Origin of the sequence: Agrobacterium sp. ST15.16.024 (assembly GCF_027956545.1) — a bacterium.
GTDB lineage: Bacteria > Pseudomonadota > Alphaproteobacteria > Rhizobiales > Rhizobiaceae > Agrobacterium > Agrobacterium cucumeris.
On the sequence record NZ_JAQKGO010000003.1, the window covers coordinates 342439 to 454878 of the forward strand.

At 59.4% G+C, this 112440-nt stretch carries 112 protein-coding genes, 1 tRNA gene and 1 pseudogene (2 of these 114 cut by a window edge); 48 read left to right on the forward strand and 66 right to left on the reverse strand.

The window, feature by feature from the left end; translation table 11 throughout:
• From xdhB to PL640_RS13555, 3 genes are all read left to right on the forward strand, one after another.
• On the forward strand, positions 1-1144 hold the final stretch of the coding sequence (gene xdhB / locus PL640_RS13545; RefSeq protein WP_271362271.1) for a xanthine dehydrogenase molybdopterin binding subunit. The gene continues 1196 nt to the left of window position 1, outside the view; only the last 1144 of its 2340 coding nucleotides appear in the window; the start codon falls outside the window, past its left edge; it ends in the stop codon at positions 1142-1144.
• 191 nt (positions 1145-1335) lie between these two features.
• Positions 1336-2190 carry a xanthine dehydrogenase accessory protein XdhC gene (gene xdhC, locus PL640_RS13550; RefSeq protein ID WP_271362272.1) on the forward strand — a complete coding sequence of 285 codons (855 nt, stop codon included), beginning with the start codon at positions 1336-1338 and terminating at the stop codon, positions 2188-2190.
• Between the two features lie 237 nt (positions 2191-2427).
• Entirely contained in the window at positions 2428-3357 is a 930-nt protein-coding gene (locus PL640_RS13555) for a LysR substrate-binding domain-containing protein (protein ID WP_271362273.1), read from the forward strand.
• Here PL640_RS13555 and PL640_RS13560 read toward each other — a convergent pair.
• Positions 3333-3671 carry a hypothetical protein gene (locus tag PL640_RS13560; protein WP_271362274.1) on the reverse strand — a complete coding sequence of 113 codons (339 nt, stop codon included), beginning with the start codon at positions 3669-3671 and terminating at the stop codon, positions 3333-3335. The two genes, PL640_RS13555 and PL640_RS13560, sit on opposite strands and share 25 nt — an antisense overlap.
• Positions 3672-4123: 452 nt before the next feature.
• Between PL640_RS13560 and puuD the strand changes: the two genes are divergently transcribed.
• The 3 genes from puuD to PL640_RS13575 all read left to right on the forward strand — a co-directional run bounded on the left by puuD (position 4124) and on the right by PL640_RS13575 (position 7721).
• Complete coding sequence (gene puuD / locus PL640_RS13565) at positions 4124-5386, forward strand: urate hydroxylase PuuD (RefSeq protein ID WP_269701968.1); 1263 nt, start codon at positions 4124-4126, stop codon at positions 5384-5386.
• On the forward strand, positions 5383-6693 hold the full coding sequence (gene guaD, locus PL640_RS13570) for a guanine deaminase (protein WP_271362275.1): 1311 nt from the start codon (positions 5383-5385) through the stop codon (positions 6691-6693). The genes puuD and guaD overlap by 4 nt, the downstream gene beginning before the upstream one ends.
• A 305-nt stretch (positions 6694-6998) precedes the next feature.
• The gene (locus PL640_RS13575) at positions 6999-7721 is read left to right on the forward strand and encodes a sulfite exporter TauE/SafE family protein (protein WP_271362425.1); all 723 of its coding nucleotides are present in this window, start codon (positions 6999-7001) and stop codon (positions 7719-7721) included.
• A 29-nt stretch (positions 7722-7750) separates the two neighbouring features.
• On the opposite strand, the gene PL640_RS13580 is transcribed toward PL640_RS13575, so the two are convergent.
• On the reverse strand, positions 7751-8332 hold the full coding sequence (locus tag PL640_RS13580) for a hypothetical protein (protein WP_271362276.1): 582 nt from the start codon (positions 8330-8332) through the stop codon (positions 7751-7753).
• A 175-nt stretch (positions 8333-8507) separates the two neighbouring features.
• On the opposite strand from PL640_RS13580, the gene PL640_RS13585 reads away from it, so the two are divergent.
• Entirely contained in the window at positions 8508-9641 is a 1134-nt protein-coding gene (locus PL640_RS13585; RefSeq protein WP_271362277.1) for an alpha-hydroxy acid oxidase, read from the forward strand.
• 289 nt (positions 9642-9930) lie between these two features.
• Here PL640_RS13585 and PL640_RS13590 read toward each other — a convergent pair whose 3' ends face one another.
• Together PL640_RS13590 and PL640_RS13595 are read right to left on the reverse strand one after the other, a co-directional pair.
• A complete protein-coding gene (locus PL640_RS13590) occupies positions 9931-10275 on the reverse strand; it encodes a DMT family transporter (RefSeq protein ID WP_271362278.1) in 345 nt (114 codons plus the stop codon).
• Positions 10272-10844: a TetR/AcrR family transcriptional regulator gene (locus tag PL640_RS13595; protein ID WP_142840445.1), complete on the reverse strand. Its 573-nt coding sequence runs from the start codon at positions 10842-10844 to the stop codon at positions 10272-10274. The genes PL640_RS13590 and PL640_RS13595 overlap by 4 nt, the downstream gene beginning before the upstream one ends.
• A 203-nt stretch (positions 10845-11047) precedes the next feature.
• Between PL640_RS13595 and PL640_RS13600 the strand changes: the two genes are divergently transcribed.
• Positions 11048-12331, forward strand: a complete 1284-nt coding sequence (locus PL640_RS13600; protein WP_271362426.1) for a D-alanyl-D-alanine carboxypeptidase — start codon at positions 11048-11050, stop codon at positions 12329-12331.
• 3 nt (positions 12332-12334) lie between these two features.
• Here the strand turns inward: PL640_RS13600 and PL640_RS13605 are convergent, their stop codons facing one another.
• From PL640_RS13605 to PL640_RS13655, 11 genes are all read right to left on the reverse strand, one after another.
• The gene (locus PL640_RS13605; RefSeq protein ID WP_210347428.1) at positions 12335-12619 is read right to left on the reverse strand and encodes a Txe/YoeB family addiction module toxin; all 285 of its coding nucleotides are present in this window, start codon (positions 12617-12619) and stop codon (positions 12335-12337) included.
• 51 nt (positions 12620-12670) lie between these two features.
• On the reverse strand, positions 12671-12922 hold the full coding sequence (locus tag PL640_RS13610) for a type II toxin-antitoxin system Phd/YefM family antitoxin (protein ID WP_174030079.1): 252 nt from the start codon (positions 12920-12922) through the stop codon (positions 12671-12673).
• Positions 12923-12974: 52 nt separating this feature from the next.
• A complete protein-coding gene (locus PL640_RS13615) occupies positions 12975-13724 on the reverse strand; it encodes a metallophosphoesterase family protein (protein WP_271362279.1) in 750 nt (249 codons plus the stop codon).
• Between the two features lie 5 nt (positions 13725-13729).
• Positions 13730-14086, reverse strand: coding sequence for a hydroxyisourate hydrolase (gene uraH, locus PL640_RS13620; RefSeq protein WP_271362280.1), 357 nt, complete (start codon positions 14084-14086; stop codon positions 13730-13732).
• On the reverse strand, positions 14083-14583 hold the full coding sequence (locus PL640_RS13625; protein ID WP_174030091.1) for an ureidoglycolate lyase: 501 nt from the start codon (positions 14581-14583) through the stop codon (positions 14083-14085). Before PL640_RS13625 ends, uraH begins: the two co-directional genes overlap by 4 nt.
• A gap of 3 nt (positions 14584-14586) precedes the next feature.
• A complete protein-coding gene (locus tag PL640_RS13630) occupies positions 14587-14949 on the reverse strand; it encodes a HepT-like ribonuclease domain-containing protein (protein ID WP_271362281.1) in 363 nt (120 codons plus the stop codon).
• Entirely contained in the window at positions 14946-15239 is a 294-nt protein-coding gene (locus tag PL640_RS13635) for a nucleotidyltransferase family protein (RefSeq protein WP_003509513.1), read from the reverse strand. The genes PL640_RS13630 and PL640_RS13635 overlap by 4 nt, the downstream gene beginning before the upstream one ends.
• A 53-nt stretch (positions 15240-15292) precedes the next feature.
• Entirely contained in the window at positions 15293-15790 is a 498-nt protein-coding gene (gene uraD / locus PL640_RS13640) for a 2-oxo-4-hydroxy-4-carboxy-5-ureidoimidazoline decarboxylase (RefSeq protein ID WP_271362282.1), read from the reverse strand.
• Complete coding sequence (puuE, locus tag PL640_RS13645; protein ID WP_271362283.1) at positions 15790-16713, reverse strand: allantoinase PuuE; 924 nt, start codon at positions 16711-16713, stop codon at positions 15790-15792. The genes uraD and puuE overlap by 1 nt, the downstream gene beginning before the upstream one ends.
• Before the next feature lie 205 nt (positions 16714-16918).
• Positions 16919-17626, reverse strand: a complete 708-nt coding sequence (locus tag PL640_RS13650; protein ID WP_271362284.1) for a DUF1045 domain-containing protein — start codon at positions 17624-17626, stop codon at positions 16919-16921.
• A gap of 96 nt (positions 17627-17722) precedes the next feature.
• Positions 17723-18931 (reverse strand): NAD(P)/FAD-dependent oxidoreductase, encoded by a 1209-nt coding sequence (locus PL640_RS13655; protein ID WP_271362285.1) that lies wholly within the window; start codon positions 18929-18931, stop codon positions 17723-17725.
• On the opposite strand from PL640_RS13655, the gene mnmD reads away from it, so the two are divergent.
• Positions 18930-19685: a tRNA (5-methylaminomethyl-2-thiouridine)(34)-methyltransferase MnmD gene (mnmD, locus tag PL640_RS13660; RefSeq protein ID WP_271362286.1), complete on the forward strand. Its 756-nt coding sequence runs from the start codon at positions 18930-18932 to the stop codon at positions 19683-19685. The genes PL640_RS13655 and mnmD overlap by 2 nt on opposite strands.
• Before the next feature lie 33 nt (positions 19686-19718).
• On the opposite strand, the gene PL640_RS13665 is transcribed toward mnmD, so the two are convergent.
• Positions 19719-23417 (reverse strand): response regulator, encoded by a 3699-nt coding sequence (locus tag PL640_RS13665; RefSeq protein WP_271362287.1) that lies wholly within the window; start codon positions 23415-23417, stop codon positions 19719-19721.
• 476 nt (positions 23418-23893) lie between these two features.
• On the opposite strand from PL640_RS13665, the gene PL640_RS13670 reads away from it, so the two are divergent.
• Entirely contained in the window at positions 23894-25369 is a 1476-nt protein-coding gene (locus tag PL640_RS13670; RefSeq protein WP_142840458.1) for a DEAD/DEAH box helicase, read from the forward strand.
• A 264-nt stretch (positions 25370-25633) separates the two neighbouring features.
• On the opposite strand, the gene PL640_RS13675 is transcribed toward PL640_RS13670, so the two are convergent.
• The 4 genes from PL640_RS13675 to PL640_RS13690 all read right to left on the reverse strand — a co-directional run bounded on the left by PL640_RS13675 (position 25634) and on the right by PL640_RS13690 (position 28931).
• On the reverse strand, positions 25634-26542 hold the full coding sequence (locus PL640_RS13675; protein ID WP_271362288.1) for a DMT family transporter: 909 nt from the start codon (positions 26540-26542) through the stop codon (positions 25634-25636).
• A gap of 165 nt (positions 26543-26707) precedes the next feature.
• On the reverse strand, positions 26708-27097 hold the full coding sequence (locus PL640_RS13680) for a DoxX family protein (protein ID WP_161991252.1): 390 nt from the start codon (positions 27095-27097) through the stop codon (positions 26708-26710).
• 241 nt (positions 27098-27338) lie between these two features.
• On the reverse strand, positions 27339-27956 hold the full coding sequence (locus PL640_RS13685) for a L,D-transpeptidase (protein ID WP_142840461.1): 618 nt from the start codon (positions 27954-27956) through the stop codon (positions 27339-27341).
• Positions 27957-28034: 78 nt separating this feature from the next.
• A complete protein-coding gene (locus tag PL640_RS13690; protein ID WP_142840462.1) occupies positions 28035-28931 on the reverse strand; it encodes a DMT family transporter in 897 nt (298 codons plus the stop codon).
• 477 nt (positions 28932-29408) lie between these two features.
• On the opposite strand from PL640_RS13690, the gene PL640_RS13695 reads away from it, so the two are divergent.
• From PL640_RS13695 to PL640_RS13725, 7 genes are all read left to right on the forward strand, one after another.
• Positions 29409-30818, forward strand: a complete 1410-nt coding sequence (locus tag PL640_RS13695; protein ID WP_161991253.1) for a circularly permuted type 2 ATP-grasp protein — start codon at positions 29409-29411, stop codon at positions 30816-30818.
• Positions 30819-30821: 3 nt separating this feature from the next.
• Positions 30822-31763: an alpha-E domain-containing protein gene (locus PL640_RS13700; protein ID WP_142840463.1), complete on the forward strand. Its 942-nt coding sequence runs from the start codon at positions 30822-30824 to the stop codon at positions 31761-31763.
• Positions 31764-31784: 21 nt separating this feature from the next.
• Complete coding sequence (locus PL640_RS13705; RefSeq protein ID WP_271362289.1) at positions 31785-32606, forward strand: transglutaminase family protein; 822 nt, start codon at positions 31785-31787, stop codon at positions 32604-32606.
• Positions 32607-32610: 4 nt separating this feature from the next.
• Complete coding sequence (locus PL640_RS13710; RefSeq protein ID WP_271362427.1) at positions 32611-33207, forward strand: class I SAM-dependent methyltransferase; 597 nt, start codon at positions 32611-32613, stop codon at positions 33205-33207.
• Between the two features lie 118 nt (positions 33208-33325).
• Entirely contained in the window at positions 33326-33790 is a 465-nt protein-coding gene (locus PL640_RS13715) for a GNAT family N-acetyltransferase (protein WP_271362290.1), read from the forward strand.
• 49 nt (positions 33791-33839) lie between these two features.
• Positions 33840-34256 (forward strand): VOC family protein, encoded by a 417-nt coding sequence (locus PL640_RS13720; RefSeq protein WP_271362291.1) that lies wholly within the window; start codon positions 33840-33842, stop codon positions 34254-34256.
• 17 nt (positions 34257-34273) lie between these two features.
• The gene (locus tag PL640_RS13725; protein WP_271362292.1) at positions 34274-34906 is read left to right on the forward strand and encodes a histidine phosphatase family protein; all 633 of its coding nucleotides are present in this window, start codon (positions 34274-34276) and stop codon (positions 34904-34906) included.
• 212 nt (positions 34907-35118) lie between these two features.
• Here PL640_RS13725 and araD1 read toward each other — a convergent pair whose 3' ends face one another.
• The 4 genes from araD1 to chvE form a co-directional block, all read right to left on the reverse strand.
• Positions 35119-36114: a 2-keto-3-deoxy-L-arabinonate dehydratase AraD1 gene (gene araD1 / locus PL640_RS13730; RefSeq protein WP_271362428.1), complete on the reverse strand. Its 996-nt coding sequence runs from the start codon at positions 36112-36114 to the stop codon at positions 35119-35121.
• Between the two features lie 115 nt (positions 36115-36229).
• Positions 36230-37426 (reverse strand): sugar ABC transporter permease GguB, encoded by a 1197-nt coding sequence (gguB, locus tag PL640_RS13735; protein WP_142840470.1) that lies wholly within the window; start codon positions 37424-37426, stop codon positions 36230-36232.
• A complete protein-coding gene (gene gguA / locus PL640_RS13740; protein ID WP_271362293.1) occupies positions 37423-38961 on the reverse strand; it encodes a sugar ABC transporter ATP-binding protein GguA in 1539 nt (512 codons plus the stop codon). Before gguA ends, gguB begins: the two co-directional genes overlap by 4 nt.
• A gap of 91 nt (positions 38962-39052) precedes the next feature.
• Entirely contained in the window at positions 39053-40117 is a 1065-nt protein-coding gene (chvE, locus tag PL640_RS13745) for a sugar ABC transporter substrate-binding protein ChvE (RefSeq protein ID WP_142840472.1), read from the reverse strand.
• A gap of 255 nt (positions 40118-40372) precedes the next feature.
• Here chvE and PL640_RS13750 point away from each other — a divergent pair, with 255 nt between their 5' ends.
• The gene (locus PL640_RS13750) at positions 40373-41377 is read left to right on the forward strand and encodes a LysR family transcriptional regulator (protein ID WP_142840474.1); all 1005 of its coding nucleotides are present in this window, start codon (positions 40373-40375) and stop codon (positions 41375-41377) included.
• 103 nt (positions 41378-41480) lie between these two features.
• Complete coding sequence (locus tag PL640_RS13755) at positions 41481-41942, forward strand: hypothetical protein (RefSeq protein WP_271362294.1); 462 nt, start codon at positions 41481-41483, stop codon at positions 41940-41942.
• A 46-nt stretch (positions 41943-41988) separates the two neighbouring features.
• Here the strand turns inward: PL640_RS13755 and PL640_RS13760 are convergent, their stop codons facing one another.
• Complete coding sequence (locus PL640_RS13760) at positions 41989-42264, reverse strand: hypothetical protein (RefSeq protein ID WP_271362295.1); 276 nt, start codon at positions 42262-42264, stop codon at positions 41989-41991.
• Between the two features lie 251 nt (positions 42265-42515).
• Complete coding sequence (locus PL640_RS13765; RefSeq protein WP_142840477.1) at positions 42516-43022, reverse strand: MarR family winged helix-turn-helix transcriptional regulator; 507 nt, start codon at positions 43020-43022, stop codon at positions 42516-42518.
• Positions 43023-43543: 521 nt separating this feature from the next.
• On the opposite strand from PL640_RS13765, the gene PL640_RS13770 reads away from it, so the two are divergent.
• From PL640_RS13770 to PL640_RS13780, 3 genes are all read left to right on the forward strand, one after another.
• Positions 43544-43620 (forward strand) — tRNA-Arg (locus PL640_RS13770).
• A gap of 755 nt (positions 43621-44375) precedes the next feature.
• Positions 44376-45617, forward strand: a complete 1242-nt coding sequence (locus PL640_RS13775; protein WP_271362296.1) for a HEPN domain-containing protein — start codon at positions 44376-44378, stop codon at positions 45615-45617.
• 5 nt (positions 45618-45622) lie between these two features.
• Complete coding sequence (locus PL640_RS13780; protein WP_271362429.1) at positions 45623-45685, forward strand: hypothetical protein; 63 nt, start codon at positions 45623-45625, stop codon at positions 45683-45685.
• Positions 45686-45774: 89 nt separating this feature from the next.
• Here the strand turns inward: PL640_RS13780 and PL640_RS13785 are convergent, their stop codons facing one another.
• The 3 genes from PL640_RS13785 to PL640_RS13795 all read right to left on the reverse strand — a co-directional run bounded on the left by PL640_RS13785 (position 45775) and on the right by PL640_RS13795 (position 50985).
• Positions 45775-47724: a methyl-accepting chemotaxis protein gene (locus PL640_RS13785; protein ID WP_271362297.1), complete on the reverse strand. Its 1950-nt coding sequence runs from the start codon at positions 47722-47724 to the stop codon at positions 45775-45777.
• A 435-nt stretch (positions 47725-48159) separates the two neighbouring features.
• On the reverse strand, positions 48160-49359 hold the full coding sequence (locus PL640_RS13790) for an MFS transporter (protein ID WP_271362298.1): 1200 nt from the start codon (positions 49357-49359) through the stop codon (positions 48160-48162).
• A 273-nt stretch (positions 49360-49632) separates the two neighbouring features.
• Positions 49633-50985 (reverse strand): O-antigen ligase family protein, encoded by a 1353-nt coding sequence (locus PL640_RS13795; RefSeq protein ID WP_271362299.1) that lies wholly within the window; start codon positions 50983-50985, stop codon positions 49633-49635.
• Positions 50986-51509: 524 nt separating this feature from the next.
• Between PL640_RS13795 and PL640_RS13800 the strand changes: the two genes are divergently transcribed.
• On the forward strand, positions 51510-52580 hold the full coding sequence (locus tag PL640_RS13800) for a GNAT family N-acetyltransferase (protein ID WP_271362430.1): 1071 nt from the start codon (positions 51510-51512) through the stop codon (positions 52578-52580).
• A gap of 49 nt (positions 52581-52629) precedes the next feature.
• Here PL640_RS13800 and uppG read toward each other — a convergent pair whose 3' ends face one another.
• Both uppG and uppI read right to left on the reverse strand, forming a co-directional pair.
• Positions 52630-53709 carry a polysaccharide biosynthesis glycosyltransferase UppG gene (uppG, locus tag PL640_RS13805; RefSeq protein WP_271362300.1) on the reverse strand — a complete coding sequence of 360 codons (1080 nt, stop codon included), beginning with the start codon at positions 53707-53709 and terminating at the stop codon, positions 52630-52632.
• Between the two features lie 2 nt (positions 53710-53711).
• Positions 53712-54779 carry a polysaccharide biosynthesis UDP-hexose transferase UppI gene (gene uppI, locus PL640_RS13810; protein ID WP_271362301.1) on the reverse strand — a complete coding sequence of 356 codons (1068 nt, stop codon included), beginning with the start codon at positions 54777-54779 and terminating at the stop codon, positions 53712-53714.
• 212 nt (positions 54780-54991) lie between these two features.
• Between uppI and uppH the strand changes: the two genes are divergently transcribed.
• Both uppH and uppJ read left to right on the forward strand, forming a co-directional pair.
• Complete coding sequence (uppH, locus tag PL640_RS13815; RefSeq protein ID WP_271362302.1) at positions 54992-55903, forward strand: polysaccharide biosynthesis endo-1,4-beta-xylanase UppH; 912 nt, start codon at positions 54992-54994, stop codon at positions 55901-55903.
• A gap of 8 nt (positions 55904-55911) precedes the next feature.
• Positions 55912-56856 (forward strand): polysaccharide biosynthesis UDP-hexose transferase UppJ, encoded by a 945-nt coding sequence (uppJ, locus tag PL640_RS13820; RefSeq protein WP_271362303.1) that lies wholly within the window; start codon positions 55912-55914, stop codon positions 56854-56856.
• Between the two features lie 24 nt (positions 56857-56880).
• Here the strand turns inward: uppJ and PL640_RS13825 are convergent, their stop codons facing one another.
• Both PL640_RS13825 and uppL read right to left on the reverse strand, forming a co-directional pair.
• A complete protein-coding gene (locus PL640_RS13825) occupies positions 56881-57126 on the reverse strand; it encodes a hypothetical protein (RefSeq protein WP_142840485.1) in 246 nt (81 codons plus the stop codon).
• A 226-nt stretch (positions 57127-57352) separates the two neighbouring features.
• Entirely contained in the window at positions 57353-58147 is a 795-nt protein-coding gene (uppL, locus tag PL640_RS13830) for a polysaccharide biosynthesis UDP-hexose transferase UppL (RefSeq protein WP_271362431.1), read from the reverse strand.
• Between the two features lie 246 nt (positions 58148-58393).
• On the opposite strand from uppL, the gene PL640_RS13835 reads away from it, so the two are divergent.
• Positions 58394-58603, forward strand: a complete 210-nt coding sequence (locus PL640_RS13835) for a hypothetical protein (RefSeq protein WP_161991256.1) — start codon at positions 58394-58396, stop codon at positions 58601-58603.
• Positions 58604-58622: 19 nt separating this feature from the next.
• Here PL640_RS13835 and uppM read toward each other — a convergent pair whose 3' ends face one another.
• The gene (uppM, locus tag PL640_RS13840; RefSeq protein ID WP_271362304.1) at positions 58623-60248 is read right to left on the reverse strand and encodes a polysaccharide biosynthesis protein UppM; all 1626 of its coding nucleotides are present in this window, start codon (positions 60246-60248) and stop codon (positions 58623-58625) included.
• 257 nt (positions 60249-60505) lie between these two features.
• On the opposite strand from uppM, the gene uppO reads away from it, so the two are divergent.
• From uppO to PL640_RS13865, 5 genes are all read left to right on the forward strand, one after another.
• On the forward strand, positions 60506-61921 hold the full coding sequence (uppO, locus tag PL640_RS13845) for a polysaccharide biosynthesis phosphomannomutase UppO (RefSeq protein ID WP_271362305.1): 1416 nt from the start codon (positions 60506-60508) through the stop codon (positions 61919-61921).
• Positions 61922-61957: 36 nt separating this feature from the next.
• Positions 61958-62254, forward strand: a complete 297-nt coding sequence (locus PL640_RS13850; protein WP_271362306.1) for a nucleotidyltransferase family protein — start codon at positions 61958-61960, stop codon at positions 62252-62254.
• Positions 62254-62607: a HepT-like ribonuclease domain-containing protein gene (locus PL640_RS13855; RefSeq protein WP_271362307.1), complete on the forward strand. Its 354-nt coding sequence runs from the start codon at positions 62254-62256 to the stop codon at positions 62605-62607. Before PL640_RS13850 ends, PL640_RS13855 begins: the two co-directional genes overlap by 1 nt.
• Positions 62608-62710: 103 nt before the next feature.
• Positions 62711-63112, forward strand: a complete 402-nt coding sequence (locus tag PL640_RS13860) for a group II truncated hemoglobin (protein WP_142840488.1) — start codon at positions 62711-62713, stop codon at positions 63110-63112.
• Positions 63109-63474 (forward strand): DUF423 domain-containing protein, encoded by a 366-nt coding sequence (locus PL640_RS13865; RefSeq protein ID WP_271362308.1) that lies wholly within the window; start codon positions 63109-63111, stop codon positions 63472-63474. The genes PL640_RS13860 and PL640_RS13865 overlap by 4 nt, the downstream gene beginning before the upstream one ends.
• A gap of 6 nt (positions 63475-63480) precedes the next feature.
• Here PL640_RS13865 and PL640_RS13870 read toward each other — a convergent pair whose 3' ends face one another.
• The 3 genes and pseudogenes from PL640_RS13870 to rutR form a co-directional block, all read right to left on the reverse strand.
• Positions 63481-63768: a hypothetical protein gene (locus PL640_RS13870; RefSeq protein WP_269701886.1), complete on the reverse strand. Its 288-nt coding sequence runs from the start codon at positions 63766-63768 to the stop codon at positions 63481-63483.
• Positions 63749-64072, reverse strand: a pseudogene (locus PL640_RS13875) (DUF2325 domain-containing protein); the annotation flags it as partial. The pseudogene PL640_RS13875 and the gene PL640_RS13870, both read right to left, overlap by 20 nt.
• A gap of 254 nt (positions 64073-64326) precedes the next feature.
• On the reverse strand, positions 64327-64968 hold the full coding sequence (gene rutR / locus PL640_RS13880) for an HTH-type transcriptional regulator RutR (RefSeq protein WP_142840491.1): 642 nt from the start codon (positions 64966-64968) through the stop codon (positions 64327-64329).
• 260 nt (positions 64969-65228) lie between these two features.
• Here rutR and PL640_RS13885 point away from each other — a divergent pair, with 260 nt between their 5' ends.
• The 11 genes from PL640_RS13885 to PL640_RS13935 all read left to right on the forward strand — a co-directional run bounded on the left by PL640_RS13885 (position 65229) and on the right by PL640_RS13935 (position 78966).
• Positions 65229-66476, forward strand: a complete 1248-nt coding sequence (locus PL640_RS13885) for a Zn-dependent hydrolase (RefSeq protein ID WP_271362309.1) — start codon at positions 65229-65231, stop codon at positions 66474-66476.
• A gap of 188 nt (positions 66477-66664) precedes the next feature.
• Complete coding sequence (locus tag PL640_RS13890; protein WP_269701881.1) at positions 66665-67099, forward strand: endonuclease domain-containing protein; 435 nt, start codon at positions 66665-66667, stop codon at positions 67097-67099.
• Positions 67096-68553, forward strand: a complete 1458-nt coding sequence (hydA, locus tag PL640_RS13895) for a dihydropyrimidinase (RefSeq protein ID WP_271362310.1) — start codon at positions 67096-67098, stop codon at positions 68551-68553. The genes PL640_RS13890 and hydA overlap by 4 nt, the downstream gene beginning before the upstream one ends.
• A gap of 2 nt (positions 68554-68555) precedes the next feature.
• Positions 68556-68993 carry an NUDIX hydrolase gene (locus PL640_RS13900; protein WP_271362311.1) on the forward strand — a complete coding sequence of 146 codons (438 nt, stop codon included), beginning with the start codon at positions 68556-68558 and terminating at the stop codon, positions 68991-68993.
• Positions 68990-69784 (forward strand): ABC transporter ATP-binding protein, encoded by a 795-nt coding sequence (locus tag PL640_RS13905; protein WP_271362312.1) that lies wholly within the window; start codon positions 68990-68992, stop codon positions 69782-69784. Before PL640_RS13900 ends, PL640_RS13905 begins: the two co-directional genes overlap by 4 nt.
• Positions 69785-70033: 249 nt before the next feature.
• On the forward strand, positions 70034-70909 hold the full coding sequence (locus PL640_RS13910; protein ID WP_271362313.1) for an ABC transporter permease: 876 nt from the start codon (positions 70034-70036) through the stop codon (positions 70907-70909).
• Positions 70906-71778, forward strand: a complete 873-nt coding sequence (locus tag PL640_RS13915; protein WP_271362314.1) for an ABC transporter permease — start codon at positions 70906-70908, stop codon at positions 71776-71778. Before PL640_RS13910 ends, PL640_RS13915 begins: the two co-directional genes overlap by 4 nt.
• A 21-nt stretch (positions 71779-71799) precedes the next feature.
• On the forward strand, positions 71800-72792 hold the full coding sequence (locus tag PL640_RS13920; protein WP_271362315.1) for an ABC transporter substrate-binding protein: 993 nt from the start codon (positions 71800-71802) through the stop codon (positions 72790-72792).
• 515 nt (positions 72793-73307) lie between these two features.
• The gene (locus tag PL640_RS13925; protein ID WP_271362316.1) at positions 73308-74501 is read left to right on the forward strand and encodes an efflux RND transporter periplasmic adaptor subunit; all 1194 of its coding nucleotides are present in this window, start codon (positions 73308-73310) and stop codon (positions 74499-74501) included.
• A gap of 13 nt (positions 74502-74514) precedes the next feature.
• On the forward strand, positions 74515-77835 hold the full coding sequence (locus tag PL640_RS13930; protein WP_271362317.1) for an efflux RND transporter permease subunit: 3321 nt from the start codon (positions 74515-74517) through the stop codon (positions 77833-77835).
• A gap of 441 nt (positions 77836-78276) precedes the next feature.
• Entirely contained in the window at positions 78277-78966 is a 690-nt protein-coding gene (locus PL640_RS13935; RefSeq protein ID WP_142840501.1) for a Crp/Fnr family transcriptional regulator, read from the forward strand.
• 71 nt (positions 78967-79037) lie between these two features.
• Here the strand turns inward: PL640_RS13935 and aidB are convergent, their stop codons facing one another.
• The 22 genes from aidB to PL640_RS14045 form a co-directional block, all read right to left on the reverse strand.
• Positions 79038-79862 (reverse strand): AidB family quorum-quenching N-acyl homoserine lactonase, encoded by an 825-nt coding sequence (gene aidB / locus PL640_RS13940; RefSeq protein WP_271362318.1) that lies wholly within the window; start codon positions 79860-79862, stop codon positions 79038-79040.
• Positions 79863-79865: 3 nt separating this feature from the next.
• Positions 79866-80477, reverse strand: a complete 612-nt coding sequence (gene ureG / locus PL640_RS13945; RefSeq protein ID WP_271362432.1) for an urease accessory protein UreG — start codon at positions 80475-80477, stop codon at positions 79866-79868.
• Between the two features lie 266 nt (positions 80478-80743).
• Entirely contained in the window at positions 80744-81415 is a 672-nt protein-coding gene (locus tag PL640_RS13950) for an urease accessory protein UreF (protein ID WP_271362319.1), read from the reverse strand.
• A 3-nt stretch (positions 81416-81418) separates the two neighbouring features.
• Positions 81419-81904 (reverse strand): urease accessory protein UreE, encoded by a 486-nt coding sequence (ureE, locus tag PL640_RS13955; RefSeq protein WP_142840503.1) that lies wholly within the window; start codon positions 81902-81904, stop codon positions 81419-81421.
• 352 nt (positions 81905-82256) lie between these two features.
• Entirely contained in the window at positions 82257-82793 is a 537-nt protein-coding gene (locus tag PL640_RS13960; RefSeq protein ID WP_153516515.1) for a peroxiredoxin, read from the reverse strand.
• A gap of 153 nt (positions 82794-82946) precedes the next feature.
• Positions 82947-83615, reverse strand: coding sequence for a TIGR02117 family protein (locus PL640_RS13965; RefSeq protein WP_271362320.1), 669 nt, complete (start codon positions 83613-83615; stop codon positions 82947-82949).
• A 9-nt stretch (positions 83616-83624) separates the two neighbouring features.
• On the reverse strand, positions 83625-85334 hold the full coding sequence (gene ureC, locus PL640_RS13970) for an urease subunit alpha (protein ID WP_269701855.1): 1710 nt from the start codon (positions 85332-85334) through the stop codon (positions 83625-83627).
• A 4-nt stretch (positions 85335-85338) separates the two neighbouring features.
• The gene (locus tag PL640_RS13975) at positions 85339-85983 is read right to left on the reverse strand and encodes a Urease operon accessory protein (RefSeq protein ID WP_271362321.1); all 645 of its coding nucleotides are present in this window, start codon (positions 85981-85983) and stop codon (positions 85339-85341) included.
• Between the two features lie 5 nt (positions 85984-85988).
• Positions 85989-86405 (reverse strand): lysozyme inhibitor LprI family protein, encoded by a 417-nt coding sequence (locus tag PL640_RS13980; protein WP_405049193.1) that lies wholly within the window; start codon positions 86403-86405, stop codon positions 85989-85991.
• 8 nt (positions 86406-86413) lie between these two features.
• A complete protein-coding gene (locus PL640_RS13985) occupies positions 86414-86770 on the reverse strand; it encodes a GFA family protein (RefSeq protein WP_271362323.1) in 357 nt (118 codons plus the stop codon).
• Between the two features lies 1 nt (position 86771).
• Positions 86772-87077, reverse strand: a complete 306-nt coding sequence (locus tag PL640_RS13990) for an urease subunit beta (protein ID WP_046797816.1) — start codon at positions 87075-87077, stop codon at positions 86772-86774.
• Between the two features lie 20 nt (positions 87078-87097).
• On the reverse strand, positions 87098-87355 hold the full coding sequence (locus PL640_RS13995) for a DUF1272 domain-containing protein (protein WP_262515886.1): 258 nt from the start codon (positions 87353-87355) through the stop codon (positions 87098-87100).
• A gap of 11 nt (positions 87356-87366) precedes the next feature.
• Positions 87367-87669 (reverse strand): urease subunit gamma, encoded by a 303-nt coding sequence (locus tag PL640_RS14000; protein ID WP_006315002.1) that lies wholly within the window; start codon positions 87667-87669, stop codon positions 87367-87369.
• A 111-nt stretch (positions 87670-87780) separates the two neighbouring features.
• Positions 87781-88635 carry an urease accessory protein UreD gene (locus PL640_RS14005; RefSeq protein ID WP_271362324.1) on the reverse strand — a complete coding sequence of 285 codons (855 nt, stop codon included), beginning with the start codon at positions 88633-88635 and terminating at the stop codon, positions 87781-87783.
• Positions 88539-89795 (reverse strand): alpha/beta hydrolase family esterase, encoded by a 1257-nt coding sequence (locus PL640_RS14010; protein ID WP_271362325.1) that lies wholly within the window; start codon positions 89793-89795, stop codon positions 88539-88541. The genes PL640_RS14005 and PL640_RS14010 overlap by 97 nt, the downstream gene beginning before the upstream one ends.
• A 254-nt stretch (positions 89796-90049) precedes the next feature.
• Positions 90050-90745 (reverse strand): urea ABC transporter ATP-binding subunit UrtE, encoded by a 696-nt coding sequence (urtE, locus tag PL640_RS14015; RefSeq protein WP_271362326.1) that lies wholly within the window; start codon positions 90743-90745, stop codon positions 90050-90052.
• Positions 90746-90758: 13 nt separating this feature from the next.
• The gene (locus tag PL640_RS14020; RefSeq protein ID WP_271362327.1) at positions 90759-91277 is read right to left on the reverse strand and encodes a hypothetical protein; all 519 of its coding nucleotides are present in this window, start codon (positions 91275-91277) and stop codon (positions 90759-90761) included.
• A gap of 76 nt (positions 91278-91353) precedes the next feature.
• Positions 91354-92115, reverse strand: coding sequence for an urea ABC transporter ATP-binding protein UrtD (gene urtD, locus PL640_RS14025; RefSeq protein ID WP_271362328.1), 762 nt, complete (start codon positions 92113-92115; stop codon positions 91354-91356).
• Positions 92116-92119: 4 nt separating this feature from the next.
• Entirely contained in the window at positions 92120-93292 is a 1173-nt protein-coding gene (gene urtC, locus PL640_RS14030; protein WP_271362329.1) for an urea ABC transporter permease subunit UrtC, read from the reverse strand.
• Positions 93289-94902 carry an urea ABC transporter permease subunit UrtB gene (gene urtB, locus PL640_RS14035; protein WP_271362330.1) on the reverse strand — a complete coding sequence of 538 codons (1614 nt, stop codon included), beginning with the start codon at positions 94900-94902 and terminating at the stop codon, positions 93289-93291. Before urtB ends, urtC begins: the two co-directional genes overlap by 4 nt.
• Positions 94903-95180: 278 nt before the next feature.
• Positions 95181-96470: an urea ABC transporter substrate-binding protein gene (gene urtA, locus PL640_RS14040; protein WP_142840515.1), complete on the reverse strand. Its 1290-nt coding sequence runs from the start codon at positions 96468-96470 to the stop codon at positions 95181-95183.
• A 508-nt stretch (positions 96471-96978) separates the two neighbouring features.
• Positions 96979-97185 carry a DUF2735 domain-containing protein gene (locus PL640_RS14045; RefSeq protein ID WP_161991263.1) on the reverse strand — a complete coding sequence of 69 codons (207 nt, stop codon included), beginning with the start codon at positions 97183-97185 and terminating at the stop codon, positions 96979-96981.
• 480 nt (positions 97186-97665) lie between these two features.
• Here PL640_RS14045 and PL640_RS14050 point away from each other — a divergent pair, with 480 nt between their 5' ends.
• The 5 genes from PL640_RS14050 to PL640_RS14070 all read left to right on the forward strand — a co-directional run bounded on the left by PL640_RS14050 (position 97666) and on the right by PL640_RS14070 (position 104777).
• A complete protein-coding gene (locus PL640_RS14050; protein ID WP_142840517.1) occupies positions 97666-98700 on the forward strand; it encodes a glutamine synthetase beta-grasp domain-containing protein in 1035 nt (344 codons plus the stop codon).
• A gap of 159 nt (positions 98701-98859) precedes the next feature.
• Positions 98860-99630 (forward strand): SDR family oxidoreductase, encoded by a 771-nt coding sequence (locus PL640_RS14055; RefSeq protein ID WP_271362331.1) that lies wholly within the window; start codon positions 98860-98862, stop codon positions 99628-99630.
• A gap of 31 nt (positions 99631-99661) precedes the next feature.
• Positions 99662-103057, forward strand: a complete 3396-nt coding sequence (locus tag PL640_RS14060; RefSeq protein ID WP_271362332.1) for a hybrid sensor histidine kinase/response regulator — start codon at positions 99662-99664, stop codon at positions 103055-103057.
• Positions 103054-103983: a response regulator gene (locus tag PL640_RS14065; protein WP_271362333.1), complete on the forward strand. Its 930-nt coding sequence runs from the start codon at positions 103054-103056 to the stop codon at positions 103981-103983. Before PL640_RS14060 ends, PL640_RS14065 begins: the two co-directional genes overlap by 4 nt.
• A 269-nt stretch (positions 103984-104252) precedes the next feature.
• A complete protein-coding gene (locus tag PL640_RS14070; protein ID WP_271362334.1) occupies positions 104253-104777 on the forward strand; it encodes an AAA family ATPase in 525 nt (174 codons plus the stop codon).
• Positions 104778-104805: 28 nt separating this feature from the next.
• Here the strand turns inward: PL640_RS14070 and PL640_RS14075 are convergent, their stop codons facing one another.
• The 7 genes from PL640_RS14075 to PL640_RS14105 all read right to left on the reverse strand — a co-directional run bounded on the left by PL640_RS14075 (position 104806) and on the right by PL640_RS14105 (position 111348).
• Positions 104806-105522, reverse strand: a complete 717-nt coding sequence (locus tag PL640_RS14075; protein ID WP_271362335.1) for a polysaccharide deacetylase family protein — start codon at positions 105520-105522, stop codon at positions 104806-104808.
• A 144-nt stretch (positions 105523-105666) separates the two neighbouring features.
• Complete coding sequence (locus tag PL640_RS14080; RefSeq protein ID WP_142840523.1) at positions 105667-106785, reverse strand: branched-chain amino acid ABC transporter substrate-binding protein; 1119 nt, start codon at positions 106783-106785, stop codon at positions 105667-105669.
• A 117-nt stretch (positions 106786-106902) separates the two neighbouring features.
• Positions 106903-107256 (reverse strand): DUF6867 family protein, encoded by a 354-nt coding sequence (locus tag PL640_RS14085; RefSeq protein ID WP_142840524.1) that lies wholly within the window; start codon positions 107254-107256, stop codon positions 106903-106905.
• 169 nt (positions 107257-107425) lie between these two features.
• On the reverse strand, positions 107426-108154 hold the full coding sequence (locus tag PL640_RS14090) for an ABC transporter ATP-binding protein (RefSeq protein WP_046797799.1): 729 nt from the start codon (positions 108152-108154) through the stop codon (positions 107426-107428).
• Positions 108154-109044, reverse strand: coding sequence for an ABC transporter ATP-binding protein (locus PL640_RS14095; protein WP_271362336.1), 891 nt, complete (start codon positions 109042-109044; stop codon positions 108154-108156). The genes PL640_RS14090 and PL640_RS14095 overlap by 1 nt, the downstream gene beginning before the upstream one ends.
• Complete coding sequence (livM, locus tag PL640_RS14100; protein ID WP_271362337.1) at positions 109044-110441, reverse strand: high-affinity branched-chain amino acid ABC transporter permease LivM; 1398 nt, start codon at positions 110439-110441, stop codon at positions 109044-109046. Before livM ends, PL640_RS14095 begins: the two co-directional genes overlap by 1 nt.
• A 4-nt stretch (positions 110442-110445) precedes the next feature.
• Positions 110446-111348, reverse strand: a complete 903-nt coding sequence (locus tag PL640_RS14105) for a branched-chain amino acid ABC transporter permease (protein ID WP_271362338.1) — start codon at positions 111346-111348, stop codon at positions 110446-110448.
• Between the two features lie 333 nt (positions 111349-111681).
• Here PL640_RS14105 and cysQ point away from each other — a divergent pair, with 333 nt between their 5' ends.
• Positions 111682-112440 carry the 5' portion of a 3'(2'),5'-bisphosphate nucleotidase CysQ gene (gene cysQ / locus PL640_RS14110; RefSeq protein WP_271362339.1) on the forward strand. It continues 30 nt past the right edge of the window, so only the first 759 of its 789 coding nucleotides appear in the window; its start codon is at positions 111682-111684; its stop codon lies off the right edge, out of view.

Sequence of the window (112440 nt, forward strand, 5' to 3'; positions counted from 1 at the left end):
CCGCACCACGACGCCCTATCATCAGGAAGTCGAGGACAACATCATCGCCCGCGTCGTCGAGGAGCTGGAGACGTCAAGCGACTACCGCGCACGACGTGATGCAATCATCGAGTTCAACAAAACCAGCCCGATCATCCGCAAGGGCATCGCGCTCACCCCTGTCAAATTCGGCATCTCCTTCACCATGACCGCCTTCAATCAGGCGGGCGCGCTGGTGCATATCTATAATGACGGCTCCATTCACCTGAACCATGGCGGCACCGAAATGGGCCAGGGCCTCTACACCAAGGTGGCGCAGGTGGTGGCCGACGCCTTCCAGGTGGATATCGGCCGGGTGAAGATTACAGCCACGACGACGGGCAAGGTGCCGAATACGTCGGCCACCGCCGCCTCCTCCGGCACCGACCTCAACGGCATGGCGGCCTATGACGCCGCCCGCCAGATCCGCGAGCGGCTCGTCAAATTCGCCACTGACAACTGGAACGTGCCGGAAGAGGAAGTCGTCTTCCTGCCAAACCGGGTGCGCATCGGCCTTGAGGAAATCGCCTTCAACGATTTCATCAAAAAGGCCTATTTCGCCCGCGTGCAGCTTTCCGCCGCCGGTTTTTACAAGACGCCGAAAATCCACTGGGACCGCGCCGCCGGCCGTGGCACGCCGTTTTATTATTTCGCCTATGGCGCGGCCTGCTCGGAAGTGTCGATCGATACCCTGACCGGCGAATATTTAATGGACCGCACCGATATCCTCCACGATGTCGGCAAATCGCTGAACCCGGCCATCGATATCGGCCAGATCGAGGGCGCCTTCGTGCAGGGCATGGGCTGGCTGACCACCGAGGAATTGTGGTGGGACGGCAAGGGGCGGCTGCGCACCCACGCGCCTTCCACCTACAAGATCCCGCTCGCCTCCGACCGGCCGAAGAGCTTTAACGTCAAGCTGGCGGAATGGGCGGAAAATGCCGAGCCCACCATCGGCCGCTCCAAGGCCGTGGGCGAACCGCCCTTCATGCTGGCGATCTCGGTTCTCGAAGCCCTCTCCATGGCCGTCGCCTCCGTCGCCGATTACAAGGTCTGCCCGCGCCTCGATGCACCGGCGACGCCTGAGCGGGTGCTGATGGCGGTGGAACGGTTGAAGAAGGTTTGAGGGCGTATCCATGCGGCCAAGCCCCCTCATCCGTCGCTTCGCGCCACCTTCTCCCCGGCGGGGAGAAGAAATATGCCGCGCCGCCGCACATTTTCTCAAAGCAAGTGAGGTGAGCAAAACAGCGCCGCCGGGTTTCTTCTCCCCGCCGGGGAGAAGGTGGCGCGAAGCGACGGATGAGGGGGCCAGCGCCAATGCCTGACGCCTCCCTCTCCGCCTTCCTCGCCCGCCCTGCCCCCGCAATCCTCGTGGAAATCGAATCCGTGAAAGGCTCATCCCCGCGTGAGGCCGGCACCTTCATGCTGGTCTCACAGGCTGACCTGTGGGAAACCATCGGCGGCGGGCAGTTCGAATATATGGCGATAGACCACGCCCGCGCCATGCTGCGAACGGGTGCTGCCGAAGACCGCATGGATATTCCGCTAGGGCCGGAAATAGGCCAGTGCTGCGGCGGCCGCACCCTCATCCGCTTCCGGCGGATAACGGCAGAGATCGCTGCCGGGCTTGAGGCGCGGCTGAAGGGCGAGGCCGAGCAGCAGCCCGCCGTCTTCATTTTTGGCGCAGGTCACGTCGGCAAGGCACTGGCAGATGCCCTGTCGCTGCTGCCCCTGACCCTGACGGTGGTGGAAACCCGTGAAAGCGAGCTGCGCGATCTTCCCTCAGTGGTGGCGTCCATATTGACCCCCATGCCGGAGGCATTCGTTCCGAAAATCCCGGTAAACGGCGCAGCCATCATCGTCACTCACGATCACGCGCTCGATTTCCTGATTGCGAAGGAAGCGCTTGCCCGCGACGATCTCGCTTATGTCGGCATGATCGGTTCGAAGACCAAACGCGCCACCTTCGCCCATTGGCTGGAACGGGAAGGTGAGCCCCCTTCCCGGCTCGCAAAGCTCACCCTGCCCATCGGCGGCACAAGCGTGAGAGACAAGCGCCCCGCCGTCATAGCGGCCCTTGTGGCAGCCGAGTTGCTGCAAGCATTTTCCGCTGCCGAAATCCGTCGCAACGAAAATCGACACGCCCATCCTCAAGACCAAGATCACGCCTGAGCCCATCCGGTAGGCTTTCATCCGCCAGATTGTCCGGTGCAAGGCTTTCAAGGGTAAACCGTTCCGCTGTCCGCAGGCCCGCACGCAGGCGGGACCACGCGCGCAAAAGTGCTGTGCGCATGTTCGTCTCCATTCAAAAATGTCAGAAGCTCAGTTGATGAATTTGGCTAAAAATGCTCTGGTTTCCAGAGAAAAACCAATGAAACCTTTGGCCTTTTGCATAAAGAGAACTTATCCATGAAGATGTCTCGCCAGTTCCCCCTCAATGCCCTGCGCGTCTTCGATGCCGCTGCAAGGCATCTGAGCTTCACCAAGGCCGGCGAAGAACTGGGCATGACGCAGACGGCGGTCAGCTACCAGGTGAAGTTGCTGGAGGAGAATATTGGCGAGCCGCTTTTCCTGCGCATGGCACGGCAGGTGTCGCTGACGGAGGCGGGGGAAAAACTGGCGCCCAAGGTTGCCGACGCCTTCAATACGCTGCGGGAGGCCGTCGACAGTGTGCGCGAAACGCCGGATGCCACCCTGACCATACATTCCACGGCCACCTTCGCATCACGCTGGCTGTCGCGGCATCTGGGTGCCTTCCAGCTTGAACATCCCTCGATTGCCGTCAGGCTGGAAACATCGGGCGCCCTGATCGATTTCAACCAATCGGACTGCGATGTCGCCATTCGCTGGAGCCGCGACGACGGCAAGGGATTGACCTATCATCGGTTGCTTCGCGGTGTTTACACGCCGATGCTGCATCCCGATCTTGCGCAAAGCATCGGTGGCTTGAAGCAGCCGGAAGACCTCCTGCGCCTGCGCATCATCGATCCCGGTGACGTGTGGTGGAGCCAATGGTTCCGGGAAGTCGGCATCGAAAACCCAAATCTCGAACGATATCCGCGCAGCCGTCTCAGCGTGCAGGCTTTTGAAGCCGCAGCGGCGATCGCCGGTCAGGGTGTGGCCATGCTCACCCCTGAACTCTACGCCGATGAGATCGCGCTTGGCCGCCTATACCAGCCCTTCGAGCATCTCAGCAGCGAAGGCAAGAACTACTGGCTTGTCTATCCCGAAAACCGCAGGAACATCCGCAAGATCAAACTGTTTCGCGACTGGATATTGAAGCGGATCGAGGAAAGCCGACCGCAGCAGCCCCATCAAAACCCCATGTCAGGCGCATAAAAACAGCGGGGCGTATCCTCATCCGGAAACAGGCAGAGATGATATTCGCCGTCCTCCGACCGTCTTGCCTCGCTCTGCGACCAGTTGAAGACATGGCGTCGCGTAACCATGCGATGATCGCCGGGGGCGAGCGAAACCTCATAACCATCAGGCGTGACACGAACACTGCGCGTAGGGATCATCTGGCAGTCGCCCGTCTGGGCATCGCCATTGCAGCAGTAGCTTTCATATTTGAACCCCTTGTGGGATTCATGGGCAAGTGCCGTGGCGGTGCACGCCAGAAATAAGAAGAGGACCGTCAGAACAAGGCGCATCGGCATGGTCTCCGTTGAAAACAACGGCGGCTGCCGGAAGGTCATTGCGTCCCTTCATTCAAATTCCACACATCAACACGCACCCGGACACAACGGCACCGGGAACCGCGACACCTGCCCCTGATCTGCCCCCGCCCCAGGGTTCGCAGCACCCGCTTTCGGAATAACCGCCAGCGAAACATGTCATGGGAGCTTTAAAAGCTCCGCAGCCCTATATTTTAGCACATTGGCAGGCCGCTCACAGGATAATAGCTGAGTCGCGTTAGCCAGCTAAGCACAAACTATGCGACAGCAAGCACACATTGCAACTTTACCGGCCCTGCCGCAGTCCGAACCGGGTTGTGAACACAAGACCACCGGATTGTGAACAATCACTCCCCGACCGCTGCTTTTCCCTTTCCTAACGGTCAAATTTCTCGCAAGGTGCGCTGCACAAGGATCAGGGGAACCGCATGTACGAATACGCCATTGCGTGGGAATGGATGGCCTTTGCCGTCCGCTGGCTCCACGTCATCACCGCCATCGCCTGGATCGGCTCGTCCTTCTATTTCATTGCGCTCGATCTCGGGCTGGTCAAACGGGCGCATCTGCCGCCGGGGGCTTATGGCGAGGAGTGGCAGGTGCATGGCGGCGGTTTTTACCACATCCAGAAATATCTGGTTGCGCCTGCCCAGATGCCGGAACACCTGACATGGTTCAAATGGGAAAGCTACGTCACCTGGCTTTCCGGTTTCGCCATGCTCTGCATCGTTTATTATGGCGGGGCGGATCTCTTCCTGATCGATCATTCCGTGCTTGATCTCACCCAGTTCCAGGCCATCTGTCTGTCGCTGGCATCGCTTGCCATCGGCTGGCTGTTTTATGATTTCCTCTGTAAATCGCCGCTCGGCAACAATACCTGGGGCCTGATGATCGTGCTTTACGTCGCGCTGGTGGCGATGGCATGGGGTTACACCCAGGTCTTCACCGGCCGTGCCGCTTTCCTGCATCTCGGCGCGTTTACCGCCACCATCATGTCGGCGAACGTGTTCTTCATCATCATTCCGAACCAGAAGATCGTCGTCGCAGACCTGATTGCCGGGCGCACGCCGGACCCGAAATATGGCCGCATCGCCAAGCAGCGTTCACTGCACAACAACTACCTGACGCTGCCCGTCATCTTCTTCATGCTGTCGAACCATTATCCGCTGGCTTTCGCGACTGAGTTCAACTGGATCATTGCGGCACTTGTCTTCCTGATGGGCGTCACTATCAGGCACTGGTTCAACACCACGCATGCCCGCAAGGGTAAACCGACATGGACCTGGCTTCTCACCGCTCTCATCTTCATCGTCATCATGTGGCTTTCCACCGTGCCGAAAGTGCTGACCGGCGAGGAGGAGCAGAAGGCCGCCACCCTCTCCCCCATGCAGCAGCAATTCGTCAGCGACGTCCATTTTACCAAGGCGCGTGATGTGGTTCAGGGTCGCTGTTCCATGTGTCATGCGGCCGAGCCTGTCTGGGAAGGCGTGCCCTTCACACCGAAATCGGTGAAGCTCGAAACCGACGAACAGATCGCCGCTCATGCGCGCGAAATCTATTTGCAAGCCGGCCGCAGCCATGCCATGCCTCCCGGCAACATCACCGCCATCACCCCGGATGAGCGCAAGGTGCTGACCGCATGGTATGAAAGTGCGGTTTCCGGGGCTGGAAAAGCCGAAGGAAAGACTGAATGAGCATGGTTCTGCTGCGTGGCCGCCTGCTGAGCTTCCGCCGGGCGCCGCTCGCAATCGACGACACGCAAAGCTATCTCTATATCGAAGATGGCGGCCTGCTGATCGAAAATGGCAGGATCGCCGCCATTGGCGAATATGCCGATATCCGTAAGGCAGCCCCCGAAGACGTCGAGGAAAAGGATCACCGGCCGCATCTCATCGTGCCCGGCCTCATCGACATGCATCTGCATTTCCCGCAGATGCAGGTTATCGGCTCATACGCTGCCAATCTGCTGGAATGGCTGAATACCTATACCTTCCCGGAAGAATGCCGCTTCGTCGAAAGCGCCCATGCCCAGCGCATCGCCACGCATTTCTACGACGAGCTGCTGCGCCACGGGACCACGACCGCCGCCACCTATTGCTCGGTGCACAAGACCTCCGCCGACGCCTTTTTCACGGAGGCCATGAAGCGCAACATGCTGATGGTGGGCGGCAAGGTTATGATGGACCGCAACGCCCCGCAGGGCCTGCTGGACACGCCGGAAACCTCCTATGACGAGACGCGCCAGGTGATTGCCGACTGGCACGGCAAGGGCCGCAACCACGTCGCCATCACCCCGCGCTTCGCCATCACCTCCACCCCGAAGCAGATGGAAGCCGCCCAGGCGCTGGCGCAGGAATTCCCCGATCTTTTCATCCAGACGCATCTGTCTGAAAATCTGGACGAGATCAAATACACCTGCGAGCTTTATCCCGAAGCGACCGACTATACCGATATCTATGTGCGATACGGCCTGATGGGCAACAAGACCCTGCTCGGCCACGCCATCCACCTCTCGGAGCGCGAAGCGGACGTGCTGTCGGAAACCGGCGCGGTGGCCGTACATTGCCCCACCTCGAACCTCTTCATCGGCTCCGGCCTCTTCCCGATGAAAAAGCTGCAGCGGCGCGAAAAGCCGGTGCGGATCGCGGTCGCGACCGATATAGGCGGCGGATCGAGCTATTCCATGCTGCGCACCATGGATGAGGCCTACAAGATCCAGCAATTGCTGGGCGAGCGCCTGAACCCGCTGGAAAGCTGGTATCTGATGACCCGCGGTAATGCCGAAGCGCTTTCCATGGTCGACCGCATCGGCACGCTCGACGCCGGCACGGACGCCGACATCACCGTGCTGAACGCCTCCTCGACACCCGCCATGGCCCTTAAGATGGAAGTGGTGAAAAGCCTGACGGAAGAACTGTTCCTGATGCTGACCATGGGCGATGACCGCACCGTGGTGGAAACCTATGTGGCCGGCAGGGCAATGAAAAGCGTGCTGGCATAGTTCGGCTGGGGCCGAAACATCCGGTCACGACGTGGTTTATACCATTGAAATATAAGATCGAGCGGGTGCCGCTTGTTTCTTCTCCCCGCCGGGGAGAAGGTGGCCCGAAGGGTCGGATGAGGGGGCAACGCCAGCGATAGACCTCACGCTTGCCCCCTCATCCCGCTGCCGCGACCTTCTCCCCGGCGGGGAGAAGAAGCCCGTGGCACCCGCTCGCTCCACATGATTTCCTGACGCCATCTTGGCCAAAACGTGAAAACCCTCCGGAGCACCCCGTGCTGAATCTAGACACAACCACCATGCTCATGGTTCTCGCGACCTTCATCATCGCAGGCATCGTCAAGGGCGTGACCGGCATGGGACTGCCCACCGTTGCCATGGGCGTGCTCGGTCTCTTCATGCCGCCGGTCATCGCCGCCGGCCTGCTCATCCTGCCCTCCTTCATCACCAATATCTGGCAATTGCTGGCCGGGCCGGATTTCCGGGCCATCGTGAAGCGGCTGTGGCCGATGATGATCGCCATTGCGCTTGGCACCCTCATCGGCATCCGGCTGATGACATCAGGCACCGGCGTCTGGACCACCTCAGCGCTCGGCCTGTGCCTCGCGGTTTACGCAGCCTACAGCCTGCTTGCCAGACCCGTCTCGATTCCGGCAAGGCTGGAATCAAAACTCTCCCCCGTCATGGGGCTCGCAACCGGCCTGTTGACCGGCGGCACCGGAATTTTCGTCGTGCCCGCCGTGCCCTATATCCAGTCGCTCGGTTTCAGCCGGGATGATCTCGTGCAGGCGCTTGGCCTTTCCTTCACGGTCTCCACCGTCGCGCTCGCCGTCGGTCTTGCCTCCCAGAATGCCTTTCACGTCGAGCATCTGTCGCTTTCCGCGCTGGCCGTGCTGCCGGCCCTTGCCGGAATGTGGCTTGGCCAGAAAATCCGTACCATCGTCAGCCCGGCGACATTCCGGCGCTGGTTTCTCATCTGCCTGCTCATATTGGGCGTTGAATTATTCTTTCGAGCTTTCTGGAGTTAACCCGTGCTGTGGCCAAACCGGCAAGCACCTTATTTTAGCGGCTTGATCGCCGTGTAGCTCACGGTTTCTTCGCTATTGGTACCTTCGTCGTAGATCTTTGCAACCGTTGCAAGCAGATCAGGCGCATAAACCGCGGTCCACCGCTCGACTTCCTCGTCGTTTCTCCTGACGTCGTAAACCACGTTAAAAACATCATAACTGCAATAGCCAATAGAAAAAGATCGCCGTTTTGTAACGTTAAGACTCAGAGTCCACTTCTCCTTAAAGGCATCAGCCTTCAGCGGAATGAAGTCGAAAGTCCGGCGGGCACCGACTTTCAGAGGCCAGAAAGAAGAAAGATTTGATGTGAAATAAGCATTGTAATCTTCGTCACTTCCTGAACGAGAAATTTCGATAAGGCCTTGATAAAGAAATGCCTTTTGTTTTCCGCCGTCAGCAAAGCCATGTTCTACGGAAACGACAGGCCCCGCTGTTTTGAACGCGCTTTGCACGCCACTGTGACTGAGTACAAATCCATTCTTGTCACTCTTAATCGTAGGGCACTCTGCTGCGAGAACAATATTTGGAGATATAAGAGCGGCTGCAAGAATTTTAGAAAAGGAAGATGACATGAGCAACAATTCCACGGAGATAAGGTAACTACAGATTGCCGGTTTCTAATGAAAACTCAACTCTCATTTCTAGATACAAGCGATTCAAAAAACCCTAAAACTACGATCGACGAACTCGCGCATCCAAATAGAATATGCTAGGTGAAGCCATCATTCAAATGTGAAGGCTTTATCCATGGGCAAAATCCTGACCATAGCGGACCTGAAGCAACAGGCTCAGCGTCGTGTGCCGAAAATGTTCTTCGACTATGCCGATAGCGGCGCGTGGACAGAAAACACCTACCGCGCCAATGAGGATGATTTTGCCAAGATAAAGCTGCGCCAGCGCGTGCTGGTCGACATGACCGACCGGTCGCTGGCCACCGAAATGGCCGGCCAGAAAGTATCCATGCCGGTCGCACTCTCCCCCACCGGCCTTACGGGCATGCAGCATGCCGATGGCGAAATGCTGGCTGCGAAGGCAGCGGAAGAATTCGGCGTGCCTTTCACGCTCTCCACCATGAGCATCTGCTCCATCGAGGATGTCGCCTCCGTCACCTCGAAACCCTTCTGGTTCCAGCTCTATGTGATGAAGGACCGGGACTTCGTCAATAATCTGATCGACCGCGCCAAGGCCGCCGGATGCTCGGCACTGGTGCTGACGCTCGACCTGCAAATTCTCGGCCAGCGCCACAAAGATCTGCGCAACGGACTGTCGGCACCGCCGAAATTCACGCCGAAGCACATCTGGCAGATGGCGACCCGGCCGCAATGGTGCCTGAACATGGCTCGCACCAAACGCCGCAGCTTCGGCAATATCGTCGGCCACGCCAAGAATGTCTCAGACCTGTCATCGCTCTCCTCCTGGACGGCGGAACAGTTCGATCCGCGTTTGTCCTGGAAAGACGTGGAATGGATCAAGGAACGCTGGGGCGGCAAGCTCATCCTCAAGGGCATTCTTGACGAGGAAGATGCACGCGCCTCGCTCGATACCGGCGCCGACGCCATCATCGTCTCCAACCATGGCGGCCGCCAGCTCGATGGCGCCCATTCCTCCATCGCCATGCTGCCCAAAATCGTCGATGCCGTCGGCGACAGGGTTGAGGTGCACATGGATGGCGGCATTCGCTCCGGTCAGGACGTGCTGAAAGCCGTGGCGCTCGGCGCCAAAGGCACCTATATCGGCCGCCCCTTCCTCTACGGCCTCGGCGCTGATGGAAAGCAGGGCGTGACGACGGCGCTCGAAATCATCCGCAAGGAGATGGATGTCAGCATGGCGCTTTGCGGCAAAAGGCTGATCACGGATGTGGATCGCAGTATTCTGGCTTGAGTCTTCACTTAAGTTTGGAAAAAAACTTAAGATAACGACTATGGAAACCTGACAAATCCAATCAATGGCTTTCTCAAGCATCCAATTAACAAGGATGCTGACCAAATGCCTTAAAAACCTTTTAAAATGGGGTTTCCAACGACGTCGGCATTTAAGAAGAAATTTCGACAAAGCATCGCGCATGTGTGCCTCCAAAGGGAGGCCGCACTCATGCGCAGCCGGTTGTTAGATTTGTACCTTCACTTAAAACAAACCATGAACAAACACAACAAAAATCGATACGAATTTCTCAATGCCCCACCGTCTTCGAAAACACATTCACAATCACCACACCCGTAACAATGAACCCGAGCCCAATGATCGCAGCCAGATCCAGCGTCTGGCGGAACACAAAATAACCGATGCCCGAGATCAGCACGATGCCGAGCCCGCTCCAGATCGCATAGGCAACCCCGACAGGTATGACGCGCAGCGTGAACGACAGAAGGTAAAAGGCCGCGCCGTAAAACACCGCCATCAGCACCGTCGGCAGCCACCTTGTGAATTGCTGCGACTGCTGCAGGAACGAGGTCGCGATGACCTCGCAGACAATGGCCGCGACAAGCGCCCCATAGGTGAAAAGTGCCGCGTTCATCGTTCCGTTTCCTTTGTCGTCTGGGCGATCATCCGGGCCTTGAGAGCCGCCCTGTCGCCACCTGCCCTGCCATCATCGGCCAGAAGATCGGCAAACCAGATGCCGTCAGCCGCAAGCCGCACCATCTCCAGTACCACCCCGTCATCCGTATCTTTATGACGGGCAAGACGTCCCTCGACCCAGCTCGTCCACATGCGCCGAAGCGACGGCTCGCCGACCATGGAAACCGAGATTGCCGCCCATTGCCTGCCCGAATCCCGGTCACGATCATCGAAAACCGCCTTCACATAGGCCCGCGTGAAGCATCCATAAGCTTCACAATCCTGTGAGATGAGCGCATCTATTTCCGCGTCCAGCGCCGAAAGAAGGTCAGCCATGACGGCCTCCAGCAAGGCCTGCTTGGAGGGAAAATGGTGGAACAGCCCACCTTTCGTCACCCCGGCCGCATCGGCCACAGCCTGTATGGAAAGTGCCGCAACACCCTGATCAGCAGCTAGTTTCGCCGCGCAGTCAAGGAGGCTGCGACGCACGATCTCGGGCTGCTTTTTTCGTTCGTGAGCATTTGTCATGTTTTAAAACATACCGGACGGTAGGTTTCTTTTCAAGGAAATTGTGAGGGCAGCAGACGGGTTGAAATTCATACTTAATTAAGCATGAAAGCGATCTCTAAAGTTTTAGCGGTTTTGTTGCCGGAAAGTGTCAGTAAAACTTGAAATCAACAGCGGCGGTCAAACAAAAGGGGCGGATTATGTCGGGAACGGTCAAACGGGGAATGGCGGGAACATGGGTCTTCGCGCTCGCCTTCTTTTGCGCGATCCTCTCATTGCAGGCATCGCCGGCGCAGGCCGGCTATGCCCATTTCATCATGGATGCCAACACCGGCAAGGTTCTGGCGTCCCGCAATGCCGATGTGCTGAACCACCCCGCTTCGCTCACCAAGATGATGACGCTTTACATGACCTTCGAGGCGCTGCATGCCGGCCGCATTCGCTGGGATCAGAAGATAAAGATGTCCAAGAATGGTGCAGCCGTCATCCCCTCCAAGCTTTATGTGCGTCAGGGCCAGACCTTCACCGTGCGCGAAGCGGTTTATGGCATGATCGTCAAATCCGCCAATGACATGGCGGAAGGCATGGGCGACCACCTCGGCGGCTCCGAAGCAAGGTTTGCCGAGATGATGACCCGCAAGGCCCGCCAGCTCGGCATGTCGAAAACGGTGTTCCGCAACGCTTCCGGCCTGCCCAGCAAATCGCAGGTAACGACTGCGCGTGATATGGCGAAGCTTGGCCTTGCGCTGCAGCGCGACTTCCCCAAGGAATATGACCTCTTCGCCATGGAATCCTTCAGCTTCCGGGGAAAACGCATCCGTGGCCACAACAATCTGATGTATCGTTACCGGGGCATGGATGGCATCAAGACCGGTTACACCAACGCGTCCGGCTTCAACCTCGTCAGCGCCATCAATGACAATGGCCGCCGCGTCGTCGGCGTCGTGCTGGGCGGCAAGACCGCGCGCAGCCGCGATGCGCAGATGGCGGCCCTTCTCGACAAGGCCGTGCCGCAGGCATCGAGAAGCCGCAACACCGAACAGCTCGTCGCCAGCGCCAATGTCAGCCGCACCTTCGATGTGCCGCCCGCAGCCGTCCCGACCGCATCGGTACCATTGCCAATGTTTGCCGAACGCCGCTCCGACCCGGTCGCCATGCAGATCGCCACGGCCAACAACCAGATGGCCGACATGATCCAGGTCTCCGCCATTCCGAAACCCTCTCCCGCTGCTGCGATCGCTCAGCCCACGGGCCAGAGAAGCCGCTGGGAAGTGCAGATTGCCGCTGCCGATAGCGAAGCCGCCGCCCGCTCGCTGCTTGCCAATGCGCGCTCCAACATCGGCAGCTATGCCGGGATCGCCCCCTATACCGAAGCGGTGCAAAGCGGCTCGGCAACGCTCTACCGCGCCCGCTTTACCGGCTTCGAAGACCAGTCTTCGGCGGTTTCCGCCTGCAAGGAACTGAAGGCGCAGTCCTACGCCTGCGTGGTGATGAACAGCGAGGGGTGAAGATCAATAGTGGAAACGGCATTGATGAATGATCAGTACTGCCTTTTCACCTTCGCCGCGAAGCTCATAAACAAGGCGATGCTCTTGCGAGATCCGGCGTGACCAGAGGCCCTTCAACTGGAAACGCAGGGGTTCGGGTTTTCCGATGCCCTCGAATGGATGCCGCCGGCAGTCTTTTATGAGTTCGTTGATGCGTTCAAGCATCTTTCGATCGTATTTCTGCCAGTGAAGATAGTCTTCCCAGCCTTCGTGGCTCCAGCCGAGAGCAATCGAGCCCTTTTGCTGCATGAGAGTTTCTCCTGATGGAAGCTCGCACTCATGCGCGATGGGTTTGAAAAATCAGTCGATCAGATCGTGGCTTTCGAAAACGCCGCCATCCACGTCGGACATCGACTTTCTAAGTCTGGCGAAATTCTCGGGTGACGAGCAGAGATGCAAGGTTTCCATCAAGCCTTCATATTCGTCCTTATCGATAAGAACGGCGGACGGCTTGTCGCGCCGCACGATTTCCACGGTTACACGGTCTTGCGATACTTCATCTAGAAGCGATGCAAGGGATTCGCGTGCTTTTGAAAACATGACAGTACGCATGGATGAACCTCGACAAGAGTTGTACAATAAATAGTACAACTACCTGAACAATTCAAGTCCGTTTGCGAAGCCAGCCATTCTCCAGAGCATCGGCCAGATACGGAATGCCGTTGACTCGCGCCATCTCGGCCATGGCCAGATTGTCGTAGCGGATATTCCGGAAATAGACCTGCCAGCCGCGCCCGGTTTCTTCCAGCACCGCATAGCTGGCAAGCGGATGACCGGCCTCGACGTGATGCTCGAAGGGCGTATCGTCCTTCCAGCCGGGGCAGCCGACGCTGCCGGGATTGACGATCAGCCGGCCATCGGAAAGCTGCACCGCGCGGGGAATATGGGTATGGCCGCACAGCATCAGCGGCTGGGTTATACCTTCCGCCCTCGCCTCGATTTCGGCGAGCGGCCGCAGTTTCAGCACACCTTCCGGCGACAGCGTTTCCAGCCAATAGTCGAGATCGCCGTGCGGCGAGCCGTGGCAGCAATAGGCGACGTCCTTGAATACCAAGCTGAAGGGCAGGGTTTGCAGCCAGTCCAGATGCGCGGCAGTCATCTGCGCATGGGCCGGCCTTTCCCAGCTGCCCATATCCTCCGGCGCCCGCTCGATCAATTCCCGGTCGTGATTGCCGCGAATGCTGGGGATCCAGTTGCCGACCAGCACATCACCGGTGAAACCCGCCTCCAGCGGCCCGCTGAAACAATCGCCGAGATTGACGATATCCTTGATGCCAAGCCTGGCGATATCCTCAAGCACGGCTTCAAGCGCAGCGCAGTTTCCGTGAATATCGGCAATGGCGGCAAAGATCATGGCAATCAGCTTCCTCGATAGGTGGAATAGCTATAGGGCGACAGCAGAAGCGGCACGTGGTAGTGGCCACTCTCATCGGCAATACCGAAGCGGATCGGGATAATATCGAGAAAGGCCGGTTCGGGCAGCACAACGCCCCTGCCGCGCAGATAATCGCCGGCATGGAAAACCAGCTCATATTGACCGGCCTTGAAACTCTCTCCGACCAGCAGCGGCCCGCCATCCACACGGCCGTCACTATTGGTCTTCACCGTCTTCAGCTTCTCGCGGCGATCGCCGGAGAGCCGGTAAAGCTCGATCGTCAGTCCCTCAGCCGGCGTACCATGGGCGGCGTCGAGAACATGGGTGGTCAGACCGGTCATGGGTTGGGCTCCGCGATCATGAAGGGCTTATCGAAAAAATGCTCTTCCAGATTGTTGCCCGGCCCTTCGCGGTCGGCAACCAGAAAATCAGAAACCGCCTGCAACGGCATCAGCGGATAATGCCAGACATTGCGGCGGTAATTCACACCCTGGTCCCCGCGTGCCAGAAACACCTGCGGCCGGGCCGGACGGCCTCCGTCATCTTCCGCAACGACGACGAGGAAAGGCCTGCCGGACAGCGGCGAAAAACTCTGGCTGCCGAGCGGATGCCGCTCCATCATCTCGATGTTATGCGGGAATACCCGCGGCTGCCCACGGAAAATATTGAGGATGATACGCGCGCCCTCGCCCGCCGCCTCGGGTGCGGCAAGCGCATGATGCCGCTCGGTCTGGCCGCCATTGATGTGCCGCATGGAAGAAGGCGTGATTTCGATCACATCGCCGAAGGATGCGAACGCCTCTTTGGTAAGGGGTTTTATGTCGAGAAAATCGGTCAAATGTCATTCACCTTGGGCATGCCAGTTTTGCAGAAGTAAGAGTCTGTCCAGAAGATCCGGTATCGCCGTCTGTGTCGTATCCCACACGGTTTCCAGATTGATGCTCAGATAACCGTGCGCGATCCTGTTCCGCATGCCGCGCATCTTGACCCACGGGATATCCGGAAAATCCGCCACGAAAGCTGGAAACTCTTCCATTATCCGCGCCGTCGTTTCGCCGATAATCAGAAGGTTCATCGCCACCGCCCGTTGACGCACCAGATCAACCAGAAATTCGTCCTTTGTCTTCAATCGAACGAAATCGATGGTTTCCGCAGCAATCTGTCTGATGTCCTGAAGATAAACATGCAGTCGCTCGGCGCTCATACGGGCTTCGCTTCCTGCAGAACCTTCACACGAACACGCTCGGGAAAATCCCCTGGCGTCAATAGATGAATTTCTGTGCCGCGCATGATGGCTGATAGCTCTTCCAACAGGCCGCCCAGATCAAACAAGGTGGCACCCGGCAATGCATCCACCAGAATATCGAGATCGCTGTCCGGCCGGTCCTCACCGCGGGCAACGGAGCCGAACACGCGGGGGTTTGCCGCGTTGAAGCGCTTCGTCGCTTCGCGGATCGCTTCCCTGTTCTTTTCCAGTACCTCGGAGGGTCTCATGATCTTTATCTCCAGACAGCACGATCCTAGCAGAACGGCCACCACTCGCCAATTCAGCCCTCCGGCAGCATCGCGGAAAGGCGCAGCCAGGCGATCTTTTCCACCTGCGCCGTCGCGGTCGCGAACTCCTGCGCCGCATCATTGCCGATGCGGGTTTCGAAAGCGGAAAGAATATCGTGCCTGTTCAGCCCCTTGACCGCGATGATGAAGGGAAAGCCGAATTTCTGGGTATAGGCGCTGTTCAGTTCGGTAAAACGCGCATGTTCTGCCGGCGAAAGCCGATCGAGCCCCGCACCGGCCTGTTCGTTGCGGCTATCGGTCGTCAGCTCGCCCGCAATCGCCAGCTTGCCGGCAAGATCGGGATGCGCTCGCAACACGCCGAGCCTTTCAGCCTCGGAAGCGGCACGAAACTGCGCGACGAGTGCGGCGTGAACCACCTTCGCCGTCAAATCCCCCTCGTCTACACCAGCATCATAGGCCCGCTCGGCGATGAAGGGCGAATGTTCGAACACGCCACCGAACCGGGAGACAAATTCCTGCCGCGCCGACATCAAGGAGCCACCGGCTTGTGATGGTCATGCCAGTGCCGGGCGATCTCGATCCGCTGCGGGATCCACACCTTGTCATGGCTGAGCACATATTCGATGAAACGACGCAACGCCGCGGCGCGACCGGGACGGCCGACAAGGCGGCAATGCAGACCGACGCTCATCATCTTCGGCGCGCCTTCGGCGCCTTCCTGATAAAGCACGTCGAACGCATCTTTCAGATAGGTGAAGAACTGGTCACCGGAATTGAAACCCTGCGGCGTGGCGAAACGCATGTCGTTGGTGTCAAGCGTATAAGGAATGATCAGGAAAGGCTCTTCTTTCGCGCCCTTCACCCAATAGGGCAGATCGTCGGCATAGGAATCGGACGAATAGAGAAAACCGCCCTCTTCCATGACGAGGCGCAGCGTATTATCCGAAGGCTTGCCCTGATACATGCCGTAGGGCCGTTCACCGGTCACCTCCTTATGCAGGCGCACCGCTTCGGTTATATGTTTGCGCTCTTCCTCTTCGGAGAAATCCTTATATTCCAGCCAGCGGTAACCGTGGCTGGCAATTTCCCAGCCGGCTTCCTTCATGGCCGCGACGGCTTCCGGATTGCGGGCCATGGCGGCGGTCACGCCATAAACGGTGGTGGTGACACCAAGACTTGTGAACATGCGCCACAGCCGCCAGAAGCCGGCGCGCGAACCATATTCGTAGATCGATTCCATATTCAGGTTGCGCTGGCCCGGCCAGGGCTGGGCGCCAACGATTTCCGACAGCAGCGATTCCGAGGCCTTGTCATTGTCGAGAATGCAGCTTTCGCCACCCTCCTCGTAATTGATGACGAATTGCACGGCGATACGCGCGCCGCCCGGCCATTTCGGATCGGGAACGTTACGGCCATAGCCCACCAGATTGCGGGAGTAATTGTCGGAAATCATTCAGCCACCCAAGACATCTCTCCCCAGGCGAAAACCGGCTTCGGGAGACATAAACAAATCTCCAAAGGGCGCCGACCCCGGAATGGGTAAACGGCGCAAACTTCGGATATGCGATGCCGAACGGTATCATCCGCATCCGGAATGTCGAGATCAATTTTGCCGACATTTCGATGCTTTTTTGTATACGATTATGGGCTGCTGTTTCTCAGGCAATCTTGCGGGCGGAAACGCGGCCCATGGGATGCAGCGAATGCACCCGGAAGGGCGCACCCGGTTCATCCTCGATGAAGAGCGCAAGGCTGGAAAATTGCAGTTCCCGGGTCAGCAGCGGCTCGAAAACCTTGCGCACGGCACGCTCGACTCTCTGGCTGCTGGCAGGCTCAACACCGCCCGTCAGCGACATCTGGAACCGGAACTCATCCATCACATGCGGGCTGCCCCAGCGATGCAGGTTGGTGAGCTGCGAGGCTGAAAGCCGGTCCGGATCCGCCCGCTCGATTTCCGCCTCGGACAGCGGCGCGCGGTAACGGTCGAATTCCTGCACCACGCGGGCGGCAAAAAAATGCAGCACTTCGCAGGGGCGCTCGGGAACGAGGCTGAAGACATTCCCATGCCTTGCCACCACGAGTTGTGGAAGCATGAAAGGGTCCTGCCTGCCGGAAAAATACATCAGGTCGCGCAACAGCGCGGCCTCGGAGTGGCCCTCGGCAAGCCGGAAAGGCGCCTTGATCGTGCCATGGAAACCGTAACGGCGCGGCAGCGCCGTGTGGTACGAAATCTCCTGCATGCCGAGATCGATCATGCCCGGCGGCTCCACCGCCTGACCGGAATAGGCATCACGCCCCAACCACGCGGCGGCTGCCTGCGTCAGGGGGTCATTGGGGGTAGGCGTGAAATGAATGGCGTATCGCATGCGCTGTCACCTCGCCGCAAAAGCGGCCAAACCGGCCTCGTTGCAGGCCAGCAAATAGGTGATTTGCGTGACAGATTAACGACGTGGGCGGCCTGATCAGCACTTTCTAAAGTCCGTGACGGCAATATTCACGTGTTGTTGAAGGCGAAACCCGGCGGGTACGTCAGCGGTCTCCCCGCACACGGTTTGCAAGGCCGCATCGGCAAGAAAATGGGCAAGACCGAAGCTGACCTTGAAGCCACCCGAAAGCGCGACAAGCTTCGGATAACCGGCAACCGACCCCACCATCGGGTCTCTGCCGACCGCCTTCGGCCGCAGGCCGGCCCACCGTTCCAGAACCGGTGCGTGGGCAAGCGATGGCACCACGCTACATGCGTCTGCAAGCAGCTTTTCCAGCTTTTCGTCGGTGCTGAAAGGCTCAGAAAAACAATCTTCGCTGGTACTGCCGATGGCGACGGTGCCATCCTCATGCGGCACGATGTAAAGACCGTTGAGGAAGACGACCGGCATGGCCGGGTCGGCCGCCACATCAAGAAGCGCTGCTTGCCCCTTCACCGCCTGCCCGAGTGCAACACCGGCCTCCAGACCCATCGCGTCACGAAGCAGGGGAAAAGAACCATGTCCGTTGGCGACGACAACATGGCCGAAGGCAACTTCATCTCCCGAAGATAACATCGCCCGCCCAGCTTGCGGGTCAAGCGAAACCACCGAGCACCGTTCCGCCACCCGCACGTGGCGCGCCTTGCGGAGAAAAGCCGAGAGAAGGGCGATCATCGCGCGCGGCGAAACCCTCGCCGCCAGCGTGTCCAGCACAAAGCCGGCCTGCCCTGCCGCATCATCCACCCAGTCGGCCACCGAAGGTCTGTCGCCGACATGCCAGTGGAACCGGCGCTCGCCCGACACCCAGTTTTCCCCGGCATCCCGTTCGTGTCGCTCCGCGATGGTGCGCAGATGCGGCTTGGGCAGCGGAATGATCCGGCCGCAACGGCGATAACCGGCCGAAAGCCCGGTCACGGCCTCCAGCCCGGCAATTTCCGTTTCCAGCGCCACAAGCGCATCGAACTGGAACTGCTTCTTGTCCGACCATCGGTCCGGCATATGCGGCATCAAGGCGCCAAGCAGCCCGCCGCTTGCCCCGCTGCCAAGCTGCTCCGCCTCCACCAGCAGGGTGTCTATTCCCAGCCGTTCCGCCTTGACGGCGGCCCATAGCCCCATAATGCCGCCACCAACGATGAGGAGCGGCACGGAGCCCGGCAATCTTGGAGATTGACCCTGTTCGAAAGCAGGACTATCGGCATTAGCCATGAAAAATTCCAACGACTGTATCCCAGAGACTGGCACAGAGACCGGTTCCGCAACCGGAGAAACCCGCACCGCACTCGACTGGCGTGACGGGGATATGCCCTATTCGCTGGCCTTTGACGATCATTTTTATTGCCAGACGGATGGCAGGCTGGAATGCGGCCATGTCTTCCTGTCCGGAAACGGCCTGCCGGAGCGTTGGCTTGAACGGGAGGGCGTTTTCCGCATTGGTGAGCTGGGTTTCGGCACCGGCCTTAATCTCTGCGAGACATGGCGACAGTGGAAAGAGATGCGCAACGGCCGCTCCACGCTGCATTTCATCTCCTTCGAGCTTTATCCGATGAAGGCGGACGAGATCGACCGGGCGCTTTCCCGCTGGCCGGAGATCGATACTGAGCGCAAGGGGCTTGTCGCCCTCTGGCCGGAAGAGCCGCAAGGCAGGGTCGACATCGCACTGGATGACGAGACGCGCCTGACGGTGGTCTGCGGCGAGGCCTTTGCCGGAATCTCCAGCAGCAAAGAGAGTTTCGACGCGTGGTTTCTGGACGGCTTCGCGCCGGCGCGCAATCCGGACATGTGGTCGCTGGAAATCATGCAGGCGCTCTTTGCCAAAACGGCGTCGGAGGGCACTTTCGCCACCTATGCCGCCGCCGGCTTCGTTCGCCGCAACCTCATCGCCGCCGGTTTTGACCTGGAGCGGCGCAAGGGCTTTGCCGGAAAGCGGGAAATGCTCTGTGGCACCAAACGGCCCGCCTGAGGCAATTCCGAAAACCCCCGCAGCGCCGGATGATCAGACGCCCGGCGCGTCACGCCGGGGCATGGCATCCCCCAGCCATTGCGCAATCTTGTCCTCGAGGATTTCAGGACTGATCGGCTTCGACAGATAATCATCCATGCCCGCCTGCAGGCAAAGTTCCCTGTCAGCGTCCTGGGTATGGGCGGTAACACCGATGATCGGCACATGCCGGCCGTCCGCCGCCGCCTGTTCGGCGGCGCGGATGGCAAGCGTTGCCTGATGGCCGTTCATGACAGGCATCGAGACATCCATGAGAATGATGGCGGGATTGTTTTCTTCCCACGCCTGAACCGCCTTCTTGCCGTTGCCGACGATCAGGAAACGCAAACCCGCCTGCTGCAAAATCTGGGTGAAGACAATCTGGTTGACGTCATTGTCCTCGGCCACCAGCACGTCGATCAGGCTCGGCCGGCGGCGTTCGGAAACAGCCGGGGCCGCTGGCAGAATGCGCTGTTTCTTTTCAGCCAGACGCCTTTCTGGGCGCACCGGCCCGCCGCCTGCCTCCAGTGCCAGCGGCTGCAGGCGCGCGCGTTTCAGCCGCACGTCGCGCACCACATCGAACAGGGTGGAGCGCAAGAGCCGCGCCCGCGCCGGTTTCATCAGATGCGCCTGCACGTTGAGATCGGTAAACAGCGTCTCGTCACCCACCACATCCATGGAGGTCAGGAACACGATGGCAATCTCATCGAAACGTTGGTCCGCGCGAATACGCTCGACCACATCCAGGCCGTTCATGACAGGCATATGATAATCGAGGATGATAGCGTCGATGGTAAAGCCGAGCGACACGGCCTCCTGCAGCACGGCGATGCCGGACGGGCCGTCTTCCACCGCATGGCCATCAATGCCCCATGTCTTCAGCTGCTCGGTCAATATACGGCGATTGACGTCATTGTCGTCGATGACCAGCACCCGGATATCGTCGATCGCCACGGACATAAGCGGAACGTCGCGCCGCCTTTCGGTGACCTGAAACGGAATATTGACCTCGAAGGTCGACCCCTTGCCGACCTCGCTCACGACATTGATCGAACCATCAAAGAGACCGACAAGGCCGACCGTGATCGCCAGTCCAAGCCCTGTTCCCTCGTGCCGGCGCGTCGCCGAACCATCCACCTGGCTGAACTTGTCGAAGATCGTCTCGAGCTTGTCAGGCGGAATGCCAATGCCGCTGTCTTCAACGCGCAGCGAGAGCATGGTTTCCGACGCCTCGGCCGATTGCGCGGCAAGCTCGATCAGCACATGCCCCGTTTCGGTGAACTTCACGGCGTTGCCGACGAGGTTGGTGACGATCTGGCGGAACCGCCCGGCATCGCCCATGACCTTGCCGAAAACCGACGGGTCGATCCGGACAACCAGTTCGATGTCCTTTTCCAGCGCCGCCGAGGAGAGAAGCGAAACCACATCCTCCACCGCTTCGGCCGGATCGAAAGGCACGCTGCGCAGCTTCATCTGCCCGGCCTCGATCTTGGAAAAATCGAGAATGTCGTTGATGATCGTCAGAAGCGCATTGCCTGACTTGACGATGATATCGGTAAAGGTCTTCTGGCGCGTATCCAGATTGGACTTGGCCAGAAGCTCGGCCATGCCGAGCACACCGTTCATCGGCGTGCGGATTTCATGGCTCATATTGGCCAGGAATTCCGATTTGGCGCGATCCGCCGCTTCCGCCCGCGAAAGCAGCCGCTGCAATTCCTCTTCACGCAGCTTCATCTCGGTCACATCGGTGACGATGACGAGCCAGTAATTGCCGGAACTGTTGGTGGCTTCCAGATTGAGCCAGGTTTTGCCGGCCACATGGATGAGCCAGGAAAACGGCTGGTTGGCGGCAATGTTGTCTTTCCAGGCGGAAAGCGTTGCGGCCGCCTCCTCGGCGGTGCCGAAATCTCCGCGCTTGGCGCAATGGGCAAAGAAACCCGACCAGTTGCGGCCTTTTTCCAGCAGATGCGGCGGCACGTCGAACATCCGCGCCATCGCTTCGTTGGACATGATGATCGTGCCCTGCTCGACCAGCACCAGGCCCTGCGCCATGGCGCGCGTGGCGCCCTGCATATATTCGCCGACGCGCTCCAGCTCGGCCTTGGCCTTCATGATCTCAGCATCGCGCATGCGCACATCGGTCACATCGGCATAGGTGCTGAGGATTTTCCCGCCATCGAGGCGGGTTTTCGAGATGACGGTAACCTTGCCGCTTTTGCTGCGCACTTCGCGCGGAGCAGAGGCCTCCTTGCTGAGAAGCCGCGCCGTTCGCTGACTATAAAGATCGTCGAAAGACATGTCGCCATAGTCGTAAAGGCCGCTTTCGAAATTCAATTCCATGAATTCGCGATAGCTTTTGCCGACCAGCGATTTCTCGCCGCCGATTTCGCCCCAGACCTCATAAAAGAACGGATTGACATATTCGATGACGAGATCGGCGTTGATGAGCAGCACGCCCACCGGCAGGGCATGAAGAATCATCTCCAGCTGGCGGTGCAGCGCTTCGGCCTGTGCCTGCGCCGCAATCAGTGCATTTTCACGGTCCTGCAACAGGCTGACATCGGTAACCGAGCCGACCAGATAATATTCGTCGTCAGGCGTTGCCACCCGGCCGAGGCGGGTAATGACGGGAACGGAGCTGCCATCCGGCAGCGGCAGGGTTTCCGCCTTCTCGATTGCCTCGCCCGTTTCAAGCAGAAGCTCGTTTTCAAGCCGGGACTGCTCGCCGGTCGCCGGAAACATCTCGTTTTCGGTCTTGCCCATAAAATGGGCGAGATCGCCTCCGACGAATTTCTCATAGGCGGCATTGGCAAAGGTCAGCCGCCTGTCATGATCCCGCAGAAAAACCGCCACCGGCAATTGTTCAAGCGCGGCGCGCAGCAGCCAGGTCTCGCGGATCTGCGTGCTGAGCAGGGTCTCATGCGCCTTGAACTCGGTCACGTCGATGCGCAGACCCACCAGCATGCCGTTTTCCAGCCGCTTGTTGACCATGCGCACCCAGCGGCCATCCGCAAACTGCTCCACCCTTTCCAGATAGGGCAGGGAAAAATCCCGAAGCTGCTCCTGCTTCCAGCTTTCAAAAGCCTGATCATCCTCTTTCGCGCGGCTGTAACCGCTTGAAAAATAGACCGCTTCCATCAGCGCTTCGAGCCGCATGCCCGGCTTCAGCGCAACACCGAAGGCACTGTAGAATTCCAGGAAGCGGGCGTTGCAATAAATCAGCCGGTTTTCTTCGTCATAGATAACGATACCGGCATCGATGAGATCAATCACCCCACTGCCGAACAGCAACTCGGAGGCGTTATCGCTGCTGGAAAAGCCCTCAATGGCAACAGCCGGCATTTCCTCGAATGCTTCGAACAGGAAAAGATTGCCGTCATCACCGATAAAACGTTCGCAACGAAGCGTATATGGCCCGGAAGACGCCGCACCATGACAGGCGATCAGCTCATCCGTGGCAAAGACCAGCGAGCGGCGCTCCCTGTCTTCCCGTTCGGCATCGCGAATATCGGCGGAGAGGGAAAAACTCGTTTGCCCCTGAAACGCTGCGGGTGGACGCCCCATGATCCGGCCATAGGCGGCGTTGACCATGAGATAGCGCAGCTCGCTGTCCTTGATGCACGCGGGCAGGTCCAGGGCGGCGACGGCCCTGTAAGCTTTTTCCAGCAACCCGCTGCCTTCGGTCAATCGATACTCCACACCGTGCAGTTCCATTTCTGTCGAATCAAATATTTCCGGATATCGTCGCAAAAACGTTATGTGATAAAATCGCCGTTTGCTATGTACCGCGCGGCACTGCTACCCTTTTTTAACCATAAATATTCGCTCCGATGCGCCATTCCAACCATAACCGGCCGACCTTGCGCATGGCTGCCATGCGTGGCGGGACAGCGGCGTTATAAAACTATCGCTTGACTTTAACGCGCAAAACGCCCACATGCCGGTCAAGCTTTCACCTTCGGCAGCCGCGTGAGCTGCAGCGTATGTCCAGAACGACTTGTTCCAAGAGAAATCTGGCCCGCATGAAGGAAAAGCGCAACGAATACAGAAGACGGCATTTGCCGCACTGATGCGCAGAAAGTTATTCCAACCCACAAGTTCCCAATTCACGCGGGGTTCTTGACGCCGAAACCACCGGACAGCAGCCCTGCTCCGGCTGAGTTTGTTTTGGCGCCCCGAAAGGCAATATATTGACCAGTTTTAGCGAACTCGGCCTCTCCGAAAAGATTGTGGCCAGCGTTACCCAGCTTGGCTACACAACCCCGACCCCCATTCAGGCAAAAGCCATTCCGCTGCTGCTCGAAGGCCGTGACCTCATCGGCCTCGCACAGACCGGCACCGGCAAGACCGCAGCCTTCGGCCTGCCGATCATCGAAATGCTGATGAAGCAGGCGGACCGTCCGGCAAACCGCACCACCCGCACGCTGATCCTTGCACCGACCCGCGAACTGGTGAACCAGATCGGCGAAAACCTGCGCTCCTTCGTGAAGAAGACGCCGCTGCGCATCAACCAGGTTGTCGGCGGCGCGTCGATCAACAAGCAGCAGCTGCAGCTCGAAAAAGGCACCGACATCCTCGTCGCCACGCCCGGCCGCCTGCTGGACCTGATCGCCCGCAACGCCATCTCGCTCTCCAAGGTCACCTATCTGGTGCTTGATGAAGCAGACCAGATGCTCGATCTCGGCTTCATCCACGATCTGCGCAAGATTTCCCGCATGGTTCCGCCCAAGCGCCAGACGCTGCTCTTTTCGGCCACCATGCCGAAGGCGATTTCCGAGCTTGCCAGCAACTTCCTGACCGACCCGATCAAGGTCGAGGTCACGCCTCCGGGCAAGGCTGCCGACAAGGTCGAGCAGTACGTGCATTTCGTCGCCGGCAAGAACGACAAGACCGATCTCCTGAAGAAGTCGCTGAACGAGAACCCGGATGGTCGCTCGATCGTTTTCCTGCGCACCAAGCACGGCGCGGAAAAGCTTTACAAGCATCTGGAACATATCGGTTTCAAGGTCGCCTCCATCCACGGCAACAAGAGCCAGGGCCAGCGCGAGCGGGCACTGAAGGGCTTCAAGGATGGTGACATCAAGGTTCTGGTCGCAACCGACGTCGCCGCCCGCGGTATCGATATCCCGGCCGTAACCCACGTCTTCAACTACGACCTGCCGGAAGTGCCTGATGCCTATGTTCACCGCATCGGCCGTACCGCCCGCGCCGGTCGCGACGGCATCGCCATCGCTTTCTGCGCACCGGACGAAACCCGCCTGCTGCACGACATCGAAAAGCTGATGAAGATCGATATCCCGGTCGCATCAGGTGAACGTCCGGCCGGTCTCGCCAGCCCGACGCGCCCCAACAACAACCGTGGCGGCCGCAACAACAACAATGGTGGCCAGCAGCGCGGCCCGCGCGAAGGCGGACGTCACAATGGCGAATCCCGCCCGTCCCGCAACCACGCACCGCGCGATGCGGACAATGATCTGGAAGTCACGTCCGACTTCAAGCGCGTGAAGCAGGCTGAAGGTGATGCAGGTCGTCCGGCCGGCCCCCGCAAGCACCGCCGTCCGGCCCGCAAGCCCGGCGGCAGCGGCGCCAACCGCCACGCACCTGCTGGCGGCAACGGCCAGGAAAAGCGCGCTTCCGGCAACGGCCATCGCGGCCGCAACCGTTAAGTTGCTTCGCGTGGATTGAGGACGCTCGGCGTTGCCGCGCGTTTCTTCTCCCCGAGGGGGAGAAGGTGGCCCGAAGGGTCGGATGAGGGGGTAAGTCCTCCGAAATCCGGCAACGGCGCCCCCTCATCCCGCTGCCGCGGACTTCTCCCCCTCGGGGAGAAGAAACAAGCGACACCCGCTCGGTCTATTATGCGGTTGTTCTCTTCCGAGACGCCTTCAGATCACACCCCGCAAGCCACCAGCCTGCGGGGTTTTTCTTTGTCCTCACCCACCCTGCACAACCGGTCGACGCCGGGATGGCAGGGTCATGGCCAGCACGCCGGCGATGACACAGACGAGACCCACCCACATGGCAGGTGTCGGCACTTCCCCCAGAAATGCCATGCCGATCGCCACACCGACCGGCACCCGGAGATAGGCCTGCGATGTGGTGCCGACCGAGCCAAGCGTCTGCATCAGCCGGAAATAGATCATGAAGGCGAGCGCGGTTGAAAAGACGCTCAGGCACACAAGCGAAGTGAGCGAGGCAGCCGAAGGCGACAACGTCCACGGCCGGTCAACCATCAGGCTGACGGGCAAAAGCAGCACCGCACCGCAGATCAACGAGCCAGCAGCCGGCATGATCGGATCAAGCCCCTTGAAGTTCTTGCCGAAGATCGCCGCACAGGCATAGGAAAACGCCGCCATCAGCACGGCGAGCTGGCTCCATATCGCCTCGCCCGCACCATCCAGCGCCTCCATGCCGATGATGAGGCACACGCCCGTCATACCGGCAATGGTGCCGAACAGCTTGCGCCCGCTGACCGCCTCATGCCTGATAACCAGCGCGGTGAGAAGAAAGGTGAAGATCGGCGTCGTGGCATTGAGAATGACGGCAAGCCCGGCGTCGATGCTCTGCTCCGCCCAGGCGATCAGCGTGAAAGGCAACACGCTGTTGATACAGGCCTGAATAAAGAACAGCCGCCAGGTGGCGAAATCCTTCGGCAATCGCAGCCCGCGCAGCCGGATCACGACGTAGAGCAGCAGACCCGCAATCAGCGTCCGCGATGCGATGAAGGTGATGGGCGGTATCGTCTCCACCCCGATCTTGATGAACGTATAGGAAGCCGCCCATAGCGTGGACAGGAGCGCGAGCAGCAGCAATTCGCGGGCAATGGGATTTTGAGTGGTCACGGATCGACTTTCCAACAGCGTTCAGGATCAACCATTCTTAACCCGAAAACAGGCATCTATGCTTCGGTCGCGGCCGAAGTTTCAACCCTTTTCCAAAAAGAAGCCCCGCATGGCATGACCATGCGGGGCTTCGGCAAAAAGATCCATGCTGATCGGCCGGGCAGATCAGGCCCGGCGTTCATCCGCCGAGAAAGCGCCTGGACCGGCAAAGACCAGATAGAGGAAGACGAAGCAGAACAGGATGGCGGCGTCGCCACCGTTCAAGACCGGGAAAACACTGCTCGGCGCGTGCGCCATGAAATAGGCGACGGCCATCTGACCGGAAAGGATGAAGGCGACCGGTCGCGTGAACAGGCCGATCAGCACGAGAATGCCGCCGACGAGTTCCAGAAGCGCCGCCACCAGCATCAGGGTCGGCAACGAGCCTTCCATCTGCGATGCCGGAAAGCCGAACAGCTTCTGCGTTCCATGTTCGATGAAAAGCAGCGCTGCGATGATGCGCAGTGCCGCAAGAGCATAAGGTCGATAGCGAGAAAGATTGTCGAAAGCTGCCATGTTCATGTGTCCCCGTTGAAGTGGTGCCGCGCTCGATACAGTGCATTCAAGCCTTTATGGATACACGTCTCGAACACCGGAAATCACGTTTCCGATATTGCAGAACTCCCTTAAATACAGAAAGGGAGGCATTCTACACATGGTTGATTTTCCAGCATAAAATTGGCCATCCGCTGAAAAACTCAACTCAAGGGTACAGACATTTTTTGGCGAGGCAAAGGCGGAAAAATCCGCCTCTCCATCACGCCTGCAGCACAACCACCTTGGAGCCAACCGGCACGCGGCTGTAAAGATCGATGATATCGTGGTTGAGCATGCGGATGCAGCCGCTCGACATGGCGTGGCCGATGGATTGCGGCTGGTTGGTGCCGTGCAGGCGGAACATGGTGTCGTTGCCGCCGCGATAGAGATAAAGCGCGCGGGCGCCGAGCGGATTGTTCGGGCCGCCCGCCATGCCACCGGCGAATTTCAGATTGCGCGGATCGCGGCGCATCATGTTTGCTGTCGGCGTCCAGGAAGGCCATTCGGATTTGCGGCCGATATAGGCGTCGCCCTTCAACGCAAGACCCTGCCGGCCGACACCGACGCCATAACGCATGGCGCGACCATCGCCCATGACGTAATAGAGCCGCCGCGCCGGCGTATCCACCACCACCGTTCCGGCCGGATGGCTGGTATCGTAGGTGACTTCCTGCCGGCGAAGTTCCGGCTTGACCTTGTCGAGATGCATGGCGGGCAGCGGGAATTTCTCTTCCGGCATCGCCGCATAATTAAGCCTTTGCTGACCGATACCGGTATTTGCGCAGCCGGCCAGAAACAGTGGCAATCCGAACAGAACCCCACGACGTGAAATAGACATATAACCCCCGCCAAATCATGTGATTAACGAGAGGTATAATTTTATGGTTAACAAACCCCTAATATGAGGTTGTAGTAATTAACCCGCTGCAACCGATGCAGTGGGCCGGCGGTTGGCGAGATAGACCCCCGTGACCGCGAGAACCGTACCGGCAATCATGGCCGGCGTCAGCGTTTCCCCGAACAGCAGCGCAGCTTCGACGGCGGCAAGCGGCGGCACGAGATAGATCAGCGAGGCCGCGCGCGATACCTGCCCACGCCGGATGAGATAAAGAAGCAATGCAACCGCGCCGATGGAGATTGCACCCACCGACCAGCCAAGCGTGGCGGCCAGCCCGAGGCTCCAGTCCACATGCCCGTCTTCCAGCAAAAGCGCAAAGGGAATGGTGACCAGCAGCGCGCCGACATATTGCAGCGTCGCCACCGCCATGATGTTTCCGCCATGGACATATTTCTTCTGGTAGAGCGTGCCATAGGTCACCGACACCATGCCGAGCACATTCACCGCCACGGCATAAAGCGGCACGGACATGCCAAGCGCACCCGTGGCCATGACCTTCGGCAGCACGGCGATGGCAATGCCGGCAAAACCGAGCAGCAGACCGGCACGTTGCATGGGTGAGATTCTCTCGCCGATCATGAAACGGGCGGCCACCGCCGTCATCAGCGGCTGCAGACCAGCGATGATGCCGCCGATCGCCGCCGGCACGCCCTGCCCGATCGCCCACCATATCATGCCGAGATAAATGCCGTGCAGGAACACGCCGGAGAGGATCGCCCGCAGGACATCGGCGCGCTGCTTCGGCCAGGAAATGGCGGACAGCCGGCAGATCGCCCATAATATCAGGCCGGCCAGCAGGTAACGCAGACAGAGGAAGGTCAGCGGCCCGGTATAATAGACGGCATATTTGGCAGTCACCCAGCCGGTCGACCAGAGAAACACGAAGATAGCCGGAGCCAGACGGTCAAGCGACATGGGAACATCCCCTGTGCGGCACAATCCCGCCTCTCGGACATTGCCGGGGACGCAAGATCATGCAGCGAATTGATATTTCGGCCAAGGCACACCGGCGAAAAAGCAGGCCGGCTTGGCACCAGGCCTGCGGCGGCATACGTGCCGTTTGCCAAGGCGGTATCGCTATCCCCGCCAAAGGTCAAAGGCGTTTTCGTGATCGCATCTTTCAGTTTTTCTTATGCGGCATCCGCAATCCATCAACCGAAAACGAACGAACAAATTTTGTGCATTCGCCCACGGCGCACACAGCCCCATCACACCCTTCCGCACTGCCGCGCCGCGCAACCATTTTGACGATGCCGCATTTATAGGCTGAAACCGAAAAAACGCTTCTTTTTTAAAACTCTAGGGCGACAAAAAATCTTCATGACGAGGTCCGCATAGTTCTTGCATTGCATTTGGCCTTGTATTCATATGGTAAAAAAGGGGACATCGAAGTTGGCATTTGACGAAATGATAAATGCGGACGAAACGCCGCGAAGCCCATATGAAAACTATAACGAGTGGTACAGCCGACAGGACAGGTCGCACCTGATCCAGAAATCAAAAGACGCGGAAAACATCTTTCGAAAAACCGGCATTACTTTCGCAGTCTATGGCCATGCCGACAGTTCAGAAAAACTGATCCCCTTCGATATCATCCCGCGCATCATCTCCGGACGTGAGTGGCGCAAACTGGCCCAGGGCATCGAACAGCGCGTTCTCGCCCTCAATGCTTTCCTCGACGATATCTACCACAAGCAGGAAATCATCCGCGCCGGCCGCATCCCACGCGAAATCATCGAGAAAAACGAAGCCTTCCTGCCGGAGATGATCGGTTTCACCCCGCCCGGCGGCGTTTATACCCACATTGTCGGCACGGACATCGTCCGCACCGGCGAAGACCAGTTTTATGTTCTGGAAGACAATGCCCGCACGCCCTCCGGTGTCAGCTACATGCTGGAAAACCGCGAGACGATGATGCAGATGTTCCCGGAACTCTTCCATGAAAACCGCGTGCGGCGGGTGGAAGACTATCCCTATCTGCTGCGGCAATCGCTCGCCTCGCTCGCCCCGCCCGGCTGTTCCGGCAAGCCGCGCGTCGCGGTGCTGACGCCCGGCATCTATAATTCCGCCTATTACGAACATTCCTTCCTCGCCGACATGATGGGCGTGGAGCTGGTGGAAGGATCCGACCTGCGTGTCATGGACGGCAAGGTCAAGATGCGCACCACCCGCGGTTATGAAGCGATTGATGTTCTCTATCGCCGCGTCGACGATGACTTCCTCGATCCGCTGACCTTCCGTCCGGATTCGGCGCTCGGCGTGCCCGGCATCATGGATGTCTACCGTGCCGGCAACATCACCATCGCCAATGCCCCCGGCACCGGCATTTCCGATGACAAGGCCGTCTATTCCTACATGCCTGAGATCGTCGAATTTTATACCGGCCGCAAGCCGCTCCTGGAAAACGTGCCGACCTGGCGCTGTTCGGAGCCGGACAGCCTGAAATACGTGCTCGACAATCTTGCCGAACTGGTCGTCAAGGAAGTCCACGGTTCAGGCGGTTACGGCATGCTGGTCGGCCCCACGGCGACAAAAAAGGAACGGGCGCTGTTTGCCGAAAAGCTCAAGGCCCGCCCCTCCAACTATATTGCGCAGCCAACGCTGTCGCTGTCCACCGTGCCGATCATGGTGAAAAACGGCATCGCGCCGCGCCATGTCGATCTGCGCCCTTACGTGCTGGTGTCGGACAAGGTGAAGATCATTCCCGGCGGCCTGACCCGCGTCGCGCTCAAGCAGGGCTCGCTGGTGGTCAATTCCAGCCAGGGCGGCGGCACCAAGGATACATGGGTACTGGAGGACTAAGCCATGCTGGGCAGAACGGCAAACGGGCTCTACTGGATGTTCCGGTACATCGAGCGCGCTGAAAACATCGCCCGGCTGATCGATGCGGGTCTGCGCGTTTCACTGACGCGCTCGGGCAGCGGCGATGAAGACTGGGACGGCGTGTTGCAGAGTGCGGGCGTCCACGAGGCGTTCCTCGAAACGCACGACAAGGTGACGACGGCGGATGCGATCGATTATCTCCTGCGCGACAAGGCTAACCCGTCGAGCGTCCTCTCCTGCATCGAGGCGGGCCGAAACAATGCCCGCATGGTGCGCACCGCGCTGACGCGCGAGACGTGGGAAGCGACCAACGAATTCTGGATCGAGCTGAAGACCAGCCTTGAGCGCAGGGTGAAGCCGGCGGACATGCCGCAGACCATTGACGGCATCAAACACCGCGCCGGTCTGGTGCGCGGCGCTTTCCACGGCTCTATGCTGCGCAACGATCTCTATAATTTCTCCCGCATCGGCACCTTCATCGAACGGGCCGACAACACCGCCCGCATTCTCGACGTCAAATATTACGTGCTGCTGCCGGCTGTGGCGCATGTTGGCTCCTCGCTCGACAATGCGCAATGGGAATCCATCCTGCGCTCGGTCTCGGCGCATCGTTCCTATGGCTGGGTCTATGATGCGGAGTACAAGCCGGCCAATATTGCCGACTTCCTCATTCTCAATGGCCGCATGCCACGTTCGCTCGCTTATTGCTACGAGAAGATCGCCAGCAACCTCAATTACATAGCTGAGGATTACGGCGAAAGACACCAGGCGCATGAGACGGCCGAAAGCATTCGTGACAGCCTGCGCAAGACGACGATCAACCGCGTCATGGATGAAGGTCTGCACGAGTTTCTGGAGAGATTCATAAACCGCAACGGGCAGCTGGGACAGGAAATCATGGAAGGCTACCGCTTTTATCAATAAGCGCGTGGACGGGGACAGCTTATGCGTCTGAAAATCACCCATACGACGGAATATGTCTATGACGAGCCGACGCCCTATGCGTTGCAGCGGCTGCGCCTGACACCGCAGACAGGCCCTTGCCAGACGGTGGAGAACTGGGATGTCTCGGTGGATGGCGCCACCGTCGAAGTGACCTATGACGACCATTTCGGCAACCGGGTTGCGCTGGTGGAAACGGAAGGCCCGCAACGCAAGGTCAAGGTTGTGGCAAGCGGTCTCGTCACCACCGAAGACAGGGCCGGCGTGTTCGGGCACCATATCGGCAATGCGCCGCTCTGGCTCTTCCAGCGCGAGACGCCGCGCACCAAGCCGGGAAAACTGGTGCGTGAGCTGGTGAAAGTCAGCACTGGTGACACCGAACTCTCCCGCCTGCATGACCTCATGGAGAATATTCACCGCAAGGTGGACTATGTGCCGGGTGCAACCGACATTGAAACCACGGCGGAAACGGCGCTGGAGGCAGGCAAGGGCGTCTGCCAGGACCATGCCCATATCCTGATTTCCGCAGCGCGGCTGATGGGCCTGCCGGCCCGTTATGTTTCCGGTTACCTGATGATGGAAGAGGTGGAAGAACAGACGGCCACCCACGCCTGGGCCGAGGTGCATCTTCAGGGGCTTGGGTGGGTCGGCTTCGACGCCGCCAACAATATCTGCCCCGATGACCGTTATGTCCGCATCGCGTCGGGCCTGTGCTACCGCGATTGCGCGCCGATATCAGGCATGCGCATCGGCCCCGCCGGTGAGACGCTGAACGTGACTGTCACCGTGCAGCAGTCGCAGAGCCAGAACCAGTCGCAGAGTTGAGATGATGGCCGCCAAAGACGAGGATACGATCGGTTTTTACACCGATAATGCCAACGCCTACACCACCCGGGGACAGGCCCCTGACCGCCCGCATCTGGAGATATTTCTGGCGCAACTGCCGGAGGGCGCGAGCATTCTAGAACTCGGATGCGGCGGCGGGCAGGACAGCGAATTCATGCTGGCTGCCGGTTTCGACGTTCACCCCACCGATGGAACACCCGAGATCGCCAAGGCGGCGCAAGCCCGGCTTGGGGTTCCCGTCGCGACATTGCTGTTCGAGGATATTGACAACAGGGAACGTTATGACGGCGTCTGGGCCAATGCCTGTCTGCTGCATGTGCCACGCGCAGCACTTGCCGGCATTATCGGCCGTATTCACGGGGCACTGAAACCGGGCGGTGTGTTTTACGCCAGTTTCAAGGCCGGAGAGGCGGAAGGCCGTGACACGTTTGGCCGTTATTACAACTATCCTTCCAGAGCCTGGCTCGAAAATGTCTACGGTCAATTTGGCTGGACGAGCGTCGGGATCACATCCCGTCAAGGCAGCGGTTACGACAAGATGCCGACCGACTGGCTGCATGTGACGGCAACGAAGTCCTGATCCATTTCCGGAACTTGCCGGTTGCGAAAGCGTCTCCCGACCGTTTAAATCGCCGCATTGATTTGAAAGCATGATCCGGCTTCAGCCTGCGGGCAGAAAAGCCGGCCGGGAGACGGCCTTGTACAGTATTTCCGACTATCGCGACTGCCAGTCCCATGGCCCCGTCATCGCTAACCGTGTCTGGACGGCGTGGTGGCAGGACAGCGGCCTCAAGGTCGATGATGTCGCCGAGCACCTGAAGGACATGACCAACCCGCATGCCCTGCCCACCGGTTTCGTTGCCCATGACGGTGAAGCTTATGTCGGCTCCGCATTCCTTATCCATTGCGATCTGGAGGAGCGGCCGCAATATCTGCCATGGGTTGCCGCTCTCTGGGTGGAGGAAGACCGACGGCGCTCAGGCGTAGCACGGGCCCTGATGCAGGCCGCCACGCAAAGGGCAGCCGAACTCGGGCACCATACCAGCTACCTGTGCTGCCAGCGCGATCTCGAGACCTATTACGTCAATTGTGGCTGGACGGTTCTGGAACGCGGCGTCGGCAAACACGATCTGACCGTGCTGACCTACAGCGCCAAAACATAAGCGTCCCGGCACTTCCAGTGTCGGACGCCCAGCAGATACCGGAGAAAACATGCGCCCGCCAGCAGCCATCATGGAAACCGCAATCTACGTGGATGATCTCGACGCCGCCGAGACCTTTTACCGCGATGTGTTCGGGCTGGAGGTGGTGCGCAGACTGCCCGGCCAATTCGTCTTCTTCAGATGCGGCCGACAAATGCTGCTGATCTTCGATCCGCAGCAATCCCGCCGGGCCGATCCCGACAATCCGATCCCCCGCCATGGGGCGGTGGGCCAAGGCCATTTCTGCTTTTATGCAAAGGATAAATCGGAAGTGGATGGCTGGAAGGACCGGTTCGAAGCGCTTGGAATTCCCGTCGAACATTACCATCGCTGGCCGAATGACAGCTATTCGGTCTATGTCCGCGATCCCGCGGGTAATTCAGTGGAGGTGGGTGAAGGCAAGCTGTGGGGGATTGAGCAAGCCTGAAAATACCGGGAAACGCTATGAATAACATCTTTGTCGTCACGCACGCTCAATCCGTCCACCATGTCGAGAACAAGGTCGGGGGCTGGTATGACACCGAGCTGACACCCAGGGGCAGGGCCGATGCGGAGGCGACAGCCGCCAAGCTTATGGCCTTGATCGGCAGCGCCCCGGTTGAAATCTTCAGCTCCGATCTTCTCCGAGCCTCCCAGACAGCTGCAATCATCGCTGAACACCTCGAGCACCCTTTTGAAACAACAGATGACCTGCGGGAAATAAGCTATGGTTCAGCCGGCGGTATGCCGCAGGAATGGCTCGACGCCCGCCAGATCCCCGCCCCTCATCATAACCGTTTGGATCATCGCGGCGGAATTGCCGATGGAGAAACGAGACGTGAGTTCGCCGAAAGGGTGTACCGCTGCGTGAACACCATTATATCACGCCCCTGCCCCACGCAGGTCATCGTTACCCATGGCTTTGCTCTTACCTTCGTCATCGCGGCGTGGATCAAGATGCCGGTCGAAAGCGTCGGCCATGTCAGTTTTCCGGCACGGTCTGGAAGCATCACACATTTGAAGGAAGACGACTATTGGCAAAATCGCGCCGTCGTTTCACTGGCGGATGTTGCGCATCTGACAGACGACGACGGTTGAGAAGCAATCGCCTGAACATTGCCCGCGCGCAAAGGGACAATTGGACTAAGGCCTGACCTCCAGCGTCATCCTCGGGCTTGACCCGAGGATCCAACCACGTCTCGCAGGTCAGTCTGTTGCAGATCCTCGGGCCAAGCCCGAGGATGACGCCGAGGGGTGGGAATACCATGTGATGGCGCCACCCCTTGGCATTCTCAAAATCAGCTCGCAGATCAGATCTGGCGAACGGCGATCTCTTCTTCCGCGTCCACGGCCAACGGGTTCTTCAGCGGCAGGCCGAAACCGGCTGCCTCGATCTCGAACACGTCGCCCGCTTCCGGCTTGATGCCGTCTGCGAAAGAGAGCGTGGCCGTGCCGAACATGTGCACATGCACATCACCAGGCGCACGGAACAGGCCGTATTTGAAGTGGTGATATTCGAGGTTCGCGAAGGTATGGGACATGTTGTCCTCACCCGAAACGAACGGCTTTTCGAAGATGACCCTGTCGCCGCGACGGATGCGCGAGGTGCCGCGAATATCCGAAGGTGCCGCACCGACACGGATTTCCGGGCCGAAACTTGCCGGGCGCAGCTTGGAGTGGGCGAGGTAGAGATAGTTGACCCGCTCGGTGACGTGATCGGAAAACTCGTTGGAGACGGCAAAGCCGATGCGCACGGGCTCGCCCTTGTCCGAAATGACATAGATGCCGGCCATCTCAGGCTCTTCGCCGCCATCCAGCGCAAAGGATGGCGAGGTGAGCGCCGCACCCGGTGCCGCAGCCACATGGCCGTTGCCCTTGTAGAACCACTCGGGCTGTACGCCCTTTTCACCGGCCTTCGGCTTGCCGTTTTCCAGACCCATGCGGAACATCTTCATGGAATCCGTCAGGCTTTCCTCGGCGGCTTCCGTGGTCTTCTTGTGCATGCTGTCTCGGGTTGCGGCCGAGCCGAGATGCGTGAGGCCCGTGCCGGTCAGATGCAGATGCGCCGGATCGGGATGGGTGATCGGCGGCAGGAAACGGCCCTCGGCATAAGCCTTTTCGAGATCGACGGCATCGCCCAGACCATGGGCGGAAACAACGTCGGCAAGGCTCTTGCCGCTATTGGCGGCTTCCATGGCAAGCGCGTAGACCGAACCGGCACCCTTGACCGCCTGCGCCTGTCCGTCGTCTTCGCGAACCGCTACAATGATTTTGCCACTGGCATCTTTAATCTGAGAAATGAGCACGGGTTTTCCTTCCTGCGGCGCCATGCGCCTTATCCGCTACGGCGCGTCGCGCCTGCATCTTATGAAAGTGGCCGGAAACCGGCCACTTTTTTGACTTGCGATTTGGGTGGGCCGATCAGCCCTTGTTCTTGTTGTAGACGTCGAAGAACACGGCGGCGAGCAGCACGAGGCCCTTGACCATCTGCTGGAAGTCGATGCCGAGACCGACGATCGACATGCCGTTGTTCATGACGCCCATGATGAAGGCCCCGATGACCGCACCGGTGATCTTGCCAACGCCGCCGGATGCCGAAGCGCCGCCGATGAAGCAGGCCGCGATCACGTCAAGCTCGAAGCCCACGCCGGCCTTCGGCGTTGCCGAGTTGAGGCGGGTCGCGATGATCATGCCGGCAAGACCGGCCAGCACGCCCATGTTGACGAAGGTGAGGAAGCTCAGGCGTTCGGTGTTGATACCGGAAAGCTTGGTCGCCTTCTCATTGCCGCCCATGGCGTAGACACGGCGACCGATGGTCGTGCGGCGCGTCACGAAGCTGTAAAGTGCGATGAGGACCAGCATCACGATCAGCACGTTCGGCAGGCCGCGATAGGTGGACAGCTGGTAACCCAGGAACAGGATAGCGCCTGAGATCAGCAGATTTTGCACGATGAAGAAGCCGAACGGCTCCACGTCGATGCCATGCTTCACGTTCACCACGCGGCGGCGCCACGCCAGATAAAACAGCGCCACGGTGATCAGCACGGTCAGGATCATCGAGGTTGTGTTGAGACCTTCGATACCGCCGATGTCAGGCAGGAAGCCGGTGCTGATGATCTGGAAGTCGGTCGGGAAAGGACCGATGTTCTTGCCGCCGAGCACGAACAGCGTCAGGCCGCGGAACACCAGCATGCCCGCCAAGGTCACGATGAAGGACGGAATACGGTGATAGGCGATCCAGTAACCCTGGGCAGCACCGATGATGCCGCCGATGACGAGACAAATCAGCGCCGCCAGAAACGGGTTCATGCCCCATTGCACGGTCAATATCGCCGCTATCGCGCCGACGAAGGCGACGATGGAGCCGACCGAAAGGTCGATATGCCCGGCAACGATGACCAGCAGCATGCCCAGCGCCATGATGACGATGAACGAGTTCTGCAGGATGAGGTTGGTGAGGTTGACCGGACGGAACAGGATGCCACCGGTGTAGAACTGGAAGAAAACCATGATGGCGACGAGCGCGATCAGCATGCCATATTCGCGGATATTCGAGCGAATATAGGATGAGATCGAGATGACGTTACTTTCTTCGCTTGTTGTGTTTGCCGAACTCATGAGTTCTTCTCCCCTGAGCGCATGATAGCGCGCATGATGCTTTCCTGGCTCGCCTCTCCCTTCGGCAATTCAGCGACGATGCGGCCTTCGTTCATGACGTAGATGCGGTCGCAATTGCCGAGCAGTTCGGGCATTTCCGATGATATCATCAGAACGCCTTTGCCGTCGGCAGCGAGCTGGTTGATGATGGTGTAAATTTCATATTTCGCGCCGACATCGATGCCGCGGGTCGGCTCGTCGAGGATCAGCACGTCAGGATCGGAGAACAGCCACTTGGATAGCACCACCTTCTGCTGGTTGCCGCCCGAAAGATTGACCGTTTCCTGAAAGATGCCCGACGACCGGATGCGCAGGCGCGTGCGGAAATCGCTCGCCACCTTCATTTCCTTGATGTCGTCGATGACGCTGGCCTTGGACACGCCGGCCAGGTTGGCAAGCGTGGTGTTGTGCAGGATGTTGTCGTTGAGCACGAGGCCGAGATGTTTGCGGTCTTCCGTCACATAGGCAAGACCGGCATCGATGGCGCGGCGCACGGTGCTGACATCGACCGGCTTGCCGTCGATCAACACTTCACCGCTGATCTTGTGGCCGTAGGACTTGCCGAACACGCTCATCGCAAACTCGGTGCGCCCTGCCCCCATCAGCCCGGCAATGCCGACGACTTCGCCCTTGCGCACGGTGACGTTGATATCGTGCAGAACCTTCCGGTCACGGTGCTGCTGGTGATAGGCGTTCCAGTTCTTCACTTCGAGAATGGTCTCGCCGATCGGCACATCGCGCGGCGGATAACGATCTTCGAGATCACGCCCCACCATGTTGCGGATGATGACATCCTCGCTGATTTCTTCCTGATGACAGTCGAGCGTCTTCACCGTCATGCCATCACGCAAAACGGTGATCTGGTCGGCCACCTTGCGCACTTCGTTGAGCTTGTGGGTGATGATGATCGAGGTCATGCCCTGCTTGCGGAATTCGATCAAAAGGTTGAGCAGCGCCTCGGAATCGCTTTCGTTGAGCGAGGCGGTCGGCTCGTCGAGGATGAGCAGCTTCACGCTCTTCGACAATGCCTTGGCGATTTCCACCAGCTGCTGCTTGCCCACACCGATATCGGTGATCAGCGTCTCCGGCGATTCCTTCAGGCCCACCTTCTTTAACAGTTCGCGGGTCCGGTTGAAGGTCTGCTGCCAGCTGATGACGCCGTTCGAGGCGACTTCGTTGCCGAGGAAGATGTTTTCCGCAATCGACAGGAGCGGCACCAATGCCAGTTCCTGGTGAATGATGATGATACCAATATCTTCGCTATCATTGATGGCGCGAAAATTCCGCACTGCGCCTTCATAGTGGATTTCGCCCTCATAGGTGCCGGCGGGATAAACACCGGAAAGGACCTTCATCAAGGTCGACTTCCCCGCGCCGTTCTCACCGACGAGTGCGTGGATCTCACCCTCTTTAACCTTGAGGTTGACGTTCTCAAGCGCTTTCACGCCCGGAAACGTCTTGGTGATGTTCCGCATTTCGAGAATGGTATTGGCCATATCGCAATCCAGCGCCCGATTAATTTCGGCGTTTTTATTTTTATGGAAAAACGGGGATGACGCCAAGTCATCCCCGCATGTGTCTTCAGGCTTATTTCAGCTGGTCTTCTTTGTAATAACCGCCATCAACGAGAACCTGCTTGTAGTTCTCCTTGGTCACGGCAACCGGCTTCAGCAGGTAGGACGGAACGACCTTGACGCCATTTTCATAGGTCTTGGTGTCGTTCACTTCAGGCTCCTTGCCCTGCAGAACGGCATTCACCATGTCGACGGTAACCTTCGCGAGTTCGCGGGTATCCTTGAAGATGGTGGAATACTGTTCGCCTGCAATGATCGACTTGACCGACGGGACTTCAGCGTCCTGACCGGAAACGACCGGCAGCGGCTGGTCCTTCGAACCATAACCAACGCCCTTCAGCGAGGAGATGATGCCGATGGACAGACCGTCGTAAGGCGACAGAACGGCGTCAACCTTGGCGTCGGTGTAATAAGCCGACAGCAGGTTATCCATGCGGGCCTGGGCCGTTGCCGGATCCCAACGCAGCGTACCGACCTTGTCCATGCCCATCTGGCCGGACTTCACGACCAGCTTGCCGCTGTCGATGTAAGGCTTCAGAACCGACATTGCGCCGTCATAGAAGAAGAAGGCGTTGTTATCGTCAGGAGAACCGCCGAACAGCTCGATGTTGAACGGACCCTTGCCGTCCTTCAGGCCAAGCTTGTCAACGATCGAAGTTGCCTGCAGAACGCCAACCTGGAAGTTGTCGAACGTTGCGTAGTAGCTGACGTCGCCGCTGTTGCGGATAAGGCGGTCATAAGCGATGACCTTGATGCCCTGCTCGCCAGCCTGCTTCAGAACGTCCGAAAGCGTGGTGCCGTCGATCGAGGCGATCACGAGGACTTTCACGCCCTTGGTGACCATGTTTTCGATCTGGGACAGCTGGTTCGGAATGTCGTCGTCGGCATATTGCAGGTCGGTCGTGTAACCGGCTTCCTGCAGCTGCTTGACGATGTTGTTGCCGTCATCGATCCAGCGAGCGGAAGACTTGGTCGGCATGGCAATGCCGACGGAACCCTTGTCCTGTGCGAAAGCCGGTGCTGCGAAGGAAGCAGCACCGATGGCACAAGCCGCCATCAGCGAAATAATGGACTTCATTAACTCTCTCCCTTGAACCCTTTTCTGGCACCCGCATGTTGCGGCGCACCATGAAATTCATGCCGTCAGAGGAAGGAGCCGCGTTCGGCCCGTTCCGATCTCGCAGCTGCGAAACGGAACAGATGCCGCTCCTCCCCGGCATCCCGCAAACTGTTCTGAATCCATATAACTGTCAAATAGAATATATCGGCTTACCTATATCAATTATGCTATATTAAATCGATACAATAACCGATGAGGGGTATAAAACGGCGAATGAACAACCAAAAAGTGTATGAGCAGACGCAAACAACAGACGCGCTTTTCGTCTTTGAAGACAACCCGCTTCTGCGCGCCGGATTGAAGATGAGCCATCTGCGCATGCTGGTCATGATCGAGGAGCACGGGCAGGTCAGCGCCGCCGCGGCGGCCATGAACATAACACAGCCGGCGGCCTCGCGCATGCTTTCCGAAATGGAAGCCATCGTCAAAAGCCCGCTCTGTCAAAGGGCCTCGCGCGGCGTGGTGCTGACCAAATTCGGCGAGGCGCTGGCCCGCCGGGCGCGCACCATATTGCTGGAGCTGCGCGAGGCGAGCCGCGAGCTTAACCAGATGAAATCCGGCAGCGGCGGCTCGGTCTATATCGGCGCCGTCACGGCACCCGCCATCAGCCTTGTGGTTCCCGCCATCAAGCGGGCGACGGACACCTATCCCGGCATCGAGATCAACGTACAGGTGGAAAGCAGCAATGTGCTGGCCCGGGAGTTGCTGGCCGCGCGTCACGATTTCATCATCGGCCGCATTCCTGACGATTTTGACCCCGGCCTGTTTTCCATCCATGAAATCGGCATCGAGCGCGCCTGTCTGGTGGTCGGCGAAGGCCACCCCCTGCTTGGCGGCGAGCCGGTGACACTGAACGATCTTTCGGCTTATGATTGGGTTTTCCAGCCGCCCGGCGCCCTGCTGCGCAGAACGATGGAGGACGTGTTCCTCACCCATGGCGTTGCCATGCCGCGCAATATCATCAACACGCCGTCCATGCTTCTGACGCTCGCGCTGATCTGCAACACCAATGCAATTGCGCCGATCGCGCAGGACATGGCCGAGTTCGTGGCCGGCCAACAGGCCGGCATCGGCCGCACCCGCATCCTGCCGACGGATTTCGAACTTGTGGTCAAGCCCTATAGCATCATCACCACCAAAGGCCGTGTTTTGCCGCCCAGCGCCCGGCTGCTTTACGATCTGGTACTGGATGAAAGCCGAAAGCTGACGGGACCATGATGATGGCCGCCTGACGAGGGGCCGCGACGAGGTGGCAAGCCAGACGCCACCTTCATCTTATAAACAGCCCGGATGTACGAGCCGGCGCAGGGGAAACAGCCGCATGCTTTTCGGACAATCCGTTTTCCAGTCGGTCGTCGAAAGACTGAAGCAGGAAAGAGAAGAGGAAGCCGCGGAACCGCCGCCGCCTGCCCGTCATCGCATCGCCGGTTTCAATTCCAGCTTCGTCGTCGGCACGCCCTCTGCTGCGCCGCAACCGGGAAATGGCGGCCTCGACGCCTATCTCGCCTTTCTGGCCGAACCGGCACCACCGCCTGAACCCCAGCCGGAGCCAGAGCCGGAACCCATGCCGGCCCATCTCGAAAAGACCTCGCTCGCGGATGTGTCAACGGAACTGGCGATCCATGAAACCGACACCGCCGCAACGCTTGCGGAAAAACGCCGCACCTTTGCCCGTCTCAACCACCCCGACGGCGTGAAACCGGAATTCCGGCACAATGCGACCCTGCGCATGACCGCGGCAAATCTGCTGATCGACCAGGCGATCCGGATGCTGAAAACTTAAATAGTGGAATACGAGGCAGCGATGCCTGCAGGAGGATATGCCGCTGTCAGCCGGCGCCGTTTTTATCGACGGGCGCGTTATCGGCGGGTTCGTCTGGCGCAGCCTTGTCCGCTCCGCCCTTGGCCGCATCATCAACGCTCAAGGGTTTGAATTTCACCAGCAGCTCATAGGCCGCATAGGCGGCGATGCCGCCGACGATCGTGCCCCAGAAAAATTCGCGATTGACGAATTCGATCACCGCCCAGGCCGCACAGAAACCGACGATCAGCAACCTGACCCATAAAGGGCGATAAAGCGGATGGCTGGTATCGATGTTCAGCATGGCGTTCCCGTTTCCGGCCTTTTCCGCCACACCGCGCTCTTGCGGCATCGGGTGACCAAAGGCATATGCAGGTCGTCTTGGCCGTTTCACAGGAAAATTGCAACGCAAATCGAGCCGCCACCGATCAGGCTGTCGTGAAAATACCGGAACGGCAAATCATCATGCACAGCCCGGCGAGCCGGAGGTTAGGCCCGGCCCGCACTTTCCGGGTCGTTGCTCGCAGAGCAGTCCCCCGTCGACGAGAGCCCCGCTTAGTCCCGCAGACGTCCAAGCAGCGACAGCAGCTGGTCGCGGGCTTTCTTGCCGCCAATCCTGTCGATCAGCTTTTCCTCACGGTCACGCCATGAATCGGAAAGGCTGTCGAGAAGGCGGCTGCCTTCCTCGGTCATATCGAGAAAATGAACACGCCTGTCCTCTTCCGACCGGCGGCGGACAAGCAGCCCCTTGTCTTCCATGCTGTCGACGATCGCGACGAAATTGGCGCGCTGGATGCCGAGCGCTTCCGCCACATCGCTCTGTTTCAGGCCCGGATTGCCACCAACAATGACGAGAACCGAAAAATCAGCCGGTCGCAATCCCCGTTCCGCCAGCACATCGGAGAACCCATTTGCCACGGCAAGTTGCGAGTGCCGCAAATGATAGCCGATCGCCGTCGTCAACAGTCCATAGTCAATTGCCGTAAGATGCACCGGTTCCACTCCGTCACTTTCGGCCTTTTCCGCCCGCGGCCCGTTGCTATGTGCCAATCGCAAAGCCATCCGATCCCCCGCTTGATTCGTTCCTTTACCCTGCCGAAATCATAACCGACAACGTTCCAAAACTGTATCCCAAATAAATGTAGATGATACTAATATTGTATAATAATTTGACAGTTAATCCGCAAAAACCCAAACCCCGCTTCCAGGCCGCCATCCGGAGGCCGGAAAAAATATGACTATTTACCCGCCGATTTTGAGGGTATCGCACGGCCCGCCGCACCGTGTTTGAAAGGCATCGCGCCAATCCCGGCGCCTGCCCGTGGTGGCGGCAAAACAGCAACAGGATCAGGCGATAACATACTACTTATAGGGGAAACCCGATTTCAACAGAAAAAGCAATACGCCAAACGACGCATTGTTTCCGGAACCCGCACAAAGGCATTCAGCACCCCACAACAAACCGCGTCTCACTCCGGCAGAAAAACACGTGCCGTTTCGCAAATCTCTGATTTTTAGACATTGATGCGGAAAGAAAGCTGGGGTATGAACCAACCGCTGCACGCGATTCAAGCGTGACCGCTGCACCCGTAGCTCAGCTGGATAGAGTGTTGGATTCCGATTCCAAAGGTCACAGGTTCGAATCCTGTCGGGTGCGCCATCAATTTCCTAGTGCATTGAAACGACAGCAGCTGGGCAGACTGGAAGCAGGTGTTGGGAAGCTGCACGAGTGGAGGTCTACGACATCCATGTTGCGTCCGCATACGGAGGCGATCATCAAGCGCTATGAGGACCTGCTAACAGCCACCGAGCAAACCTATGTGTCTCCACCAGTGCACCCCACATTGCCGAGACGGGACAGGGGGTGGGATGCTGCGCCGCTTTGAGGGACCCCTTGGCCACCGGGGGGGGGGAAACGCCCGCCGCCGCTGTCACGTATTACCGCTCACATGTCTGACCCCTGTTTTAGTCCGGGAGGAAATATGAGAGCTGATTGTGAGCGGTGGACTAGCGTCCCGCCTCGCGGTTCAACTGGAGGGCTACGGACGGGGTTGCCTTTCGCACATGCAGGACACAAAGAACTACAGGTCATCTAAGGGGAATGTTGGAAGACTGCACTGCTACCTGCCACATTTCCCGGGCTTTCCAGATGACCCTGAAGGGTGCTCAAGCAAGGCCCGCGAACAATCTGATGAATCCCATGCCCTCGTAGCCGACAGCACGGCGAGCTCAAGGGGAGCCTCGTGCACCTGCTCAAAAGGCGCCCCTTGCACCAGAGCTTGACCACAACCCATCCGCATGTGCATGCTCAACCATTAGGTGTTCAGAGCATTGGCAGGCGCTTGATTCTTTAGATGTTACCTCTGGTGAGGAGGTCAGGAGACGGCTCGCAAATCGATGGAGGGAAGAGACATAATGCTTGACGGTAACGACAATCGCCTGCTCGAAATCCATACGATTGCATACGATCATTCTCGAAAACTCACGTTGGAAGAAGTTGTTTTTCTGGCCAAGATTGAGCTAGAGATTACCCCACCGCCGCCAATGCATATGAATCCCCGCGCCGCTTTCGTCTTCGCAGGCCATCATACTAGCGTGATGCTTGAAGCACGTCTGTACGACTTCTTTCCGTTCTCTCACTTGAAGGAAACTATGCTTTGGTCTTCCTCTGGTTCTGAAAGCCCCCGACAAGGCACCGCACTACAGTGGGTCGCACGCCAACTCCTCGCTGGCATTGCGCCAGATTCAATTATCAAAACTGCCAACAGTCAATATGCGGAAAACGGATATGACGCGCTGGAGATAAGCAAGGTGACTGGCGTTGAGGTTGAGGACATCGTAAAAATCACGGAAGACTATGAGTTGTGGCCGCATGATAAGCTCCCGGCTGACTCCAGAAATCGCCTACTTTTTGATGATACTGGGACTCCATTTCGCACTGCCAACTCCTGCGCCCTTGTTCATCACTTCCGGCATAACAAGGTGATTGACCCGGATTACCAGCCCGCTCTCATTGATATGTCAAAAGATCGTTTCGCGGCTCCCAACATGAAGCGTACTAATAAAAGACTTGAGATAAAGCGTGCGTTGATCCTTTCGACTAGTGTCGCTGTCAGTATGCCTTTCACCTACTGTCGTGCGGCCATAGATCACATAATGGATGCTGACAGGGCCTATAGTGGCTCATTTGAGCCTGTCGGCTTCGGATCGGAAAAGCCAAACATCGATGCGATTCAAGAAAACTTAAGATTGCTGGGGAATTTCAAGAACCCCGCTGCGCTTTACGTTGCGATTGACCGTCTTGGCAAAGCGAAGAGTTGGCAGTCTAATAAGGACAGGGCGCTTGATCTTGGTATGGCCTTAGAGATCGCTTTGATGCATGAAAACGGCAACAGCGGCGATGGAAACGCAGAGATCACATATAAGCTTTCGTCCAGAGCGGCATGGCTTCTTGGAAAAAATCCAGAAGATCGAAAAGAGGCCTTTGAAAAAGCAAAGAAAATCTACGGGCACCGTTCAGCGGCTGCTCACACCGGTCGACTTAAGAAAGAGAGCGAATTCGCATCGCTTGACGCAAATGCTTTTGTTACGCGCGTCTTGTCGGCAGTTCTCCGGCGCGGCAGCTTTCCTGTGTGGCGTGACTTGGTCTTGGGCTAAAAGCCATGGGTAAGGGTTGGCAGTCGCGCATAAACAGCGACTTGAGAGAGCTGTCCGGTCTTCATTGAGCCCAAAATACAAAGCCGCCCAACGTTAACCTCCTTGAACATCGGCGGAGATATCCCCGCCGATGTTCCTGCACATAACCGACCGTCGCTTAAAACTCCTGCCAGTCATCCTTTGACGTATCCACCGCCGCATTGCCGGAGAAGGCGGAGGCGAGCTTGCGGCCCAGCGCGCGGACGGGGGATGCGACCGGCCTGTCATTGCCGCCGGCATTGCGAACCGGAGCGGGCTGGCTCTTCTGCTGATAGGCGGCTTCACCAAGCCTGAACTGCGAGAGCAGCTGGTTAAGCGAGGCGACCTCCTTGGCGAGGCTGTGGCTTGCGGCATTGGTTTCTTCCACCATCGCCGCATTTTTCTGCGTGTCCTGATCCATCTGGTTGACGGCCGTATTGATCTGCTGGAGGCCGGAAGATTGCTCCTGTGCGGATTCCACAATGGAAACCACGTGCCGGTTGATCTCCTGCACTTCCGAGACGATGGTCGCCAGCGCCTTGCCGGTGTCGCCCACCAGCTGAACGCCCTGCTGCACCTGATCGTTGGACGTGGTGATCAGCGCCTTGATTTCCTTCGCCGCACTGGCGGAGCGCTGCGCAAGCTCGCGCACTTCCTGCGCGACGACAGCAAATCCCTTGCCGGCCTCGCCCGCACGCGCGGCTTCCACGCCGGCATTCAGCGCCAGAAGATTGGTCTGGAAGGCGATCTCATCGATCACGCCGATGATATTGCTGATTTCATTGGCGGATTTGGCGATCTGTTCCATGGCGACCACGGCGCGGCGCACCACTTCGCCGGATTGTTCGGCACCCGCCTTGGCGCGGCTGACGATCTGGCCGGCTTCTTGCGCACGCTTGGTGGAATCGCGCACCGTGGTGGTGATCTCTTCCAGGGCGGCGGCGGTTTCTTCCACGGCTGCGGCCTGCTGTTCCGTGCGCTTGGCAAGATCATCGGCGGCCGATTTGATCTCGTTTGCGCCGGCACCGATGCCACCGGCATTCTGTGCAACCTTGGTCAGCGCGCCCTGCAGCTTTTCAGCCGACATGTTGAAGTCGTTGCGAACGCCATCCAGCGCTGCCGTGAACGGCTGGCCGATGCGGTAGGAAACATCGCCTTCGGACAGTTTCGACAGGCCGGCAGCGAGATTATCGACGGCGAACTTAACGTCGGCGGCTTCGCGCGCCTTCTGCTGCTCACGCTCGATGCGGTCCTTTTCCGAAAGGCTGCGATTGGCTTCGGTTTCCTGCTCGAGGCGAATACGCTCGAGCGCATTTTCGCGGAATACCTGAACGGCTTTGGCCATCTGGCCGACTTCGTCTCCGCGGCCCGTGCCGTCGATTTCCGCCGCTGTCTCGCCGCCGGCCAGTGCCACCATCCGTTCGCGCAGGCGGGCAATCGGCGCGGTGATGCCACGCGACGCCACGAAAATCGCCAGAATGACACCGATGGAGAAAACAAATCCGATCGCGGCAAGCGATGCCAGGATCGTCGAATTGGTCTGGTCCGTCAGATCGTCACTACCCTTGATGACGCCTTTCGCCAGCTTGTCCAGCAGCGCCGCCATCTCAACGGCGGCGGGGCGAATGGAGGCATCAGCCTTCAGCATCTCCGCTGCCGCTTCCGCGGAGCGATCTGCGATGCCAAATTCGACCGCCTTGTCGGTAATCGCGGTAATCTCCTGCGATTTCGCCATAAAGCCATTGATTGCAGCCGCCTCTTCCGGAAATGCCGCCTTCACATTGTTGAGGCGCATCACCAGCAGCCGCTTGCTCTCGGTATAAAATTCCCTGGCAACCTTGATATCCGGCCCGCTCGCATCATAGGCCATCACCTGATAGGCACCATAGGCAACCGCGGCGAGATTTCGGTTGGCCCGCGCAAGCTCCACCAGAGCGGCGTTGTCATTGGCAATGAAGAACGAATAGGCCGTATCCGCCTCCTTGTAACGGCTGGACATGAAGGCGGTCGCGGCGAGACCGACGATGCAGAGCGGCAGAATAAGCGACAGGATTTTGGTGCGAATGCTGGCGTTTTGAAGGAAAGACACGGAAACCTCACGTCAATGAAAAACCGCTCCTTCCCCGTGCCGGAGGTGTTCGGCAAAACTGACATTGCACGTCGAACGCCTCGATCATTGAGGCTTCGCGAGACGCATCACCGGCCCGAGCCGCGATTTGCATCATGCATGCGCCCGCCAAAAGTGATGCCCGCCCTTCAAATATCGACAGGTTACCTTCTAAAGCACAGGCGACCCGAAAGAGAGCGGAGGCGCATTTCGAGAGAAATGGAGCGCGGCCAATTTGCTGAATACCGATCACCATTCCTTGTTCGACAAAATGATTATAGTCAAAAACTTTACAATTCCTTCATGTCCCTCGGGCCTGCAGAATATTAGGATTATAAAGCGGCGACAGGTATTTCTGCCGCCTGCTTTGCCGAACGAAGCGGCGCCTGCAATACGCATTCGCAGCCAGCCAGGCCATCATCCGCTTCGGGCAAAAGTCCGCGCTTTGCGCATCATCGTCCAGCGCTGAACCAGTGCGGCCAGCAGGGCAAGACCGGCCATGGCGGCAAAGACCACCGCGATATCGCGATAGGCCGTTGCAAAACCGAACCGGGCAATCCACGGCTGGCTCGCCAGCGGCGAGATGAAATGTCCGAGGAACATCGATGCCGTGACAATGCCGGCGATACGCCCGCGCAGCCGCAGCGGTGCAAGCATGATCGTCGTGGACATGATGGCCGGCATCACAAGGCCAAGACCAAGTCCCGCCACGCCAACCGCCGACAGCATGAATACCAGCCCGTCTGCCATGGCGAGCAGCGCAAATCCCGTCGCCATCAGCACCAGCCCGACGGCAAGAATGGCGGCCACACCCATATGCCTGCGCAATCTTGCAAAATTGAGCGCCGTCAGCGCACCCGCCAGATTGAAGATGCCAATCGCATATCCCGCAACACTGCCGGAAAACACGCCGAGTTCACGCATGAAAAACGGCAATTGCGAAGGGATGGTGTAAAACAGGGCGTTGACGAGAAACACTGCCACCGCCAGCACGGCCACCAGAAGCCAATTGACGGCAAAAGCCGGCCCGCCCTCGCCGCCGCGGCTATCACCCATCGCCGGTTCCTTCAGGAAAAGCAGGGCCGCCGGCAGAATGAGCAGGGCGATGGCATAGACCGCAAAGGGTGCGCGCCAGTGAATATCGGCCAGCAATCCACCCGCGACGACGAAAAAGACGCCGCCAAGCTGGGTGAAAGCCTGCTGCAGCCCCAGATAACGCTCCCGTGCCGGCCCCTCGAAATAGTCGCCCACCAGCGCCGTGCCGATCGTCATGATGCCGCCGATCGCCAGACCCAGAAACGCCCGTCCAACGAGCAGACCCGCAAGGCTATCGGCAAAAAGACCGGATATGCCGGAAAGGCTGTAAAGCAGGATGGCACCCAGCAGCAGCCGTTTGCGGCCGAAGCGGTCCGCCAGCATTCCGGCGACGGGCGCGCAGAGCGCAACGAAAACCGATGGCAAGGTCAACACCATACGGCTCAACAGCCCGACATTGGCTGTCGACAGGAAGTTCTGTTCGATGGCGGGCAGCGAGGGCGCAACCGTCGTTCCGGCCATGATGGTGAGTGTGGCGACAAACAGCAGGGTGATTTTCAGCGCCGTGGAATTTTCAGCCATCGTCACGCCTCCCTGGAAGGGAGCGCGGGTTGCGGGCGCGGCCAGATATGGTCCGTAGGGAGAGTATGATATCGCTCATGGAACGTCCTTCAACAGTGTTCCATGCTCTGATAATTCCTCAGCAATAGTTGAGGTCAATAGCTGCGATGAAAAAATGTACCCCATCAATGGCGAATGGCATCTCCAGTCCTGCCACTCGCCCGGCGGAGCACCACTTGCGCGCACCGGCACGAACCGGCGTCTCCCCGCCAGACATCGTCCGCAACGAACGGTCTATGATGTGGGGCGCGAAAGAGGCTTCGGCACCATTATCCCGTCATCATCGGCGCGGGCCGGCTCTCGCCGTTTCTCATCCTGGACCAGGCTGGCAGTCGCCTGCAGATGCAGGCCCATCACGGCGACGATAAGGAAAAACCAGACGAAACCCGCACTTAGCATGAGGATCGTTTCCAGAAAGCTGTAAAGCAGCACATAAAGCCAGACGCCGACATAAAGCCTCGTCAGCGGGCTTTTGCGCGTGGCCTCATCCATTTTGCCAAGATAATGAAGCGGCAGCAGATAGATCCACACCAGCACCAGCACCAGACCCGGAATGCCGGCCGCAAGCACAAGGTCGAAATAGGCATTATGCGCAGCCGGCGCGGTCGCCGCCCAGCTGTTGTTTTCAATGGAACTCGATAATAGCGCATCGCTGCGCCAGAAGGCCTGATACCCGTAGCCAAGAACCGGTCGCTGATGGATATAATCAATGGCGATGGTCCAGATATCGGTTCTGCCCGTGAAACTGGCGTCGATCCCCATATTGGTCAGCATCTGCGAAAAGACCGGATCGACAGTGGTGCCGATCACCACCGTCGTGAAGACCACCATCAGCAGGGTCACGACCAGATACCGCCATTGGGGCCAGCGTACGATGAACCAGCCTGTACCGATGATGATCGGCATCAGCCCAAGCGCCGTCTTGCCGCCTGACTTGACCAGAAAGATCAGCGACAGCAGCAGAACCACCATCCCCCCGAAGAAGGACCAGCGCCTGCAAAGGTAGATCCCGACGATGATCAGCACCGACATGATCGAGGCGGCCTCGTTCTTGTGATTGAAGACACCCCGCCAGTTGCCCGCAAGAAACGGCTCCAGCGCATCGCTGATCTGATGAATCGACCGTCCGGGCAGGGCCGCGATCCCGAAATAGCACAGGAACAGGATAATCCACACGCAGAAGGCAAGCATGGTGGTGAAATGCCGCTCGGTGCGCGGCAACTGCAGGAAACCATCGGCAAGCGCACAGATGATGGCGCACATGACCAGCCGCCGCAGCGAGAACATCGGCGCTTCGCCCACCAGCGAAGTGAACGCATACCAGCCGAAAATCGCCGCGATCAGCAGGCGCGGTGCAAAGAGGATCGAGAATGATTTTTCCTTCGCCATGAACGCCACGAAACTGAAAAGCAGAATGATCGCGGTGAGCTGGTTGAGAAGGCTGGAGCCGGCTGCCATGGCGGAGCCGGAATAGGTGGAGGAAAGTGAAACATAGGGCGAAAAGCCGATCGTGAAGTAAAGGAAGGTCACATAAAACAATGCGTCCCGCCAATAGCCACGCCCCTGTCCGTCGTCCGCTGCATCCATAAGGGGTTTTTCTCTTCCTTTTTCCACGTCAGCACACATCGTATCCGATGCTTCCTCCCCGTCACAGGAATATCCAGCAAAAATCCTATTTTTTAGTTATGCATAATGCACGGAAGAATAGTAATTCCGTCTTTTTCTTTTGTTATAAAGAGATAGACCCGCAAACAGAGAAATGACGCATTATTCTGGAGGTCAGTTCGGGGAGCAATGGAATTTCCGCTGGAAACAATTTTGTGAATTGACATCAAATATTTGATTTTATTAAGTTCAAAACGAAATATAACCTGGAATAAATCGCTTCCGTCTGTACTGCAGAAGGACAATTTGGACGTATTGAGGGTATGACTCCTAGCTCTCTTTAGCGTATATTAACAACTTAAGATATATCCTGGAGTTGATCTCATAATTGCGCATAAGGCTGGAGACCTAAGGTGGACGTTCCAAGACACACCAACATGGACGATGGCGATATCGGTCAATCCACACGGTGCCCGGACAAGCCCGGAACGGTCGGCATTCGCCCCATGCGCAAGGACGATGTCGAGGCTGTCGAAGCGGTCCTCAACAGCGCGTTCAAGAAGACCGGGCGTGACGTAAATTTCGATTTCCGCTCCTATGTCGAGACATTGTTCTTCAGCAGCCCCACCTTTGATCCGGAATATGGCAGCGTCGTCTATGATGCGGGGGAGAACAGGGTCACTAGCGTCATCCTCGCAGTCCCCATGCGGTTTATCGCGAATGGAAAAGCCATTACCGCCAGGTTGTTGTGCGCTTTCGCATCAGATGGGAAACTCGGCGCGCTGGGGGCTGCCCGCCTGTCTCGCAGCATGCGGGCAACGAAACATGACATGCTGTTTTCGGACACGGCCTCCCCCGTCAGCGCCGATCACTGGGTGGCGATCGGCGGCAATATGATGCCGATCGAAAGCCTGCAATGGCACAAGGCCCTCAAGCCCTTCTGCACGATTGCGCTGCGCATGCCGCGACGCTCGAAATTGGCCAAGACCACCCTTGCCCTGTCGGCGCTTGGATTTATCGACGGTATCCTGCGATCATGGAAAAAAGGCTTGAGGCCGCATCAGGTCGCCGGCGCCAGGGTAAAAACCGTGGATTTCGAGACATTCCGCCGCAAGGCGCTGACGATGATCGAGCGGTTTTCCATCCGTCCGGAATGGTCTCACGAGGAGTTTCACTGGCTGATAGAAATGAGCAGGGCCAATGAGAGCCTCGGTGAACTGAAAAGCCTGATGATCGAGACCGCAGAAGGCCATGTCATGGGCGCCGCGCTGTTTTTTGGCCAGCCGGGAAGAACCGCCTATGTGCTTAATCTCGTCTGTGATGCCGGTCGTGAAAACGACGTGCTCAACACCCTGTTCCGCCATTTCGACGACGAGAACTACGCCCACGTCACCGGCATGTCACAGCCCTTTCTCATAAACGCGCTGTACCGCCAGAACCATATGAGCTTTCGCCATGACGGATATTTCTGCATGGCAACCCGGGATGAAGCCCTGCGCGACCGGGCGATTGCCGGCGACATCTATATTGGTGGGCTATGCTCGGAAAGCTGGAGCAAGCTGATAACCGACTATTGAGCCGCCCCCCCACCACGCCCTTGGCGCAGAAGGCAGGCTGCAAGCGTTTTTACGCCTTGGTGAAACGCTGGACATTCGCCGAGATCAGGTGGCGCAGCGCCTTCGCATAACGTTTGGAGCGCGTCTTGGCTGCCAGCGCGCTGGTCCAGTCCACCATCGAGCCGTTGATATCGAAGTCGCCCAGCTGCCCTTCGGGAACGTCACCCTTTTCGATACGCTCGACGATGGACCCCAGCGCCGCGTAAAATTCCGGCGAGCGATAGGGCGGATGTAGCGAATACATGCCCTTCCCCGTCCCGAGAAAATCCAGCCGGTGCACGCCCACGCGCATCATGTTGGTGCTCAGCACCTCTTCGGCGGGCATCGACACCGGCTGCTGGTTATAGGCATAGGAGCGGATACGCCGCTTGGCATCGGGCCGCAGCAGTTCCAGAGAGCCGATCCGCTTGGCAAAACGGTCCATGTCGATCATGAAAAGCCGCGTGGAGACAGTGGCAAAACGCCATGTGGGGATGCGCGATGGCAGCTTGCGCGGCTCAGGGATGTTCCTCACCCCCGGCATGCCGACATGGCGAGAGATATCAAGATCGCCGCGCACCGTCGGCGGTCCGGAAAATGGCGTGATGCAAAGGGCATCGGGGTTGGCCTTCTGCAGGGCAACGGCCTCTTCGAACCAGCTCTGGCTGCCGCCGCCAAACATCATGTCGCTGTCCATATGCAGCACATAACGGGCATTGGCGCGTTTCAGCCCATAGAAATACACATGAAACGGCCCCCCGTCGAAGGCCTTGGCCGGATAGGGGATCGGCGAGCGCGAAAAGAAGGTCTTTGCCACCACGTTGCGCGCCGCATCGCTGTAATCAACCACATCCACATGCAGATGCGGATAATTAGTCTGCATTTCCTCCAGCATGTCGAAAAGGCGTTTGCTGGCCGCATCAAAGCCGTTGCCCTTGTAACGGCCCGCCCCGACCTGCCCGGTATCAACAGTCAGAAGAATGCGGTCCACCTGACCGCCCCAGACCCGCAGCTGATGCGGCAGGGTAAGGGCCGCATGCGGAGCATCGAAGGGATGCAGATTGATCTGCAGCGCTTTCTGTACAGGAGGAAGCGACGTTTCAGCACTCATGCTCATGCACCACGGTTCCGGAATTCATTGATGACGGCCATCATCGGTTTTTCGTTGAAGCTCCAGTCCAGCGGCAGCGGCCGGTTGGGCGTGCCATCCCGGCGCGGATAGGCCCAGCGGATCCAGCTATATTGGTCCGAAATACCCCAGGTCGTGATAGAGGAGAGCCCGCCACCCGCCGAGGCCGCTTCCAGAAAATCGCGGACCTGGCCGTTGATCAGCATATCGCGCTCGGCCTCCGGGCCGGGCAGCGTCTGGTCCATCACATCCAGCTCGGTCACCAGAATGGCAAGACCGTAGCTGCGCATTTCCATGGCGAACGCGGCGAGCTCGTCCTTGGCGATCGGCCAGCCGCCGCGCAGATGTCCCTGCAGGCCGATGGCGTTGATCGGTGCGCCCTTCTCAAGCAGTTCGAGAATAAGGTTGCGGAAGGCCGCGCGTTTGGCCGGCGATTTTTCAACCGCGAATTCCACATCATATTCGTTGAGAACAAGCTGCGCCTTCGGATCGACTGCGTGCGCAATATCGAAGGCCTTCTTGATGGCGTCCGACCCCGCCCCGTAATACCAGGCATCCCGCCGCGCGCGCACATTGCCCGGCACATCGGGGATCGGCTCATTGACCACGTCCCAGCTGTGGATCACGTCCTTGTAACGCTCCATCACCTTGACGATATGGGTCTCCATCAGCTTCTCGACCTTGCCGCCGCCGACACTCGCAAGCCAGGGCGCGTTGGAGGCGTACCAGATCAGCGGATGGCCGTGCATGGAAAGCTTGTGCTGGCGCGCAAAGTTGGCGATTGCATCCGCGGCGGCGAAATCGAACACGTCAGCGGAAGGCCGCATGACCTCCCATTTCATTTCGGTAACCGGGGTGATGCGCGAGCAATATTTGACAACAGCCTCGCCGATGCGGCTATCGGCATTGAGATCCGGCAGATAAACCGCCGCACCATAAGGGGCGGTTTTGACCGGCGCTTTCTTCTGCGCGGCAAGGGTCGGGCCGGCCATGGCATGCAACAGGCCGGCACTCGCCGCACCGCCCAGAAAATTCCGCCGCCCGATCCGCATTCACCCGCCTCCGCAACCCTCGCGCATCAACGTCCGAAAGGACGCAACCACGCTCTAATTCTCAAAACATAACATCTCGATCATGCCAAAAGGATATTAAAGATTTGCAAGGTTAACCGACGCTATACCACGTCATAATTGGCGAGGTCCGCTTAATCCGGTAGTAACTTCGCTGTGCGAATTCTTGGCCCACCCTTATGGAGTTGAAAACCTTGGTTTCCGTTTCGATTGTCATTCCCGTTCGCAACGGCGAGCGTTACATCGTGGAAGCGATCGAAAGCGTCCTGCTTCAGGGCGAGACCATCCGCGAGGTGCTGGTGGTTGATGACGGCTCCACCGATACCACCGCGCAGAAGGTGGAAGGTTTCTCCGATCCACGGGTCAAATTGCTCGCCCGGCCGCAGGGCCGGCAGGGCGTTTCCGCCGTGCGCAATTTCGGCCTGTCGCAGGCACGCGGCGAATGGACGATGTTTCTCGATGCGGACGACCGGCTGAAGCCGGGTGCCATCGCCGCTCTTTGCGCCGGCATCTCCGGCCCTGACGTCGTTGCCGTCTATGGCGATTATGAGCGCATCGACGAAAATGGCGACAAGATCGGCCGGCGCAATCTCATTCGCCGCCGTGAAAAGCCTGACGGTTTCATCCTCCAGCCTCTGTTGGGCGGAAACTTCATCGTCAATGGCGGCATCATGCTGGTCAGGACCCGCATCTTTCAGGATTTCGGCGGTTTCGACGAGACATTGCGCTATGCGGAAGACTGGTATGGCTGGTGCAGGCTCGCCGCCGCCGGCCGCTTTGTCTATCTGCCCGGCTGCCACGTTCTCGATTACCGGGTGCACCGGACGAGCGTGATGATGAACCGGCTTTTGACCTTCCGAGACTGCGAGCCGGCCATCGAGGCGGTGTTTTCCGACCCCGCCATCGTCGCCGCCATTTCCCCGCAGGAACTGCGGCGGCTCCGCCACAAATCCGAAAACCACATGAATGCCTATACCGTGGCGCAGGCTTTCCGCGCCCGCCGTTACCGCGAGGCCTTTAAGGCACTTGCCGATACGCTCATTCATCGCCCCCGCCAAAGCCTCAGGGCCGTCGTTTTTTCCGCCGCAGCGCTTGCCGGTATTTAGGAGTTTCCATGCCCGAGATCATGCCGGAAGCGGTGGTGTGCATTCCCAGTTTCCGCCGGCCCGAAGGCCTGCGAAAGACGCTTTTATCGCTGGCGGCCCAGAAGGTCGATTTTCCCTTCGCCATCGTCGTGGTCGACAATGACGGCGCAGGCCAGCAGGGCCTTGCCGTCGCGCGTGCGTTTTTTGGCGAAAGCGGCATGGCCGGCCAGACGCTGGTGGAGCCGACACAGGGCAATTGTTACGCCATCAATACCGCCTTCCGCACCGCCCGGCAGAGCTATCCGTCCGCTCAATGGTTCCTGATGATCGATGATGACGAGGCCGCCTCCCCCGTCTGGCTCGCCGAAATGGTGTCGGCGGCCAAGTCCTTCGGCGCCGATATCGTCGGCGGACCGGTCAACCGCGAATTCGACGCACCCGCGCCGAAGGCAGTGCTGTCACATCCGCTGTTCGGCTCCATCGAAGCGCCAACCGGTCCCGTCGAACAGATCCACGGATCGGGCAATTGTCTGATTTCGCGGAAAGTTTTCGAAAGCCTGCCGAAACCGGAATTCGACGTGCGGTTCAATTTCCTCGGCGGCGGCGATATGGATTTCTTCACCCGCTGCCGCAAGGCCGGTTTCAAATTCGCCTGGAGCGCTCAGGCGCTCATCATCGAATATGTGCCGGAAAACCGCATGGCGCCGCGCTGGATCATGGAGCGCTCGCTCAGAACCGGCATCATCAATTACAGCATCGACCGCGCTCGCCGACCCGGCCTCAAGGGCGGACTGCTGCTTGCCGCCAAGAACATCGCCAGCCTTGGGCTGTCGCTTATCCGCGCTGTTGCCGCTTTCCTGAAAACCGGGGCGCTGCTGCCCGCCACCCATCCGCCGCTGATGTCCCTCGGCCGCGTGATGGCGAGCCTGGGGATCACGCTCACGCCCTATAAGGCGCCGGTGAAAAAGGCCTGATATTCCTCATTACGGGTGCCCGTATCAGCCCAGCGTTTTTTCCCTGCCCAGCGAAAGCGCATTCATGCGTTTCTGGAAACCGAGGGAAGAAAAGACGGCGGCAAGAATGAGAAGCGGAACGAGAACCGGCCACAAGAAACAAAGCACGATACCGGTCACCCGGTAAAAATCCCAATCCCTGTCGCGGCGAGCGCCTTCAATGTAGGTCATGGCGAGAGAGGTAACAGTGCCAATCCCATAAACAAAAAGAGAAATGGACGTAATGACCATTGCTGCCCTCAAATATCTCTGATTCGAATAAATTTATAATATTTTCCCAGTGTAGCGCCGTTGCGCGCAGTTGCAACGAATTTCAGCGGCAAGGCGCATCGTTTCAATACGTTAGGGTGATCTCATATAGACTGGCGCGCGCGGCTTTCAAAAAAATCCGCTGCGCAATCAAAGGTACGGATGGCAAAACGGAGAAGGGCAAACCCGCCGTTTCCTCTCCGCTTCGTCAGCGTTCCGAAGCCCGGTAGCTGTGCTTCAGAAGCGAATATATAGCGATCGGATTGGTCAGCAGGTAACGTTTGCCAAGGCGTCTCGGCTCAAGCATCGCCCTGTAGAGCCATTCCAGCCCCATATCCTGCATCCATTGCGGCGCGCGGCTGTTCTTGCCGGCGAGAAAATCGAACAGGCCACCGCAGGTCTTGACCACGGCAACGCCGGAAAGCCTGTCCAGATTGCGCGAGACGAAGCGTTGCTCCAGCGGAATACCGAAGCCGACCCAGAGAATATCGGTCTGCGATGCCACGACATCGGCAAGGATCGCCTCTTCTTCGTCCCGGCTGAAATAACCGTTGCGCCGCCCGGAAAAAACCAGACGCGGATAAAGCCTCTGCATTTCCTCGACTGCGGCGCGATTGACCTCTTCGGAGCCACCGAGGAAATAAAACCGCGCACCCGTCTCTTCGGCCCGGCGGGCAACCGCATGAACGAGATCCGTCGTCGCAACGCGTTCGCGCAGTGCATTCGGACAGAACTTGCGGGAAAAGATTACCAGTGACATGCCGTCGGCATGAATCTGGTCCGCCTGCCGTAGCATGGCGTCAAATTCCCTGTCGTGATGGCAAAGCGCAATGACCTGACCGTTCGCCGAGGTCGAATAGAATGGCCTTGCGCCGGTATCGCGCACACGCCCCGCCCGCAGGATGAAATCCTCCGCCGTTTCTTCAATCGTCGCGTCAGTGATGGGTAAAGCCGCAAGCGGAATGACGGGCCAGATCTTGTTCGGCCCTTTCGCATCCGGCATTTCGCTCCCTGTCATAATCTGTCCGGTGTCCAAGATAGGCGTCGTTTCATTGTTATAGTCACACATATGCTTAGAGTATAAGGCTTCAAACACTACGAAGAACTATCATTAATATTTTTATAAACCCTTCGCTTGAAGCCGACAATTTACACGCCCGCAGGTTGAGACCGCTCTTTCCACCTATTCCGGTTTGCCGGCCAATGGGTTAAGGAACGGCGAACCCACACCACAGAAAAGGTCAAGGCCATGGAAACCATCTCGATCGACAACCGCGGCGATTTCGGCCTCTGGGCAATAGAACGGGCAAAGGAAATCGTCGCCAACGAAGCGTCCGATCTCGCCATTTCCGTCCGCGACGGCGACGAGGCCGGCATTCGCGATGCGGGCAATGCGCTGGGTGCTGCCATCGCCGCTGCCCTGCTCGAAGTTTATGACGGTCTGACGTCGGAAGAATAAGCGCAACGGGTCAGCCCCATCAGGCGTAACGCGCAGCACTTTCATCGTGGTCATTGCGGCGCAGATAACCCCAGAGCCCGAGCGCCCCGGCAATGCCGAGACCGAGGAACAGACCGCCTGCGCCACCGGCAATCAGGAAGGTCAGCTTGCCCGGCGGCCAGCTTCTGGAATTCGGCGCGACGGGCTGCGAAATCACCCGCACATTGGTGGAATCGATCGACTGCTGTTCGGCAAGCTGGCGCGAGCGGGTAAGATAGGTCTCGTAGATCGCGGCGGCCGAATTGGCGTCGCGCTCCAGATCCCTGAGCCGCACCTGCGCCTCGTTATCGGTGAAGACGTTGGCCCGTTCCGCCACCGCCTTCAATCTGAGGGCATCGAGCGAGGAGCGGGCCTCGGCGACATTTGTCTTGGCCGCCTGCAGGATGCGCCGCGCTTCATCCGCCATGCCGCGTTCCAGCATGGCGCGCTCCGCCCCCGCGGTTGCCAGGCGCGGATGCCGCGCGCCATAGGTCAGCGTCATCGCACCGATCTGCTGCTGCAGGGTGCTATATTGCGCGCGGATGGTGTTCATCGTCTGGCTGTCGAAGATGGCATCGCTCTGCGTGCGGTTCTGGGCAATCGCGGCTTCCATCTGCTTCAGGCGTGATTCTTCCTGAATGACGCGCTGCTGTGCCGCCAGAACCTGCGCATTCAGTTCGCCGGAGGCGAGATTGCTGACCAGCTGGCCGTTGTTTTCCTGCAATCCGTTCTCACGACGGAAATCCGCCACCCGCTTTTCGGCAGCCGTCACGTTTTCGCGCATCTCCTCGAGCCGTTTCTTGAGATCGTCGACAACACGCTGGCTGCTGTCGGAGGTCGTCTGGAACAGCTCGCTTTCAAAGGCTTTGACGATGGCCTTGGAAACCGTCACGGATTTTTCCGCGTCGTTGGTCCAGACCGAAAGCGTCACCACGAAGGAGCGCGGATCGCGTTCCGCCGCCACCCGGTCGCCGAGGGAACGGAGCGCCCCGACCCGGTTGTCGCCATCTTCCGGCTTCGACGAAAACATCGCCTTCAGCCGGGCAAGCGGCGGCGGATTGATGAATTCGGCATCCTGATCGAGCTTCAGCTCATCCACCACCCGCGCCAGCACGTTGCGCGAGGTGATGGTGCGCAGCTTGCTTTCCACTTCGAGTATCTGGGTGTCGCGCTGCTGGCTCGGCGAAAACACGCCGTCATTGACGACGTTGAGATTGGAGGGATTAACGACAATATCCGTATAGGCGGTGTAACGCGGCGGCGTCATGGAAGCATAGGTCAGTGCGGCGCCGACGCAGAGAATGATCGCCAGCACGATCCAGACAATGCCGTTACGCAGCCAGATGAGGATATCGTCCACACCGATCCTGTCGATATATTTCAGGCCCGGCAGCGCGGCCGCCAGACTACCGGTCGGCGAGGATGGTTTTACGGGCTTTTCAGCCGGGGGCGGCTCGGCGGCGACGACCGGTTTCGGCTCCAGATGCTCTTTCAGCACCGTGCGTTCGAAAACCTCGTCCTCATCCACCAGATCGTCCAGCAGGGAACCGTGGGGCCTGGCGACGGGCGCCGATTTTTCATCAAGCGGACGTGCCTGCTTATGTCCCGCCTTTTGAAGCCTGTACATCAGCCAATCCAACTCGAATGAACCACAAAAAGGCCGGCAACAGATGGTTTCCATCGTCGCCACAGCCGCTATAGACGGACAAGTTTAAATATGACGGGTGAATTTTAGGTTACCCGCTTCATCCCCGCAATCATCGCCCATTCGGGGCCGCCATGAAAGAGATGATTGACGTGAATGGATCAATACGGTTCTTTCAGCCGTTATATTTTTATATTATCCATTTGAACCTCAAAGATTTTATCGAAACGGAGTTTGGCATGAGCCTGAAATTTGGAACGAGCGGCCTTCGCGGCCTCTCTGTCGATCTGAAAGGAAAAGCCTCGGCCGTCTATGCCACGGCATTTGCAAGGCACCTTCTCACATCGGGCCAGGCAAAGGCGGGCGATCCCATTCTCGTAGCCCGCGACTTCCGGGATTCGAGCCCCGATGTTTCGGCAACCTGCATCGGCGCGCTGAAAAAGGCCGGTCTCACACCGCTCGATTGCGGCACCGTGCCGACACCCGCGCTGGCGCTTTACGGCCTGTCGCTGAAGGCGGGCGCGTTGATGATCACCGGTTCGCATATTCCGGCCGACCGCAACGGCATCAAATTCTATCGCCCGGATGGCGAAATCGACAAGCAGGATGAAACGGCAATCGCCACCCTTGCAGCCGAAGTCGAAGCCGAAGGTGTGAGCGACGAGGCCGCGACGGCGGAAGACCATTCCGCAATCGCAGCCGAACTGTTTTACGAACGCAACATCGCGCTGCTGCCGGAAAAGGCGTTGTCGGGTCTCAAGATCGGCGTTTACCAGCACAGCACCGTGGCGCGCGATCTCTTCGTCGACGTTCTCGCCCATTATGGCGCCGACGCCGTGGCGCTCGGCCGCTCGGAGAGCTTCATTCCTGTTGATACCGAGGCGGTCTCGCCGGAAACACTTACGCTTCTCAAGAAGTGGGCGCCGGAACATGGTCTCGATGCCATCGTTTCTGCCGACGGTGACGGCGATCGCCCGCTGCTTGCCGATGAAAACGGCGTGCCGCTGCGCGGCGACCTGATCGGGCTCATCACCGCCAGTTTCCTCGATGCCGGTGTGGTCGTCACCCCCGTCACCTCCAATTCCGGCATTGAAGCGAGCGGTTCCTTCGAGGTCGTTCGCACAAAGGTCGGCTCACCTTTCGTCATCGCCGGCATGGCAGAGGCGCTTGCCGCCGGCAGAAACGGCGTCATGGGCTTTGAGGCCAATGGCGGCCTGCTCACGGCTTCTGCCTTCACCCTCAACGGCAGGGCAGTCTCGCCGCTGCCGACGCGTGACAGCTTCCTGCCGGTTCTCGCCGTGCTGCTTCTGTCGGCCGAGCAGAAAAAACCGCTGTCGGAGATCGCCGCCGCCTACAATCTGCCGGTCGCCGCCGCCGACCGTCTGGAGAATTTCGCGCAGGAAAAAAGCGCCGCCCTGATGACGCATCTGCGCGCTTCGCGCGACAATCTCGAGGCTTTCCTCGCCCCGGTCGGCAAGGTGAAGACGCTCAGCGACATCGACGGCCTGCGCGTGGCGCTCACCGACGGCAGCACCATCCACTTCCGCCCTTCCGGCAACGCGCCCGAAATGCGCTGCTACGTCGAAGCCGCCAATCAGGGCGAAGCCGAAACACTTCTGAACAAGGGGCTCGATCTCATCCGCAATTTTGGATGAGTGGATGACGCATGCGGGATGATATAAGCTGAACGCATGAAGAGAACGGACGCGATCAAAAAACTCAAACGGCACGCCCATGCGGTGAAAAGCATGGGCGCAACGTCGCTCTATATTTTTGGATCGACGGCCCGCGATGAAGCCCTTGGTTCAAGCGATCTGGACATCTTCATCGATTATGATCCAAGCCGCCGTTTCTCATTGCTCGATCTCGTCGGTATCAAGCAGTTTCTGGAAGAAGAACTGGCGGTGGAAGTGGACGTGACGACACGCAACAGCCTCCACCCGCTGCTCCGGAATGACATCGAGCGATCCGCAGTACGGATATTTTGATGATCAGACGCAGGGTCGGACCAGTTCTCTCTGAAATTCTGGAGGCCATAAACGGCATTGAGACCCACACTGCAGGCCTGTCACTTGCTGATTTTCAGCAAAATTGGCTCCTCAAGCTTGCTGTACAGCGCGCCTTGGAGATCGTTTCCGAGGCATCACGGCACATACCGGAGGAATTGCTGGACCTCGCGCCGGACATCCCATGGAAACAGATTCGCGGGATCGGCAATATTCTTCGCCATGAATACCACAAGATCGCGGACGATGTGGTTTGGGCCGTGGTGACAGAACATATCGCGCCACTCAAAATCGCCGTTCAGGCTATTCAACGATACGTCGGGCCCGAAAACTGAGGGGTCGATCAGCACAATGTCGCAAATGTCGCATCCCACCTTTCCTTGTTGCTCTTCCCGCTTGAGAAAGCGATAAGGACCGCAGGGCCAGACGAGGCGGATGATGAGCGGCGAGACCACTACCCTTTATGAAGCGATCGGCGGCGATGCGACCGTCAAGGCCCTGACCCGGCGCTTTTATGAATTGATGGACACCCTGCCGGAGGCGGCGCATTGCCGTGCGATCCACCCTGCCGATCTTTCCGGCAGTGAGGCGAAGTTTTACGATTATCTGACGGGATATCTTGGCGGACCGCCCGTCTATGTCGAGAAACACGGCCATCCGATGTTGCGCCGCCGCCATTTCGTCGCGCCCATCGGCCCTGCCGAGCGCGATGAATGGCTGCTCTGCTTCCGCCGCGCCATGGACGAGACCATCGAGAACCCCAAGCTGCGCGAGATCATCTGGGCGCCGGTGGAGCGGCTGGCTTTTCATATGCAGAATCAGGAAGCGGAAAACCCATGACCCACGACAGATTGCGCGCCTTCATTCTTTTGCTCGGCGGCCTTCTGGGTGCCGCCGGCGTCATGCTTGCCGCCGCCGCCACGCATACGGGCGAGACCTATATGCTGGGCAATGCCTCGGCCATGGCGCTGGCACATTCCCCGGTGCTGGTGGCGCTCCATATCGGTGCGGACCGTATCAGGACCGCCATTCCGGCCGGCCTGATCCTGGGGTTGGGCACCGCGATCTTTGTCGGTGATCTCGTCGTCAGGCATTTTTCCGGCCACAGCCTGTTTCCCTTCGCCGCACCCACGGGTGGCCTTGGCATGATCGCCGGATGGCTCGTGCTCTGCGCCGGGGCATTTATGAAGCCGAAAGGCTGATCGGCCTTAACGACGCCTCCAGCGAAACGACAGGATGTTGCGACCGCCTTCAGCCGCTTCGCCGAGGGCGAAGGAAGGCGTTTCGCCGGGTTGGCGGGTGCGAAGATGGGGAAAGGTCACCACATTGCTGTCGGCGGCCGCCGCGCGGTTGCGCCGCTCCCGTTCGCCGACGATTTCATACATGTCCGTCAGGGCCGGATCGGCGCCCTGTTCGGCCATCTTGTGCAGTTCCACGCGGCAGGCTTCTGCTGCCGCGGGCTCATCATCATGGAAATTATTGCGCTCGTCGCTCATCGCTGGAGGTCCGTTCATTCATGGTCTGCAGCGCCCGCTCCAGACTGGATTTGCTGCCATTGCGCAGCGGAATGAACGTCTTGCCGAATTTCTTGCAACCCGACTTCACCCGCAGACACGCATCGTGGCTGATACAGTCGATCGGGCAGAAAACGCAGTCGACGGAAGGAAGAACGGTATCGATGCGCGACACCGCTTCACGCAGTCCGCCATCGTGATGGATCAGTTCGGCGCCGAAATTGCTGGCGATCTGGCGAAGATGGGCAACCTGACAGTCACGGCCGCCGACATAAAGAAAGCTCTTCGGTCCGGAAAGCTGCTGTTCGGCCACGTCCTTTTCGTTTTGAGGCGCGCCTTTGCCCTGCTTGCCGCCGCGTTCGGCCTTCTTCTTTTCCTTGCGTGCCATTCCCTCACCTGCCGGTTGATTTTTCATGCCCCGGACATTCGGGATAGCGGCACCATAATAAAGATGAGTTTTGGAGTAAAGTATAAAGGTGATCATTTTCCTCATGTTTTGACACAAAACATCGATCACATATTCGCGAGAACCCATCCCGCTTAGCCGTTTAGCCGCAATCCACCGATGAAAAGCTGCTCCAGATGCCGGGCCGCATCTTCAAAACGGCCATCGCCGCCGTGCCTGTCACCCAGCACCGCCCGCACCTGCACATCAAAATCCGCATAATGCTGGGTGGTCGACCAGATTGAAAAGATGAGGTGGTAGGGGTCACATTTGGCAATCCGCCCGGCCTTCACCCAGGCACGGATGACCTCGGCCTTTTCATCCACCAGTTGTTTGAGAGGCCCTTTCAGCTCATCTTCGATATGCGGCGCACCCTGCAGGATTTCATTGGCGAACAGCCGGCTTTCGCGCGGAAAATCCCGCGACATTTCCAGCTTGCGGCGAATATAGGAGCGGATTTCGCTTTCAGGATTACCCTCGGCATCAAAAGCCCTGAGCGGATCAAGCCATGTATCCAGCACCCGCTCGATGAGGGCGCGATGCATCGCCTCCTTGGTGCGGAAATAATAAAGCACATTCGGCTTGGACATGCCGGCCGCCTCGGCAATCTGGTCTATGGTGGAACCACGAAAGCCGTTGATGGAAAAGACACTGAGCGCTGCCTCGAGGATAGCTTCCTGCTTTTCCTCCTGAATGCGGGTCCGCTTCTGTGTTTTCGCTGCGCGCGGTATGGCCATTCTCTGCTCTCTGTTTCTTTTCGATGCAATTGCCGCTACAGTATGATTAAAAAATAATCGACGCGTACAGTTTAGGCAAAATTAGTGCGATTCGTCACAAAAGTCCCTTGCTGACGCCATCGCAAATTTGCATTGTTTACCAGCCGGTCAATTTATCCATCATCGCCAGCACAAGGCAATGGCTGTTATCTTAGCCGGCAAAAACAGGAACGGCACAAGCTTTGCTTTGATAAAAACAAAACAGGTGAGGACGACATTTCATGGCGGCGGGTAAGAACTTGACGGTCAATGGCGACCGTCTGTGGGATAGTCTGATGGACATGGCGAAGATCGGCCCCGGCATCGCCGGCGGCAATAATCGCCGCACACTGACGGATGAGGACGGAGAAGGCCGCCACCTGTTCAAGCGCTGGTGCGAGGCGGCGGGTCTGACGCTTGGCATCGACCGCATGGGCACCATGTTCGCCACCCGCGCCGGTGAGGATCCGGACGCGCTTCCTGTCTATATCGGCAGCCATCTCGACACGCAGCCGACGGGCGGCAAATATGACGGCGTGCTCGGTGTGCTGGCCGGGCTGGAAGTGGTGCGCAGCCTCAACGACCTCCACATCAAAACCCGGCACCCCATCGTTGTCACCAACTGGTCGAACGAGGAAGGCGCGCGTTTTGCGCCCGCCATGCTGGCATCAGGCGTCTTTGCCGGCATCCATGATCTCGATTACGCCTATAGCCGCACCGATACAGACGGCAAGACCTATGGCGACGAGCTGGAACGCATCGGCTGGCTGGGCGAGGAAGATGTCGGCGCGCGTAAAATGCACGCCTATTTCGAATATCACATCGAGCAGGGACCCATTCTGGAGGCGCAGGACAAACAGATCGGCGTCGTCACCCATTGCCAGGGCCTGTGGTGGCTGGAAGTGACACTGACCGGCAAGGAAGCCCATACCGGCTCCACGCCGATGGCCATGCGCGTCAATGCCGGCCTTGCCGCCGCCCGCATTCTCGAAAAGGTGCAGGAAGTGGCAATGGCCCACCAGCCGGGCGCTGTCGCCGGCGTCGGCCAGATGATTTTCACCCCCAATTCCCGCAATGTGCTGCCCGGCAAGGTGGTTTTCACCATCGACCTTCGAACACCGTCTCAGGCGAAACTGGACAGCATGCGCGCCATCTTCGAGCGCGAGGTGCCAGTGATCGCCGAAGAACTCGGCGTCGGCTGCGCGATCGAAGCCATCGGCCATTTCGATCCGGTTACCTTCGACCCCGTGCTGGTGGGCCGGGTACGCGCTGCCGCCGAAAAACTCGGCTACACCCACATGGACATCATCTCCGGCGCCGGCCACGATGCCTGCTGGACCGCAAGGGTCGCCCCCTCCACCATGATCTTCTGCCCCTGCGTGGACGGGCTTTCCCACAACGAAGCGGAAGAGATTTCGCCCGAATGGGCAAAGGCCGGCTGCGACGTGCTGCTGCATGCTGTGCTGGAGACGGCGGAGATCGTGGAATGATCGTACCCACGAGGCCAAGCCCCCTCATCCGACCCTTCGGGCCACCTTCTCCCCGGCGGGGAGAAGAAACCCGTGGCAAGCCCCTCACCCCGACCATCGACGTCACAGAAATATGCGACGGTTCCTCCCAATTCTTCTCCCCGCCGGGGAGAAGGTGGCCCGAAGGGCCGGATGAGGGGGCAAGGGTCATGGCAGACCACACCGGTAAAAAAGCAGCAAAACGCCACTCCGGCAAAACTGCACAAGCCCGAAAACTCCGCCGCGACGAGACCGACGCCGAATACCGCCTCTGGTACGAACTGAAGGACCGGCGGTTGAACGGTTTCAAATTCGGCCGACAAGTCCCTCTTGGCCCTTACATCGCCGATTTCGTCTGCCGCGAACAAATGCTGGTTGTCGAGCTTGACGGATCACAGCACGCCTCTTCCATGCATGACCGGCAAAGAACGCTCTGGCTCAACAATCACGGCTATGCGGTTCTACGGTTCTGGAACCACGAAATCTTCGAAGAGCTTTCCTTTACGCTCAACACCATCCTCGCCGTGCTGAACACTAAGACTTTCCCGCCTGATCATCCCGACCGCTATTCGCCAGCCCTCGCCACCGGGAACACAGTTCAATGACCGCCACCATTATCAAAAATGGCACCATCGTCACCGCCGACCTCACCTACAAGGCCGATGTGAAGATCGAAGGCGGCAAAATTGCCGAGATCGGGCCTGATCTGACCGGCGGCACCATCCTCGATGCCACGGGATGTTACGTCATGCCCGGCGGCATCGATCCGCATGTGCATCTGGAAATGCCGTTCATGGGCACCTATTCCGCCGATGATTTCGAGAGCGGCACGCGGGCGGCGCTGGCCGGTGGCACCACCATGGTGGTGGATTTCTGCCTGCCGGAGCCCGGCCAACCACTTCTCGATGCGCTGCAACGCTGGGACAACAAGGCGACGCGGGCCAATTGCGATTATTCCTTCCACATGGCCGTTACCTGGTGGGGCGAGCAGGTCTTCAACGACATGAAGACGGTGGTTCTGGAAAAGGGCATCAACTCCTTCAAGCACTTCATGGCCTATAAGGGCGCACTGATGGTGAATGACGACGAGATGTTCGCCTCCTTCTCGCGCTGCGCCGAACTGGGCGCCATTCCCTTCGTGCATGCGGAAAACGGCGATATCGTCGCGCAGATGCAGGAGAAGCTGATGGCGGAAGGCAATACCGGGCCGGAAGCGCATGCCTATTCCCGCCCACCCTCGGTGGAAGGCGAGGCCACCAACCGCGCCATCATCATCGCCGATATGGCCGGCGCGCCGCTTTACGTCGTCCACACCTCCTGCGAGCAGGCGCATGAAGCAATCCGCCGCGCCCGCCAAAACGGCATGCGGGTTTATGGCGAGCCACTGATCCAGCACCTGATCCTCGATGAAAGCGAATATGCCAATCCCGACTGGGATCACGCCGCCCGCCGGGTCATGTCGCCGCCCTTCCGCAACCGCCAGCATCAGGACAGTCTCTGGGCGGGTCTCGCCTCCGGGTCGCTGCAATGTGTGGCGACCGACCATTGCGCCTTCACCACCGAACAGAAACGCTTCGGGCTGGGTGATTTCCGCAAGATACCAAACGGCACCGGCGGGCTGGAAGATCGCATGCCGCTGCTCTGGACCCATGGTGTGGTGACCGGACGGCTGACGATGAACGAATTCGTCGCCGTCACCTCCACCAACATCGCCAAGATCCTCAATATCTACCCGAAAAAGGGCGCAATCCTCGTTGGCAGCGATGCCGATATCGTCGTCTGGGATCCGGCACTGAAAAAGACCATCAGCGCGCAGAGCCAGCAATCGGCCATCGATTACAATGTCTTTGAGGGACAAAAGATCAGGGGGCTGCCGCGCTTCACCCTGTCGCGCGGTCTCGTCAGCATCGAGGAGGGCAGCATCGAAACCCAGCCGGGCCACGGCCAGTTTATCGCCCGCGATCCCTACCCCGCCGTCAGCCGGGCGCTTTCCACCTGGAAGGAACTCGTTTCGCCACGCCGGGTGGAACGCAGCGGCATTCCGGCATCGGGTGTGTGATCATGAGCACTGAAGCAAAACGTGAAATCATCATCGCCGCTGCCGTTCTTTTAAACGAGCGGCGGCAAATGCTGGTGGTGCGCAAGCGCGGCACCACGCAATTCATGCAACCGGGCGGAAAGATCGACCCCGGGGAAACGCCGGAACAGGCCCTGCGCCGCGAACTTGCCGAGGAAATCGGCCTGACGTTGCCAGACCATGCCGTTCATTATGAGGGTGTCTTTCGCGAGGAAGCCGCCAATGAGCCGGGGGCCGATGTCGTTGCCCATGCTTTTACAGCCAGACTTCATACCGAGGTCCTGCCGCAGGCGGAAATCGAGGAAGTGCGCTGGCTCGATCTCGACGCCAAGCCCGATCTGCCGATCGCCAGACTCACCGAAACCCGCATGCTGCCATTGGCGCGCGCGGCCCTGACGGAAAGCGAAACCAAGCCACGATGAACCCGGCCTCCCCCTATTCCGTCGTTTCCGCCAAAAATCTCGGCCTCACCTTCGAAACGGGGGATGGCCCGGTACATGCGCTGTCCAATGTCGATCTCGAAGTCGGCAAGGGCGAATTCGTCTCCTTCATCGGCCCGTCGGGTTGCGGCAAGACCACCTTTCTGAGGGTCATTGCCGATCTCGAAAAACACACGTCGGGCGATATCACCGTCAACGGCACGACGCCGGAAAACGCCCGGCGAGACCGATCCTACGGTTATGTCTTTCAGGCGGCAGCACTTTATCCCTGGCGCAGCATCGAAAAAAACATCGCTTTGCCGCTCGAAATCATGGGTTATACCAAAGCCCAGCAGCGCGAACGCATCGACCGCACGATGGAGCTCGTCAACCTCAACGGCTTCGGCAAGAAATACCCCTGGCAACTCTCCGGCGGCATGCAGCAGCGCGCCTCCATCGCCCGCGCGCTCGCCTTCGATGCCGACCTGCTGCTGATGGACGAACCCTTCGGCGCGCTGGACGAAATCGTCCGCGATCATCTGAACGAACAGCTGCTGAAACTCTGGGATACGACCGGCAAGACCATCTGCTTCGTCACCCATTCCATTCCGGAAGCGGTTTATCTCTCGACGAAAATCGTCGTCATGTCGCCGCGGCCGGGCCGGGTGACTGATGTGATCACATCCACCTTGCCGAGGGAGAGGCCGCTGGAAATTCGCGAGACGCCGGAGTTTCTGGCGATTGCGCATCGGGTGCGTGAGGGGTTGAAGGCGGGGCATGGCTATGAGGGGTGATGCTGGAAACGACGCCGTTGCGGCAAGTGTTACCCCCCTCTGCCCTGCCGGGCATCTCCCCCACAAGGAGGGAGATCGGCAAGGAGCGCTACCAATGCTCTTTCCGCAGGCGTTGAGATGGCCGCGACCATGCCACGAGTCGATCTCCCCCCTTGTGGGGGAGATGCCCGGCAGGGCAGAGGGGGGTAAGCCTCGCCCACAGGTCACCGCTAATCATCACCCTCGATGCACGCAGCGGAGCGAAAAAACATGACCCTCCTCCGCCACCGCATCCTCCCCATCCTCACCGTCCTCCTCGCCATCCTCATCGTCTGGCACCTCGCCGTCATCTATCTCAACATGCCCTTCGCCCGCGATCAGGCCACCCGCGCCGGCCAGACGCCGAGCTTCTCGCAACTCCTGCCGCAAACCTTCGCGCAGGAGCGCCCGGTCCTCCCCGCCCCGCACCAGATTGCCGCCGAACTCTGGGACACCACCGTCAACAAGGCCATCACCTCCAAGCGCAGCCTCGTCTATCATGCAGGTGTCACGCTTTCCGCCACACTGCTCGGTTTCGCCATCGGTGCGGTGCTCGGCATCCTGCTTGCCGTCGCCATCATCCACAATCGCGCCATGGACCGCTCCGTCATGCCGTGGATCATCGCCAGCCAGACGATCCCCATTCTCGCCATCGCGCCGATGATCATCGTCGTGCTGAATTCCATCGGCATTTCCGGGTTGCTGCCGAAGGCGCTGATCTCCACCTACCTGTCCTTCTTCCCCATCGTCGTCGGCATGGTGAAGGGGCTGAGAAGTCCCGAAACCATCCAGCTGGACCTGATGCACACCTATAATGCCTCGCCTGCGCAAATCTTCTGGAAGCTGCGCTGGCCCGCCGCACTGCCCTATCTCTTCACCTCGCTGAAGATCGCCATTGCCATTGCGCTGGTCGGCGCCATCGTCGGTGAATTGCCCACGGGAGCCGTCGCCGGTCTCGGCGCGCGGCTGCTTTCCGGCTCCTATTATGGCCAGACGGTGCAGATATGGGCGGCGCTGTTCATGGCCGCCGGTGTCGCAGCACTTCTGGTGTCCATTATCGGTATCGCCCGCGCCGCGGTCCTGAAACGAATGGGAGCAAGGCCATGACGAACCCCTTCTGGTTTATCGGCGCGATCCTGTTCTGGCTTGCCGCCTGGGCCTTCAACGAATGGCTGGTGCGCCACCGCTTCGTTTCCCCCTCGGCAAAGCGCATCAGCGGCATCTCCGTGCCGCTCCTCTTCGGATTGGCCATCCTCGTCTTGTGGGAAGGTGTGGTCCGTGGTTTTTCCGTACCGCCCATCCTGCTGCCGGCCCCCAGCGCCATCCTCGCGCGCCTTCTCGGCTCCCTGCCGATCCTCTGGGCCGATTTCCGCCAGACTTTCCTCAAATCGGTGCTGACAGGCTATGTGCTCGGCTGCGGCCTCGGCTTTGCCGTCGCCATCCTCATCGACCGTTCGCCCTTCCTCCAGCGCGGGCTGCTGCCCATCGGCAATTTCGTCTCCGCTCTGCCTGTCGTCGGCATCGCCCCCATCATGGTCATGTGGTTCGGCTTCGACTGGCAGTCGAAAGTCGCCGTCGTCGTCATCATGACCTTCTTTCCGATGCTGGTGAACACGGTGCAGGGGCTTGCCGCTTCCAGCCACATGGAACGCGACCTGATGCGCACCTATGCCGCCGGCTGGTGGCAGACACTGGTGAAGCTGCGCCTGCCCGCCGCCTGGCCCTTCATCTTCAACGCGCTGAAAATCAACTCCACGCTGGCGCTGATCGGCGCCATCGTCGCGGAATTCTTCGGCACACCCATCGTCGGCATGGGTTTCCGCATCTCGGCGGAAATGGGCCGCAGCAATGTCGATATGGTCTGGGCCGAAATCGCGGTCGCCGCGCTCGCAGGCTCCGGCTTTTACGGTCTGGTGGCGCTCGCGGAGCGGGCCGTCACCTTCTGGCATCCGTCCGTCCGTGGGGGACGAACGTAAATAACGAAAAAGGGAACAGCGATGAAAATGAAACTTGCATCCATTCTTCTTGCCGGCGCTTCACTGATGACGGCCTTCAGTGCGCAGGCCGCCGACAAGATTACCCTGCAGCTGAAATGGGTGACCCAGGCGCAATTCGCCGGTTATTACGTTGCCAAGGACAAGGGCTTTTATGAAGCCGAAGGCCTTGATGTCGATATCAAGCCGGGCGGCCCGGACATTGCGCCCGCACAGGTTCTGGCCGGTGGCGGCGCTGACGTGATCGTCGACTGGCTGCCATCCGCACTCGCCACCCGGGAAAAGGGCGTGCCGCTGGTCAACATTGCCCAGCCGTTCAAATCGTCAGGCATGATGCTGACCTGCCTGAAAGAAACCGGCATCACCAAGCCCGACGACTTCAAGGGCAAGACGCTGGGCGTCTGGTTCTTCGGCAATGAATATCCGTTCCTGTCGTGGATGGCGCACCTGAAAATCCCGACCACCGGCGGTGCGGATGGCGTCACGGTTCTGAAACAGGGTTTCAACGTCGATCCGCTGCTGCAGAAACAGGCCGCCTGCATTTCCACCATGACTTATAATGAGTACGGACAGGTCCTCGATGCCGGCATCAAGCCGGAAGACCTCGTCACCTTCAAATATGAAGACGAAGGCGTGGCGACGCTGGAAGACGGGCTTTACGTTCTCGAAGACAAGCTGAAAGACGCCAAGTTCAAGGAAGACATGGTCAAATTCGTCCGCGCCTCCATGAAGGGCTGGAAATGGGCGGAAGAAAACCCTGACGATGCCGCCGACATCGTTCTCGAAAACGACGCCTCCGGCGCCCAGACCGAAAAGCACCAGAAGCGCATGATGGGCGAAGTCGCCAAGCTGACTGCCGGCTCGAAAGGCGCGCTCGACAAGGCGGATTACGAACGCACCGTCAAGACGCTGCTCGGCGGCGGGTCCGATCCGGTCATTACCAGGGAACCCTCCGGCGCCTATACCACCGAAATCACCGATGCGGCGCTGAAGTAGTCTGACGCAGAAAGATAAGATCGCGCGGCGATGACCGCGCGATCTTGTTGAATGACAACCGCTCCTCCTCCTTTTCGCCTCCGTCATCCTCGGGCTTGACCCGAGGATCTACCGACGTTTTGATTGCGGTGATGTGCGTGGATCCTCGGGTCAAGCCCGAGGATGACGGTGTATTAGGCGTTCTCAGAATTCCCGACCGCCTCACGCAGTGGTAACCCATCTGACGAATTACAACATCTACCGCTATACAAAAATGTATACCAACCATCATGGCTATGCGGATTGATTTGCACGACAACAACAATTAGAGTCCCGCCCACAAGACTGCCAGATTTGATCTTGTAGAAAAAGCACAAGGGCAAGGTGCTTGAGATTCGCGTTGAGGGGCGTTTGAATCGGGAGGATCGAAAAGGAAGTATTGTGATCCCTTGTTTCACATTCGCTATCGCATGACCTATTGAAACACGCCTCACGGCTGCAGGACATGCGATCGGATATTGCGCGAGCCAAGACACATGCAGCATAAATTTACCTTCAACCGCTTTGTTTTCCTCCTTCTTTCCGCAACGGCACTGCCTTTTTCGGCTGCCGCCGAAGGCGAAGCGCAGGCACCGGCCAAACAGCAGAACCTGCCCTCCATCATCGTGGCGCACGCCGCAAAACGCGATCTCGTGGACCGCATCATCGCGACAGGCACAATCCGCCCCGTGGACGAAATCTACGTCCAGCCGCTGGTTGACGGCCTGTCGATCGACACGCTGAATGCCGATATCGGCGACCGGGTGGAGGCCAATGCGGTTCTCGCCGTGCTGTCCTCTGACAGCCTCGTGCTGCAAAAGAGCCAGCTTGAGGCCAACAAGGCCAAGGCTGAAGCCTCCGTCACCCAGTCGAAAGCGCAGGTGCTGGAAGCGCAGGCCAACCTCAACGATGCCCTTCGCCAGCGTGACCGCGCCGCCAAGCTCGGCCAGAGCGGTTCCGGTTCGGTTTCGGAGACGGAAAAGACCGAAGCCGCCGCGCAAGTGGCGCAGGCCCGGCTGGAGGCAGCAAGACAGGCGGTGTCCGCCGGCGAGGCCGACATCAAGGTCGTCGCCGCGCAGATCGACGATATCGATCTGAAACTGACCCGCACCGGCGTGAAAACTCCTGTCGCCGGCATCGTCTCCGCCAAGAACGCCAAGGTCGGGGCCATTGCCAGCGGTGCCGGAAACCCGCTTTTTACCGTCATCAAAGATGGCGCGATCGAACTCGTCGCTGATCTCTCCGAAACCGATATCCAGAAGGTCAAGGCCGGTCAGAAAGCCTATTTGACGGTTGCCGGCGGAGCCCAGAAAATAGAGGGCAGGGTGCGCCTCGTGTCGCCGACCGTCGATCCGACGACGCGCCTCGGTTCCGTACACGTGGTGCTGCCGGAAAACAGCCCGGCACGCTCAGGCATGTATGCCAGCGCCGAGATCATCGTCGAAGAGACGAACGCGCTTGCCCTGCCGCTATCGGCCGTTACCTCCGGACGCGAAGGCTCCACCACCCGCAGGGTGGAAGGCGATGTCGTCAAGCAGGTGAAGATCGAGACCGGCATAGAAGACAGCGGTTTCATCGAAATTGTCAGCGGCCTTGCCGCTGGAGACAAGGTTGTCGAGAAAGCTGGAGCATTCGTGCGTGATGGTGACCGGATCCGACCGGTCGAAGCCCAGACGGCTGCGTCCAACTGACTGAGGGAATGAAATGAACTTCTCCGCATGGTCAATCCGTAACCCGATTGCGCCGCTTCTCGGCTTCGCGCTTTTGATGATCCTCGGCATGCAGGCCTTCAAGACCCTGCCGATCACCCGTTTTCCGAATATCGACGTTCCTGTCGTTGCCGTCACCGTGACCCAGAGCGGCGCTTCGCCCTCCGAGCTGGAAATGCAGGTGACGAAGGAAATCGAAGACGCCGTCGCCGCCATCAGTGGCGTCGATGAAATCCAGTCCACCGTGGTCGACGGCCAGTCGACGACAACGGTCGTCTTCCGCATCGAAAAGCCGACGGAAGAGGCCGTTCAGGACACGAAGGACGCCATCGACAAGATCCGCAGCGATCTGCCGGCCGATATCGAAGTGCCTGTGGTCAGCAAGATCGACGTCGAAGGCCAGGCGATCCAGACCTTTGCCGTTTCTTCGCCGAACATGACGCTCGAAGAACTGTCCTGGTTCGTCGACGACACGATCAAGCGCTCGCTGCAGGGCCAGTCCGGCATCGGCAAGGTCGACCGTTACGGTGGTGCGGACCGCGAAGTGCGTGTTTCGCTCAGCCCCGAAAAACTCGATGCCTATGGCATTACCGCGAGCGAGGTGAACAGCCAGCTGCGCGGCACCAACATCGATCTCGGTTCCGGCCGCGGCCAGATCGGCGGCAATGAGCAGACGATCCGCACGCTCGGCGACACACGCGACGTGACGCAGCTCGCCAACACCACCATCGCGCTCTCCAACGGCCGCTTCGTCAAGCTTTCCGAGCTGGGTACGGTGGCCGACACCTATCAGGAGCAGAAATCCTTCTCGCGGTTCAACGGCAATCCCGCCGTCACCTTCGCGGTGTTCCGCTCCAAGGGCGCAAGCGAAGTCTCTGTTGCCGAAACCGTGGCGGAAAGCCTCGAAAAGGTCCGCAAGGATCATCCGGAAGTCTCGATCCAAATGGTCGACGACGCCGTCTATTTCACCTACGGCAACTACAAGGCGGCGCTTGATACGCTGATCGAGGGCGCCATCCTCGCCATCATCGTCGTCCTGCTCTTCCTCCGGAACTGGCGCGCAACCCTGATTGCCGCCGTGGCGCTCCCGCTTTCCGCGATCCCGACCTTCTGGATCATGGACCTGATGGGCTTCTCGCTCAACCTCGTCAGCTTCCTCGCGCTGACGCTCGCCACGGGTATTCTCGTGGACGACGCCATCGTGGAAATCGAGAACATCGCCCGCCATATCAAGATGGGCAAGACGCCCTATCGGGCAGCACTTGAAGCCGCCGACGAAATCGGTCTCGCCGTCATCGCCACCAGCTTCACCATCATTGCCGTCTTCGTGCCTGTCTCGTTCATGCCCGGCATTCCCGGTCAGTACTTCATCCAGTTCGGCCTGACGGTTGCCTTCTCGGTGTTCTTCTCACTGGCGGTGGCCCGCCTCATCACACCGCTGATGGCGGCCTATCTGATGCGCGCCGAAGACGCGATGGACGACCATCACGACAATGACGGCCGGTTGATGAAGGCCTATACGCGCATGGTTTCCGCCACCACCCGCAAGTGGTGGGCGCGGTACCTCACGCTCATCGGCGCCATCGGCTTCCTCGTTGCCTCCGTCATTCTTCTCGCCGGCGTTCCGGGCAGCTTCCTGCCGCCGGACGACGCCTCGCGTGTGACGCTTTCGGTGGAACTGCCACCCAATGCCACGCTGGATGAAACCGACCGGACGACGACCGAGATCTTCCATGCCATCCGTGACATCAACGGCGTGGAAAGCGTCTTCATTCTTGGTGGCGCTTCGCCCAAGGGCGATCTGGAACTTCGCCGCGCCACCGTCAACGTCATCCTCCAGCATATCGACCACTCGCTGCTGAAGGTGCTGGTCAACAAGGGTCTGGGCTCCATTCCGCTCATCGGCCAATATCTTCCGAAGGTGGAAGAAAAGGGCCGTACACGTCCGCAATGGGATGTGGAACGGGATATCTTCGCCAAGGTCCGCACCATTCCGGATGTCCGCATCATCAAGCTGAACGACCGTGCGGAACGCGAGCTGAGCTTCAACTTCCTGTCGTCGAACGAGAAGGACCTGAACGACGCCGTCGGCATTCTCGAAAGCCGCCTGCGCGCCTCGCCCATCCTTGCCAATGTCAGCTCGGAAGGCGCCTTGCCGCGTCCGGAATTGCAGATCCGCCCGCGCAAGGATGAAATCGCCCGCCTCGGCATCACGCCGCAGCAGATTTCGCAGACGGTTCGCGTCGCCACCATCGGCGATATCGACGCCCAGCTGACGAAAATCTCGCTCGATGACCGGCAGATTCCGATCCGCGTGCAGGCATCCATCGATACCCGCCGCGATCTTGCCACCATCCGCGCCCTGAAGATCAAGACCGCATCTGGGTCGCTGGTGCCGCTCTACAGCGTCGCGGATATCGACTATTCGGAAGGTCCGAGCTCGATCAAGCGCAATGACCGCAACCGCGTCGTCTCAATCGGATCCGACGTGCCATTCGGCACGGCGCTCGATACCTCGACGGCCGAATTCAAGCGGATCGTCGAGGAAACCAAGCTGCCGGCGAGCGTGCGCCTGGCGGAAAGCGGCGACGCCAAGGTGCAGGGCGAAATGCAGCAGGGCTTCGTCAACGCCATGGTGCTTGGCCTGCTGCTGGTGCTGGTGGTGCTCATCCTGCTGTTCAAGGATGTCATCCAGCCCTTCACCATCCTGTTCTCGCTGCCGCTTGCCATCGGCGGCGTGGCCGTCGCGCTCATCATCACCCAGAACGCGCTGTCAATGCCGGTTCTCATCGGTATCCTGATGCTGATGGGCATCGTGACGAAGAACGCCATCCTTCTGGTAGACTTCGCCATCGAAATGCGCCGTCATGGCATGGAACGGGTCCACGCCATGATCGAGGCCGGCCGCAAGCGCGCCCGCCCGATCATCATGACCTCCATCGCCATGTCGGCAGGCATGTTGCCTTCGGCACTCGGCGTCGGCGAAGGCGGCTCATTCCGCGCGCCGATGGCAATCGCGGTCATCGGCGGCATCATCGTCTCGACCGTGCTGTCGCTGATCGTGGTTCCGGCCTTCTTCCTGATCATGGACGACCTGTCGCGCCTGCTCGCCCACCTCTTCGGCCGTTTCGTCGGCAAGAAGGAAGAGGAGGAAGAGGCTCTCTCCAACGAAAAACTCTCGGAGATCGCCCGCGAAAACAGCCTGGCGCTCTCCTCGCTGGAGGCCCGGGTCGCCGGCATGGAAAAGGGCTCGGGAGACAAATCCAGCGACAAGGGCAGCAATATCTTGCGGCTGCCGCCGCTTGCTGCGGAGTGAAGCTCGCAGAATGAAGATTGAAACGCCGGGCCTTGTCCCGGCGTTTTTATTTTGCGCAATACGTCGCCACGCGTTTCTTCTCCCCGAGGGGGAGAAGGTGGCCCGAAGGGTCGGATGAGGGGGCAAGCTCTCCGAATATCTCGACCCTTGCCCCCTCATCCCGCTGCCGCGGACTTCTCCCCGGCGGGGAGAAGAAACATGCGGCACCCACCCGCACCATATTCCTCGTCACATTCCAGCTCCCTCAAATATGACAGCGTCAAACCCCGTTTGATCGAAATCAATTCGCTTTTCAGGTGAACTGCTAATCTCCCTCGCATCGGGAATTGCCGGTCGAAGGATAATGCGATGAGTTCTTTGCAGATAGGCGTGAGAGAGACGGAACATCCCCGGTTTCGTATCGCTGCGGACAGCCCGGCAAAAGGTTTGAGCGGGAGCCGGATGGACGTGAACAAGACCGTGAAGCTGAGCAACAGGGACAGGAACATTCTGCTGCGCGCGCCCTTGATCGGGATAGCGGATGACGCAGTGGCGTTGAAACTGATGGAGGCGGCGACCATCATCAATGTCAACGCCCGCCATGTGCTCTTCAAGGAAGGCGAAGCGGCGCAGCATTTTTATTGCGTTCTGTCGGGTTATGTCCGCCTTTACCGGCTGGACAGGCATGGGCGCGAAGCGGATGTGCGCGTCAGCGGTCCGGGCGATACGTTCAACGAATGCCTGATTTTCGGCAGCGACACCTATCGCTACAGCGCGCAGGCGGCGGAAAGCTGCACGGTGGCGCGTTTCGAGCTCGCGAGAATCCGCACGTTGATCGATCAGGAGCCGGCAATCGCCAAGGCCGTCATGCGCTGCCTTTCCAACAGCCTGCTTGGCACCATGGATTGCATCGCCAACGATCGGCTGCAGACCGCGCCACAACGCGTCGCCCATTATCTCATCAATCAGGGCCCGCGCGACGCGACATCCTTTTCGCTGCGGCTGCCGTTCCAGAAAAGCCTGCTTGCCGGCAAGCTCGGCCTTGCACCGGAAGCCCTGTCGCGCGCCTTCTCGGCACTGAAAAAATCAGGCGTCACCGTGCGTGGCCGCATCGTGCAGGTCAATGACGTCGCAGCATTGAAGCAGATCTGAAGATAGCGGGAGAGGAAGAAAGGCGGGATGCCAGCCGGCAGCCCGCCTTTCGCCGTTCCGGAAAGGGCAGATCAACCCGGCTGCGGCACGAAGCGGAAGCTGTCGCCCTGCCGCTCAATACGGAAAAAGCCGCCAAGATGGCCGCCGGATACCAGCCAGCCGTGATCGGCGGCCTCGGCCAACGCCGCAACACGGGTGGCATAGGCAAGTTCGGAATCGATATCGTAAACGAAAGCGATTTCAGGATCGTCAGCCTGCAATCCGCTCACATGCAGCACATCACCCCACAATAACAGCCGGTTATCGCCGCTGCCGATGAGATAGCCGGCATGCCCCGGCGTGTGGCCGGGCATGGCGATCGCCTCGATATCCTCGGCAATCATGCCCATGGGGATCGGTCGCAGCATGGCACCACAGATATCGAGCAGCCGGGCGGCGAGATCGAAACCGCCCTGCCGGGCTGGCGGCAAGCTCTTGCGGGCATCCGCACTGGTGAAAAAGCCAAGATCGGCCTCCGGCACCCATATTTCCGCATTGGGAAAATAGGGCTTGTCACCATCAATGAGACCCAACGCATGGTCGCCGTGAATGTGGGTGAGGATCACACGCCTTACATCAGCCGGCTGAATACCGGCGGCGATCAGCGCCGCGCGGGCATGGCCATAGGCGGCGCCCCAGGCCGTGCCGCAACCGGCGTCGACCAGCCAGATGCCATCAGGCCCGGAGAGCGCGAAACAATTGACATCCACATCCACCGTCTCGCCTTCAAGCCCGGCGAAAACCGCGGCCAGCGCCGTCTCGCCCCGCCGATGGATGAGATGGCCGACCGGCGCCTTGTAGACGCCATCGACAAAGCGGGACACGGCATAGGGACCGAAATGAAGAGGCGTATTCATGGCTCAGAGACCACCCTGCTCTTTCAGGAAACCGACGATGCGCTCCACCCCATCGCCCCGCTTCATATCGGTGAAGACGAAGGGCATGGCATTGCGCATGCGGATCGCATCATTGTCCATGACAGTCAGATCGGCCCCGACATAAGGCGCGAGGTCCTTCTTGTTGATGACCAGCAGGTCGGAGCGGGTGATACCCGGCCCGCCCTTGCGCGGAATTTCCTCGCCCTGGCAGACGGAAATCACATAGATGGTGATATCGGCAAGATCGGGCGAAAAGGTCGCTGCGAGATTGTCGCCACCGGATTCGATGAAGACGACATCCAGATCGGGAAAGCGCGCATTGAGCCCGGCAATAGCCTGCAGATTGATCGTCGCATCCTCGCGGATCGCGGTATGCGGGCAACCACCCGTCTCCACGCCGACGATGCGCTCGGAGGGCAGCGCCTGCATGCGCACCAGCGCCTCGGCATCTTCCTTGGTGTAGATATCATTGGTAACGACGGCGACGGAATAATCAGCGCTCATCGCCTTGCAGAGCTTTTCCGTCAGCGCCGTCTTGCCCGAACCAACCGGCCCGCCAATGCCGACGCGCAGCGGGCCATTGCCCGATTTCATGCCCGATTTCACGACTGTGTTTCCTTCACTATGCTTTGGTATTTTCTACCTTAATGCCTTGAACCAACGCTTCAAAAGAAAGCAAGAACCGTGCCGCCTGTTTCTTCTCCCCGAGGGGGAGAAGGTGGCCCGAAGGGTCGGATGAGGGGGCAACGCCAGCGATGAACTGAGAGCTCGCCCCCTCATCCCGCTGCCGCGACCTTCTCCCCCTCGGGAGAAGAAACAAGCGGCATGCGCCCGCTCCGACGATTGCCGTACTGTCTCCTTCAGGAACGGAAAAGCCGCGTGCCCTGAACCTCGTGGCGCATCGCCGCCGTATCGGCAAGGATCGTGGCGCTGCCGAGATCATCGAGCGTGGATTGCACGGCCCGTGCCGCCATCTCCGCAATCACCGCCTCGCTTGCGGCCAGAATGGCGACGCCATCCTTCTGGCCTGCCACGCCGAGGCGGATGCCGGCCGAAACCATTTGCGAGACGCCGGCGTGTGCGAAAGCGGCAAGCGTTTCCTTAAGCGGCACCCCATGCGCGGCGGCCACGGCCCCGACGGCGACAGGATATGGACATTCCTCCGGCAAAAGCTCGAGAACCGCATGCGGCCATGCGCCTGCGGCAGCAACGAAGGCATCCCCCAGAAGCACCGTTTCACGATATCGCTCCGCCGAGCCGGCCAGTGCCCGCGCCAGATTGGCCGTTTCATTCAGGGCGGCGGCATCATTGCCCCTGCGCCAGCCTTCCGCCAGAAACACCGCATCGTTCCACAGGCTGCCGTGGCGCAGCAGCGTTTCCACCCAGCCGCCCAGTTCAGCGGCATCGCGCACACGCCGGTCCTCAACCGCCTTTTCCAGCCCGCCGGAATAGGAAAAACCGCCAACCGGAAAGGCCGGCGACAGCCAGGCCATCAGCCGCAGCAGTGCGGCAACGCCGCGATCGTCGCCCACGGATCAGCCGTGATCGTGATGGTGGTGCCCGTGATCATGACCATGGGAATGGCCGCCATGGGCGTGATAGGCACCGCGCGCCGGCTGGAAAGGTTCTTCCACCTCACGCACCGTGGCGCCGAGACCTTCAAGCATGGCGCGGATGACGTGGTCGCGCAGGATGAGAATGCGCTCCTCCTCGATCTGCGCCGAAAGATGCCGGTTGCCCAGATGCCAGGCAAGCTCGATCAGGTGAAGTCGATCCTTCGGCGTGATTTCAAACAGCTTTTCAGCCGCGGCCCGAACCTCGATCAGATCACCGTTTTCCACCACCAGAAGATCGCCATGGGCAAACAGCACGGCTTCCTTCAGATCGAGCATCACCATCTCGTCATTTTGCAGATGCAGCAGCTTGCGGCGCAGATGCCGCTGGTCATGCGCCAGCGTGACATAACCGGAAGGCTCGTCGCCAGGGGTTCCGGCGGGGTGGTAAGAGGTGACACGCAGCATGGGATCATCCGTTCGAAAACTGTCTTGGGGTTGTGATTTTTGACGGATAGGCGGGGGGATTTCAAGGCGCGATTTCAGAACATCGAAAAGACTATTGGCATCGTCGGCCGGGAGGGTTGACGATATCAAAAAACCTCTCTTCCGTCATGCCGGGCTTGACCCGGTATCCAGCCACGGCGCGTCTGCGCCGTGAGAAGACTCGCCTGCGATCAAGGACTTGATCGCGCTGGACCCCGGATCAGGTCCGGGGTGACGGAATGTGGAGAGGCCCTTGCGCCAAAGATCAACACGCCTCAGAAAACGAAAAAGCCCGGCATTGCTGCCGGGCCTTAACAAAATAACAAAACCAAAATCAGGCCGCAGCGCGGCTTTTCAGGTTTTCCAGAATGTTCTGCGGCGAGGAAACGCCGTAAGGGTCGGATTCGCAATTATCCTGATAACCCTCTTCCTCGAACCACTGCTCCACCAGACCGTCATTGATGACGGCGGCGTAACGCCAGGAGCGCATGCCGAAACCGAGATTGTCCTTGGCGACCAGCATGCCCATCTTGCGGGTGAACTCGCCCGAACCATCCGGAATGACCTTGACGTTTTCGAGGTTCTGGCCCTTTGCCCAGGCATTCATGACGAAGGCATCGTTGACCGACAGGCAATAGATCTCATCGACGCCGAGCGCGCGGAATTCACCCGCCAGCTTTTCGAAATCGGGAAGCTGGAAGGTCGAGCAGGTCGGCGTGAAGGCGCCCGGCAGCGAAAACAGAACGACCTTCTTACCCTTGAAATAATCGTCGGAGGTCATGTCCTGCCAGCGGAACGGGTTGGGGCCGCCAACGGCCTCGTCGCGAACGCGCGTGCGGAAAGTTACGGCGGGCACTTTTTTGCCGAGCATGTCTTTTCTCCTGATCAGGTGTTTTACGCGGATCGCTTGGGATCAATCCGCGTGGAATTCTTTTGCCGTTTCCATAGCGCAAGATGCGCTGCGGTGCAGCATAAAAATCGGATTTAAGTCATCGAATGTACGAAATGCCGCATCGGCGAGGGATCAATTGTGGAGATCGACCGACCAGCGCAGCAGCGGTGGCAAGGGCGTCCACCAGCCGGTTCGAATACCGGCCTCGCGCAACATGGCGGCCGACCACGTGTTGCAGCCGGCCAGCGCATTAAACCAGCCATTCGCCTCGAAAAACGCGTCCGTCAGACCATAGGCGGCGCCGGGGACAAGCTGGACCTTGCCGTCATTTCTGACAAAACTTGCCCTGATACCCGCGAGAAGACGCTGATAACCCTCTTCAGAAATGCGAAGCCGTTTCACTCCGGCCATATTGGCGGAAAAGTCTCCCGTCACGTCCACATGCACCACCGACCGGTCCAGCGTAAACGAGCGCAGCACCGGCATCGGTTTCAGATCGGCCCAGGTGGGCGTCTCTATATAAAACGACCGTCCACCCCAGCCAAACACCAGATAGGCAGCAGCGGGATGATTGACCGCTATCCCATCCTCCTGCAATTCGGAGAACACCCGCCGCAGATCATCATCCACCGGCAGGGCAATGTCGGTATGGATCGGGTTGGACAAGAGCAGGATTTCGCGATCCCTCACGCCGTTTGCATCATCGGCGAAAAAGGGACGCGGCACCAAAGTGCCGAGCACCAGAAGCAGCACGATCAGCAGCACGCCGCCGCCGATCCATCTGAGGACAGTTCTCAACACAACGCCCCGTTAAAACAGGAAATAACGCTGCGCCATCGGCAGCACGGTGGCGGGTTCGCAGGTCAGCAATTCACCATCCGCCCGCACTTCATAAGTCTCGGGATCAACCTCGATATGCGGCGTAAGTGAATTGTGGATCATCGACGCCTTGGAAATGCCGCCACGCACGTTCTTCACCGCCAAAAGCTTCTTGGCGACGCCGAGGCGCTGGGCAAGACCGGCATCCAGCGACGCCTGCGATACGAAAGTGACCGAGGAATTGGTGCGCAACTTGCCATAGGCGGCAAACATCGGCCGGTAATGCATCGGCTGCGGTGTGGGGATGGAGGCATTCGGATCGCCCATCGGGGCAGCGGCAATCGAACCGCCGAGCAGCACCATCTCCGGCTTCACGCCGAAAAAGGCCGGGTTCCACAGGACAAGATCGGCACGCTTGCCGACTTCGACCGAGCCGATCTCATGGCTGACGCCCTGTGCGATCGCCGGGTTGATCGTGTATTTGGCGATGTAACGGCGCACCCGGAAATTGTCGTTTTCGCCCACCTCTTCCTTCAGGCGGCCGCGCTGGCGTTTCATCTTGTCGGCGGTCTGCCAGGTGCGGATCGCCACCTCGCCGACACGGCCCATGGCCTGACTATCCGACGAGATGATCGAAAACGCACCGATATCATGAAGAATATCCTCCGCCGCAATGGTTTCCTTGCGGATGCGGCTTTCGGCAAAGGCAATGTCTTCCGGAATGGACGGCGACAGGTGGTGGCACACCATCAGCATATCCAGATGTTCGGCCAGCGTATTGACGGTATAGGGCCGCGTCGGGTTGGTGGAAGACGGGATGACGTTGGGATTTCCACAGACCTTGATGATATCAGGCGCGTGCCCGCCGCCCGCTCCTTCGGTGTGGAAGGCGTGGATGGTGCGGCCCCTGATGGCGGCGACCGTGTCTTCCACGAAGCCGCTCTCGTTCAGCGTATCGGTGTGGATCATCACCTGCACGTCATATTCGTCGGCGACCGTCAGGCAATTGTCGATGGCGGCGGGTGTCGTGCCCCAGTCCTCATGCAGCTTCAGCGAAGACGCGCCGGCAAGGATCATCTCCTCCAGCGGCGCGGGAAGCGACGCATTGCCCTTGCCGGCCAGTGCCAGATTCATCGGAAAAGCATCGAAGCTCTCGATCATCCGCTCGATATGCCATGCGCCAGTGCAGGTGGTGGCAAGCGTGCCATGCGCCGGGCCGGAGCCGCCGCCCAGCATGCAGGTCACACCGCTCATCAGCGCTTCCTCGATCTGCTGCGGGCAGATGTAATGGATATGCGCGTCCATGCCGCCGGCCGTCAGGATCCTGCCCTCGCCGGCAATCGCCTCCGTCGAGGGACCGACGATGATCGTAACGCCCGGCTGCGTGTCCGGGTTGCCGGCTTTGCCGATGGCGTGGATACGGCCGTTCTTCAGGCCCACATCCGCCTTGTAGATGCCTGTATGGTCGACGATCACGACATTGGTAATGACGGTATCGACAGCCCCTTCGGCCCGTGTCGCCTGGCTCTGGCCCATGCCGTCGCGAATAACCTTGCCGCCGCCGAATTTCACTTCCTCGCCATAGGTGGTGTGGTCCTTTTCGATCTCGATGAAGAGTTCGGTATCGGCAAGACGCACCTTGTCACCAACCGTCGGGCCGAACATGCCGGCATAGGCGGCGCGGGAAATCTTGTAAGGCATAGGCTCAGGCTCCTTGGGATGCGGAGAAAATCGATGTGGGAGAAATTCGTTTGAGCCGGCCCTTGCCCGCCAGGGCTTCGACCAGCTGTTGTTCGGCGGCAAATGGGTGACCGCTCCAGCCCTGATGGCCGAAACCGGCAATCGCCACCTCGTCACCATCACGGCTCACACTCTCGAGAACATGGGCGATGGTGAAAAGGCCGGTGCTGGGGCAGACATAGGGTGCGGGCTTATAGGCTTCGAGCGCCGCATCCAGCCTCTCATGGACGCCGCGGGGAATGACGATATGGCTCTTGCCGGTCTCGCGGGCGATGGCCGCAAAACCGGGAGTATAGTCGGCGCAGAAATCGGTCAGTTCCGGCCAGCGCGCACGGATATCCGGCTCCATTTCGGCAAACTTCGCGGGATCACGCACCGACCAGATGGCGGTGGCCTGCCGCACGCCGTCACTCTCGCGCCAGTCGGTGCCTTCCGTCATCTCATGGCCCGGCCGCCCGGTGTTGCAAACGGCCACCACATCGGTGCGCGTGCCGCCAGGCCCCAGCGACCGGCAGTCATTAAAGCGGATGACGATGTCGGAACGGTCGATGACATCAGCCGCACCCGGCGGCAGTTCCCCGTTTCCGACAATCGTGATGCGCCGCCCCATGCCGTTCAGAAACCCTCGGCAAGCTGGCGTAGCTCTTCCGCGCGCTTGCCGCTCATGTCGGCAAGGCAGGACGAAATCAGCATCGGTTCCATCGAGCCGCCCCGCGCCTGAAAGCCGGCAAGCGCGCAATTGGCATCACGAAACGCCACCCAGGCGCGCTGTGCAGTCACCAGAGCGTCAGTCGCACCCTTGCCGTCTGCATCCGCCGTCTTGTCGCGCTCGGTGAGCAGCTTGCGCAGCTTCTGATATTCGGCGTTGAGCTGCTTGTCGGCCTTTTCATAATCCTTGCCGGCGCAGATGGTCATGTCCGCCTGCGTTTCCGGCGCCTTGCAATCCGGCTCGGTCTGCGCAACCGCCGGCATCGACAAGCCGGCTGTTGCCGTAAGCAGCACGGCTGCGACGAAAAGGCTTTTTCGGTTCATCCTCATCTTCAGGCCGCCGCGCCGTCAAAAGCCTGCGGCTTCAATGCCCGGGGATCGACGCCATCGAGACAATTGGCGTTCACCGCCACCATTGGCGTTCCATCCGGCCCATCGGCATAAGCAAAGCTCTCAATGCCGCAGGTGGAGCAGAAAAGATGATGAATATGGTGTTTGTTGAAGAGATATTCGCTCAGCTTGTCCTCGCCGGAAAGCAGGGTGAATTTCTCACGCGGCGCAAAGGCCAGCGTCGAGCCCAGACGCTTGCAGCGCGAGCAATTGCAGACAATGGTGTGATCGAGATCGGCATCGACCTCGAAGCTGATGTCGCCGCACTGGCAGCTTCCATGATAATGCGCACTGGCCATTTCATAACCTCCCCATGACCTGTTGACGAAAACCATAAACCTCACGCTTGCCGGAAAGCGGCACCAGCGTCACTTCCCGCTTCTGGCCCGGTTCGAAACGAACCGCCGTGCCCGCGGGAATATCGAGACGCATGCCACGCGCCTTGTCACGCTCGAAGATGAGCCCGGCATTGGTCTCGAAAAAATGGTAATGGCTGCCCACCTGCACCGGCCGGTCGCCCGAATTGGCCACCTCGATCGTCACCGTCGGCTGGCCGGCATTGAGCTCGATGGTGCCCTCTGCGGCAATGATTTCGCCTGGCTTCATGGTGCTCTCCCTTATCTGTTTCAGGCGGCGGTCGCGGCCGCGCAGCCTTCGGCCTTCAGGACGCGCCGTGTCGACGCGGGATTGTTGACGAGTTTCGCCGCCGGGCGGACCGGCCTGCGAACCAGCTCGCCGCCGCAATTCGGGCAGGCGCCATCAAGCACGCCGGTCACGCAATCGGCGCAGAAGGTGCATTCGAACGAGCAGATCATCGCGTCGCGGCTGTCGGGCGCGAGATCGCGGTCGCAGCATTCGCAATTGGGCCTCAGTTCCAGCGCCATGCCACCCTCCTCTATCGGATCGGTTCGTGAACGGTCACCAGCTTGGTGCCATCGGGAAACGTCGCTTCCACCTGCACATCATGGATCATCTCGGCGATGCCTTCCATCACCTGATCGCGGGAAATCACATGCGCGCCGGCTTCCATCAGGTCTGCAACGGCACGGCCGTCACGGGCGCCCTCAACGACGAAATCGCTAATCAGCGCAATCGCTTCGGGATAGTTGAGCTTCACGCCACGCTCCAGCCGGCGGCGCGCCACCATGGCGGCCATGGAAATCAAAAGCTTGTCTTTTTCTCTTGGGCTAAGGTTCATCGTCGTCCCGCAGCTTTCGCACCTGCACCACAAACCACTGAGGGTTTCGAAGAACAGGTCCGACTTGTTTGACAGACCCCGGACGGTCGCCTGTCGCGGGCGATCCGGAGGTTACAGATTCCAGACTTTCGGCACTGGCGCGCCGTTTCGCAAGAGCGAAATGATCGGAAAAAGCAATTTTCTGAGGGAGAAACCGTCTGCCGCGGAGACACGCACGACAAGCTTGCCCTGCCATTCGCTGGCACCGCCGCTTTCCCCGGCAATAGCCCGGATTTTAGGCAGAAGCGCCTCGGAGAGGGGCCCGATATAGAGAAGCGTGGCGAAGGCCACCTGACCGGCCAGAACCGCCGTCTTCGCGGTCAGCTCCGCCACCTCGCCCTCAAGCAGAAGCTCTTCGGCATGCACCAGCTTGCCGCCATGGCGAATGCGCCAGCGGTCACGAAAAAGGCCATGCGTCATCATCTCGCCCATGGCCTGACGGCCCAGCAACACGGCTTCGACGGCGATGAATTCGGAAGATTGGTCGAGATCGGCTTCCAGCCTTCGGGTCAGGGAAGCCCGGTCGAAGAGAATGGTTTCCTGCGGCAGCCAGTGCAATTTCGCACCCGGCCCGACCGAAACGCGGGCGGTGACGGTGGCTGTGCCTGATGATGCCTTGTAGACCTTCTCGCAGGCCTGCGTTGTCACCACCAGCGAGGTGCCGGCACCGGCGGTGGCCTGCCATTCTATTTGGTCTCCGCCGGTCAGCCCACCGGAGGAGTTGATGAGAATGGCCTCGGCTTCGTTTGAAAACGTATCCGGCAGTCGGATTTTGGCGCAGCCTTCCTGAAACAGCTCGTCCAGCCGGCTGCGCCCTTCAACCGCCTTGGTTACAATGCGTCCTCTACCACGGGCGCGCTGCTGCCGGACAGGTTGTTGAGCGTCTTCACAACCGGAAGGGCCGATGGCTTGCTGTTGCTGCTGCACGCGGTCTCCGATGTACTTGCGGAAGCGGACGCGGCCTTTGCGCCACAATCCTTCTTGACAACGGCGTCCACCACCAGCTGCCCTTCCGTGTTGCGGAAGAAGTCCCACATTCTTTCAGCCGCATCAACCGTGCGCGTCACTTCGCCTGTGGGCATCTTGCGCTCGACGGCGGGTTCGGCCTTCGGCGTCTGTTCGCCGCCGGGTTTGCGGGTAACGACGGCGCTCGCGGCCAGCACTTCGGCCTTCATGGTGGCGCGCGGCCAGGCATGGTCCCAGTTTTCGATGACATAGGACTGGATGCGCGCACCAGCCTTGCAGACATCGTAGGAATTAACGGTGAAGCTCTCGCCCACCTTGCTTTTGGCAGCGCCCTTGCAGCCATCCATTTCGGCCCAGCGCTTCAGCGCCGTCTCGCCGCCATATTGCCAGTAGGATTTGCCGCCGCCCTGATAGGGATTGGCAGGGTCCTTCAGCCCGGCAAAGGCGATGATCGACATTGGCCGTGCCGGCTGGCAGCTTGCCGCATCCGGTCCCCATTTGCCTTCGGTCTCCAGCGGATAACCCGCGCGCAGCGAGGCGACGAAACCGGCGGCGGTGAAATCCGCGCTGCCATTGCAGATGAATTGCGACAGCATGCGCCCGCCGCCGGAATAACCGGAACCATAAAAGCGGTCTTCATCCACGCAGAATTTGCCCTTGACCATGTCAATCGCATTGCGAATGAAACCCACCTCATCCAGCCCGCCGGGACGCGTGGTAACGCCCGGCACGTTCCAGGCATGGGTGCCGGGCAATTCGCCGTTCAGACTGCCGGCCAGCGCCACAACCATCAGACCATCACGCTCGGCCAGCTTGTCCCAGCCGCTGCGGTTCAGCTGACCGTGCGGATTGCTGTTGGAGCCATGGAAATCGAATACCACCGGCACCGGCTTTTTTCCGTCATAGGCAGAGGGAACAAAATAGACGCCGTCGCGTTTCTGTCCGTTAGAGATAATGGAGAAATCATGCCGACCAGGCTCCATGCCGGGTCCGGGAAGCTGACCGCAGGTCGATGCCGACGCTGCGGCACCAGCGCTTGCGCATATCGCAATGCCCAGAATGACGGTGCGGGCGGAGCGGAAAAACCGGGCAGCCCGGCCAATTGCAAAGTCTGGAGTCATTGACACGCCTTTATTGGCACTATGTCTCCGACGATACGTCGGAGGTGCATGGAATGTAAGGGATCAACTGTCGCGGCGTGCGAATAGACTTTTCCTGTGTCTCGCATGCAGCATTTGCGCTGCCAATAACACAGGCTTTTATTCAACGAAATGCTAAAATTGCGCATAAAAGCTATGCTCAGGCGCATAGGCTTTCAAAATATTAATCGGCCGTTTGCACGCCGTGATCGGCGTGCGGTATTTTTAGTCTCCATTTATACTGTCAGATGACGCCGCGCTTCCGGGGTATCCAGCGTTTCGGCCAGCCCCTCATGCACGATTTCGCCGCGATCCATGATGTAGACGTAATCCGCAAGCTCGCGGCAGAAATCCAGATATTGCTCGACCAGCAGGATCGCCATGCCGGTGGAATCGCGCAGATATTTGATCGCCCGGCCGATATCCTTGATGATCGACGGCTGAATGCCCTCGGTCGGCTCATCGAGAACGAGGATTTTCGGCCGCGTTACCAGCGCCCGGCCGATGGCGAGCTGCTGCTGCTGGCCGCCGGAGAGATCGCCGCCGCGCCGTGACAGCATGGATTGCAGCACCGGAAACAGGCTGAAAATATCATCCGGGATGAACCGTTCCCTGCGCGGCAGCGGCGCATAACCGCTTTCCAGATTTTCCTGAACGCTGAGTAGCGGAAAGATTTCACGCCCCTGCGGCACATAACCGACACCACGCTTTGCCCGCTGGTAAGGCGCCAGCCCATCCAGCGCCGCGCCGCTGAAACTGATCGTCCCGGCACTGGTGGCCTGCTGGCCCGTGACGGCGCGCAAAAGCGAGCTTTTGCCCACACCGTTGCGGCCGAGAACGCAGGTGATCTTGCCCATCTCCGCATTAAGCGAAACGCCGCGGAGCGCTTGGGCTGCGCCGTAGTGGAGGTTGATGTTTTCGACTGTCAGCATGGTGCCACCTGTTCTAATTCAATAGTGTTCGTCGCAAGGCCTGCAGGGCAAGGTCCTGCCCGGAGGTCTTGTCACCCCCCACCCGGCTTACTTCTTCGGCGATATCGATCAGTTGGCGTCTCTCATCGAAATCGAGCGCATTTGCCCACAAATCGCGAAACCTGCGGATAGGGTCTTCGGGATTGACAACATTTCTGGACGCCCACTCCCCAAAGACGATCACTTCCTCCATGTCAGCCGGCGGGAGGATGCCTTTCATCCTGTCGCGAACGACATTTTTGGCCATGTCGAGATACATCGGCTTTTCGTTCGCAAGGCACATGAAGAATGCCACCGCAGCAATGGCGGGATCGCGAATGGAGGCTATCGGAGCAACTTCGGCCTTCTTGCGAAACGATCTGCGCTTATAGGCGCCTCGCATTTTCTCGACGGTATCGATGATCTCGCTACCTGCCTCACGCACCATCTTCAACCGCCAATACCAGACTGCTGCAGCACCGATTGCCATAACCAGAATTCCAATCAACGCCATTAGATCAACTCCAGATTTTAAATTTTTCAACTTAAATCCGGTTATTATTACAGGCACAAGTAGAGGCCAACTCTTTCTATCGACCCAGGTAATTCTCGATCACCTTCGGATCGCTGGACACAAAATCGATCGACCCTTCCGCCAGCACCGAGCCTTCGGCAAGACACGTCACCTTCACGCCCAGCTCGCGGATGAAACCCATGTCGTGTTCCACCACCACAACCGAACGAGTCTTGGCGATTTCTTTCAACAGCACCGCAGTTTCGGCCGTTTCCGCATCCGTCATGCCCGCCACCGGCTCGTCCACCAGCAGCAGCTTCGGCTCCTGCGCGAGCAGCATGCCGATCTCCAGCCATTGTTTCTGCCCGTGCGAGAGATTGGCGGCGAGATCGCCGCGGCGATGGCCGAGGCGCACGGTGGCGAGGATTTCCTCGATGCGGGCCTTGTCCTCTTGCGTCAGCCGGTAGAACAGCGTGTCGAACACGCCGCGCTTGCGGTTCAGCGCCAGTTCCAGATTATCCCAGACGGTATGGCTTTCGAACACCGTCGGCTTCTGGAATTTTCGGCCGATGCCGAGCTGGGCAATATCCGCCTCGTCCTTTTTGGTGAGGTCGATGCTGTCTTCGAACAGCACCGTGCCGCTGTCCGGCCGCGTCTTGCCGGTGATGATGTCCATCATCGTCGTCTTGCCTGCGCCATTCGGGCCGATGATGGCGCGCAGTTCGCCCGGTTCCACCACGAAGGAGAGGGAATTCAGCGCCCGGAAGCCATCGAAAGAGACGGAGACGCCGTCGAGATAAAGCAGGCTTTTGGTTCTGTTTTCGGAAACCGTGTTCATGGGCTTACTCCGCCGCCTGTTGCGCAACCGCGCTGTCATTGCCCGGCCGGTCACCAACGCTCACCGCCCGCGCAACGCGCTTTTCACGACGCCCTGCGAGATAATGCTGCAGGGTGCCGACAATGCCCTTTGGGAAAAACAGCGTCACCGCGATGAAGAGACCACCCAGCGCGAACAGCCAGAATTCCGGGAATGCGCCGGTGAAATAGCTCTTGCCGCCATTAACGAGAACAGCGCCGAGGATCGGCCCGATCAGCGTGCCGCGCCCACCCACCGCCGTCCACACCACCACTTCGATGGAGTTGGCGGGCGAAAATTCGCCGGGATTGATGATCCCCACCTGCGGCACGAACAGCGCGCCGGCAATGCCCGCCATCATGGCCGACACGACAAAGGTGAAAAGCTTGATGTTTTCCACCCGGAAACCGAGGAAGCGCACCCGGCTTTCGGCATCCCGCACGCCCACCAGCACCATGCCGAATTTGGAATTCACGATGCCTGACGCGATCAGCAGCGAGATCGCCAGCATCACGGCGGTTACGGCAAACAGCACGGCGCGTGTGCCATCCGCCTGCACGGAAAAGCCGAGAATATCCTTGAAGTCGGTGAGGCCATTATTGCCGCCGAAACCCATGTCGTTGCGGAAGAAGGCGAGCAGCAGGGCATAGGTCATGGCCTGGGTGATGATGGAGAGATAAACGCCGTTGACGCGCGAGCGGAAGGCGAACCAGCCGAACACGAAGGCCAGCAGCCCCGGCACGACAAGCACCATCAGCGCCGCAAACCAGAACATGTCGAAACCCTGCCAGAACCACGGTAGTTCCTTCCAGTTGAGGAACACCATGAAGTCAGGCAGCACCGGATGGCCATAAACCCCGCGCGTGCCGATCTGCCGCATCAGATACATGCCCATGGCATAACCGCCGAGCGCGAAGAAGGCGGCGTGGCCAAGCGAGAGAATGCCGCAATAACCCCAGACCAGATCAAGCGCCAGCGCCAAGAGCGCATAGGCCAGATATTTGCCGAGCATCGACATGATATAGGTCGGGATGCGGAACGCGCTGCCCTCAGGCAACAGCAGGTTGGAGGCCGGCACCAGCACGGCGATGGCAAGGATGATGCCGATGGCGATAGAGATGCGGCGATCGAGCGCGCGCAGGAGGAAGCCGGTAATCATGCTTCGATCGCCCTTCCCTTGAGTGCGAAGAGACCGCGCGGCCGCTTCTGGATGAACAGGATGATGAGAACGAGCACGAGGATCTTGCCGAGCACGGCGCCCACCGTCGGCTCGAGGAACTTGTTGAGCACGCCGAGCGACAGCGCCCCGACCAAGGTTCCCCAGAGATTGCCGACGCCACCGAACACCACGACCATGAAACTGTCGATGATGTAGCTCTGGCCGAGATTGGGAGAGACATTGTCGATCTGCGACAGCGCCACGCCCGCAAGCCCGGCAACACCCGAACCAAGCGCGAAAGTGAAGGCATCCACCCAAGGGGTGCGGATGCCCATGGAAGAGGCCATGCGGCGGTTCTGCGTCACGGCGCGCATCTGCAGGCCAAAGGCGGAGCGTTTCAGCAGCACCAGCAACGCGAAGAACACCGAGAGCGAGAAACAGACGATCCACACCCGGTTCCAGGTGAAATTGAGATACCCGACGCTGAAGGAGCCGGACATCCAGCTTGGGCTGCCGACTTCCCGATTGGTGGGGCCGAAAATGGAGCGCACGCCCTGTTGCAGAATGAGCGAGATGCCCCAGGTGGCGAGCAGCGTTTCCAGCGGCCGACCATAGAGGAAACGGATGACGCCGCGCTCCATCACCAGGCCGACAAAACCCGTCACCAGAAAGGCGACCGGCAGCGCAATCGCCAGCGACCAGTCGAACAGGCCGGGGAAATGGCTGCGGATCACCTCCTGCACCATGAAAGTGGAGTAAGCACCGATCATCACCATCTCGCCATGCGCCATGTTGATGATGCCCATCACGCCGAAGGTGATGGCAAGGCCGATGGCGGCCAGCAGCAGCACGGAACCGAGCGACAGGCCGTACCAGACATTCTGGACGTAATCCCAGAAGGCAAGCGCACTTTCGATGCTGGAAATCGCCTCGTCTATGTCGGGTTTCAGGCTCGGATCGACGGACGCGGACGCCGCCATGAGGATGCCGATGGCATCCCGCCCGCCAAGGCTCTTGATGGTGGCAATCGCGTCTTTCTTCTGGTCGAGCGGACGGTCCGAGGAGAGCAGCGAGACAGCCCGCGCTTCCTCCATCCGGGTTCGCACCTCTTTGTCCGTTTCCTTTGATATGGCCGCTTCCAGCAATTCGAGATTTTCAGCACTCGGCGCTTTCAGAACCGCGTCTGCCGCGGAAAGCCGCACGGAGCGTTCCGGGCTGAGCAGCGTCAAGCCGCCCATCGCGGCGCGGATGACCCGGCGCAGATTGTTATTGACCCTGATCTTGGAAACGGCCGCCTTCGGTGCTTCACCGGCGCTTTCGCCGGTCAGTGGGTCGATAAGCGTGAAGCTGGAGCCTTCAGGTTTCGTCATGAACACCAGATTGTCGGCCTTGCGCACGTAAAGATCGCCCGCCGCGAAAGCCTCGAGCGCCGGCACGACACGCGCGTCGCCCGTGGCGGCAATCTGGCCAATCAGCGTTTCGGCCTGTTTGAAATCAGCCGTGCCGAGCTGGTCGATCAGCGCCTTCGGATCGCTTTGCGCGAGGGATTGGGCTGCGATCCCCAGGGTGAGCCAGAGGAAGATGGCTCCGAGAAAAGATCGGATCGTCATGTCGGGGTCCTTAGGGCGTTTCCAGTAAAAGCGACGTCTGTGGGTGCCGCTCACCCCCCTCTGCCCTGCCGGGCATCTCCCCCACAAGGAGGGAGATCGGCAAGGTGCGCTCGCATCGCTCTATCTCGACCGAAGAGAAATGCGGGGCCTCGCCACGAGTCGATCTCCCCACCTGTGGGGGAGATGCCCGGCAGGGCAGAGGGGGGCACGCTTGTTCAGTTTTCAACTATTGAAGCACCGCCCCCAGCAAGGGGAGCGGCACCATCCCCCGTGGCTAATCAGCTACCCTTGCCGCCGCACTTCCCACTGGCCACATTAAAGTTCCCGCAAGACATCGGCTTCCGCCAATCCGAAATCAGATCCTTCGAATCCGGCAGATAATCCGACCATTCATCCCCCACCACCTGCGGTGTCTGCTGCACGATCTCGAACTGGCCATCGGCCTGGATTTCGCCGATCAGCACCGGCTTGGTGATGTGGTGGTTCGGCATGACAGTGGAGTAACCGCCCGAAAGGTTCGGCACGGAAACGCCGATGATCGAGTCGAGAACCTTGTCCGTCTCCGTCGTTCCGGCGGATTCGACGGCCTTTACCCAGGCGTTGAAACCGATATAGGCGGCTTCCATCGGGTCGTTGGTCACGCGCTTGTCGTTCTTGGTAAAGGCGTGCCAGGTCTTGATGAACTCGGCATTGACCTCAGTATCGACGGACTGGAAGTAGTTCCAGGCGGCAAGGTGGCCGACCAGCGGGGCGGTATCGAGACCGGCCAGCTCTTCTTCACCGACCGAGAAGGCGACGACCGGAATATCCTCGGCCTTGACGCCCTGGTTTGCCAGTTCCTTGTAGAAAGGCACGTTGGCGTCACCATTGATGGTGGAAACCACGGCGGTCTTCTTGCCGGCCGAGCCGAATTTCTTGATGTCGGACACGATCGTCTGCCAGTCGGAATGACCGAACGGCGTGTAGTTGATCATGATGTCCTCTTCCTTGACGCCCTTCGACATCAGGTAGGCCTTCAGGATCTTGTTGGTGGTCTGCGGATAGACATAGTCCGTGCCGGCCAGAACCCAGCGCTCCACACCTTCGGTGCTGGCGAGATAATCGACGGCCGGAATGGCCTGCTGGTTCGGGGCAGCACCCGTATAGAAGATGTTGCGCGAGGATTCCTCACCCTCGTACTGAACGGGGTAGAACAGGATCGAGTTCAGTTCCTCGAAAACAGGCAGAACCGACTTGCGCGAGGAAGACGTCCAGCAGCCGAAAACGGCGGCGACCTTGTCCTGCGAAATCAGCTGGCGGGCCTTTTCGGCAAATAGCGGCCAGTCGGAGGCCGGATCGACCACCACGGCTTCGAGTTTCTTGCCGAGCACGCCGCCCTTCTTGTTCTGCTCATCGATGAGCATCAGCATGGCGTCCTTCAGCGTCGTTTCTGAAATCGCCATGGTGCCGGACAGCGAATGCAGCACGCCGACCTTGATCGTATCATCGGCGGCAAAGGCGCCATGGAAGGCGGTGGTGGACAGGATCGCGCCAAGCAGCGCGGCACTAAGCGTCTTGCGGAATGTCATCGGAAGAACCCCTCTCCTTGTTGGCCTCCTGTGGAGGCTCAGCGGCATCAGCGGCCGCTGCTGGGAGGGACTATCGATCTCGCGGATGCGAAACCGTATACGTCAATTGACGTAGGCGGGGTGGCGAAAGGCGCAGGGGGAGGTTTTGGGGTAGGTGAATGCAGTGCCAGCGCTCGACGCGGTGCCGCAATTCATTTGCCGTCATCCTCGCCCTTGAGGCGAGGATCCATGGCTGCTCGAAAGGGTGGATCCTCGGGTCAAGCCCGAGGATGACGCCGAGTGATTGATCGAAAGTGGAGGCATACGGGCAAGCCGCCCAAGCTCAAAAAAAGGAACGATAGTTTCCCGCTTGTTTCTTCTCCCCGCCGGGGAGAAGTCCGCGGCAGCGGGATGAGGGGGCGAGCGTCGAGATATACGGAGAGCTAGCCCCAGCCGACCCTTCGGGCCACCTTCTCCCCCTCGGGGAGAAGAAATGCGCGGCACCGTTTCACATCAGAGGTGCGACACTTCAGGAATGCGGCTTGCCGTCCCGCTCTTCGTCACGGATCGCGTCATCATGATACCAGGAGCCGAAATCCACATGCGGCTCGCGTGCCTGACGCTCAAGCTCGCTCAGCGCGCTATTGTGGAACTTGGAAAGCCCCGCGCGCCCGCCGACCGGGAATTGATAGATCGTTGCCGTCTCGCGATGAAAGCCAGTTGCCATTTCGACCATCTCACTCTGTTTGCATCGAAGCACTTTGGTTATGAAGCAAACCCGCAAAGACCGGATTCGCTCCGTTTGATTAAAAAAAAATCACGTTGCGAAAAATATAGGCATTAAACGGCCGATCAGCAAGAAAAACCATTCCGAGAGCGCCGGTTTTTGGGGCAAATGCCGATCCGTCGCGCGCAATTGAAATCATTGCACCGCAACAGGGCATTTCATGCCGGGACGCCGGCTATCTATCAGGATTCAATGATGAAACATGAGGGTTAAATTTGCCTTCCGCAGTGCAACAGGACCGGCTTCGCGCAATATCGCAGCCTTTGCGTTCCAGAGCCTCTGAAAGATTTTTCGAAGAATTTGCGAAACATCGCCAATCTGGCACGCGGCATGCATCTAAGGGGTCAGCCCTTGAACGCGAATGCGCTTCCGGCGGCGAAAGCCACGGAAGCCTCAAGGCTTCGCATTTTTACCTATGAGAGGTTCGTAATGACTAAGTTCAAACTCGAGTACATCTGGCTGGATGGATACAAGCCGGTCGCCAACCTGCGCGGCAAGACACAGGTCAAGGAATTCGACGAATTCCCGACACTCGAGCAGCTGCCGCTTTGGGGTTTTGATGGCTCCTCCACCCAGCAGGCTGAAGGCCATTCGTCGGATTGCGTACTGAAGCCCGTCGCGATCTACCCCGACCCGGCCCGCACCAACGGTGCGCTCGTCATGTGCGAAGTCATGATGCCCGATGGCGTCACCCCGCATGCCTCGAACAGCCGCGCCACCATCGTCGAGGACGAGGATGCATGGTTCGGTTTCGAACAGGAATATTTCTTCTACCAGGACGGCCGCCCGCTCGGCTTCCCGGAACAGGGTTACCCGGCTCCGCAGGGCCCGTATTACACCGGCGTCGGCTTCAAGAACGTCGGTTCGGTTGCCCGCGAAATCGTTGAAGAGCACCTCGATCTTTGCCTCGAAGCCGGCATCAACCACGAAGGCATCAACGCCGAAGTGGCCAAGGGCCAGTGGGAATTCCAGATTTTCGGCAAGGGCTCCAAGCGCGCCGCCGACCAGATCTGGATCGCCCGTTACCTGCTGCTGCGTCTGTGCGAACAGTACGGCATCGACGTCGAATTCCATTGCAAGCCGCTCGGCGATACCGACTGGAACGGCTCGGGCATGCACTGCAACTTCTCCACCAAGTTCATGCGTGAAGTTGGCGGCAAGGACTATTTCGAAGCCCTCATGGCTGCTTTCGCGAAGAACTGGCAGGAGCACATCGACGTTTACGGCCCGGACAACCATCTGCGCCTGACCGGCAAGCACGAAACCGCTCCGTGGAACAAGTTCTCCTATGGCGTGGCAGACCGTGGCGCCTCGATCCGCGTTCCGCATTCCTTCGTCAACAACGGTTACCGTGGTTACCTCGAAGACCGTCGCCCGAACTCGCAAGGCTGCCCCTACCAGATCGCTTCCGTCGTTCTGAAGACGATCGCAGAAGTGCCGCTCGCAAAGTCGGCCGCTGCCTGATAAGCCAAGACATGGCGTCGCCCGCAACCGGGCGACGCCATTTTTCTGTCCACCGAACGGCCGGGCCGGACGGGCGACCTTTCGCCCTCTGCCCCACGCGGCATATTCTTCCTTCGCGAACTCCAAGAAGTTTCGGCACGTCAAGCAAGAAGGTGAGCGATGGGCATTCTCCAGAAATTCTCTCTCGAAAACCGCACCGCCATCATCACCGGCAGCGGCCGCGGCCTCGGTTTTGAAATTGCCAGCGCCTTTGCCGAAGCGGGCGCCCATGTGTGGCTGACCGGCCGCAATGCCGAAACGCTGGAACAGGCGGTCGACACGCTGCGCAAGGTCGGTGGCAAGGCCGATTATGCCGCCTTCGATATCGCCGATACGGCCGCCGGCAGCGCCCTTGTCCGCCGCATCATGGAGAAGTTCGGCCATCTCGATATCCTCGTCAACAATGTCGGCGCGCGTGACCGCCGCCCGCTTGCCGAATTTACCGACGAAGACGTGCTGGAGTTGATCCGCACCGATCTCACCTCCTCCATCTCGCTGTCACGCGATGCGGCAGAGGCCATGAACACCAATGGTTACGGCCGCATCATCACCATCACCTCCATTCTCGGCCATATCGTCCGGCCGGGCGATGCCATCTATCCCGTCGCCAAACAGGGGCTGACCGGGCTGATGCGGGCGATCGCCGTGGAATATGGCGCGCGCGGCATCACCAGCAACGCCATCGCACCCGGCATGTTCGCCACCGAAACCAATGCCGCACTCTCCGAAAACCCTGAGATGGTGGCCTTCGCCAAGCTGCGCGTGCCGCTGGAGCGCTGGGGCCGGCCGGATGAGATTGCCGGTGCGGCCCTGTTTCTGGCCAGCGACGCGGCCTCCTTCGTCAACGGCCATGTGCTGACGGTGGATGGCGGCATGTCGGTGCGGCTGTGAGAGGGCATTTGCGGAAAGGCGCTCGATAGGCATGGCCGCACGGCAACGCATCATCCCCGTCAGGCGCGAATATAACCGCTGGGTCGCCAACCAGACGCTGGAAGATTATGCGCTGCGCTTCACCGCCAAGAGCGCCCGGCAATTTTCCTCCAACCGCATTTCCCACACCGCCATCGGCGCGATTTCCTTTCTGGCGCTGGAAGCCATCGGCGGGGCGATCACGCTCTCCTACGGCACCACCAACGCCTTTTACGCCATCCTCGCCGCCGCCATCGCCATGCTGGCCGTCGGCCTGCCGATCAGCCGTTATGCCATCCGCCATGGCGTCGATATCGATCTTCTGACGCGCGGCGCGAGCTTCGGTTATATCGGCTCCACCATCACCTCGCTCATCTACGCCGCCTTCACCTTCATGCTCTTCGCCATCGAAGCGTCGATCATGTCCGGCGCGCTGGAACTGGCACTCGGCATTCCCTTGTGGATCGGCTACATCATCTCGGCCGTCATGGTCATTCCGCTCGTCACCCATGGCGTGAGACTCATCAGCCGTTTCCAGATCATCACCCAGCCCTTCTGGATCGTCCTCAACATCCTGCCCTTCGTTTTCATCGCCCTGATGGACTGGGAAAAATACGATCTCTGGCGGGCCTTTGCCGGCATCCACCACGCCTCGGGGCCATCAGGGACGGTGGCGGATTTCAATCTGGTGGAATTCGGCGCGGCCTCGGCCGTCATTCTGGCGCTGATGTCGCAGATCGGCGAACAGGTGGATTTCCTGCGCTTCCTGCCGGCGGAAGGCCAGAGCCGCCTGCGCCACCGCATCGCCGTCTTTCTGGCCGGCGCCGGCTGGGTGGTCGTCGGCGTACCGAAGCTGCTGGCCGGCTCCTTCCTCGTGGTCTTGACCTTCAGCTCCGGCGTCTCGGTGGACCGCGCCGCCGATCCGGCGCAGATGTATCTCACCGCCTTCGGTTACATGATCCCCAACGAGACAGCGGCCATGCTGCTCATGGTCGCCTTCGTGGTCGTCTCGCAGTTGAAGATCAATGTGATGAATGCCTATGCGGGTTCGCTCGCCTGGTCGAACTTCTTCTCGCGGCTTACCCACAGCCACCCCGGCCGCGTCGTCTGGCTGGTCTTCAATGTGGCGATCGCGCTGCTTCTGATGGAACTCGGCATCTACCGGCTGCTGGAAGAAACGCTCGGCATCTTCTCCATCATCGCCATGGCGTGGCTCTGCACCATTTCAGCCGATCTCTTCATCAACAAGCCGCTTGGCCTTGCCCCGCCCGGCATCGAATTCAAGCGCGCCCATCTTTACGATATCAATCCCGTCGGCGTCGGCTCCATGGCGCTTTCAGCCACCATTGCGCTGATGGCGCATTTCGGCGCCTTCGGCCCACTTGCCGCATCGCTCGCGCCCTATCTGACGCTGATCGTCGCCTTCATCGCCTCGCCACTCATCGCCTGGGGCACGAAGGGCAAATTTTATCTCGCCCGCAAGCCGCGCCAGAAATGGCGGGAAGAAAGCAGCATCACCTGCTCCATCTGCGAACACCCGTTCGAGCCGGAGGATATGGCGTGGTGTCCGGCCTATGCCGCGCCGATCTGTTCGCTCTGCTGCTCGCTGGACAGCCGCTGCCACGACATGTGCAAGCCGAAGGCCAAACTGAATTATCAGGTCGCCACCGTCGCGAAATCCTTCCTGCCCGCACAACTGGTAGCAAAGCTCGCCACCCGGCTCGGGCGTTACGGCATGGCGGCGGCGATTGCCGTCACCGCCATCGGCGGCATATTGGCGATGATCGCCCATCAGGTCGGCACCGCCTCGCCGGCAACGGCCGATGTGGTGAACCGCACCATCCTCATCGTGTTTTTCGTCTTCGCCGTCATTGCCGGCATCGTCTGCTGGTTCCTCGTGCTTGCCCATGACAGCCGGGTGGTGGCGGAAGAGGAATCTTCCCGCCAGAACACGCTGCTGCTGAAGGAAATCGCCGCCCACAAGAAGACCGATGCCGCCCTTCAGGACGCCAAGGAAACCGCTGAGGCCGCCAACCGCGCCAAGAGCCGTTATGTCGTCGGCCTCAGCCACGAATTGCGCACGCCGCTCAACGCCGTTCTGGGTTATGCCCAGATTCTCGAACGCGACGACACCATCCCTCCGCCCCGGCAATCGGCGATCAAGGTCATCCGCCGCTCGGCCGATCACCTGTCGGGCCTGATCGACGGGCTTCTCGATATTTCCAAGATCGAGGCCGGCCGCCTGCAAGTCTATTCCAACGAGATCAATATCCAGGATTTCCTCGACCAGATCGTCGACATGTTCCGCCCGCAGGCGCAGGCCAAGGGGCTGGAATTCCGCCATGACCGGTCGCGGGCCCTGCCGCAATATGTCCGCACCGATGAAAAGCGGCTGCGCCAGATCCTCGTCAACCTCATCTCCAACGCCATCAAATTCACCGATGAGGGCGCCGTCACCTTCGATGTCGGTTATCGCAGCCAGGTGGCAAGCTTCACCATTTCAGATACCGGCCGTGGCATCGCACAGAAGGACCTCGCCCGCATCTACGAGCCCTTCCAGCGCGGCGAGGCAGAGAGCGTGCGGCCAATGCCGGGGCTCGGCCTTGGCCTCACCATCACACGGCTCCTGACCAACACACTCGGCGGCGAGATTTCCGTGTCGAGCGAAAAGGATGAGGGCTCCACCTTCCGCGTCCGCCTGATGCTGTCAGCCGTGCACCGGCCAAGCACGGCGCCTGCGCCGGAAAAGACCATCCGCTCCTATTCCGGCCCGCGCCGCACCATCGTCGTGGTTGACGACAATGAGGATCATCGCGAACTGATGCGGCAGGTGCTTTCACCGCTCGATTTTGTGGTGCTGACCGCCCAGAGCGGGCCGGAATGCCTGACGCTCATCGAAGGCGTGAAGCCCGATCTTTTCCTCATCGATATTTCCATGCCCGGCATGAGCGGCTGGCAGCTTGTGACGAAGCTGCGCGAGGCCGGCCAGACCGCCCCGCTTATCATGTTGTCAGCCAATATCGGCGATGGCACCGTGGCAGGCGCGGGCGAAGACAATCACAACGACGCCATCGCCAAGCCGGTCGATATCCGCCACCTTTGCGACAGGCTTGCCGTGCATCTCGGCCTGAAATGGATTTACGATACGGACATGCCCCCGGAACCCGCTCCGCAGCCGGTTGCACGGATCATCCATCCGGGCGCTATCCATATCAGGGATTTGCAGCAGCTCGGCGAAATCGGCTACATACGCGGCATTGAGGCGAAACTCGCCGATCTCGCCCGCAACACGGAAAACCTGCCCTTCACGCAGGAGCTTGGCACCTATGTGCAGGCCTTCGATCTGGCCGGTTACGCGCATTTTCTCAAACGGTTTGCGGATAAAGACACGGGAGATGGCAACCCATGAGCGCTCAGGCAACAGCGGCTCCAAGAGACATTGTCCTGCTGGTGGATGACAGCCCGGAAGCGCTCGGCTTCCTCACCGATGCGCTGGAACAGTCCGGCTTTTCGGCGCTGATCGCCACCTCGGGACAGGCCGCGCTCAACATTGCCGAACGCATCACGCCCGATATCATCCTGCTCGATGCCGTCATGCCTACCATGGACGGTTTCGAGACTTGCCGCCGCCTGAAGGCCAATGCGGCGGTGGCGCAGGTGCCTGTCATCTTCATGACCGGGCTGACCGAGACCGAACATGTGGTGCGGGCGCTTGAATCCGGCGGTGTCGATTATCTGACCAAGCCGATCAATATTGACGAGTTGCGCGCCCGCATCCGCGTGCATCTTTCCAATGCCCGCTCGGCCCAGAGCGCCCGCGTGGCGCTCGATGCCGCCGGCCGCCACCTGCTTGCCGTGCGCGCCAGCGGCGCCATCCACTGGTCCACACCGCAGGCAACCCGGCTCGTCAACGCCGCCACCGGCCGTGACGACGGAATGGAAACCGTCGTCATCCATATCGGCCGCTGGCTCGCAGAACGCGCGGCAGTGGAAACCGGTCGCGACGTGCCGCTGACGATCACCGAGGCCGGACGCCCTGCCCTGCAACTGTCTTTCCTCGGCGCCATGGGGCCGGATGAATTCCTCTTCCGCCTCACCGCCGCCAGCGAGAAATCCGACGACCACCTGCTGCGCGAGCATTTCTCCCTCACCGCGCGGGAATCGGAAGTGCTGCTGTGGATCGCGAAGGGCAAATCCAACCGCGATATCGGCGATATTCTCGGCCTTTCCGCGAGAACGGTGAACAAACATCTGGAACAGATCTATGTGAAGCTCGGCGTCGAAAACCGCGCGTCGGCGGCCGTCAAGGCGGCGCATGTTCTGCATCAGGGGTGAATTTCCTCGCGTGATGCGTTAGGCTGCTGCTGACATCCCGCGGAGCAGCCAATTCCGGACGAGCGGCGGCCACTTGTTTCTTCTCCCCGCCGGGGAGAAGTCCGCGGCAGCGGGATGAGGGGGCAAGCTCTCAGTTTATCGCTAGCGTTGCCCCCTCATCCGACCCTTCGGGCCACCTTCTCCCCCTCGGGGAGAAGAAACCAGCTCCACCGATTCTCCCCCAATTCCCCCGCTCCAACCCTTTATCCCCAACACAGGAACAAACACCCATGAACCGTTTCATCATCCTTTCCGGCTGCTCCGGCGGCGGCAAATCCACCCTGCTTGCCGAACTATTTCGGCGCGGTTTTGCCACCGTCGAGGAACCCGGCCGCCGTATCGTCATCGAAGAAACCCGTAACAACGGCACCGCCCTGCCGTGGATCGATATCGAAGCCTTCGCCCGCCGCGCCATCGCCATGGCACTCGAAGACTGGCAAACGGCGCCGCCGGATGGCCTCGTCTTCTTCGACCGTGGCCTGATTGACGCGGCCTCCGCGCTGCGCCATGTCAGCGGCGATGCCTTCATCGATACATTGCGCCATGCGCACCGCTACAACAGGCTGGTTTTCCTCACCCCGCCCTGGCCGGAAATCTACCGGGGCGATGATGAGCGCCGGCACGATTTCGATGCGGCGGTCGAGGAGTATGAGCGTCTGCTCCGTGACTATGACGCGCTTGGCTACGACATCGTCGTGCTCCCGAAATCGGGCATCGCAGAACGTGCAGATTTTATCCTGACGCGGATCAGCTGAACGGCACCTGCACGCAGCAACACTGGCCTCAGCGACTGTCCAGCAATTGCGAAACGGTGACGAACTCAAATCCGCGTTGGCGCAGACCGTCGATGATCAAGGGTAAGGCCTGCCGGGATATTTCGCGGCTTCGATACATGACATGCATGATGATGATCGAGCCATTTTGCGTTTGCTCGATCACATGTTTTGCAAAGGCAGCCGTGTCTCCGGCGACATCAGGAAACGATTCCGGCTCGATATCCCACATGATGGTTTTCCGCTCATGCCGGGAAAGATACCAGGGTAAAGTCAGCAGCTTCTTGCCATAGGGCGGGCGGAACATGATCTCGCCTTCGTAACCCGCCGCCCGAATGGCCGTATCGGTGCGCTCGATTTCCTCACCTATCCGCGCCGTCTCCATCAGCGTCATGTTGGAATGCGTGAAGCTGTGGTTGCCGACCTGATGTCCTTCGTCGACGATCATGCGCGCCTGCGGCAGGTTTTCTTCGGTCTCCCTGCCCGTCAGGAAAAAAGTCGCCTTCACTCCGCGTTCCCTGAGGACCGCCAGAACACCCTGCGTGAAGCCCGCCGAAGGTCCGTCATCGAATGTCAGCGCCACCAAGGGCTTTGCTGTTTCGACCCGCGCGATGATTGTTCCGAATGATTGCACCGTTCGAGATTTGCTGAAGAGATGCAGGCTGAAGAGCACCGCCGCCAGGGCAGCCAGACCAAGGAACAGAAACAAGGCCCGCTTTATCGTCATTGCTGCCCCTCATCGCAGTTTCGCGAGATGTTTGTTTCGCGCCTTGTTGTCTCCAGTGTGGCAGGCCGGGTGGGTAAGGTGCAGTCAAACAAACAAAAAAGCCCGGCATCGCTGCCGGGCTTCGATCGTGTATCGCAGAAAGGCTTAGCTGCCCTGCTGGACGTAGGTGAACTTGCCATCCGCGCCCTTCTTCCACTCGTACATGACGTAGCCGGGAAGCTTCGGGTCGCCCTTCTCGTCGAAGGAGATGTCACCGAGTGCAGTCGGGAAGGTGCCGGACTTCAGGGCCTCGGCAACCTTTTCCGGCTCAACGGAACCGGCGGCCTTTGCCGCGCCTGCGATCGACTGCAGGGCTGCATAGGAGTAGAGCGTGTAGGCTTCCGGGTTGAAGCCGGCGGCCTTGAACTTCTCGACCAGTTCCTTGTTTTCCGGGCGCAGCGTCGGATCGGGGCCGAAGGTGTTGAGCGTGCCTTCGACGGCGTCACCGGCGATGGAAGCCAGTTCGTTCGAGACGATGCCGTCACCCGAGATCAGCTTCGCCTTCAGGCCCTGATCGGCCGCCTGACGGATGATCAGACCGGCTTCGGTGTGCAGGCCACCCCAATAGATGACCGAAACGCCGGCTTCCTTCATCTTCGAGATCAGCGCCGAGAAGTCCTTGTCGCCGACATTGACGCCTTCATACATGACTTCCGTCAGGCCGGCGGCATTGGCCGCCTTCTTGGTTTCATCGGCAAGGCCCTGACCATAGGGGGTCTTGTCGTGAATGACGGCGATCTTGGCGTCCTTGAAGTGGTCGGCCAGATACTTGCCGGCAATGCCACCCTGCTGGTCGTCACGACCGCAGGTGCGGAAGGTGTTCCACAGGCCACGCTCGGTAAAGACCGGGTTGGTTGCAGCCGGCGTCACTTCGAGAATGCCGTTTTCGGCATAAACTTCGGAAGCCGGAATGGAAACGCCGGAGTTGAAGTGACCGATGACGAATTTCACGCCGTCGGCAACGAATTTATTGGCAACCGAAATACCCTGCTTCGGGTCGGATACGTCGTCGCCCAGCACGATCTTGATCTGCTCGCCATTGATGCCACCGGCGGCATTGATGTCTTTCGCAGCCTGTTCGGCACCCTTCTGGATCTGAGCGCCAAAAGCAGCGTTCGGGCCGGTCAGCGGTGCGCCGACAGCGATCACGACATCGGCCCAGGCCGAACCGCCGAAGGCGACCATGGCGGTCAGCGCGACAGCGGAAAGAAGAGACTTCTTCATTACTTTACTCCCAGTTCCTTGGATGGGTTGATTGCAAGGACCTGTTCGGTACCCACCTTAACCGAACAGAAACCGTTCCACTCTGACGAGCATTGTGCAGCCGGAAAAATCCGCCTGTCAATCTTTCTTCTTGTAGGAAAATGCCGACGTGCGATCGTAAAGCCAATAGTAGTTATTGACCATCTGGCTTGTCCGGCGCATGCGGAAACCGATGCTGGAAAAGACCAGAAGAAGAACGACGTCAAACACGTAATAAAAGCCGTTGATGAACGGCCCGTTGAAGAGCGCGTGATGCAGGAAGCGCATCACCAGCCCCAATGCCAGCGTATAGATCACCACACGCGTATAATCGCCCCAGCCATCGGCCACGGATTTCCCCGTACGCCACGCCGTCCAGAAACCCAGAAGAACAACCAGTGCGCGCAGAACATAACGCACGCCGCTATCCGTCTCGAAAAAAAGGCCCTGCATCTCTTTCCCCATCAGTGCCGGGCGAAAATGCCCAGGCCCTGCCTTGTCTGTCGTCCCGCCGTTTGCCGGTGGGCATTTTATTGTTTGCGTCCCGCCCTGATCCCGAAGAATTCGGCTGAACACCGTGTGCAGTTTTGCGCCGCAAAATTTGCGGCGCAAGTAAAATCTTTCAGTGCCGTCCGCCTTCCAGATAAGCGGCGCGCACCTGCGGATCGGCCAGCAGTTCCTTGCCCGAACCGCTCATCGTCACCTTGCCGTTGACCATCACGTAAGCGCGGTCGGAAAGCTTCAGCGCGGCAAAGGCGTTCTGCTCCACCAGGAAGACGGTCAGCCCTTCCTCCTGGTTGAGTTTCTTGATCGCCTCGAAGATGCCCTTGACGATCAGCGGCGCGAGACCCAGCGACGGTTCGTCGAGCAGCAAAAGCTTCGGCCGTGCCATCAGCGCGCGGCCGATGGAGAGCATCTGCTGCTCGCCGCCAGAAAGCGTACCGCCGCGCTGGCTCTGGCGTTCCTTCAGGCGCGGGAACATCACGAAGATCTTCTCGACGTCTTCCTTGAAATATTTCAGGTTGTCGAGATTGGCGCCCATCTGCAGGTTTTCCAGCACCGTCATGCGCGGAAAAATCCGCCGGCCTTCGGGCGACTGGGCAATGCGCTTGCGGGCGATCAGGTGCGTCGGCAGCTGGGTAATGTCCTCGCCGTCGAAGATCACCTGGCCGGCACGGGCCTGCGGGCTGCCGCAGATGGTCATCATCAGCGTCGACTTGCCGGCGCCATTGGCGCCGATCAGGCTGACGATTTCACCCTTGTTGACTTCGACATCGACACCGGCCAGAGCCCGGATATTGCCATAATAGGTTTCGACACCCTGGACTTTCAGAAGCGGTTCACCGGACATCAGGCCGCTCCTCCGTCGAGTTCTTCCGCAATCACGTCTTCCACTTCATCATCCTCGACACCCAGATAGGCGGCGATGACCTTGGGGTCGTTCTTCACATGGTCCGGCGTGCCGTCGGAAATCTTCTGGCCATATTCCAGAACCACCACATGGTCGGAAATCTGCATCACCACGGACATGTCATGCTCGATGAGGAGCAGCGACGTGCCTTCATCGCGGATGCCGCGCAGCAGCGTGTTGAGCGCCAGCGATTCCTTCGGGTTGAGACCGGCGGCCGGCTCATCGAGGCACAGCAGCTCCGGCCCCGTGCACATGGCGCGGGCGATTTCCAGACGACGCTGTGCGCCATAGGGCAGATCACCGGCCGGGTCGTCGGCGCGGTCGGTCAGATCGGCCTTGTCCAGCCAGTACTTGGCTTTGTCGATCGAGCTCGCAACCGCCTTTTTATAGGCCGGCAGGCCGAGGAGACCGAGAATGGTGTAACCCGAGGCCTTCATCAGCGCATTGTGCTGCGCCACCAGGAGGTTTTCCAGAACCGTGAGGCCCGAAAACAGCCGGATGTTCTGGAAGGTGCGCGCCACCTTGGCTTTCTTGGTGATTTCGAAATCCGGCAGGCGCTCCAGCAGATGCGCCTCGCCACTTTGCTGGCGCATGGTGATCATGCCCATCGTCGGCTTGTAGAAGCCGGTGATGCAGTTGAAAACCGTGGTCTTTCCAGCGCCGTTGGGGCCGATCAGCGCGGTGATCTCACCGCGCTTTGCCTCGAAGGAGAAGTCGTTGATGGCCATCAGGCCGCCGAACTTCATCGAGAGATGTTCGACCTTGAGGATCGTGTCGCCGGTCGTATTGCCAGTCGCATTGGATGTCATGTTCATCGTTCCGGAAGCCATCAACCGTGACCTTCCTTGGTAAAGCTGCCGGACACGGCCTTGCGTTCCTTGAGGAAGGCCGTGGGTTCACGCGAGCCGACGAAGCCACGCGGCTTGAACAGCATGACGATGACCATGGCGAGGCCGAACAGCAGCATACGATAGAGTTCCGGCGTGAAATCAGGCCCGAAGATGTGCTTCAGGAATTCCATTTCGCGCAGAAGCTCCGTGCCGCCGACCATGACGAGGGCGGCAATGGCAATACCGGTCAGCGAGCCCATGCCGCCAAGCACGACGATGGCGAGGATGACCGCGGATTCGAGGAAGACGAAGCTTTCCGGCGACACGAAACCCTGACGCGCGGCGAAGAACGAACCGGCGAAACCGCCGAACATCGCGCCCGTCGCAAAGGCGGTGAGCTTGGTGATGACGGTATCGATGCCGAGCGAACGGCAGGCGATTTCGTCCTCACGCAACGCTTCCCAGGCACGGCCGATCGGCATGCGGCGCAGCTTGATCGTGACGTACGCCGTCAGCATGCACAGAAGCAGGATCACATAGAACAGGAAGATCTTGTAATAGGCCGATGACATCGACAGGCCAAACGCCTTGGCGAAGTTGTTCGGCGCACCGACATCGAAGGACCAGATGCCGAAGACGGAAGCCTTGGCGATGCCGGAAATACCGAATGTGCCCCTCGTCACATCTGTCCAGTTCAGTAAGACGAGACGGATGATTTCACCAAAGGCGAGCGTGACGATCGCCAGATAGTCGCCGCGAAGTCTCAGAACCGGGAAACCGAGGATGATGCCCCAGAAGCCGGCAAGAATGCCGGCAAGCGGCAGAAGCACCCAGAAGGACAGGCCGAACTGGCTGGACAGCAGCGCGTAGGAATAAGCACCGACCGCATAAAAGGCCACGTAGCCAAGATCGAGCAGGCCGGCCAGCCCGACGACGATGTTGAGACCCCAGGCCAGCATCACATAGATAAGGATCTGGATGCCGAAATTGTCCACGAACTTCAGCGAACCCTGAAAACCGAACAATTGCACGGCGATAACGGGGTAAAGCAGCAGCAGAACCAGCGCCAGCTTGAGGAAGTGCTTATGGAAAAAGCCCTTGTTCTCGGAGATTTCCAGAATGCCGGTTTTTGCCTTGGCAAGCCTGCGGCGATCCATCGACGGCTTGAAGAAGCCGACCACAAGGAAACGGCCAACGGCGGCGACGGCGACGAAGATCGCCAGCAACCCCCAGCGGGTGCCCCAGATCAGCTGGTTGTTGATATCCTGATAGGTGATGATGCCGATATAGAGAATGAACATGCCGAACGAGACGACGCCGGCAATCAGCCCCTCCTTCACCGCCGTTGCCATCAGGCTCGGGCTGGAAGCGGCATTTTCGGAAGCGATATTGGTCATGGGATCACACCTTCTCGACTTCCGGACGACCGAGAATACCGGTCGGCTTGAAGATCAGCACAAAAGCCAGGATGCCGAATGCCGCGACATCCTTGTAGGCTATGGAGAAATAGGCCGACCACAGCGATTCGATGAGGCCGATCAACAGGCCGCCGAGAACGGCGCCTGGCAGCGAACCGATACCGCCGAGAACGGCCGCGGTGAAGGCCTTGACGCCGGGAACGAAACCGTCACTGAACGAAGCCACGCCATAATACATCAGATACATCGTACCGGCGACGGCAGCCAGCGCCGCGCCCATGATGAAGGTGATGGAGATCGTCCTGTCGACATCAACGCCGAGCAGGGCGGCCATCTTGCGGTCCTGCTCGGTGGCGCGCTGCGCCCGGCCGAGCGGGGTCTTGTTGACGATGTACCAGAAGGCGAACAGCAGCACCGAAGTAACGACCATGATGATCAGCTGCTTAAGCGATACGGTGATGGCGCCGAAATGATAGCTTTCCGTCACCATGGACGGGATCGGCTTGTTGCGCGGACCCTGGGTGACCTGGATGAAGTTGGACAGCGCGATAGACATGCCGATGGCGGTGATCAGCGGTGCAAGACGGAATGAGCCGCGCAGAGGCCGGTAGGCGACGCGCTCGATCACCCAGTTCCACAGGCCGGTCATCAGCATGGCGACGATCATCATCAGAAGCAGAAGAAGCGCCACCGGAATGCCGGCGAAAAATGATGTTGCAATCAAAAAAACGATCAACGCGGCAAAGCCGCCAAGCATGAAAATATCGCCATGGGCAAAGTTGATCATGCCGATAATGCCATAAACCATCGTATAGCCGATAGCGATGAGGCCATAGATCGATCCAAGAGTCAGCCCGTTGATGAGCTGCTGGATAAAATACTCCATGTCTTTCCCCCGGGTATGGCCTCAAATGGGCCACGCCTCGTTATGTTAATTATTGGGGGAACCCCTGCGAGTATCCCCACTCCCAAAATGCATATCGTGTTCGTTAAAAATGTGAAGTCAAAAACGGGCGATCCTGCACAAAATTTGGAATTTCCACATGGACTGCCCTTTTCCCGGTCAAAAGAGCCATGATTTTGGCAGGAAGTGCTGAAAAAATGATGCCGGAATGCTTATTTTAGTCTTGTCTACCGCCATTATTTGACGGGCGACGGGCAAAGGAGTAGCGACATTGAGGATCGAAAGATCCCGGCACGGGATGGCAACGGCAAAGAGATGATCGACATATTGACGAAAGCGGCGCTGGACGCCGGGCAGGCAATCATGGCGGTCCATCGCGCCGGCCCGCACGTGTCTTACAAGGATGACTGCTCGCCGGTGACCGAGGCCGATCAACGCGCCGAAACGATCATTCTTGCGGCGCTGGCCGCGCATTTTCCAGACATTCCCGTGATCGCCGAAGAGGCTGTCTCAAACGGCATCCTGCCGGAGACCGGCATGGAGTTCTTCCTCGTTGATCCGCTTGATGGAACCAAGGAATTCATCTCCGGCAAGGACGACTTCACCGTCAACATCGCGCTTATCCGCAACGGCGCTCCGGTTGCCGGCGTGGTTTATGCCCCCTGCCGTGGGCAGGCATGGACGGGTGAAGGCAACAAGGCCGAAAAGCTCGCTATTTCCGGCGAGGGAGCGATCCTGTCGCGCCACCCCATCCGTGCACGCCAGCGCGGCGCAGCACCCGTGGCGCTGATCAGCCGCTCGCATTGCACGGCGAAGACGGAAGCCTTCGTGGCCGAACACGGGCTGAAAGACTGCATTTCCGTCGGCTCCTCGCTGAAATTCTGCCTGCTGGCCGAAGGTGCCGCCGATATCTACCCCCGCTTCAGCCGCACCATGATGTGGGACACAGCCGCCGGCGACGCCGTGCTGCGCGCTGCCGGCGGGCGAACGCTCGATTGCGAAGGCCGGCTGCTTGCCTATGCGGTGAGGGGCGATGGCGAGGATGCGCTGGCCAATCCGGATTTTATTGCTGAA

What these genes read in the sequence shown, in the direction of transcription:
- PL640_RS13610 (WP_174030079.1), bottom strand. Translation starts at nt 12,922, where the DNA reads ATGCGTACTGTCATGTTTTCAAAAGCACGCGAATCCCTTGCATCGCTT.
- PL640_RS13800 (WP_271362430.1), top strand. Translation starts at nt 51,510, where the DNA reads ATGCGCAAGGACGATGTCGAGGCTGTCGAAGCGGTCCTCAACAGCGCG.
- PL640_RS13910 (WP_271362313.1), top strand. Translation starts at nt 70,034, where the DNA reads ATGACCCTCCTCCGCCACCGCATCCTCCCCATCCTCACCGTCCTCCTC.
- PL640_RS14080 (WP_142840523.1), bottom strand. Translation starts at nt 106,785, where the DNA reads ATGAAGAAGTCTCTTCTTTCCGCTGTCGCGCTGACCGCCATGGTCGCC.
- rutR (WP_142840491.1), bottom strand. Translation starts at nt 64,968, where the DNA reads ATGGCCATACCGCGCGCAGCGAAAACACAGAAGCGGACCCGCATTCAG.
- PL640_RS13590 (WP_271362278.1), bottom strand. Translation starts at nt 10,275, where the DNA reads ATGAACGCGGCACTTTTCACCTATGGGGCGCTTGTCGCGGCCATTGTC.
- urtC (WP_271362329.1), bottom strand. Translation starts at nt 93,292, where the DNA reads ATGATTACCGGCTTCCTCCTGCGCGCGCTCGATCGCCGCATCTCTATC.
- PL640_RS13795 (WP_271362299.1), bottom strand. Translation starts at nt 50,985, where the DNA reads ATGGATGCAGCGGACGACGGACAGGGGCGTGGCTATTGGCGGGACGCA.
- PL640_RS13600 (WP_271362426.1), top strand. Translation starts at nt 11,048, where the DNA reads ATGGCGGGAACATGGGTCTTCGCGCTCGCCTTCTTTTGCGCGATCCTC.
- uraD (WP_271362282.1), bottom strand. Translation starts at nt 15,790, where the DNA reads ATGTCGGCGCGGCAGGAATTTGTCTCCCGGTTCGGTGGCGTGTTCGAA.
- PL640_RS13710 (WP_271362427.1), top strand. Translation starts at nt 32,611, where the DNA reads ATGGCCGCCAAAGACGAGGATACGATCGGTTTTTACACCGATAATGCC.
- PL640_RS13560 (WP_271362274.1), bottom strand. Translation starts at nt 3,671, where the DNA reads ATGCGCCTTGTTCTGACGGTCCTCTTCTTATTTCTGGCGTGCACCGCC.
- PL640_RS13990 (WP_046797816.1), bottom strand. Translation starts at nt 87,077, where the DNA reads ATGAAGCCAGGCGAAATCATTGCCGCAGAGGGCACCATCGAGCTCAAT.
- PL640_RS13985 (WP_271362323.1), bottom strand. Translation starts at nt 86,770, where the DNA reads ATGGCCAGTGCGCATTATCATGGAAGCTGCCAGTGCGGCGACATCAGC.
- PL640_RS14095 (WP_271362336.1), bottom strand. Translation starts at nt 109,044, where the DNA reads ATGGCTTCCGGAACGATGAACATGACATCCAATGCGACTGGCAATACG.
- PL640_RS13905 (WP_271362312.1), top strand. Translation starts at nt 68,990, where the DNA reads ATGAACCCGGCCTCCCCCTATTCCGTCGTTTCCGCCAAAAATCTCGGC.
- urtD (WP_271362328.1), bottom strand. Translation starts at nt 92,115, where the DNA reads ATGAACACGGTTTCCGAAAACAGAACCAAAAGCCTGCTTTATCTCGAC.
- PL640_RS13665 (WP_271362287.1), bottom strand. Translation starts at nt 23,417, where the DNA reads ATGGAACTGCACGGTGTGGAGTATCGATTGACCGAAGGCAGCGGGTTG.
- PL640_RS13575 (WP_271362425.1), top strand. Translation starts at nt 6,999, where the DNA reads ATGGTTCTCGCGACCTTCATCATCGCAGGCATCGTCAAGGGCGTGACC.
- PL640_RS13555 (WP_271362273.1), top strand. Translation starts at nt 2,428, where the DNA reads ATGAAGATGTCTCGCCAGTTCCCCCTCAATGCCCTGCGCGTCTTCGAT.
- PL640_RS13825 (WP_142840485.1), bottom strand. Translation starts at nt 57,126, where the DNA reads ATGGTCATTACGTCCATTTCTCTTTTTGTTTATGGGATTGGCACTGTT.
- PL640_RS14045 (WP_161991263.1), bottom strand. Translation starts at nt 97,185, where the DNA reads ATGGTCGAAATGGCAACTGGCTTTCATCGCGAGACGGCAACGATCTAT.
- aidB (WP_271362318.1), bottom strand. Translation starts at nt 79,862, where the DNA reads ATGAATACGCCTCTTCATTTCGGTCCCTATGCCGTGTCCCGCTTTGTC.
- PL640_RS13975 (WP_271362321.1), bottom strand. Translation starts at nt 85,983, where the DNA reads ATGGGGCGGCGCATCACGATTGTCGGAAACGGGGAACTGCCGCCGGGT.
- uppI (WP_271362301.1), bottom strand. Translation starts at nt 54,779, where the DNA reads ATGCGGATCGGGCGGCGGAATTTTCTGGGCGGTGCGGCGAGTGCCGGC.
- gguB (WP_142840470.1), bottom strand. Translation starts at nt 37,426, where the DNA reads ATGAGTTCGGCAAACACAACAAGCGAAGAAAGTAACGTCATCTCGATC.
- xdhC (WP_271362272.1), top strand. Translation starts at nt 1,336, where the DNA reads ATGCCTGACGCCTCCCTCTCCGCCTTCCTCGCCCGCCCTGCCCCCGCA.
- PL640_RS14070 (WP_271362334.1), top strand. Translation starts at nt 104,253, where the DNA reads ATGAACCGTTTCATCATCCTTTCCGGCTGCTCCGGCGGCGGCAAATCC.
- uppL (WP_271362431.1), bottom strand. Translation starts at nt 58,147, where the DNA reads ATGCCGGATGCGAAAGGGCCGAACAAGATCTGGCCCGTCATTCCGCTT.
- PL640_RS13585 (WP_271362277.1), top strand. Translation starts at nt 8,508, where the DNA reads ATGGGCAAAATCCTGACCATAGCGGACCTGAAGCAACAGGCTCAGCGT.
- PL640_RS13690 (WP_142840462.1), bottom strand. Translation starts at nt 28,931, where the DNA reads ATGTCGCTTGACCGTCTGGCTCCGGCTATCTTCGTGTTTCTCTGGTCG.
- PL640_RS14065 (WP_271362333.1), top strand. Translation starts at nt 103,054, where the DNA reads ATGAGCGCTCAGGCAACAGCGGCTCCAAGAGACATTGTCCTGCTGGTG.
- PL640_RS13750 (WP_142840474.1), top strand. Translation starts at nt 40,373, where the DNA reads ATGAACAACCAAAAAGTGTATGAGCAGACGCAAACAACAGACGCGCTT.
- PL640_RS14085 (WP_142840524.1), bottom strand. Translation starts at nt 107,256, where the DNA reads ATGCAGGGCCTTTTTTTCGAGACGGATAGCGGCGTGCGTTATGTTCTG.
- PL640_RS13705 (WP_271362289.1), top strand. Translation starts at nt 31,785, where the DNA reads ATGCGTCTGAAAATCACCCATACGACGGAATATGTCTATGACGAGCCG.
- PL640_RS14055 (WP_271362331.1), top strand. Translation starts at nt 98,860, where the DNA reads ATGGGCATTCTCCAGAAATTCTCTCTCGAAAACCGCACCGCCATCATC.
- PL640_RS13860 (WP_142840488.1), top strand. Translation starts at nt 62,711, where the DNA reads ATGAGCGGCGAGACCACTACCCTTTATGAAGCGATCGGCGGCGATGCG.
- PL640_RS13630 (WP_271362281.1), bottom strand. Translation starts at nt 14,949, where the DNA reads ATGAGCGCCGAGCGACTGCATGTTTATCTTCAGGACATCAGACAGATT.
- PL640_RS13835 (WP_161991256.1), top strand. Translation starts at nt 58,394, where the DNA reads ATGGAAACCATCTCGATCGACAACCGCGGCGATTTCGGCCTCTGGGCA.
- PL640_RS14105 (WP_271362338.1), bottom strand. Translation starts at nt 111,348, where the DNA reads ATGGAGTATTTTATCCAGCAGCTCATCAACGGGCTGACTCTTGGATCG.
- ureG (WP_271362432.1), bottom strand. Translation starts at nt 80,477, where the DNA reads ATGAAATCGGGCAATGGCCCGCTGCGCGTCGGCATTGGCGGGCCGGTT.
- PL640_RS13650 (WP_271362284.1), bottom strand. Translation starts at nt 17,626, where the DNA reads ATGCGATACGCCATTCATTTCACGCCTACCCCCAATGACCCCCTGACG.
- PL640_RS13885 (WP_271362309.1), top strand. Translation starts at nt 65,229, where the DNA reads ATGGCGGCGGGTAAGAACTTGACGGTCAATGGCGACCGTCTGTGGGAT.
- PL640_RS13700 (WP_142840463.1), top strand. Translation starts at nt 30,822, where the DNA reads ATGCTGGGCAGAACGGCAAACGGGCTCTACTGGATGTTCCGGTACATC.
- PL640_RS13635 (WP_003509513.1), bottom strand. Translation starts at nt 15,239, where the DNA reads ATGAGACCCTCCGAGGTACTGGAAAAGAACAGGGAAGCGATCCGCGAA.
- uppO (WP_271362305.1), top strand. Translation starts at nt 60,506, where the DNA reads ATGAGCCTGAAATTTGGAACGAGCGGCCTTCGCGGCCTCTCTGTCGAT.
- puuD (WP_269701968.1), top strand. Translation starts at nt 4,124, where the DNA reads ATGTACGAATACGCCATTGCGTGGGAATGGATGGCCTTTGCCGTCCGC.
- hydA (WP_271362310.1), top strand. Translation starts at nt 67,096, where the DNA reads ATGACCGCCACCATTATCAAAAATGGCACCATCGTCACCGCCGACCTC.
- PL640_RS13685 (WP_142840461.1), bottom strand. Translation starts at nt 27,956, where the DNA reads ATGTCTATTTCACGTCGTGGGGTTCTGTTCGGATTGCCACTGTTTCTG.
- PL640_RS14010 (WP_271362325.1), bottom strand. Translation starts at nt 89,795, where the DNA reads ATGACTCCAGACTTTGCAATTGGCCGGGCTGCCCGGTTTTTCCGCTCC.
- urtE (WP_271362326.1), bottom strand. Translation starts at nt 90,745, where the DNA reads ATGCTGACAGTCGAAAACATCAACCTCCACTACGGCGCAGCCCAAGCG.
- PL640_RS14050 (WP_142840517.1), top strand. Translation starts at nt 97,666, where the DNA reads ATGACTAAGTTCAAACTCGAGTACATCTGGCTGGATGGATACAAGCCG.
- PL640_RS14090 (WP_046797799.1), bottom strand. Translation starts at nt 108,154, where the DNA reads ATGTCCGGTGAACCGCTTCTGAAAGTCCAGGGTGTCGAAACCTATTAT.
- PL640_RS13925 (WP_271362316.1), top strand. Translation starts at nt 73,308, where the DNA reads ATGCAGCATAAATTTACCTTCAACCGCTTTGTTTTCCTCCTTCTTTCC.
- uppM (WP_271362304.1), bottom strand. Translation starts at nt 60,248, where the DNA reads ATGTACAGGCTTCAAAAGGCGGGACATAAGCAGGCACGTCCGCTTGAT.
- PL640_RS14075 (WP_271362335.1), bottom strand. Translation starts at nt 105,522, where the DNA reads ATGACGATAAAGCGGGCCTTGTTTCTGTTCCTTGGTCTGGCTGCCCTG.
- PL640_RS13720 (WP_271362291.1), top strand. Translation starts at nt 33,840, where the DNA reads ATGCGCCCGCCAGCAGCCATCATGGAAACCGCAATCTACGTGGATGAT.
- PL640_RS13680 (WP_161991252.1), bottom strand. Translation starts at nt 27,097, where the DNA reads ATGGCAGCTTTCGACAATCTTTCTCGCTATCGACCTTATGCTCTTGCG.
- PL640_RS13760 (WP_271362295.1), bottom strand. Translation starts at nt 42,264, where the DNA reads ATGCTGAACATCGATACCAGCCATCCGCTTTATCGCCCTTTATGGGTC.
- PL640_RS13930 (WP_271362317.1), top strand. Translation starts at nt 74,515, where the DNA reads ATGAACTTCTCCGCATGGTCAATCCGTAACCCGATTGCGCCGCTTCTC.
- uppJ (WP_271362303.1), top strand. Translation starts at nt 55,912, where the DNA reads ATGCCCGAGATCATGCCGGAAGCGGTGGTGTGCATTCCCAGTTTCCGC.
- puuE (WP_271362283.1), bottom strand. Translation starts at nt 16,713, where the DNA reads ATGATTTCCGACAATTACTCCCGCAATCTGGTGGGCTATGGCCGTAAC.
- PL640_RS13595 (WP_142840445.1), bottom strand. Translation starts at nt 10,844, where the DNA reads ATGACAAATGCTCACGAACGAAAAAAGCAGCCCGAGATCGTGCGTCGC.
- PL640_RS13870 (WP_269701886.1), bottom strand. Translation starts at nt 63,768, where the DNA reads ATGAGCGACGAGCGCAATAATTTCCATGATGATGAGCCCGCGGCAGCA.
- chvE (WP_142840472.1), bottom strand. Translation starts at nt 40,117, where the DNA reads ATGAAGTCCATTATTTCGCTGATGGCGGCTTGTGCCATCGGTGCTGCT.
- PL640_RS13865 (WP_271362308.1), top strand. Translation starts at nt 63,109, where the DNA reads ATGACCCACGACAGATTGCGCGCCTTCATTCTTTTGCTCGGCGGCCTT.
- urtB (WP_271362330.1), bottom strand. Translation starts at nt 94,902, where the DNA reads ATGACGATCCGATCTTTTCTCGGAGCCATCTTCCTCTGGCTCACCCTG.
- PL640_RS13995 (WP_262515886.1), bottom strand. Translation starts at nt 87,355, where the DNA reads ATGGCGCTGGAACTGAGGCCCAATTGCGAATGCTGCGACCGCGATCTC.
- PL640_RS13935 (WP_142840501.1), top strand. Translation starts at nt 78,277, where the DNA reads ATGGACGTGAACAAGACCGTGAAGCTGAGCAACAGGGACAGGAACATT.
- PL640_RS13755 (WP_271362294.1), top strand. Translation starts at nt 41,481, where the DNA reads ATGCTTTTCGGACAATCCGTTTTCCAGTCGGTCGTCGAAAGACTGAAG.
- PL640_RS13580 (WP_271362276.1), bottom strand. Translation starts at nt 8,332, where the DNA reads ATGTCATCTTCCTTTTCTAAAATTCTTGCAGCCGCTCTTATATCTCCA.
- urtA (WP_142840515.1), bottom strand. Translation starts at nt 96,470, where the DNA reads ATGACATTCCGCAAGACGCTTAGTGCCGCGCTGCTTGGCGCGATCCTG.
- PL640_RS13900 (WP_271362311.1), top strand. Translation starts at nt 68,556, where the DNA reads ATGAGCACTGAAGCAAAACGTGAAATCATCATCGCCGCTGCCGTTCTT.
- PL640_RS13725 (WP_271362292.1), top strand. Translation starts at nt 34,274, where the DNA reads ATGAATAACATCTTTGTCGTCACGCACGCTCAATCCGTCCACCATGTC.
- PL640_RS14020 (WP_271362327.1), bottom strand. Translation starts at nt 91,277, where the DNA reads ATGGCGTTGATTGGAATTCTGGTTATGGCAATCGGTGCTGCAGCAGTC.
- PL640_RS13790 (WP_271362298.1), bottom strand. Translation starts at nt 49,359, where the DNA reads ATGGCTGAAAATTCCACGGCGCTGAAAATCACCCTGCTGTTTGTCGCC.
- gguA (WP_271362293.1), bottom strand. Translation starts at nt 38,961, where the DNA reads ATGGCCAATACCATTCTCGAAATGCGGAACATCACCAAGACGTTTCCG.
- PL640_RS14000 (WP_006315002.1), bottom strand. Translation starts at nt 87,669, where the DNA reads ATGAACCTTAGCCCAAGAGAAAAAGACAAGCTTTTGATTTCCATGGCC.
- uraH (WP_271362280.1), bottom strand. Translation starts at nt 14,086, where the DNA reads ATGACCGGTCTGACCACCCATGTTCTCGACGCCGCCCATGGTACGCCG.
- PL640_RS13960 (WP_153516515.1), bottom strand. Translation starts at nt 82,793, where the DNA reads ATGCTCGGCAAAAAAGTGCCCGCCGTAACTTTCCGCACGCGCGTTCGC.
- uppG (WP_271362300.1), bottom strand. Translation starts at nt 53,709, where the DNA reads ATGAGTGCTGAAACGTCGCTTCCTCCTGTACAGAAAGCGCTGCAGATC.
- PL640_RS14060 (WP_271362332.1), top strand. Translation starts at nt 99,662, where the DNA reads ATGGCCGCACGGCAACGCATCATCCCCGTCAGGCGCGAATATAACCGC.
- PL640_RS13655 (WP_271362285.1), bottom strand. Translation starts at nt 18,931, where the DNA reads ATGGCTAATGCCGATAGTCCTGCTTTCGAACAGGGTCAATCTCCAAGA.
- ureE (WP_142840503.1), bottom strand. Translation starts at nt 81,904, where the DNA reads ATGCTGCGTGTCACCTCTTACCACCCCGCCGGAACCCCTGGCGACGAG.
- PL640_RS13980 (WP_405049193.1), bottom strand. Translation starts at nt 86,405, where the DNA reads ATGAACCGAAAAAGCCTTTTCGTCGCAGCCGTGCTGCTTACGGCAACA.
- PL640_RS13890 (WP_269701881.1), top strand. Translation starts at nt 66,665, where the DNA reads ATGGCAGACCACACCGGTAAAAAAGCAGCAAAACGCCACTCCGGCAAA.
- guaD (WP_271362275.1), top strand. Translation starts at nt 5,383, where the DNA reads ATGAGCATGGTTCTGCTGCGTGGCCGCCTGCTGAGCTTCCGCCGGGCG.
- PL640_RS13850 (WP_271362306.1), top strand. Translation starts at nt 61,958, where the DNA reads ATGAAGAGAACGGACGCGATCAAAAAACTCAAACGGCACGCCCATGCG.
- PL640_RS13615 (WP_271362279.1), bottom strand. Translation starts at nt 13,724, where the DNA reads ATGATCTTTGCCGCCATTGCCGATATTCACGGAAACTGCGCTGCGCTT.
- ureC (WP_269701855.1), bottom strand. Translation starts at nt 85,334, where the DNA reads ATGCCTTACAAGATTTCCCGCGCCGCCTATGCCGGCATGTTCGGCCCG.
- PL640_RS13915 (WP_271362314.1), top strand. Translation starts at nt 70,906, where the DNA reads ATGACGAACCCCTTCTGGTTTATCGGCGCGATCCTGTTCTGGCTTGCC.
- PL640_RS13920 (WP_271362315.1), top strand. Translation starts at nt 71,800, where the DNA reads ATGAAAATGAAACTTGCATCCATTCTTCTTGCCGGCGCTTCACTGATG.
- PL640_RS13605 (WP_210347428.1), bottom strand. Translation starts at nt 12,619, where the DNA reads ATGCAGCAAAAGGGCTCGATTGCTCTCGGCTGGAGCCACGAAGGCTGG.
- livM (WP_271362337.1), bottom strand. Translation starts at nt 110,441, where the DNA reads ATGACCAATATCGCTTCCGAAAATGCCGCTTCCAGCCCGAGCCTGATG.
- PL640_RS13775 (WP_271362296.1), top strand. Translation starts at nt 44,376, where the DNA reads ATGCTTGACGGTAACGACAATCGCCTGCTCGAAATCCATACGATTGCA.
- mnmD (WP_271362286.1), top strand. Translation starts at nt 18,930, where the DNA reads ATGAAAAATTCCAACGACTGTATCCCAGAGACTGGCACAGAGACCGGT.
- PL640_RS13855 (WP_271362307.1), top strand. Translation starts at nt 62,254, where the DNA reads ATGATCAGACGCAGGGTCGGACCAGTTCTCTCTGAAATTCTGGAGGCC.
- PL640_RS13765 (WP_142840477.1), bottom strand. Translation starts at nt 43,022, where the DNA reads ATGGCTTTGCGATTGGCACATAGCAACGGGCCGCGGGCGGAAAAGGCC.